Annotated in this window: 101 protein-coding genes, 2 tRNA genes and 4 pseudogenes (1 of these 107 only partly in view); 58 read left to right on the forward strand and 49 right to left on the reverse strand. The window is 70.0% G+C overall.

The window, feature by feature from the left end:
- Positions 1 to 187: 187 nt before the first annotated feature.
- Both OHA03_RS16915 and OHA03_RS16920 read left to right on the forward strand, forming a co-directional pair.
- Positions 188 to 862: a TetR/AcrR family transcriptional regulator gene (locus tag OHA03_RS16915; RefSeq protein ID WP_267004674.1), complete on the forward strand. Its 675-nt coding sequence runs from the start codon at positions 188 to 190 to the stop codon at positions 860 to 862.
- Positions 863 to 1,074: 212 nt separating this feature from the next.
- A complete protein-coding gene (locus tag OHA03_RS16920) occupies positions 1,075 to 2,607 on the forward strand; it encodes an MFS transporter (protein WP_267004675.1) in 1,533 nt (510 codons plus the stop codon).
- 116 nt (positions 2,608 to 2,723) lie between these two features.
- Here OHA03_RS16920 and OHA03_RS16925 read toward each other — a convergent pair whose 3' ends face one another.
- On the reverse strand, positions 2,724 to 3,236 hold the full coding sequence (locus tag OHA03_RS16925; RefSeq protein ID WP_267004676.1) for a MarR family winged helix-turn-helix transcriptional regulator: 513 nt from the start codon (positions 3,234 to 3,236) through the stop codon (positions 2,724 to 2,726).
- A gap of 151 nt (positions 3,237 to 3,387) precedes the next feature.
- On the opposite strand from OHA03_RS16925, the gene OHA03_RS16930 reads away from it, so the two are divergent.
- A complete protein-coding gene (locus OHA03_RS16930; protein ID WP_267004677.1) occupies positions 3,388 to 4,170 on the forward strand; it encodes a dioxygenase in 783 nt (260 codons plus the stop codon).
- Positions 4,171 to 4,174: 4 nt separating this feature from the next.
- Here OHA03_RS16930 and OHA03_RS16935 read toward each other — a convergent pair whose 3' ends face one another.
- Entirely contained in the window at positions 4,175 to 5,254 is a 1,080-nt protein-coding gene (locus tag OHA03_RS16935) for a questin oxidase family protein (protein WP_267004678.1), read from the reverse strand.
- Between the two features lie 70 nt (positions 5,255 to 5,324).
- Positions 5,325 to 5,864, reverse strand: a complete 540-nt coding sequence (locus tag OHA03_RS16940) for a GNAT family N-acetyltransferase (RefSeq protein ID WP_267008069.1) — start codon at positions 5,862 to 5,864, stop codon at positions 5,325 to 5,327.
- 157 nt (positions 5,865 to 6,021) lie between these two features.
- On the opposite strand from OHA03_RS16940, the gene OHA03_RS16945 reads away from it, so the two are divergent.
- A complete protein-coding gene (locus OHA03_RS16945) occupies positions 6,022 to 7,020 on the forward strand; it encodes an RNA polymerase sigma factor RpoD/SigA (RefSeq protein ID WP_267004679.1) in 999 nt (332 codons plus the stop codon).
- A gap of 101 nt (positions 7,021 to 7,121) precedes the next feature.
- Here the strand turns inward: OHA03_RS16945 and OHA03_RS16950 are convergent, their stop codons facing one another.
- Positions 7,122 to 8,093, reverse strand: a complete 972-nt coding sequence (locus tag OHA03_RS16950; protein ID WP_267004680.1) for a YafY family protein — start codon at positions 8,091 to 8,093, stop codon at positions 7,122 to 7,124.
- 61 nt (positions 8,094 to 8,154) lie between these two features.
- Between OHA03_RS16950 and OHA03_RS16955 the strand changes: the two genes are divergently transcribed.
- Entirely contained in the window at positions 8,155 to 9,711 is a 1,557-nt protein-coding gene (locus OHA03_RS16955) for an MFS transporter (RefSeq protein ID WP_267004681.1), read from the forward strand.
- A 127-nt stretch (positions 9,712 to 9,838) separates the two neighbouring features.
- Here OHA03_RS16955 and OHA03_RS16960 read toward each other — a convergent pair whose 3' ends face one another.
- From OHA03_RS16960 to OHA03_RS16970, 3 genes are all read right to left on the reverse strand, one after another.
- Positions 9,839 to 10,609, reverse strand: a complete 771-nt coding sequence (locus OHA03_RS16960) for a DUF6227 family protein (RefSeq protein ID WP_267004682.1) — start codon at positions 10,607 to 10,609, stop codon at positions 9,839 to 9,841.
- A 157-nt stretch (positions 10,610 to 10,766) separates the two neighbouring features.
- Positions 10,767 to 11,873 carry a P1 family peptidase gene (locus tag OHA03_RS16965; RefSeq protein WP_267004683.1) on the reverse strand — a complete coding sequence of 369 codons (1,107 nt, stop codon included), beginning with the start codon at positions 11,871 to 11,873 and terminating at the stop codon, positions 10,767 to 10,769.
- Positions 11,874 to 11,883: 10 nt separating this feature from the next.
- Positions 11,884 to 13,065, reverse strand: a complete 1,182-nt coding sequence (locus tag OHA03_RS16970; RefSeq protein ID WP_323181218.1) for a low temperature requirement protein A — start codon at positions 13,063 to 13,065, stop codon at positions 11,884 to 11,886.
- A gap of 264 nt (positions 13,066 to 13,329) precedes the next feature.
- On the opposite strand from OHA03_RS16970, the gene OHA03_RS16975 reads away from it, so the two are divergent.
- Genes OHA03_RS16975 through OHA03_RS17000 form a run of 6 tightly spaced genes read left to right on the forward strand, consistent with a single transcriptional unit; the run spans position 13,330 to position 18,670 of the window.
- Positions 13,330 to 14,403, forward strand: a complete 1,074-nt coding sequence (locus OHA03_RS16975) for an MFS transporter (RefSeq protein WP_267008070.1) — start codon at positions 13,330 to 13,332, stop codon at positions 14,401 to 14,403.
- Positions 14,400 to 16,709 (forward strand): molybdopterin oxidoreductase family protein, encoded by a 2,310-nt coding sequence (locus OHA03_RS16980; RefSeq protein WP_267004685.1) that lies wholly within the window; start codon positions 14,400 to 14,402, stop codon positions 16,707 to 16,709. Before OHA03_RS16975 ends, OHA03_RS16980 begins: the two co-directional genes overlap by 4 nt.
- A gap of 7 nt (positions 16,710 to 16,716) precedes the next feature.
- Entirely contained in the window at positions 16,717 to 17,319 is a 603-nt protein-coding gene (locus tag OHA03_RS16985) for a 4Fe-4S dicluster domain-containing protein (RefSeq protein WP_267004686.1), read from the forward strand.
- The gene (locus OHA03_RS16990; RefSeq protein WP_267004687.1) at positions 17,316 to 18,038 is read left to right on the forward strand and encodes a Rieske (2Fe-2S) protein; all 723 of its coding nucleotides are present in this window, start codon (positions 17,316 to 17,318) and stop codon (positions 18,036 to 18,038) included. Before OHA03_RS16985 ends, OHA03_RS16990 begins: the two co-directional genes overlap by 4 nt.
- Positions 18,035 to 18,421, forward strand: a complete 387-nt coding sequence (locus OHA03_RS16995) for a DUF6755 family protein (protein ID WP_267004688.1) — start codon at positions 18,035 to 18,037, stop codon at positions 18,419 to 18,421. The genes OHA03_RS16990 and OHA03_RS16995 overlap by 4 nt, the downstream gene beginning before the upstream one ends.
- Before the next feature lie 21 nt (positions 18,422 to 18,442).
- The gene (locus tag OHA03_RS17000; RefSeq protein ID WP_267004689.1) at positions 18,443 to 18,670 is read left to right on the forward strand and encodes a hypothetical protein; all 228 of its coding nucleotides are present in this window, start codon (positions 18,443 to 18,445) and stop codon (positions 18,668 to 18,670) included.
- A 1-nt stretch (position 18,671) separates the two neighbouring features.
- Here OHA03_RS17000 and OHA03_RS17005 read toward each other — a convergent pair.
- The 6 genes and pseudogenes from OHA03_RS17005 to OHA03_RS17030 all read right to left on the reverse strand — a co-directional run.
- A pseudogene (locus OHA03_RS17005) lies at positions 18,672 to 18,923 on the reverse strand (MscL family protein); the annotation flags it as partial.
- A 45-nt stretch (positions 18,924 to 18,968) separates the two neighbouring features.
- Positions 18,969 to 19,547: an RcpC/CpaB family pilus assembly protein gene (locus tag OHA03_RS17010; protein ID WP_267004690.1), complete on the reverse strand. Its 579-nt coding sequence runs from the start codon at positions 19,545 to 19,547 to the stop codon at positions 18,969 to 18,971.
- A 207-nt stretch (positions 19,548 to 19,754) separates the two neighbouring features.
- Positions 19,755 to 20,588 carry an S-methyl-5'-thioadenosine phosphorylase gene (locus OHA03_RS17015; RefSeq protein WP_267004691.1) on the reverse strand — a complete coding sequence of 278 codons (834 nt, stop codon included), beginning with the start codon at positions 20,586 to 20,588 and terminating at the stop codon, positions 19,755 to 19,757.
- Between the two features lie 91 nt (positions 20,589 to 20,679).
- Complete coding sequence (locus OHA03_RS17020) at positions 20,680 to 21,027, reverse strand: FmdB family zinc ribbon protein (protein WP_267004692.1); 348 nt, start codon at positions 21,025 to 21,027, stop codon at positions 20,680 to 20,682.
- A gap of 66 nt (positions 21,028 to 21,093) precedes the next feature.
- A complete protein-coding gene (locus tag OHA03_RS17025; RefSeq protein ID WP_267004693.1) occupies positions 21,094 to 22,377 on the reverse strand; it encodes an MFS transporter in 1,284 nt (427 codons plus the stop codon).
- Between the two features lie 311 nt (positions 22,378 to 22,688).
- Entirely contained in the window at positions 22,689 to 24,191 is a 1,503-nt protein-coding gene (locus OHA03_RS17030; protein ID WP_267008071.1) for a potassium/proton antiporter, read from the reverse strand.
- Positions 24,192 to 24,434: 243 nt separating this feature from the next.
- On the opposite strand from OHA03_RS17030, the gene OHA03_RS17035 reads away from it, so the two are divergent.
- The gene (locus OHA03_RS17035) at positions 24,435 to 27,188 is read left to right on the forward strand and encodes a penicillin acylase family protein (protein ID WP_267004694.1); all 2,754 of its coding nucleotides are present in this window, start codon (positions 24,435 to 24,437) and stop codon (positions 27,186 to 27,188) included.
- 52 nt (positions 27,189 to 27,240) lie between these two features.
- Here the strand turns inward: OHA03_RS17035 and OHA03_RS17040 are convergent, their stop codons facing one another.
- Complete coding sequence (locus OHA03_RS17040) at positions 27,241 to 27,822, reverse strand: 5-formyltetrahydrofolate cyclo-ligase (RefSeq protein WP_267004695.1); 582 nt, start codon at positions 27,820 to 27,822, stop codon at positions 27,241 to 27,243.
- 106 nt (positions 27,823 to 27,928) lie between these two features.
- On the opposite strand from OHA03_RS17040, the gene galU reads away from it, so the two are divergent.
- The 7 genes from galU (at position 27,929) to OHA03_RS17075 (ending at position 33,399) form a co-directional block, all read left to right on the forward strand.
- A complete protein-coding gene (gene galU, locus OHA03_RS17045) occupies positions 27,929 to 28,831 on the forward strand; it encodes a UTP--glucose-1-phosphate uridylyltransferase GalU (RefSeq protein WP_267004696.1) in 903 nt (300 codons plus the stop codon).
- A 4-nt stretch (positions 28,832 to 28,835) separates the two neighbouring features.
- Positions 28,836 to 30,146, forward strand: coding sequence for a gephyrin-like molybdotransferase Glp (gene glp / locus OHA03_RS17050; protein ID WP_267004697.1), 1,311 nt, complete (start codon positions 28,836 to 28,838; stop codon positions 30,144 to 30,146).
- Between the two features lie 124 nt (positions 30,147 to 30,270).
- Positions 30,271 to 30,771, forward strand: a complete 501-nt coding sequence (gene moaC / locus OHA03_RS17055; protein ID WP_267004698.1) for a cyclic pyranopterin monophosphate synthase MoaC — start codon at positions 30,271 to 30,273, stop codon at positions 30,769 to 30,771.
- Positions 30,768 to 31,274 (forward strand): molybdenum cofactor biosynthesis protein B, encoded by a 507-nt coding sequence (locus tag OHA03_RS17060; RefSeq protein ID WP_267004699.1) that lies wholly within the window; start codon positions 30,768 to 30,770, stop codon positions 31,272 to 31,274. Before moaC ends, OHA03_RS17060 begins: the two co-directional genes overlap by 4 nt.
- Before the next feature lie 17 nt (positions 31,275 to 31,291).
- Positions 31,292 to 31,897: a GNAT family N-acetyltransferase gene (locus tag OHA03_RS17065; RefSeq protein ID WP_267004700.1), complete on the forward strand. Its 606-nt coding sequence runs from the start codon at positions 31,292 to 31,294 to the stop codon at positions 31,895 to 31,897.
- 167 nt (positions 31,898 to 32,064) lie between these two features.
- Positions 32,065 to 33,237 (forward strand): gephyrin-like molybdotransferase receptor GlpR, encoded by a 1,173-nt coding sequence (glpR, locus tag OHA03_RS17070; RefSeq protein ID WP_267004701.1) that lies wholly within the window; start codon positions 32,065 to 32,067, stop codon positions 33,235 to 33,237.
- A gap of 88 nt (positions 33,238 to 33,325) precedes the next feature.
- Positions 33,326 to 33,399 (forward strand) — tRNA-Ala (locus tag OHA03_RS17075).
- Positions 33,400 to 34,013: 614 nt separating this feature from the next.
- Here OHA03_RS17075 and OHA03_RS17080 read toward each other — a convergent pair.
- From OHA03_RS17080 to OHA03_RS17125, 10 genes and pseudogenes are all read right to left on the reverse strand, one after another.
- Positions 34,014 to 34,136 carry a hypothetical protein gene (locus tag OHA03_RS17080; protein ID WP_267004702.1) on the reverse strand — a complete coding sequence of 41 codons (123 nt, stop codon included), beginning with the start codon at positions 34,134 to 34,136 and terminating at the stop codon, positions 34,014 to 34,016.
- Positions 34,137 to 34,140: 4 nt separating this feature from the next.
- Positions 34,141 to 34,746 carry a class I SAM-dependent methyltransferase gene (locus OHA03_RS17085; protein WP_267004703.1) on the reverse strand — a complete coding sequence of 202 codons (606 nt, stop codon included), beginning with the start codon at positions 34,744 to 34,746 and terminating at the stop codon, positions 34,141 to 34,143.
- 94 nt (positions 34,747 to 34,840) lie between these two features.
- Positions 34,841 to 35,521, reverse strand: coding sequence for an HD domain-containing protein (locus tag OHA03_RS17090; protein WP_267004704.1), 681 nt, complete (start codon positions 35,519 to 35,521; stop codon positions 34,841 to 34,843).
- The gene (locus tag OHA03_RS17095; RefSeq protein ID WP_267004705.1) at positions 35,511 to 36,068 is read right to left on the reverse strand and encodes a 2'-5' RNA ligase family protein; all 558 of its coding nucleotides are present in this window, start codon (positions 36,066 to 36,068) and stop codon (positions 35,511 to 35,513) included. Before OHA03_RS17095 ends, OHA03_RS17090 begins: the two co-directional genes overlap by 11 nt.
- The gene (locus OHA03_RS17100; RefSeq protein ID WP_267004706.1) at positions 36,065 to 36,571 is read right to left on the reverse strand and encodes an adenylyltransferase/cytidyltransferase family protein; all 507 of its coding nucleotides are present in this window, start codon (positions 36,569 to 36,571) and stop codon (positions 36,065 to 36,067) included. The genes OHA03_RS17095 and OHA03_RS17100 overlap by 4 nt, the downstream gene beginning before the upstream one ends.
- Positions 36,568 to 37,179: a hypothetical protein gene (locus tag OHA03_RS17105; protein ID WP_267004707.1), complete on the reverse strand. Its 612-nt coding sequence runs from the start codon at positions 37,177 to 37,179 to the stop codon at positions 36,568 to 36,570. Before OHA03_RS17105 ends, OHA03_RS17100 begins: the two co-directional genes overlap by 4 nt.
- Positions 37,180 to 37,290: 111 nt before the next feature.
- Positions 37,291 to 38,322, reverse strand: a complete 1,032-nt coding sequence (locus OHA03_RS17110; RefSeq protein WP_267004708.1) for a tetratricopeptide repeat protein — start codon at positions 38,320 to 38,322, stop codon at positions 37,291 to 37,293.
- 964 nt (positions 38,323 to 39,286) lie between these two features.
- Complete coding sequence (locus OHA03_RS17115; RefSeq protein WP_267004709.1) at positions 39,287 to 40,555, reverse strand: SGNH/GDSL hydrolase family protein; 1,269 nt, start codon at positions 40,553 to 40,555, stop codon at positions 39,287 to 39,289.
- A 141-nt stretch (positions 40,556 to 40,696) separates the two neighbouring features.
- Complete coding sequence (locus OHA03_RS17120) at positions 40,697 to 43,099, reverse strand: hypothetical protein (RefSeq protein ID WP_267004710.1); 2,403 nt, start codon at positions 43,097 to 43,099, stop codon at positions 40,697 to 40,699.
- A gap of 661 nt (positions 43,100 to 43,760) precedes the next feature.
- Positions 43,761 to 45,903, reverse strand: a pseudogene (locus OHA03_RS17125) (bifunctional YncE family protein/alkaline phosphatase family protein); the annotation flags it as partial.
- 216 nt (positions 45,904 to 46,119) lie between these two features.
- Here OHA03_RS17125 and OHA03_RS17130 point away from each other — a divergent pair.
- Both OHA03_RS17130 and OHA03_RS17135 read left to right on the forward strand, forming a co-directional pair.
- A complete protein-coding gene (locus OHA03_RS17130) occupies positions 46,120 to 46,905 on the forward strand; it encodes an SAM-dependent methyltransferase (RefSeq protein ID WP_267008072.1) in 786 nt (261 codons plus the stop codon).
- 204 nt (positions 46,906 to 47,109) lie between these two features.
- Complete coding sequence (locus OHA03_RS17135) at positions 47,110 to 47,910, forward strand: alpha/beta fold hydrolase (RefSeq protein WP_267004711.1); 801 nt, start codon at positions 47,110 to 47,112, stop codon at positions 47,908 to 47,910.
- Between the two features lie 19 nt (positions 47,911 to 47,929).
- On the opposite strand, the gene OHA03_RS17140 is transcribed toward OHA03_RS17135, so the two are convergent.
- Positions 47,930 to 48,415, reverse strand: coding sequence for a GNAT family N-acetyltransferase (locus tag OHA03_RS17140; protein WP_267004712.1), 486 nt, complete (start codon positions 48,413 to 48,415; stop codon positions 47,930 to 47,932).
- 50 nt (positions 48,416 to 48,465) lie between these two features.
- On the opposite strand from OHA03_RS17140, the gene OHA03_RS17145 reads away from it, so the two are divergent.
- The gene (locus OHA03_RS17145; protein WP_267004713.1) at positions 48,466 to 49,281 is read left to right on the forward strand and encodes an exodeoxyribonuclease III; all 816 of its coding nucleotides are present in this window, start codon (positions 48,466 to 48,468) and stop codon (positions 49,279 to 49,281) included.
- Here the strand turns inward: OHA03_RS17145 and OHA03_RS17150 are convergent.
- On the reverse strand, positions 49,271 to 49,552 hold the full coding sequence (locus OHA03_RS17150; RefSeq protein ID WP_267004714.1) for a DUF2087 domain-containing protein: 282 nt from the start codon (positions 49,550 to 49,552) through the stop codon (positions 49,271 to 49,273). The genes OHA03_RS17145 and OHA03_RS17150 overlap by 11 nt on opposite strands.
- Positions 49,553 to 49,615: 63 nt before the next feature.
- Complete coding sequence (locus tag OHA03_RS17155) at positions 49,616 to 50,269, reverse strand: MerR family transcriptional regulator (RefSeq protein ID WP_267008073.1); 654 nt, start codon at positions 50,267 to 50,269, stop codon at positions 49,616 to 49,618.
- 168 nt (positions 50,270 to 50,437) lie between these two features.
- Here OHA03_RS17155 and OHA03_RS17160 point away from each other — a divergent pair, with 168 nt between their 5' ends.
- From OHA03_RS17160 to OHA03_RS17175, 4 genes are all read left to right on the forward strand, one after another.
- A complete protein-coding gene (locus OHA03_RS17160) occupies positions 50,438 to 51,988 on the forward strand; it encodes an NAD(P)/FAD-dependent oxidoreductase (RefSeq protein ID WP_267004715.1) in 1,551 nt (516 codons plus the stop codon).
- Positions 51,985 to 52,929 (forward strand): alpha/beta fold hydrolase, encoded by a 945-nt coding sequence (locus tag OHA03_RS17165; protein ID WP_267004716.1) that lies wholly within the window; start codon positions 51,985 to 51,987, stop codon positions 52,927 to 52,929. Before OHA03_RS17160 ends, OHA03_RS17165 begins: the two co-directional genes overlap by 4 nt.
- The gene (locus OHA03_RS17170; RefSeq protein ID WP_267004717.1) at positions 52,926 to 53,846 is read left to right on the forward strand and encodes an SDR family oxidoreductase; all 921 of its coding nucleotides are present in this window, start codon (positions 52,926 to 52,928) and stop codon (positions 53,844 to 53,846) included. The genes OHA03_RS17165 and OHA03_RS17170 overlap by 4 nt, the downstream gene beginning before the upstream one ends.
- Positions 53,847 to 53,932: 86 nt before the next feature.
- Positions 53,933 to 54,127 carry a hypothetical protein gene (locus OHA03_RS17175; RefSeq protein WP_267004718.1) on the forward strand — a complete coding sequence of 65 codons (195 nt, stop codon included), beginning with the start codon at positions 53,933 to 53,935 and terminating at the stop codon, positions 54,125 to 54,127.
- A gap of 385 nt (positions 54,128 to 54,512) precedes the next feature.
- On the opposite strand, the gene OHA03_RS17180 is transcribed toward OHA03_RS17175, so the two are convergent.
- A complete protein-coding gene (locus OHA03_RS17180; protein WP_267004719.1) occupies positions 54,513 to 57,785 on the reverse strand; it encodes a S41 family peptidase in 3,273 nt (1,090 codons plus the stop codon).
- 188 nt (positions 57,786 to 57,973) lie between these two features.
- On the opposite strand from OHA03_RS17180, the gene OHA03_RS17185 reads away from it, so the two are divergent.
- Entirely contained in the window at positions 57,974 to 58,546 is a 573-nt protein-coding gene (locus tag OHA03_RS17185; protein WP_030926709.1) for a TetR/AcrR family transcriptional regulator, read from the forward strand.
- A gap of 116 nt (positions 58,547 to 58,662) precedes the next feature.
- Positions 58,663 to 60,894, forward strand: coding sequence for an MMPL family transporter (locus OHA03_RS17190; protein WP_267004720.1), 2,232 nt, complete (start codon positions 58,663 to 58,665; stop codon positions 60,892 to 60,894).
- Between the two features lie 143 nt (positions 60,895 to 61,037).
- Here OHA03_RS17190 and OHA03_RS17195 read toward each other — a convergent pair whose 3' ends face one another.
- Positions 61,038 to 61,403: an SsgA family sporulation/cell division regulator gene (locus OHA03_RS17195; RefSeq protein ID WP_323181219.1), complete on the reverse strand. Its 366-nt coding sequence runs from the start codon at positions 61,401 to 61,403 to the stop codon at positions 61,038 to 61,040.
- Positions 61,404 to 61,589: 186 nt separating this feature from the next.
- Between OHA03_RS17195 and OHA03_RS17200 the strand changes: the two genes are divergently transcribed.
- From OHA03_RS17200 to OHA03_RS17230, 7 genes and pseudogenes are all read left to right on the forward strand, one after another.
- Positions 61,590 to 62,639: an energy-coupling factor ABC transporter permease gene (locus tag OHA03_RS17200; protein ID WP_267004721.1), complete on the forward strand. Its 1,050-nt coding sequence runs from the start codon at positions 61,590 to 61,592 to the stop codon at positions 62,637 to 62,639.
- On the forward strand, positions 62,639 to 63,400 hold the full coding sequence (cbiQ, locus tag OHA03_RS17205) for a cobalt ECF transporter T component CbiQ (RefSeq protein ID WP_267004722.1): 762 nt from the start codon (positions 62,639 to 62,641) through the stop codon (positions 63,398 to 63,400). The genes OHA03_RS17200 and cbiQ overlap by 1 nt, the downstream gene beginning before the upstream one ends.
- Positions 63,397 to 64,164: an energy-coupling factor ABC transporter ATP-binding protein gene (locus OHA03_RS17210; protein WP_267004723.1), complete on the forward strand. Its 768-nt coding sequence runs from the start codon at positions 63,397 to 63,399 to the stop codon at positions 64,162 to 64,164. The genes cbiQ and OHA03_RS17210 overlap by 4 nt, the downstream gene beginning before the upstream one ends.
- Positions 64,161 to 64,259 (forward strand): annotated as a pseudogene (locus tag OHA03_RS17215) (MarR family transcriptional regulator); the annotation flags it as partial. The gene OHA03_RS17210 and the pseudogene OHA03_RS17215, both read left to right, overlap by 4 nt.
- 206 nt (positions 64,260 to 64,465) lie before the next feature.
- On the forward strand, positions 64,466 to 64,900 hold the full coding sequence (locus OHA03_RS17220) for an organic hydroperoxide resistance protein (protein ID WP_267004724.1): 435 nt from the start codon (positions 64,466 to 64,468) through the stop codon (positions 64,898 to 64,900).
- Between the two features lie 72 nt (positions 64,901 to 64,972).
- Positions 64,973 to 66,136, forward strand: coding sequence for a serine hydrolase domain-containing protein (locus OHA03_RS17225; protein WP_267008074.1), 1,164 nt, complete (start codon positions 64,973 to 64,975; stop codon positions 66,134 to 66,136).
- Positions 66,133 to 66,927: an SDR family NAD(P)-dependent oxidoreductase gene (locus OHA03_RS17230; protein WP_267004725.1), complete on the forward strand. Its 795-nt coding sequence runs from the start codon at positions 66,133 to 66,135 to the stop codon at positions 66,925 to 66,927. The genes OHA03_RS17225 and OHA03_RS17230 overlap by 4 nt, the downstream gene beginning before the upstream one ends.
- Before the next feature lie 130 nt (positions 66,928 to 67,057).
- Here the strand turns inward: OHA03_RS17230 and OHA03_RS17235 are convergent, their stop codons facing one another.
- From OHA03_RS17235 to OHA03_RS17250, 4 genes are all read right to left on the reverse strand, one after another.
- Entirely contained in the window at positions 67,058 to 67,909 is an 852-nt protein-coding gene (locus OHA03_RS17235; RefSeq protein ID WP_267004726.1) for a DMT family transporter, read from the reverse strand.
- Positions 67,906 to 68,433 (reverse strand): YbaK/EbsC family protein, encoded by a 528-nt coding sequence (locus OHA03_RS17240; RefSeq protein WP_267004727.1) that lies wholly within the window; start codon positions 68,431 to 68,433, stop codon positions 67,906 to 67,908. Before OHA03_RS17240 ends, OHA03_RS17235 begins: the two co-directional genes overlap by 4 nt.
- 72 nt (positions 68,434 to 68,505) lie before the next feature.
- Positions 68,506 to 70,146, reverse strand: coding sequence for a penicillin-binding transpeptidase domain-containing protein (locus tag OHA03_RS17245; RefSeq protein ID WP_267004728.1), 1,641 nt, complete (start codon positions 70,144 to 70,146; stop codon positions 68,506 to 68,508).
- Positions 70,147 to 70,279: 133 nt separating this feature from the next.
- The gene (locus OHA03_RS17250) at positions 70,280 to 72,058 is read right to left on the reverse strand and encodes a dolichyl-phosphate-mannose--protein mannosyltransferase (protein WP_267004729.1); all 1,779 of its coding nucleotides are present in this window, start codon (positions 72,056 to 72,058) and stop codon (positions 70,280 to 70,282) included.
- Between the two features lie 53 nt (positions 72,059 to 72,111).
- Between OHA03_RS17250 and rsmI the strand changes: the two genes are divergently transcribed.
- The 7 genes and pseudogenes from rsmI (at position 72,112) to OHA03_RS17285 (ending at position 78,143) form a co-directional block, all read left to right on the forward strand.
- Positions 72,112 to 73,005, forward strand: coding sequence for a 16S rRNA (cytidine(1402)-2'-O)-methyltransferase (gene rsmI, locus OHA03_RS17255; protein ID WP_267004730.1), 894 nt, complete (start codon positions 72,112 to 72,114; stop codon positions 73,003 to 73,005).
- A gap of 160 nt (positions 73,006 to 73,165) precedes the next feature.
- Positions 73,166 to 73,558, forward strand: coding sequence for a hypothetical protein (locus OHA03_RS17260; protein WP_267004731.1), 393 nt, complete (start codon positions 73,166 to 73,168; stop codon positions 73,556 to 73,558).
- A gap of 32 nt (positions 73,559 to 73,590) precedes the next feature.
- Positions 73,591 to 74,457 carry a TatD family hydrolase gene (locus tag OHA03_RS17265; RefSeq protein ID WP_267004732.1) on the forward strand — a complete coding sequence of 289 codons (867 nt, stop codon included), beginning with the start codon at positions 73,591 to 73,593 and terminating at the stop codon, positions 74,455 to 74,457.
- A 327-nt stretch (positions 74,458 to 74,784) separates the two neighbouring features.
- Positions 74,785 to 74,916, forward strand: a pseudogene (locus OHA03_RS17270) (transglycosylase family protein); the annotation flags it as partial.
- Entirely contained in the window at positions 74,913 to 75,863 is a 951-nt protein-coding gene (gene rsmA, locus OHA03_RS17275; protein WP_267004733.1) for a 16S rRNA (adenine(1518)-N(6)/adenine(1519)-N(6))-dimethyltransferase RsmA, read from the forward strand. The pseudogene OHA03_RS17270 and the gene rsmA, both read left to right, overlap by 4 nt.
- The gene (locus OHA03_RS17280; RefSeq protein WP_267004734.1) at positions 75,860 to 76,753 is read left to right on the forward strand and encodes a 4-(cytidine 5'-diphospho)-2-C-methyl-D-erythritol kinase; all 894 of its coding nucleotides are present in this window, start codon (positions 75,860 to 75,862) and stop codon (positions 76,751 to 76,753) included. The genes rsmA and OHA03_RS17280 overlap by 4 nt, the downstream gene beginning before the upstream one ends.
- Positions 76,754 to 76,826: 73 nt before the next feature.
- A complete protein-coding gene (locus OHA03_RS17285) occupies positions 76,827 to 78,143 on the forward strand; it encodes an acyltransferase (RefSeq protein WP_267004735.1) in 1,317 nt (438 codons plus the stop codon).
- A gap of 31 nt (positions 78,144 to 78,174) precedes the next feature.
- On the opposite strand, the gene OHA03_RS17290 is transcribed toward OHA03_RS17285, so the two are convergent.
- Positions 78,175 to 78,807, reverse strand: coding sequence for a lipoprotein (locus tag OHA03_RS17290; protein WP_267004736.1), 633 nt, complete (start codon positions 78,805 to 78,807; stop codon positions 78,175 to 78,177).
- Positions 78,808 to 78,906: 99 nt separating this feature from the next.
- Here OHA03_RS17290 and OHA03_RS17295 point away from each other — a divergent pair, with 99 nt between their 5' ends.
- The 4 genes from OHA03_RS17295 (at position 78,907) to OHA03_RS17310 (ending at position 86,561) form a co-directional block, all read left to right on the forward strand.
- Complete coding sequence (locus OHA03_RS17295) at positions 78,907 to 80,721, forward strand: ABC-F family ATP-binding cassette domain-containing protein (RefSeq protein ID WP_267004737.1); 1,815 nt, start codon at positions 78,907 to 78,909, stop codon at positions 80,719 to 80,721.
- A gap of 114 nt (positions 80,722 to 80,835) precedes the next feature.
- Positions 80,836 to 82,551, forward strand: coding sequence for a PQQ-binding-like beta-propeller repeat protein (locus OHA03_RS17300; RefSeq protein WP_267004738.1), 1,716 nt, complete (start codon positions 80,836 to 80,838; stop codon positions 82,549 to 82,551).
- Positions 82,552 to 82,777: 226 nt separating this feature from the next.
- Entirely contained in the window at positions 82,778 to 84,640 is a 1,863-nt protein-coding gene (locus tag OHA03_RS17305; protein ID WP_267004739.1) for a PQQ-binding-like beta-propeller repeat protein, read from the forward strand.
- An 85-nt stretch (positions 84,641 to 84,725) separates the two neighbouring features.
- Positions 84,726 to 86,561: a PQQ-binding-like beta-propeller repeat protein gene (locus OHA03_RS17310; RefSeq protein ID WP_267004740.1), complete on the forward strand. Its 1,836-nt coding sequence runs from the start codon at positions 84,726 to 84,728 to the stop codon at positions 86,559 to 86,561.
- Positions 86,562 to 86,624: 63 nt separating this feature from the next.
- Here the strand turns inward: OHA03_RS17310 and OHA03_RS17315 are convergent, their stop codons facing one another.
- A complete protein-coding gene (locus OHA03_RS17315; RefSeq protein WP_267004741.1) occupies positions 86,625 to 87,068 on the reverse strand; it encodes a hypothetical protein in 444 nt (147 codons plus the stop codon).
- 259 nt (positions 87,069 to 87,327) lie between these two features.
- On the opposite strand from OHA03_RS17315, the gene OHA03_RS17320 reads away from it, so the two are divergent.
- From OHA03_RS17320 to galK, 4 genes are all read left to right on the forward strand, one after another.
- Entirely contained in the window at positions 87,328 to 88,023 is a 696-nt protein-coding gene (locus tag OHA03_RS17320; RefSeq protein ID WP_267004742.1) for a response regulator transcription factor, read from the forward strand.
- Between the two features lie 558 nt (positions 88,024 to 88,581).
- The gene (galT, locus tag OHA03_RS17325) at positions 88,582 to 89,625 is read left to right on the forward strand and encodes a galactose-1-phosphate uridylyltransferase (RefSeq protein ID WP_267004743.1); all 1,044 of its coding nucleotides are present in this window, start codon (positions 88,582 to 88,584) and stop codon (positions 89,623 to 89,625) included.
- Positions 89,622 to 90,626, forward strand: a complete 1,005-nt coding sequence (galE, locus tag OHA03_RS17330) for a UDP-glucose 4-epimerase GalE (RefSeq protein WP_267004744.1) — start codon at positions 89,622 to 89,624, stop codon at positions 90,624 to 90,626. Before galT ends, galE begins: the two co-directional genes overlap by 4 nt.
- The gene (gene galK, locus OHA03_RS17335) at positions 90,623 to 91,789 is read left to right on the forward strand and encodes a galactokinase (protein ID WP_267004745.1); all 1,167 of its coding nucleotides are present in this window, start codon (positions 90,623 to 90,625) and stop codon (positions 91,787 to 91,789) included. Before galE ends, galK begins: the two co-directional genes overlap by 4 nt.
- A gap of 9 nt (positions 91,790 to 91,798) precedes the next feature.
- On the opposite strand, the gene OHA03_RS17340 is transcribed toward galK, so the two are convergent.
- A complete protein-coding gene (locus OHA03_RS17340; protein WP_267004746.1) occupies positions 91,799 to 92,242 on the reverse strand; it encodes a GNAT family N-acetyltransferase in 444 nt (147 codons plus the stop codon).
- A 277-nt stretch (positions 92,243 to 92,519) separates the two neighbouring features.
- Between OHA03_RS17340 and OHA03_RS17345 the strand changes: the two genes are divergently transcribed.
- The gene (locus OHA03_RS17345; protein ID WP_267008075.1) at positions 92,520 to 93,305 is read left to right on the forward strand and encodes a response regulator transcription factor; all 786 of its coding nucleotides are present in this window, start codon (positions 92,520 to 92,522) and stop codon (positions 93,303 to 93,305) included.
- Here the strand turns inward: OHA03_RS17345 and OHA03_RS17350 are convergent.
- Positions 93,264 to 93,761, reverse strand: a complete 498-nt coding sequence (locus OHA03_RS17350) for a MarR family winged helix-turn-helix transcriptional regulator (protein ID WP_030976849.1) — start codon at positions 93,759 to 93,761, stop codon at positions 93,264 to 93,266. The genes OHA03_RS17345 and OHA03_RS17350 overlap by 42 nt on opposite strands.
- An 88-nt stretch (positions 93,762 to 93,849) precedes the next feature.
- Between OHA03_RS17350 and OHA03_RS17355 the strand changes: the two genes are divergently transcribed.
- Positions 93,850 to 94,647: a trans-aconitate 2-methyltransferase gene (locus OHA03_RS17355; protein ID WP_267004747.1), complete on the forward strand. Its 798-nt coding sequence runs from the start codon at positions 93,850 to 93,852 to the stop codon at positions 94,645 to 94,647.
- Positions 94,647 to 95,012 carry a VOC family protein gene (locus OHA03_RS17360; protein ID WP_267004748.1) on the forward strand — a complete coding sequence of 122 codons (366 nt, stop codon included), beginning with the start codon at positions 94,647 to 94,649 and terminating at the stop codon, positions 95,010 to 95,012. The genes OHA03_RS17355 and OHA03_RS17360 overlap by 1 nt, the downstream gene beginning before the upstream one ends.
- Before the next feature lie 114 nt (positions 95,013 to 95,126).
- Here the strand turns inward: OHA03_RS17360 and OHA03_RS17365 are convergent, their stop codons facing one another.
- Together OHA03_RS17365 and OHA03_RS17370 are read right to left on the reverse strand one after the other, a co-directional pair.
- A complete protein-coding gene (locus OHA03_RS17365; RefSeq protein ID WP_267004749.1) occupies positions 95,127 to 95,813 on the reverse strand; it encodes a TetR/AcrR family transcriptional regulator in 687 nt (228 codons plus the stop codon).
- Positions 95,810 to 96,811 (reverse strand): fatty acid desaturase, encoded by a 1,002-nt coding sequence (locus tag OHA03_RS17370; RefSeq protein ID WP_267004750.1) that lies wholly within the window; start codon positions 96,809 to 96,811, stop codon positions 95,810 to 95,812. The genes OHA03_RS17365 and OHA03_RS17370 overlap by 4 nt, the downstream gene beginning before the upstream one ends.
- Before the next feature lie 276 nt (positions 96,812 to 97,087).
- Between OHA03_RS17370 and ppc the strand changes: the two genes are divergently transcribed.
- Positions 97,088 to 99,817, forward strand: coding sequence for a phosphoenolpyruvate carboxylase (ppc, locus tag OHA03_RS17375; RefSeq protein WP_267004751.1), 2,730 nt, complete (start codon positions 97,088 to 97,090; stop codon positions 99,815 to 99,817).
- A 30-nt stretch (positions 99,818 to 99,847) separates the two neighbouring features.
- Here ppc and OHA03_RS17380 read toward each other — a convergent pair whose 3' ends face one another.
- From OHA03_RS17380 to OHA03_RS17410, 7 genes are all read right to left on the reverse strand, one after another.
- Entirely contained in the window at positions 99,848 to 100,318 is a 471-nt protein-coding gene (locus tag OHA03_RS17380) for a hypothetical protein (protein WP_267004752.1), read from the reverse strand.
- Between the two features lie 86 nt (positions 100,319 to 100,404).
- Positions 100,405 to 100,998 (reverse strand): aminoacyl-tRNA hydrolase, encoded by a 594-nt coding sequence (gene pth, locus OHA03_RS17385; RefSeq protein ID WP_267004753.1) that lies wholly within the window; start codon positions 100,996 to 100,998, stop codon positions 100,405 to 100,407.
- Between the two features lie 127 nt (positions 100,999 to 101,125).
- On the reverse strand, positions 101,126 to 101,713 hold the full coding sequence (locus OHA03_RS17390; protein WP_267004754.1) for a 50S ribosomal protein L25/general stress protein Ctc: 588 nt from the start codon (positions 101,711 to 101,713) through the stop codon (positions 101,126 to 101,128).
- Positions 101,714 to 101,895: 182 nt separating this feature from the next.
- Positions 101,896 to 102,870 (reverse strand): ribose-phosphate diphosphokinase, encoded by a 975-nt coding sequence (locus OHA03_RS17395; protein WP_267004755.1) that lies wholly within the window; start codon positions 102,868 to 102,870, stop codon positions 101,896 to 101,898.
- Between the two features lie 120 nt (positions 102,871 to 102,990).
- A complete protein-coding gene (gene glmU, locus OHA03_RS17400; protein ID WP_267004756.1) occupies positions 102,991 to 104,439 on the reverse strand; it encodes a bifunctional UDP-N-acetylglucosamine diphosphorylase/glucosamine-1-phosphate N-acetyltransferase GlmU in 1,449 nt (482 codons plus the stop codon).
- A 108-nt stretch (positions 104,440 to 104,547) separates the two neighbouring features.
- Positions 104,548 to 104,619: transfer RNA gene (locus tag OHA03_RS17405), tRNA-Gln, on the reverse strand.
- A gap of 10 nt (positions 104,620 to 104,629) precedes the next feature.
- Positions 104,630 to 105,505: a hypothetical protein gene (locus tag OHA03_RS17410; protein WP_267004757.1), complete on the reverse strand. Its 876-nt coding sequence runs from the start codon at positions 105,503 to 105,505 to the stop codon at positions 104,630 to 104,632.
- Between the two features lie 155 nt (positions 105,506 to 105,660).
- Here OHA03_RS17410 and OHA03_RS17415 point away from each other — a divergent pair, with 155 nt between their 5' ends.
- Complete coding sequence (locus OHA03_RS17415) at positions 105,661 to 106,977, forward strand: sensor histidine kinase (RefSeq protein ID WP_267004758.1); 1,317 nt, start codon at positions 105,661 to 105,663, stop codon at positions 106,975 to 106,977.
- Positions 106,978 to 107,048: 71 nt separating this feature from the next.
- Here the strand turns inward: OHA03_RS17415 and OHA03_RS17420 are convergent, their stop codons facing one another.
- Entirely contained in the window at positions 107,049 to 107,603 is a 555-nt protein-coding gene (locus tag OHA03_RS17420) for an SUKH-3 domain-containing protein (RefSeq protein WP_267004759.1), read from the reverse strand.
- Between the two features lie 10 nt (positions 107,604 to 107,613).
- The gene (locus OHA03_RS17425) at positions 107,614 to 108,138 is read right to left on the reverse strand and encodes a YwqJ-related putative deaminase (protein WP_267004760.1); all 525 of its coding nucleotides are present in this window, start codon (positions 108,136 to 108,138) and stop codon (positions 107,614 to 107,616) included.
- 289 nt (positions 108,139 to 108,427) lie between these two features.
- Between OHA03_RS17425 and OHA03_RS17430 the strand changes: the two genes are divergently transcribed.
- From OHA03_RS17430 to OHA03_RS17440, 3 genes are all read left to right on the forward strand, one after another.
- Positions 108,428 to 109,405, forward strand: coding sequence for an SMI1/KNR4 family protein (locus OHA03_RS17430; RefSeq protein ID WP_267004761.1), 978 nt, complete (start codon positions 108,428 to 108,430; stop codon positions 109,403 to 109,405).
- 5 nt (positions 109,406 to 109,410) lie between these two features.
- On the forward strand, positions 109,411 to 111,846 hold the full coding sequence (locus OHA03_RS17435) for an SUKH-4 family immunity protein (protein WP_267004762.1): 2,436 nt from the start codon (positions 109,411 to 109,413) through the stop codon (positions 111,844 to 111,846).
- A 194-nt stretch (positions 111,847 to 112,040) separates the two neighbouring features.
- Positions 112,041 to 112,934, forward strand: coding sequence for a cellulose-binding protein (locus OHA03_RS17440; RefSeq protein WP_267004763.1), 894 nt, complete (start codon positions 112,041 to 112,043; stop codon positions 112,932 to 112,934).
- A 76-nt stretch (positions 112,935 to 113,010) separates the two neighbouring features.
- On the opposite strand, the gene OHA03_RS17445 is transcribed toward OHA03_RS17440, so the two are convergent.
- Positions 113,011 to 113,750, reverse strand: the 3' end of a protein-coding gene (locus tag OHA03_RS17445) for a cation acetate symporter (protein WP_267004764.1). 889 nt of this gene lie beyond the right edge of the window; only the last 740 of its 1,629 coding nucleotides appear in the window; its start codon lies beyond the right edge, outside the window — the gene reads right to left on this strand; it ends in the stop codon at positions 113,011 to 113,013.

The following is a 113,750-nucleotide window of genomic DNA, read 5'->3' on the forward strand; positions in this document are numbered from 1 at the left end:
TGGGTGCGCCGATCGGTGGATTCTCCGTTCGATCGATGTGACGCAGGTCACATCAAAGGTGGGAAATAACCGGGGACCCATTCCCCGTTTGAACCCGTGTCCCCGCGAAACGGGGAGGCGCTCCCCGGTTGTACGCATCCGGGTCGCGCAAGAGCCAGCAAGAGCCGGAAGGGAAGGGGCTGCCGTCGTGGAGACCGTCACTCGCATCGCCGCCGACACCGACACCGGGACGGCGGCGCGCCGCACGTCCCGCCCGCGGGCGGACGCGCTGCGCAACCGGGAGCGGATCGTGACGGCGGCGCGCGAGATGTTCGTCGAGTTCGGACCGGACGTGCCGCTCGACGAGGTCGCCCGCCGTGCAGGCGTCGGCAACGCCACGCTCTACCGGAACTTTCCCGACCGGGCCGCGCTGACCCATGAGGTCGTCCTCGCGGTCACCTCCCGCATCACCGGCCGTGCGGAGGAGGCGGTGGCCGAGGAGGCCGACCCCTTCGCTGCGCTCAGCCGCTTCGTCCACGCGGCAGCCGACGAGCGCATCGGGGCGCTCTGCCCGATGCTGTCCGGCGGCTTCGACAAGTGCCACCCCGAACTGCTCGCCGAGCGTCGCCGCCTCGAAGAGGCCGTCGAAGGGCTCGTGGCGCGCGCCATGTCCGCGGGGCGCCTGCGCACCGACATCGCCGTCGGTGACGTACTGGTCGGCCTCTCCCAGCTCACCCGGCCGTTGCCAGGCACCGCGTGCCTGGACATCGACCGGTTCGCCCACCGTCATCTCCAGCTGTTCCTGGACGGCCTCGAGGCTCCGGCCCGGTCCGAACTGCCCGGTACGGCGGCAACCTTGGAGGATCTGCGGCGCCGGCCATGAGGCCCGCGCCGGGCTGCTGAAGCAGACGCTGTCCGGCTGCGTGTCCGACGCGCCCTCACCACCCCCACCTCACGACCGACCTCACTCCCACTTCTGCCGGCTCTCTCCCTTCGCACATTTCACCCTCACCGTTCACAGGCCGGGACGTTCTGCGTTCACGGTCACGGTTCACGACCCTTCGCGTCCACGCGCGTCCTTAGGTGGCTACTTCCATGTCAAAAACAGCTGATCCACGACTCCCTGACCCCAGCCGCTGGAAAGCGCTGGCCTTCATCGCGCTCGCGCAGCTGATGGTCGTGCTCGATGCCACGATCGTGAATATCGCGCTGCCGCACGCACAGACGGCCCTGGGCATCACCGATGCCAACAAGCAGTGGGTCATCACGGCCTACGCCCTCGCCTTCGGCGGACTGCTGCTCTTCGGCGGCCGGATCGCCGACCTGTGGGGCCGTAAGCGCACCTTCGTCGTCGGTCTGATCGGCTTCGCGCTGGCCTCCGCACTCGGTGGCGCGGCGCAGAACCAGGGCATGCTGTTCGGCTCGCGCGCGCTCCAGGGTGTCTTCGGTGCCCTGCTCGCCCCGGCCGCGCTCTCGCTGCTCGCCGTGATGTTCACCGATGCCAAGGAGCGCGCCAAGGCGTTCGGTATCTACGGTGCGATCGCCGGTGGCGGTGGCGCCGTCGGCCTGATCCTCGGCGGCTTCCTCACCCAGACGCTGAACTGGCGCTGGACGTTCTTCGTCAACATCCCGTTCGCCATCGTCGCGGCCGCGGGTGCGTACTTCGTGATCCGCGAGCCGGTCGGCAGCCGTAACCGCTCGTCGCTCGACATCCCGGGTGTGGTGCTCTCCGCGCTGGGTCTGGTCTCGCTGGTGTACGGATTCACCCGCGCCGAGTCCAGCGGCTGGTCGGACCCGCTGACCATCGGCATGTTCGTCGCGTCCGGTGTGCTGCTCATGTCGTTCGTCCTGACCGAGGCCAGGGTCAAGTCGCCGCTGCTGCCGCTGCGCGTGGTGATGGACCGCAACCGTGGCGGTGTCTACCTCTCGCTGGGGCTGGCCATCATCGCGATGTTCGGGCTGTTCCTCTTCCTGACGTACTACCTGCAGGTCGTGAAGGGGTACTCGCCGATCAAGACGGGGTTCGCCTTCCTCCCGATGATCGCGGGCATGATCACCGGTTCGACGCAGATCGGCGCCCGGCTGATGACGCGGGTCGCGGCCCGCAAGCTGATGGGTCCGGGCTTCCTGACCGCCGCCGTCGGCATGCTGCTGCTGACGCAGCTGGAGATCGGTTCCTCCTACCCGGCGCTCATCCTGCCGGCGCAGCTCCTGCTGGGTCTGGGCATGGGTACGGCATTCATGCCGGCCATGTCGCTGGCCACGCACGGGGTCGAGCCGCGGGACTCGGGTGTGGCGTCCGCGATGGTCAACACCTCGCAGCAGGTGGGCGGCGCGATCGGTACGGCGCTGCTGAACACGATCGCCGCCTCGGCCGCCACGGCGTACGCCACCTCGCACGCCGCTCTGGCCGCCACGGACCCGAAGCTCCTGAAGCTCCAGGCGATGGTGCACGGCTTCACGGGGGCCATCTGGTGGGCGGTCGGCATCCTGGTGGTGGCGTCCGCGATCGCGGTGACGTTCATCAACGCCGGACGTCCTTCGGCGACTGCGGTGAACGCGGGCTCCGGCTCGGGGGATGCCGACGGGGTCGAGGACGAGTTCAAGGTCCCGGTTGTCGCGCACTGACGAGGGACGCGCGGCGTGGAGTCACATGAAGTGACGTGAACATGGGTCTGCCCCGGTTCCGCTCGGCGGAGCCGGGGCAGACCCGCGTCGGTACGCGGTGCGTCGGCAGGACTTGCCTAGCGCAGCCAGGGCAGGTCCGCGTCCGTGCCGTCCGGCTCCAGTCCGGTGGCGATGATCTGCATGATCTCGCCGAACGAGCGCATCTGCTCGGGGGTGAGCCGGTCGAACATCGCCTGGCGTACGGCACGGACATGACCCGGCGCGGACCGGCGGAGCATCTCGTAACCCTCGTCGGTGAGGACCGCGTTCTGCCCGCGCTTGTCGGACGGACAGTCCTCCCGTCGCACCCAGCCGTTGCGTTCCAGCCGGGCGACAGCGTGCGAGAGACGGGAGCGGGTGATCTTGACGTCCTTGGCCAGCTGGGTCATCCGCATCTGACGCCGAGGCGCCTGGGCGAGCTGGACGAGCAGTCCGTAGTAGATGTGCGGCATGCCGGCGTCGCGCTGCAACTGGCGGTCGAGATGGTCCTCCAGGAGCGTGGTGGCCTGGAGGTACGAGCGCCAGATGCTCTGCTCTTCGTCGGAGAGCCAGCGGGTCCCGCCGGTGGGTGCCGTGGTCATGCGCTCCACTCTACGACCTTTTCTTGAAAGTTGAACTAGATCGAGCTAAGGTCTCCGTAGCTGGGAACTTGAAGCTTCAATAAAGTCCGAGCTTCGGAGCATCGGAACTTCGAGGGTCCCGTAGAAGATTTATCTTCAGTAGCAGTGGATGGGGAGTGTCATGACTGTCACCGCGGAGCGGATGCCCGCCCTCTATCTTTCCCACGGTGCGCCGCCGCTGGCCGACGACCCGGTCTGGCCCGGCCAGCTGGCCGCATGGTCCGCCGACCTGCCCCGTCCCACCGCGATCCTCATGGTCTCCGCCCACTGGGAGGAGGCCCCGCTCGCCCTGGGCGCGACCGAGGCCGTCCCGCTCGTCTACGACTTCTGGGGTTTCCCCGAGCACTACTACCAGGTGCAGTACGCGGCCCCGGGCGCCCCGCAGCTGGCGGAGAACGTACGCAAGCTGCTGCGCGGCGCCGGCACACCGGTCCAGGACATCCCGGACCGCGGGCTCGACCACGGGGCATACGTCCCGCTGGTGGAGATGTTCCCGGGCGCCGACATCCCCGTACTCCAGATCTCCATGCCGACGCTGGACCCGCAGAAACTGATGGACATCGGACGCAAGCTCGCGCCGCTGCGCGACGAGGGCGTACTGATCGTCGGCAGCGGCTTCTTCACGCACAACCTCGCCGCACTGCGGCACGCCGGCGGCGGCAACCCCGGCTGGTCGGTGGAGTTCGACGACTGGGGACACCGGGCGCTGCAGGCGCAGGACATCGACGCGCTGCTCGACTTCGAGCACAAGTCCCCGGCCGGCCGGCTGGCCCATCCGCGTACCGAGCACTTCGCGCCGCTCTTCGTGACGCTGGGCGCCTCGGAGGGCGAGCTCGACCAGGGGCGCAGCGTCATCGACGGGTTCTGGATGGGGCTCGCGAAGCGGTCGGTGCAGTTCGGCTGAGTGGTCAGAGGGCCGGCGGGTTCAGTTCGATCGAGCGGAGCGCGGCGGCCAGGGCGGGCGTGTCGCCGACGTCGAGTGCGGTGTCGGTGAACTTGATCGTGTGGTCGTCGCCGTGCGCCGCCGCCCGCGCGAAGATCTCGTCCGCGGAGGACGCCGACGGCGGTGCGGTGTACGGGGCGGGGTCGGCCGGGCTGTACGCGGCGGTGACCGCGGCGCTCGCGGCCCAGGCGGCGGCCAGGCTCCGGTGCCACAGGTCACGGGGCAGGGCGGGCAGCGTACGCAGCACGGCGTTGGGTGCGGTCGCGGCATGCACCAGCATGATCGGTGCACCATGGCCGTGGGTGGTGTAGCGGTGGGTCGCGGCCCTGACCAGCTCCGCCAGCCGGGTGCGTGCCATGTCCGGGTCGTCCGCGAACCGCTGCGGCCACAGCGGGAACGCGGTGAGCTGCGCCAGCCGGTCGCGGATGCCGCCGCTCGGGTCGGCCACCGGCGGTACGGCGTCCAGCGCGGCGGCGGCACTCGGCGCGGGCACGAGCGAGGCCGGTGGGTTCAGCGCGGGCAGCGGCTGGTGGCGGGCGGCCCAGTAGCCGAGGCCGTGCGCGAGCTCGGTGATCCGGGGCGCGTTCGCTTCACCGCCGAGCAGGGTGCGTACGGCGTGGCCGACCCTGATCACGGGGTGGGTGGCGCCTGCGGCGATGCCCGGCAGCAGCCGCGGCCACCAGTCGGTGAGGACGTCCTGCCAGGGGCGCCCGGCCGTCTCCTGCTCGAAGTACATCGTCCAGTCGGCGATCCTGCGCGGGTCGCCCAGGGCCTCGTGCCAGTTCTCCGCGGTGACCCGGGTCGCGGGGGCCGGCATGTCCTCCAGCTTGTGGCTGTAGTGGTCGAGCCAACGGTGGACGGCCGGTGCCTGGCCGTGCCGTACGAGTGCCTCGACGGCCATCGGGCCGTGGTTGCTCAGCCAGCCGTTCCGCTCGGGACCCGCGCTGTGGAGCCGCTCCAGCGCCTCGTCGAGCGTGCCGGTGGGGTCGACCGGTGCGGTGCCCGGTGCGCCTATGAGTTCTGTCCTGCCTGTCGTGTCGGTCATGCCGGAACACGCTAGGCGCGGGGCCCGCCGCCCGTAACGGGCTGCGGACCTACGCTGCGACCCCCGGGTCCTAGGTCTCCTGGCCCAGAGGCTTCTCGTACCAGGCCACGTCCCAGTACCTGCCGAACTTCCGGCCCACCTCGGCGTACGTACCGACATGGCGGAAGCCGAAACGTTCGTGCAGCCGGACCGAGGCGTCGTTGGGCAGGGCGATGCCCGCGTACGCGCGATGCAGATCCTCGTCCGCGAGGGCCTCGAAGAGCGACTCGTACAGGAGTGTGCCGATGCCCTGACCGGCGGCCTGTGGCGTGCAGTACACGCTCACCTCCACCGACGTGGCGTACGCCGCTTTGGGGCGGAACGCGCTGCTGGTCGCGTAGCCCAGGACCGATGCGGGACCGACAATGCGGACATCCCGAGCAACCAGAAGACGGTGCGGGCCGTCTTCAGGGTGAGAGAGCAGCCACGGCATCCGCTGTTCGGGTGTGAAGGGGACGGTGTCGAATGTGAGCGCACTCTCACGGACGTAGTGGTTGTAGATGTCGGTGAGGGCCGCCAAATCGTCCGCGACGCCCGGCCTGACCTGCACCTCCGTGCGGAGTTCCGGCATTTCCGGCATGAATGCTCCCCTCTCGGCGCGACAGGGTACTGCATGATCGCGAAAATGAATGCGAGGCATGGGAATTCTGTCCGGATTCCAGTCGTTGTTTCCAACGGATGCAGGGCACCCGAGAGGGTGTCGCGACCTACTCAGCAAGGGAGCACGCATGGCAACCCGTGCCGTCGCCCGTCGTTCGTCCACCAGTGGTGGGAGCAGCCGGGCAAGCAGTGTTCGCGCCGTAGGCGGGGAAATCGCCGATCGCGACCTGGTCGGCATGTACCTGGACGAGATCGCGCGTACACCGCTGCTCGATGCCGCGAAGGAGGTCGAGCTGTCGCAAGCCGTCGAGGCGGGCGTATTCGCCCGGCAGGTCCTCGACGGCGTGGTGGAGAGCGAAGCCGGTGGAGCGACGCGTGAGGAGCTGGAGGCGCTGGTCGCCGAGGGCGAGCGCGCCAAGGACATATTCATCCGTTCCAACCTTCGACTCGTGGTTGCTGTCGCCCGCCGATATCCGCGGGCCGGGCTGCCCCTGCTCGACCTGATCCAGGAGGGGAACGCGGGCCTGGTGCGCGCGGTCGAGAAGTTCGACTACGCCAAGGGCTTCAAGTTCTCCACCTATGCGACGTGGTGGATCCGTCAGGCCATCACCCGCTCCATAGCCGACCAGTCCCGTACGATCCGGCTCCCCGTCCACCTGGTGGAGGAGCTCGGCCGGATCCGTCGTGTCCAGCGCGAGTTCAACCGTGAGCACGGGCGCGAGCCCGAGCACGCGGAGATAGCCGCGGAGCTGGACTCCACGGCCACGCGCGTCGGCGACGTGCTGGACTGGGCCCGTGACCCGGTCAGCCTCAACATGTCCGTGGACGACGAGGGCGAGACCCAGTTCGGCGATCTGCTGGAGGACACCTCCGCGGTGTCGCCCGAGCAGTCCGTGATGACGCTGCTGCGCAGCGAGGAGCTGGAGGACCTGATCGGCAAGCTCGACAACCGCACCGCGTCGATCATCCGTATGCGGTACGGCATCGAGGACGGCCGTGAGCGGACTCTCACCGAGGTCGGCAAGCAGCACGGTCTGACGCGCGAGCGGATCCGGCAGATCGAGAAGCACGCACTGCTCGAACTGAAGCGAATGGCCCACGACACGGGTTTTGACGCTGCGGCGTGAGCCCGAGTCCAGTAGCCTCCGATATGAGCCGCTTCGTGCGGACCCCATGAGCTGAGTCCCGGCGCCCACCCCCCCTGGCGCCGGGGCTCATTTCTTTGCCGTCACGGTGAGGAGAGTGCTGCCGCACGCGTCAGCCGGGCGCCCAGATCGCCCAGGAACTCCACCAGTTGCGCCGGCTGGTGTGCGGTGAACTCGCAGTCGACCAGTGCCAGTCGGAGTGCCACCCACTCCAGCGAGTCCGCCATGACCGCACGGAGCCGGCAGCTGTGCTCGCCGGTCGGCTCCAGCGGACCGAACGCCGGGGGCAGCCGCGCGGACACGAATTCCGCCGAGGCCGCGAAGCTCACCTCGACCGCAAGCTCCGGCTGCCGGCGCCGGATGGAGTCGGTGAGGAAGGCCGCGGCGTCCCCCGTGGGCAGCTCGCGCGGTGTGAAGCGGGCTCCTGTGGCGAACGGCTCGCTCACCCGGTCGACGCGGAACGTACGCCACGCCTCGCGCCCCAGGTCGTACGCGACGAGATACCACCGCCACCCGGTGCTCACCAGCCGGTAGGGCTCGGCCTCCCGTCTGGTCTCGGCGCCGTCCCCCGCCCGGTACGCGAACCGCAGCCGCTCCCGGCCGGTGACCGCCGACGCCATCACCGTCAGCGTGTGCGGATCGATGGTCGAACCGTCACCGCGGGTCAGCGGCATGGTGGCGTTCTGCAGGGTCGACACCCGGTGCCGCAGCCGGGAGGGCAGCACCTGTTCCAGCTTGGCCAGGGCCCGCACGGATGCCTCGTCGACCCCCTCGATGGCATGCCCGGCCCCCGCCCGCAGCCCCACCGCGATCGCCACCGCCTCCTCGTCGTCCAGCAGCAGCGGTGGCATGGCGGCGCCCGCGACCAGGCGATAGCCGCCGACCGAGCCGCGCGACGCCTCGACCGGATAGCCGAGGTCGCGGAGCCGGTCGATGTCGCGGCGGATGGTGCGCGGGCTGACGTCGAGCCGCTCGGCGAGCTCGCTGCCCGGCCACTCGCGCGGCGTCTGGAGGAGCGACAGCAGATTCAGCAGTCGTGCCGGGGTATCGGTCATGGATCCAGGGTGCCGGTCCATTGGGTCATGACCTGACCTAATGGACGTTTAACTTCTTCATATGACTTCTTCCGCATCGCTGCCGTCCACGGCGGCCGCTCCCACGGTGTCCTCGGACCCGTCTGACCGGCGCCGGTGGTTCGCGCTCGCCATCGTGATGACCGCGGCCTTCATGGACCTGGTCGACGTCACGATCGTCAACATCGCCATCCCGAGCATCAAGCGCGACACCGGTGCCTCGTTCAGCTCGATCCAATGGATCACCGCCGGATACGCCCTGGCCTTCGCGGCCGGTCTGATCACGGGCGGCCGGCTCGGCGACATCTACGGCCGCAAGCGGCTCTTCCTCATCGGCATCGGCGGCTTCACGCTGGCCTCCGCGCTCTGCGGCTTCGCCGCGAACCCGGAGATGCTGGTCGCCTCCCGCATCCTGCAGGGCGGCACCGCCGCGCTGATGGTCCCGCAGGTGCTGTCGATCGTGCACGCCACGTTCCCGGCGCACGAGCGCGGCAAGGTCTTCGGCCTCTTCGGTGCGATCGTCGGCCTCGGCGCGGTCTCGGGACCGCTGTTGGGCGCGCTGCTCACCGAGTGGAACATCGCGGGCCTGGAGTGGCGGCCGATCTTCCTGATCAACCTGCCGGTCGGCATCGCGGGACTGCTCCTGGGCCGGAAGTTCATCACGGAGTCCAAGGCCCCGAAGGCGCTCCGCCTCGACCTGGTCGGTGTCGCGCTGGTGACGCTGGGACTGCTGATGCTGCTCTACCCGCTGACCCGCGGGCGCGAGCTGGGCTGGCCGCTGTGGGGGTACATGTCGATGATCGGCAGTGTCCTGGTGTTCGCGGCCCTGGTGCTGTTCGAGCGGGCGAAGGCACGCAAGGACGGTTCGCCGCTCGTCGAGCTGTCGCTGTTCCGGGTCAAGAGCTTCGCGGCGGGCATCGCCGTCCAGCTGACCTTCGGGATCGGCCTCGGCATCTTCTTCCTGGTCTGGACGCTGTACATGCAGATGGGTCTCGGCTGGAGCGCGCTGCGGGCGGGCACGACCGGTATCCCGTTCTCGATCGCCGTCTCCTTCGCGGCCGGGATCTCCGTACAGAAGCTGGTACCCCGGTTCGGCCGAAAGGTCCTGCAGGCGGGCGCGCTGCTGATGGTCGCCGGACTGCTTCTCTACATCTGGGAGTCCGACCGGTACGGCATGTCGATCACGTCCTGGCAGATGGCTCTGCCGCTGGTCGTCATGGGGCTCGGCATGGGGCTGATCGTGGCCCCGCTGACGGACGCGGTGCTGTCCGAGGTGCCGAAGGAGCACTCCGGATCGGCGTCCGGGCTGATCAACACCGTGCAGCAGATGGGCAACGCGCTGGGGCTCGGACTCGTCTCGGTCGTCTTCTTCGGGTCGATCAGCGACCGGCTGGCGCCGCAGGCGATGGGCCCGGCGTTCGTCGAGGCGTTCCAGCACTCGCTGTGGTGGGTGGCCGGAGTGCTCGCGCTGATCTTCCTGGTGATGTTCGCGCTGCCGGCGCGACCGCGGCAGCACGTGGAGGGCGGCGAGGACGAGGACGTCCAGGACGCCGATGCCACGCCGGGCGAGGTGGCCAAGGAGGCCGCACTGACGCGCTGAGTGCGTCTGCCAGCCGGCCGCGTGCTCGGCTGCCTGCTCGGTGCCCGCACCTCTCGGGGGGTGCGGGCACCCTTGCGTGAGGCGTGGGCCCCTCGTGCGTGCTGCGGCGGGTGAGCGTCGTCGCCCGTCAGCAGATGTGCGTGCGGTTCTCCATTGCCTCGCGCGCCGCCTGCTCGTCCCCGTACACCTCGCACATGTGGCGGCCGTCCGGAGTCGCCGTGTGCTCGACCTCCCACAGGCTCGTCTCGCTGCCGTCGAGAAGCAGGAAGGCGTGCTCGTACAGGGTGAAACCGGCGTCCCGCCCGTCGACCCGGCACTGCCGGCCGAAGATCTGGGTGATGTGGTGGGCGAAGGCGGCCCGCAGCAGACGCGCGGTCTCCTCGCCCGGCACGTCGCCGTTCTCCGCGCGGCGCAGCACGCGGCGGGCGTGGTCCGCGGAGTTGTCCGGCGCGTACATCCGGGGCAGCGGCGTCGGCGGCGCGGCCATCAGGACCGTGTGAATCTCCAGGTCCGCCTGCGGGGCGTCGTCGCCGAACGCCGACATGTCGGAGAAGCTGCCTGCCAGCCGGGCGGCGGCCACACGGGCGTCGGCCTCGTCGTCGTACAGCTCGTGGTGCTGGGGGCCGGTCCGCGTCCGCGACCGGGCGCCCGTCGTGTCCTTGGCGCCCCCGTGGACCAGCTCCCACAGGGTCAGGGCCGAGCCGTCGGCCAGCAGATAGGTATGCCGGTAGGTCTCGCGGTGCAGTACGGAACTGTGGTGCGAGGAGTGCAGGGAGCTGCTGTGTGCCAGCGCCGTGCCGAGTCTCTCGACCGTGCAGTCGGGCAGGTCGAAAGAGTTGAGTGCGCGTCGCAGGAGTCGCTCGAGGTGCTGCTCGGTTGTCTCGTACGGATCGCTCAAGGTGCTGTCTCCAGGCCGTCGCCGCGTGTTACCCGATGCGTGCTTAACGTAGTCCCTGGGTCTGACATCGAGACCGGGGTTCCGGAAAACGTACGGCACACGCGGATAGTTCCTGGCGTTTCGTCCGAACTTCCTTGCGCGGATGGCGAGTCGGCGGTCAGCCGGTGCCGTAGAGATCACTGTACGAGGGGTACGTGCCCGCGCCGGGGCGGCGGGCTTCGACGCCCTCGGCCGCCCGTACAGCCTTCACGACGGCACGCGTCAGCACGTCCGCGCCCGCCGTCAGGAGTTCGTTCAGCGCGATCGGGTTGTCCGGGGCCAGCGGCCGCTCACCGGTGGCGAGCGCGAAGACCGTGTCACCGTCGTTCAGCAGGTGTACGGGACGCACGGCGCGCGCCAGTCCGTCGTGCGCCGTGCCTGCGAGCTTCTGCGCCTGCGCCCGGGTGAGATCCGCGTCCGTGGCGACGACGGCGAGCGTGGTGTTGAGCGGAGGGCGGGCTTCGGTGTCCCGCGCTTCGGCCAGCCGGCGCCCGGCGGTCCTGTGGACCTCCGCCGGGGGGTACACAGGCGGTTCGGCGGCTCCGTACTCCCCGTAGAGCACCCCGGTCACCGGATCGACCACCGCGCCTGCCGCGTTCACCACGACCAGCACGCCGACCGTGATCCCCGACGGCAGTCGCACGCTCGCCGTGCCCACACCGCCCTTGAGGCGGCCGGCAACCGCTCCCGTGCCGGCGCCGACCCCGCCCTCCGCGACCGGGGCACCCGACTCCGTGCCGGCCGCGGCCTCCACGGCGGCGCGGCCGGTCGAGGCGTCCGGGCGGGCCCGCCAGTCGCCGCCCCGCCCCAGGTCGAAAATGCACGCGGCCGGGACCACCGGCACCACCTGCGACGGATCGGGACCGACCCGCACGCCCCGCCCCTGCTCCTCCAGCCAGGCCATCACGCCGGACGCCGCGTCCAGTCCGTACGCGCTGCCGCCCGTCAGGACGACGGCGTCGATGCGCTGCACCAGGTTGCGGGGGTCGAGAGCGTCCGTCTCCCGGGTGCCCGGGCCGCCGCCCCGTACGTCGACGGCGGCGACGGCGCCGCCCTCGGGGGCGAGGACGACGGTGGTGCCGCTCAGCGCGCCGTCGCCGGCCACTCGCGCATGACCGACCCGCAGCCCGGCGACATCCGTCAGCGCGTCCCTCCCGCCCGCGGGGAGGCCGGTCGGCGGCTGTGAGCCCTGTGCCCGGCCCTGCCCGGTGTGCTGTCCGGCCATCGTGTGCTCCTCACGCGTGGGTCGGCGGGACGGTGGTGGAAGCCGGCCCGCCCGGTGCCGGGCGCCGCGACAATGCCACGCCGGCCGTCACGGTCGCGGCCGCCACCAGACCGGCCGCCAAGACCGCATATGTCCCGGCGAACGTACAGGCCAGGATCGCCACCGTGGCCAGGGGAAGGGGCAGTTGCTCCGCGAGGTCGCGCTTGAAGTGGCGGGCGTGCAGCAGCCACACCGTCAGCAGAAAGACTGCCGCGGGGACGGTCACGGCGGCCGAGGCGGCCGCCGTCGACACATGGGCCTTTCCGGTGGCCTCCTCCACCGCGACCTCGATGCCCGAGCCGATCGCGGCGGCGGAACCGAAGATCGCGTAGTGGCCGTATCCCCAGATGAACGACTGCCTGCTGCCACGGAGATAGTGGTGGATCGGCACGGCGAAGTAGATCCACCAGGCGGCGAAGACGATCAGCAGTCCGCCCGCGGCGACCGGCAGCAGTTCGCCGAGCGCGTCGTGGTTGTCGACCGACTCCTGGACGGCGACCGTTGCCGCGGCGATCGTCTCGCCGAGCACGATGATGGTGAACAGTCCGTACCGTTCGCCGATGTGATGCGGATGCCAGCTCGTCCCGCGCTCGCGCTCGGCGACGGCCGGAACCGACAGCTCGCACAGGGCGAGCACCACGTAGACCGCGGTACGGGCGCCGTTCATGTCGGCGGGCACGAACAGCATGCCGATCCAGCCCAGTTGGCACAGGACGATCCCGATGGCGTACCGGTGCGCGACCCTGCGTTCCGCGCCCTCGGAACAGTGGGCCACCCGCAGCCACTGGCTGGTGAGCGCGAGCCGCATCACCACATAGCCGATGACGCCGAGCGTCCAGTCCCCGTCGTCGAAGGCGCGCGGCACCCCGGCGGCGAAGATGAGCACACCGGTGATCTGGACGAACGTGACCAGGCGGTACAGCGTGTCGTCGGTGTCGTACGCGGAGGCGAACCAGGAGAAGTTCACCCAGGCCCACCAGATGCCGAAGAACACGGCCAGATAGCCGGCGATCCCGGTGCCGGGATGTCCCTCGGCGACGGCGTGCACGAGACGGCCGCCCGCCTGGGCGACGGCAACGACGAAGCACAGGTCGAAGAAGAGTTCCAGCGGGGTCGAGGTGCGGTGCTTCTCGGTGCGGCTGCGGGCGGTCATCCGGGGCATGGGGCCCAGCACAGCAGACCACTCCGGTGGCTGGTGGCGGGACGCGCAGATCGTACGGGAAAAGCGTCCCGGGTCAGGTCCTGCGCAGCGGAGAGCCGCGCGACCGGCCTTCGTGCCGCTCGGTGACGCGCTCACTCAGCCGGACGTCAAATCAGGACCAACCGTCCCATCCGGTCCTACGGTGGGCCGGTGACCGAGCCCCCAGAAGCCGCAGACGAACGCGCAACCGCAGCCGCCACCGCGCCGAACCCGGCCGTGGACACGCCCGCACCGCCCGCTCCCGGCAGCGCCCGCACCTCGGTCCTCCGGTCCGTCACCTCCCGCGCGACCGCGGTCGGCGTCATCGTCTCCGTCCTGCTGATCCTCGCGATCGTGTTCGGCAGCCGGCTTCTGGAGAACTTCGACTCCGCCCTCCTCCCGTACGCGGTCGCCACGGTCTTCCTCGCCTTCGGTGTCGCCTACCGCTACACGGTCTGGGTCTCCGCGCCCGGTGCCCGACGCCTGTTCAAGCAGGGCTGGCGGAGCTTCTTCTCCATGGCCAACTTCCGCAAGGGCCCTACCGCCCTGCCGAGGATGACCGCCACCTATCTGGGCTTCCAGAAGTTCCTCGGCGCCCGCTCGCACGCCCGCTGGGCCGCCCACCAGCTGATCTTCTGGGGCTGCATCCTCGCCTCCCTGATCACGTTCCCGCTGACCTGGGGCTGGTTCACCTTCACCTCCGGCACCGGCTCGGGCCCCCGCTACGAGATGCGCATCTGGGACTTCAAGATCATCGGCTTCGACTCGCTGAACGTCCTCGGCTGGCTGATGTTCCACGGTCTGGACATCGCCGCCGTGCTCGTCATCCCCGGTGCCTCCTACTTCCTCTGGCGGCGTATGAAGGACCGCGGCGCCATCACCGGCCAGCGCTTCGGCTACGACCTCGTGCCGCTGATCGCCCTGATCGTGATCTCCGTGACCGGTCTGCTGCTCACCTTCTCGTCGATCTTCCTGCACGGCGGCGGATACGAATTCCTGGGGATCCTCCACATGGTGTCGGTGGTCTTCACCCTCATCTACATCCCGTTCGGGAAGTTCTTCCACATCGTCCAGCGCCCGGCCGCGGTCGGTATGCAGCTGTTCAAGTACACCGGCCGGCAGGACCAGGAGATCTTCAGCTGCCGTCGCTGCGAGGAACCCATCGACACCGGGCCGTACGTCGAGAACCTCCGCGGCACCATGCGCGATCTCAGCCTCGACTTCGACGAGTGGGCCGAATACTGCCCGCGCTGCAAAAGGGTGCTGCGCGGCAGCGCCTATCTCTCCCATGTGAAGAAGGGCTTCAAGTGACCGCCGACCCCCGTCCGGTCGTCCCGCTCGACCCCTCCCTCGCACCGCCGGGCACCCGGGCATTCCGGGACGCCGGCGGCATCCCGGCCGACCGGTGGCGCGCCGACCAGGACGGCGAGACGCTCGTCCCCACCCACTGCTGCTTCTGCGGCGTCCAGTGCGGGATGTATCTGCGCGTCGACCGCGGCGGCAAGGTCTTCGGCGTCGAACCCCGCAACCACGACATCAACCGTATGCGGCTCTGCCCCAAGGGCATCAATGCGTATCAGCAGGTCAACCACCCCGACCGGCTCACCGCCCCGCTGATGCGCCGCTCCCGCGACGAGGTGTTCCGCGAGGTCTCCTGGGACGAGGCGCTCGACTTCACGGTCTCCGAGATCAAACGCATCCAGCAGGCCCACGGCAACGACGCCTTCGGGCTCCTCGGCGGTGCCAGCCTGTTCTCCGAGAAGACGTATCTCGTCGGCAAATTCGCCCGGGTCGCCCTCAAGTCCCGGCATGTCGACTACAACGGCCGGCTCTGCATGGTCAGTGCCGCGGGTGCCAACAAGCTCGCCTTCGGCATCGACCGGGCGGGCAACCCCTTCTCCGACTGCCTGCTCACCGACTGCCTGCTGATCGCGGGTTCCAACGTCGGCGAATGCTTCCCCGTGATGACCCAGTACGTGTGGGGAGCGCGGGACCGAGGTGCCAGCCTGATCGTCGTCGACCCGCGCGAGACCGCGATCGCCCGCACCGCCGACATCCATGTCGCCCTCAAGCCGGGCACCGACTCGGCCTTCTTCACCTCCGTCCTGAACGTGGTCGTCGAGGAGGGCCTCACCGACGAGGCGTACCTCGCCGCCCACGCCACCGGCTGGGAAGAGGTCAGGGCCAAGGCCGCCGAATATCCACCGTCCCGCGCCGCCGAGATCTGCGGCATCCCCGCCGAACAGATCGTCCAGGTCGCGCGCACCTTCGCCCGCGCCCCCAAGGCCATGGCCTGGCACGCCCGCGGTATCGAACACCACTCGCAGGGCGTCGAGAACTGCCTCGCCGTGATCAACCTCTGCGCCGCCACCGGCCACATCGGCAAGCCCGGTGCCGGCTACGGCACCATCACCGGTCAGGGCAACGGGCAGGGCGGCCGCGAGCACGGCCAGAAGGCCGACCTCCTCCCAGGCGGCCGCTCGATCATGAACGAGGAGCACCGCCGGCAGATCTGCGAGATCTGGGGCATCGAGGAGTCCGAACTGCCGCCCGCCGGTACCTCGATGATGGAAATGGTCTGGCAGATGCAGCGCCGCGAGATCCGCGGCCTGATCGGCATCTGCAACAACCCCTTCGTCTCCCTGCCCAATTACCGGGTGGTCAAGGAGGGGTACGACGCCACCGAATTCCATGCCCAATTCGACTTCTTCCTTTCCGAGACCGCTGCCAACGCACATGTCGTCTTTCCCGTCACCACCTGGGCCGAGGACGAAGGGGTGATGGCCAACGCCGAGGCCCGCGTGGTCAAGCACAACAAGGCGCAGGACGCGCCCCCCGGGGTACGGACCGACACCTGGGTGATGTGCGAACTCGCCCGGCGGCTCGGCGCGGGCGACAAATTCGCGTTCGCCGACTCGCGCGCGGTCTTCGACGAGCTGCGGATCGCCTCCGCCGGAACCGTCAACGACTACTACGGCATCACCTACGAACGGCTGGAGGAGACCGGCGGCATCGCCTGGCCCTGCCCCTCCACCGACCACCCCGGCACCCCCCGGCTCTTCGAGGACGGCAGGACGTACCACCCCGACGGCAAGATCCATCTGCAGGTCGTCGAGTGGCACCCGCCGATGGACCCGTACGACGACGAGCACCCCATGTCGCTCACCACCGGCCGCACCGTCGCCCACTTCCTGTCCGGCAACCAGACCCGTCGGCTGGGCGCCCTCGTCGAACAGACCCCGCGCCCCTGGGCCGAGGTCCACCCCTCCCACGGCTTCCGCAACGGCGAACCGGTCCGCGTCATCACCCGGCGCGGCAGCGAGGTCTTTCCCGCCCTCGTCACCGAGGCGATCCGCCCCGACACCGTCTTCATCCCGTACCACTGGCCGGTCCCCACCGCCGCCAACGCCCTCACCATCGACGCCCTCGACCCCCGCTCCAAGATCCCCGAGTACAAGGTGTGCGCCTGCCGCATCGAGCACGCCGAAAAGATCGACGAGGTCCCCGCACCTCCCGTCGCACCCGGCCAGGTCGCCTACCCGGAGGCCCAGGTCTCCCGCACCGACCCGTTGCCGCCCACCGCCCCGCAGGGCCGTGGTACCTCGGAGAGGAGCTGAGGCCCGCATGATGGGCAGAACGATCTTCATCGACCCGGGGCGCTGCATCGGCTGCCAGGCCTGTGTCTCCGCCTGCCGGGAATGCGACTCGCACCACGGCAAGTCGATGATCCACCTCGATTACACCGACGAGGGTCACTCCGTCGCCTCCCTCCCCACGGTCTGTATGCACTGCGAGGACCCGGTCGCCCCGTGCGCCGAGGTCTGCCCCGCCGACGCGATCCTGGTCACCGCCGACGGTGTGGTGCAGCAGGCCGACACCACCCGCTGCATCGGCTGCGCCAACTGCGTCAACGCCTGCCCCTTCGGCGTCCCGAAGATCGACCTCCAGGCGAAGCTGCAGATGAAGTGCAACCTCTGCTACGACCGCACCGCCTACGGCCTCGCCCCCATGTGCGCCACCGTCTGCCCGACCGGGGCGCTGTTCTACGGAACGGCCGAGGAGCTCCAGGCAGAGCGGCCCGGCGTCCAGATCGCCGACACCTTCACCTTCGGCGAGACCGAGGTCCGCACCGGTGTGGCCATGGTCGTCCCCGCCGACAAGGTCCGGTGGCCGGTGCCCGGCGGTCTTCCCGTCGTCGAGATCAACGGGAAGGACGTCCGCCGATGAGCGTCACCGAGCAGCCGCCGACCGGGGACCGGAGCCCCCACGGAGACGCGCGCAAGGCCCTGCACGACCGGATCGCCGCCGACTCCCTCACCACCCGGCGCGACTACCTCCGGATCGTCGCCACCGTCTCCGGCGGACTCGCCGTCGGCGGCCTCGGCGTGGCCGGCGGCATGCTCCCGCGCCACGGGGACACCGATGACGCCAAGGCACCCGAACCGAGGAAGATCACCGCTCAGCTCCTGCCCGGGGAGTCCATCGCCTTCAGCTACCCCGAGGAGGATGACAAGGCGGTCGCCGTCCGGATGGACGACGGCACCCTCGTCGGCTACTCGGCGATCTGCACCCATCTCGCCTGCGCGGTGCTCTGGCGCAAGGACCGCGGTCCGGAAGGGGAGCTCTACTGCCCCTGCCACGAGGGCATCTTCGATGTGCGCACCGGAGAAGTCACCGCCGGACCGCCGCCCCGCCCCCTGCCCAAGGTGGCACTCACCGAGCAGGCCGACGGCAGCATCTGGGCCATCGGCACCACCCGTTCCGGCGAGAGCATCGAGCACGGTGTGTGCCGCCAGATCAGCGAGGAACGGCCTGACCTCGCCTCGCGGATCGGCTGCCCCTCGGTCCGGGACGGAGGTGCGGAGGCACCTCCGGCGCACGCTCCCGGCGCGAAGGCTCCCCGTACCGCGGCAACCGAAACCGAGACCCCCGGCAGGCGGACATGACCGACGCCCGGCAGCCCGCCGACCCGCAGCGCCCGGCCTATCCCGAGTACCACCCGGGCAGCGCCCGGCCGGAGCTGAACCGACCCGTCCGCGAGCGCTATCCGCAGATCCGCTCCACCAGTGGCTACGGCGACCCCCGGGTCCGCCGCACCGGTCCGGGCCCGGGAGCGGGCACCGACCAGGAACCCGAGCGCTCCTCGAAACTGACGGCCCGGCTGACCCTCGCCATGACCGTCGTCATCGGCCAGCTCTGGGGACTGACCGTCGTCGTCGACGAATGGATGGAGGGCAACACCGAAACGGCTTGGTGGGGTGCGGGCTTCCTCTGTCTGTCGTTCCTCGTGGTCCTGGGGCTCTGGATGCTCGACCCGAAGGATCGCTGACCGTCGCCGTACCCTGGTGGTATGAGCACCGCCCCCACCCCCGGACCGCGCGATTCGAAACCGACGCAGCCGACAACCCCGACACAGCCGGAGCAGAGGAAGCCCAAGCCGGCTCTGATCTTCGACGATCCGCTGGACCAGCAGTCCGCGGACGATACGGACCGAGCGTGGGGCGAGCGGGCTCCGGCCGGCGGCAGCGCCGCCGACCTCGCGCGCTTCCTCGACGAGAAGCCACCCCACCACGTCTGAGTTACTCGTCGTGGCCGCGGCCCGGTTCCTGGCCGCGGCCCTCGCCCGCCGGACCGCTGCGCTGCGAGACGAGAACGTCGCGGATCTCCTTCAGCACCTCCAGCTCGCTGACCTCCAGCGTCTCCTGCACGCCGTCCTTGGCAGCCTGCATCGCCGCTCGCCTGGCCAGGTACTTGGCCATCGGCAGCACCGTCAGGAAGTGGACGACGGCTGCCGTGATCACGAAGCTGAGCGTAGTGCTGAGCACCGAGCCGGTGACTTGACGGCTCATCAGTGCGAATGGGCCGGTGTGCCCGGTTCAGCACAGCGTCACCGCCAGCCGGGCCGAGATCCCTGCGCCGGCCAGCGACGCCGCCGTGCTCCGGGGCACGGACAGCACGACCAGCGCGCCACCCTCCGCGGGGTCTTCGGCAGCACCATCGGCCGCCGTCCGCGGCACCGCCGCCACCCTGGCCCCCTTCGCCACCACCCTGGCATCCGCCCCGGAGCCCTCGCCCGCGATCACATCGACGCGGTCTCCCGGGCGCAACAGCCGTACCGTCGCCGCATCCGCAATCCGGACCGGTGCGGACACCAGCTGAACCGGTCGCCGCTCCCCCTCCGGCGCCGAGGTTCCCGCGCGGTCCGCCGCCCCGCTGCCACCGTCACCACCGGTCAGTCCTGTCGCGGCCAGCGCCGCAGCCGTCAGCGCCAGTCCGGCCGCCATGGCGCGGCGCTGTCGCCACACCGCCCGCCGTAACCGACGCCCACCACCCCCGCGCACCCGCAGCGGCGCGAACGCGGGCACCCCACAGGGCGGCGGCGCCGACACCGGCGGACCGGGGACCGTCGGACGCACATCGGACGAGGACGTGGTCGGAGAAACGGGCGGGAACATGGCCGACACCACCTGCCGTGGGGAGTGAGGAGCGCGAAGTCCGGCGTTCGGGACGAACACCGACACCCCTCACGATCCACCGTCCGCGAGATTCCCGCCGAGCCCTGTGGACAGCGCACACACTGTGGACAAGCCGGTCACCCACCCGCGCCCCACCCGTCTCGCAGAGCCAAGAGCGGAGCCAGGACCGAGCCGCGGCCGCACCCCCTACGGCAGCTCGATCCCCGTCTCGATCCCGTCCAGCGCACGCGCACAGGAACAGCTGCGCTCCCCTTCCGCAGGCAGCGCCGTCACCGCGTCGAACAACACCGCCCGCAGCCGGTCCACATTGGCCGCGAACACCTTCAGCACGTCCCCGTGGGAGACGCCCTCGCCCGCCTCGGCGCCCGCGTCCAGGTCCGTCACCAGCGTCATCGTCGTGTAGCAGAGCCCCAGTTCACGGGCGAGCACGGCCTCCGGGTGCCCGGTCATGCCGACCACCGACCAGCCCATCGCCGCATGCCAGCGCGATTCGGCCCGGGTCGAGAAGCGCGGCCCCTCGACGACCACCAGCGTCCCGCCGTCCACCGGCTCCCAGCCCTTGGCGCGGGCCGAGGCCAGTGCGACCTTGCGCCCCTCGGGGCAGTACGGGTCGGCGAAGCCCAGGTGCACCACGTTCGACGCCACGCCGTCCGCACGGGTCTCCCCGTCGTAATACGTCTGCGTGCGGGCCTTGGTGCGGTCCACCATCTGGTCCGGTACGAGCAGCGTCCCCGGTCCGTACTCCGGACGCAGCCCGCCGACCGCACACGGGCCGAGCACCTGACGTACGCCCACGGACCGCAGCGCCCACAGGTTGGCGCGGTAGTTGATGCCATGCGGCGGCACATGGTGGCCGCGTCCGTGGCGGGGGAGGAAGGCGACCCGGCGTCCGCCGATCTCACCGAGGAAGACGGAATCGCTCGGCTGTCCGTACGGGGTGTCCACGCGAACCTCGGTGACGTCCTCCAGGAAGGAGTACAAGCCCGAGCCGCCGATGACACCGATCTCTGCGTTCACCATGCGATCACACTAGCGGGGCTGTAAATGCCGAGGGCCCCGCCGATCGGATCGGCGGGGCCCTCGGATGAAGTGTGAAGCTGCGTACCTCGGCTCAGGCGGCCGACGTACCGCTCGACGACGACGCGGAGGACGACGACGAGGAAGAGGAAGCGGCGGCGGACGAGGACGCGGACGACTTCGAGTCCGACCCCGTCGAGGAAGTCGACGAAGCGGAACCGGCTGCCTTCGCGGACGACGACGCCGGCGCGCTGCTCGACGAGGAGCCGCGGCTGTCGTTCCGGTAGAAACCGGAACCCTTGAAGACAATGCCGACCGCCGAGAACACCTTCTTCAGGCGTCCCTCGCAGTTCGGGCACACGGTCAGAGCGTCATCGGTGAACTTCTGCACCGCCTCGAGGCCCTCGCCACATTCGGTGCACTGGTACTGATAGGTCGGCACTTGCTCCTCCTGGCACTCTGACTCTGTGAGTGCTAACGACGCTCCATACTGACGTATTCCGCTGGATCAGTCCACCGTGACCGGCTCTCGGTGACCGACACCACGTGCCACGGTCCGTCCCGGAGCCCTCGGTGTCAGCCGCGAACGCAGCGTCACCAGGGTCACGAGCGCCAGCACGGTCCCCACCAGCGGCACCACGAAGCCGGTGCTCGCCCCGTGGGCGTCCGCCAGCCGTCCGGCGACCGTCACCGCCGCGGCCTGGCCGAGCGCGACCGCGCCCGTCAGCCAGGTGAACGCCTCGGTCCTGGCGGACGCCGGAACCAGCGCCTCGACGAGCGTGTATCCGCTGATCAGCGCGGGTGCGATGGAGAGTCCGACGAGCAGCCCGAGCCCGGCCAGCAGCGGCACGGAGTGCACGGCCCACAGCCCGGACGCGGTCAGGGTCAGCGCCGCGTACCCGGCGATCAGCCTGCGCCGCGGCCCGCTCTTCCAGGCGATGGCACCGCAGGCGATCCCGGCCAGCATGTTGCCGGCCGCGAAGATCCCGTACAGCAGGCCGTTCGCGCCGGGCCGGCCGATCTCCTCGGCGAACGCGGTCAGCGAGACCTGCATGCCGCCGAAGACGGCGCCGATCCCGAGGAACGCCACCGCGAGCACGCGTACGCCCGGTACGGACAGGGCGGAGGTGTGCCGTTCGGAGGCGCCGGAGGTGGTGGAGCGGACCGCGGGCTGGGTATGGCGCTGCGCCGCGAAGAGCAGGCCGCCCATCAGCGTCAGTGCGGCCTCCGCGATCAGTCCGGCCGCCGGATGCACCCCGGTGCACAGGGCGGTGGCGAGGACGGGTCCGATGACGAAGGTGAACTCGTCGGTCACCGACTCGAAGGCGGCGGCGGTCGCCATCAGGGGCGAGGCCTTCCGGCCGGGTGCCGCGCCCAGCAGCGCCGCCCAGCGGGCCCGCACCATCGGGCCGATCTGCGGGACGGAGGCACCCGTCGGCACTGCGGCCAGGAACAGCAGCCAGAGCGGTGCGTCCGCCAGTGCGAGTGCCGTCAGCGCCGATACGGACGCCGCGTGCACGAGGACTCCCGGCAGCAGTACGGCGCGCTGGCCGATGCGGTCGGCCAGCTTGCCGCTCTGTGGGGCGAACAGCGCCATGGAGACACCGGTGACAGCGGCGACGGCGCCCGCGCTGCCGTACGAGCCGGTGGTGTGCTGCACCAGCAGGACGATGCCGATGGTCAGCATCGCGAAGGGCTGCCGTGCGGCGAAGCCCGGAAGGAGGAAGGTCCACGCACCGGGGATGCGCAGCAGTTGCCCGTAACCGGGGCGGTCGGAGACCGTGGACGCCACGGTCCATGCCTTTCTGCCGCCTGGTAGCCATGCTTCCGTCGCCGGTCCGCACCTGTGGGTGCCGGCCTGGGACGGGAGCTGCCGAGAGCTGTCCTCTTCGCGCGGAACTGCGGTAGATGCCGGGCGCTCGCAGCAGAGGCGGAGGACGCCACGACCGCCATACGGTCGCGCCAGCTCTGCGTCAGGCAGAGTTGGTCGATCCGGTGTTGACCGGATCTATCGATCTTTGTCGATCACGTTTCCTTCATGCTACAGGGCAGGATCCGGTGCATGCCTGCGATTGCGCGCAATCACACCTTCGTAGCCTCGGATCAGTGGTGTGTCCTGGTCCTGCCGGTTCCACCGGTGCCGCCGTCGGTCCCCAGCCACCCGGCCAGCTTGCCTCCCTCGCCGACCGCCCGCAGTCGGGCCTCGGCCGTGTCGCGCACCGGATCGGTCGCGACGACCAGCAGTTCGTCGCCCCGCCGCAGCATGGTCGACGGTCCGGGCACGAAGCTCTTCCCCTCCCGTACGACGAGGGTGACGGCTGCTCCGGCGGGCAGCCGCAGTTCGGCGATCTCCACGCCGTGCATCTTCGACCTCCCGGGGATCGCCACCGACAGCAGATGCCCGCGCAGCCGCTCCAGCGGCGCCGACTCGATGCCCAGGTCGGTGGCCTCGGAGGGGTCCTCGGCGATCTTCAGGGCCTTGGCCAGCCAGGGCAGGGTCGGCCCCTGAATCAGCGTGTAGACGACAACGAGTACGAAGACGATGTTGAAGACGTGGGTGGAGCCCTCGATCCCGTGCACCATGGGAATGGTCGCCAGGATGATGGGGACGGCGCCACGCAGCCCCGCCCACGACATGAAGGCCTTCTCGCGCCACGGCATCCGGAACGGGATCAGGGAGATGAAGACCTCCATGGGGCGCGCCACCACGGTCAGTACCAGACCCACGATGATCGCGGGCCAGAAGTCGTCGAGCAGGTCGTGCGGGGTGACCAGCAGCCCGAGCAGGACGAACATGCCGATCTGGGCCAGCCAGCCGAGCCCGTCGGCGAAGCCGCGGGTGGCGGGCCAGTGCGGCAGCTTGGCGTTGCCGAGGAGCATCGCGGCCAGATAGACGGCGAGGAAGCCACTGCCGTGGACCAGGGCGCCGGCCGCGTACGCGGACACGGCGATCGCCATCACCGCGATCGGGTAGAGACCGGACGCGGGCAGTGCCACATGACGCAGCCCGAACGAGCCGAGCCAGCCGACGGCGATGCCGACGGCCGCGCCGATCACCAGTTCCAGGGCGATCTCGCCGACCAGCAGGTACCAGCTGTCCACCGGCCCCTTGGTGGAGAAGGCCACCACCAGGATCACCACGGGGGCGTCGTTGAACCCGGACTCGGCCTCCAGCACACCGGTGATCCGGGCCGGCAGCGGCACCTTGCGCAGCACGGAGAAGACCGCGGCGGCGTCCGTCGACGAGACGACCGCACCGATGATCAGCGACTGCCGCCAGTCCAGGCCGACCAGATAGTGCGCTCCGGCCGCGGTGACGCTCACGCTCACCGCGACGCCGACGACCGACAGTGTCGCGGCGGCGGGCAGTGCCGGTTTGATCTCTTTCCACTTCGTGCCGAGGCCGCCCTCGGCCAGGATCACGACAAGGGCGGCGTAGCCGAACACCTGGGTCAGTTCGGCGTTGTCGAACTTGATGTGGAGGATCCCGTCCTGCCCGATGGCGATCCCGATGCCGAGATACAGGAGCAGGCTGGGGAGCCCGCTGCGGGACGAGATGCGCACCGCCGCGACGGCGACGAGCAGGACGAGCGAGCAGACGAGCAGGAGTTCGTTGAGCGCGTGGACAGTCAGTGGCCGTTCCTTCCCTGCGTACGCCTGCCGAATGGCTCTCCGGCGGCCGGTACTTCATTACCTTACCTAATCTTTAACGCTTTCTTGACGCGTTCGAGTACTCGTGCGATCGACTCTCGATTCGACGGATCCCGATACCGCGTCGGAGCCGCCTCGGTGCTGCGCCTATGGTTGCTCCTGCACTCCCAGGACCACCCTGCCCCTCGAAGGACAGCGATGCCCGCCAACACAACCGCCTCTTCCGGCTCTTCCGGTTCTGCCGGTGCGAAGACCGGCAAGAAGAAGGGGCGACGCGCCCGCCTGATCGTGATCGCCCTGGTGCTGGCGCTTGTCGCGGGTATCGGTTACGGCGGGTACTGGTCCGTAGCGACCGTGCGTGCCTCCTACCCGCAGACGAACGGGTCGGTCAAGATCGACGGTCTCTCCGCCAACGTCGACGTCAAGCGCGACAGCTATGGAATCCCGCAGATCTACGCGGACTCCGACACCGACCTGTTCCGCGCCCAGGGCTTCGTGCAGGCTCAGGACCGCTTCTGGGAGATGGACGTCCGCCGTCATATGACGGCCGGCCGGCTCTCCGAGATGTTCGGCTCCGGGCAGGTCGACACGGACGCCTTCCTGCGGACGCTGGGCTGGCGCAAGATCGCGCAGGAGGAGTACGACACCGTCCTGTCCGCGGACACCAAGAAGAACCTGCAGGCGTACGCGGACGGGGTGAACGCCTACCTCAAGGGGCGCGACGGCAAGGACATCTCCGTCGAGTACGCCGCGCTCGGCCTCACCAACGACTACAGGCCGACCAAGTGGACCCCGGTCGACTCGGTCGCCTGGCTGAAGGCGATGGCCTGGGACCTGCGCGGCAACATGCAGGACGAGATCGACCGCTCGCTGATGACCAGCAGGCTCAGCAAGGAACAGATCGAGGACCTGTACCCCGCGTACCCGTACGACAAGCACCGGCCGATTGTCGACCAGGGTGCGATCTCGTCGGTCACCGGCAGGTTCGACCCGGCCGCGACGTCGTCCACCGGCGTCGGCGCGAACACCGTGCAGGGGGCCACCGAGGGCCTGAACACGCAGCTCTCCTCGCTCTCCGACACCCTCGACAAGATCCCCGCGCTGCTCGGCCCGAACGGGAACGGCATCGGATCCAACTCCTGGGTCGTCTCCGGCGACTACACGACCACCGGCAAGCCGCTGCTCGCCAACGACCCGCACCTGGCGCCGCAGCTGCCGTCGCTCTGGTACCAGATGGGGCTGCACTGCCGGCAGCTCTCGGCGACCTGCCGGTACGACACCGCCGGATACACCTTCTCCGGTATGCCCGGCGTGATAATCGGTCACAACCAGGACATCGCCTGGGGCTTCACCAACCTCGGCGCGGACGTCACCGACCTCTTCCTGGAGAAGGTCTCCGGCGAGGGCTACCAGTACGACGGCAAGGTGAAGCCCTTCGTCACCCGCAAGGAGACCATCAAGGTCGCGGGCGGCGAGAGCCGGCACATCACCGTGCGCGAGACGAACAACGGTCCGCTGGTCTCCGACCGCAGTGGCGAGCTGGAGAAGGTCGGCCAGAAGGCCCCCGTCACCAACGCCGCGCCGGACCGCGGCGACGGTTACGCCGTCGCCCTGAAGTGGACCGCGCTGGAACCGGGTCACTCCATGGACGCCGTCTTCGAGCTCAACCGCGCCAAGGACTTCAAGACCTTCAGGGCCGCCGCCGAGCACTTCGAGGTCCCCTCGCAGAACCTCATCTACGCCGACACCAAGGGCAACATCGGCTACCAGGCCCCGGGGAAGATCCCGGTCCGCAAGGCGGGCAACGGCACGATGCCGAGCCCCGGCTGGGCGTCGTCGTACGGCTGGAAGAAGGACCCGATCCCGTTCGACGAGCTGCCGTACGAGTACAACCCGAAGCGCGGCTACATCGTCACCGCCAACCAGGCCGTCATCGACGAGAAGAAGTACCCCAACCTGCTCACCAAGGACTGGGGCTACGGCACCCGCAGCCAGCGGATCAACGACCTCATCGAGTCGAAGATCAAGGGCGGCGGGAAGATCTCGACCGACGACATGCAGAAGATGCAGATGGACAACACCAGCGAGATCGCCGCGCTGCTGGTGCCCGAGCTGATGAAGATCAACGTCTCCGACAAGAGCGTCCGTGAGGCACAGAAGCTCCTGGAGGGCTGGGACTACACCCAGGAGCCCGACTCGGCGGCCGCCGCCTACTTCAACGCGGTCTGGCGCAACATCCTCAGGCTGACCTTCGGCGACAAGCTGCCCAAGGAGCTGCGGGTCAAGGGCGAGTGCCTCACCGTCCTCCCGGCCGACAGCACGGGTCCGGTCGACGAGCAGGACAAGCCGGTACGCGAATGCGGCCAGCGCGACACGGACACGGCGCAGCCGGACGGCGGCGACCGCTGGTACCAGGTGGTCGCCAACCTCATGGACGACGAGAACAACGACTGGTGGCAGTCGCCGAAGAACCGCAAGGACAAGGCGACCGAGACCCGTGACGAGCTCTTCGGCCGCGCCATGAAGGACGCCCGCTGGGAGCTGACCGCCAAGCTCGGCAAGGACATCTCCACCTGGAGCTGGGGCCGGCTGCACCGGCTGACACTGAAGAACCAGACCCTTGGTACCGAGGGCCCCGATGTGCTCCAGCGGGCCCTCAACCGCGGCCCGTGGAACCTCGGCGGCGGCGAGGCCGCGGTCAACGCCTCCGGCTGGAACGCGGCGGGCGGCTACGAGGTCATCTGGGTCCCGTCCATGCGGATGGTCGTCAACGTGGGGGACTGGGACAAGTCCCGCTGGATCAACCTCACCGGCGCCTCCGGGCACGCGTTCAGCGCGCACTACACCGATCAGACCGACAAGTGGGTCAACGGCGACCTGCTCGACTGGTCCTTCGGGACGAATGCGGTGGCGAAGGCGACGAAGGACACGTTGACGCTCAAGCCGTCCTGACGTTCAAGCCATCATGGGAGGACGGCGGGCCCGGGGGCGGTTCCGGCCCGGGTCAGACGGTGAAGCGCCGCGCTCCGGCCGGTGTCACCACGGCGTCCACGGGGTGGTCGTGCGGTTCCACAGGAACCTGCGCGACCACCTCGTTGTCGTAGAGCAGGACGACCAGCGCCGGATGCGCCCCGGCCGCCGCGAGCCGGGCCAGCACCCGGTCGTACGAACCTCCGCCGCGGCCGAGCCGCATCCCGCGGCCGTCCACCGCGAGGCCCGGCAGCAGGACCACGTCCGCGTCCAGAACGGCGTCCGGCCCGAGCCGCGGACCGTCCGGCTCCAGCAGCCCGCGGGCCGCCGGTACGAGGCTGTCGCCCCCCTCGTACGCGGCCCAGTCCAGATCGTTGTCCGGGAGGAGCACCGGCAGCAGCACCCGTACCCCCCGCGCGTGCAGCGCATCCAGCAGTGCACGGGTGCCCGGCTCACGTCCCACCGAGACATAGGCGGCGACGGTACGAGCGTCGGCCAACTCCGGAAGACTTACTGCACCGCGGGACAGAACCATCGCGGCGTTTTCCACGTCTTCCCTGCTCAGGAGGGATCGTACGGCGAGCAGTTCACGCCGCAGGGAGGCCTTTCGGGGCATGTCGGTGTTCAACGGGCACCTGTGAATCTCTTGTATCTACATATATGAGTACAAAGTTAACCGGACGCTCATCTTCCGCCCATGACTACCGGTTATGGTTGCGCGCATGACTCAGTCGCACCCCAGGATCAGCAAGGCTGTCATTCCGGCTGCCGGGCTGGGTACCCGCTTCCTGCCGGCCACCAAAGCCACTCCCAAAGAGATGCTGCCTGTCGTCGACAAGCCCGCGATCCAGTACGTCGTCGAAGAAGCGGTGGCGGCCGGCCTCTCCGACGTACTCATGATCACAGGCCGCAACAAGCGCCCCCTCGAGGACCACTTCGACCGCAATTACGAACTGGAGTCCGCGCTCACCCGCAAGGGAGACGCCGACCGGCTCCAGAAGGTCCAGGAGTCCAGCGACCTCGCCACCATGCACTACGTCCGCCAGGGCGACCCGCGCGGCCTCGGCCACGCCGTGCTGTGCGCCGCACCGCACGTCGGCGACCAGCCGTTCGCGGTCCTCCTCGGTGACGACCTGATCGACCCGCGCGACCCGCTGCTCGCCCGCATGGTCGAGGTCCAGGAGCGCGAGGGCGGCAGCGTCGTCGCGCTGATGGAGGTCGAGCCGGAGCAGATCCATCTGTACGGCTGCGCGGCCGTCGACGCCACCACGGACGGCGATGTCGTCAGGGTCACCGGGCTGGTCGAGAAGCCCGATCCGGCGGACGCGCCCAGCAACCTCGCCGTCATCGGCCGCTATGTCCTCGACCCCGCCGTCTTCGACATACTGCGCAGGACCGAGCCGGGCCGCGGCGGCGAGATCCAGCTCACCGACGCCCTGCAACTGCTCGCCGAGGACGAGAAGATCGGCGGCCCCGTGCACGGCGTTGTCTTCAAGGGCCGCCGCTATGACACCGGTGACCGGGGCGACTACCTCCGCGCCATTGTCAGACTCGCGTGCGAACGTGAGGACCTGGGCCCGGACTTCCGGACCTGGCTCCGCAGTTTCGTCACCGAGGAGATGTAACACGTTGAGCAGCCCGATCTGGTCGGTGGACGAGCACCTGGAGGACATCCTCGCCGCGGTACGGCCGCTCGAACCCATCGAGCTCCAACTGCCCGAGGCCCAGGGCTGCGTCCTGGTCGAGGACGTCGTGGTGGAGATCGCCCTGCCGCCCTTCGACAACAGCTCGATGGACGGTTACGCGGTCCGCGTCGCCGATCTCGAGGGCGCCAGCGAGGAGTTCCCCGCGGTGCTCACGGTCATCGGTGACGTCGCGGCGGGCAGTGACGGACTCTCCGGCGACCAGACCGTCGGTCCCGGCGAGGCCGCCCGCATCATGACCGGCGCCCCGCTGCCGGCCGGTGCGGAGGCTGTCGTGCCGGTCGAGTGGACCGACGGCGGCACGGGCGGCGGCCCGGCGGACACCATGCGCGCCCACAGCCACGCCCCGCAGGACGCGGGCGGTGAGGTCCGCGTCCATCGCCCCGTCGTGGCCCGCGCTCATGTCCGGGCCCGCGGCAGCGATGTGCAGCCCGGCGATCTGGCCCTGCGGGCAGGTTCGGTCATCGGGCCGCCGCAGATCGGGCTGCTCGCCGCGATCGGCCGCTCCACCGTGAAGGTGCGGCCCCGGCCGCGTGTCGTCGTCATCTCCACCGGCAGCGAACTGGTGCAACCCGGTGAGGAACTGACCGGCGGTCAGATCTACGACTCGAACAGCTTCGCGCTGACGGCTGCCGCGCGCGACGCGGGAGCCATCTCCTACCGGGTCGGCGCCGTCACCGACGACGCCGACATGCTCCGCGCCACGATCGAGGACCAGCTGATCCGCGCCGACATCGTCGTCACCACGGGCGGCGTCAGCGTCGGCGCGTACGACGTGGTCAAGGAGGCCCTGTCCTCCGTCGGCGACGCGGACGAGCCGGGCAGCGGCATCGAGTTCCGCAAGCTCGCCATGCAGCCGGGCAAGCCGCAGGGCTTCGGCTCGATCGGCCCGGAGCACACACCGCTGCTGGCGCTGCCGGGCAACCCCGTCTCGTCGTACGTCTCGTTCGAGCTGTTCGTACGGCCCGCGATCCGCACGCTGATGGGCCTGAAAGACGTGACCCGCCCGACGGTCCGCGCCACGCTGAAGACCGACAGGACGCTCACCTCGCCGTCCGGCAAGCGCCAGTTCCTGCGCGGCACGTACGACGCCGAGGAGGGCACCGTCACCCCCGTCGGCGGCTCCGGATCGCATCTGATCGCCGCCCTCGCCCAGGCGGACGCGCTGATCGTGCTGCCCGAGGACGTCACCTCCGCGGAGTCCGGCACGGTCACCGAGGTGATCCTGCTCCGCTGAACGCGACCCGGTGGCGGTACGGTGTCTGCCGCTGTGCCTTACCGGGGGACACCCCCCGGACCCCCGGCCGCACTCCGGTGCAGGCCGAGCGGGCAACCGGCGCCCTACCGCTAGGCGGAGTTCAGTGAGTACGCAGAACAGGCTGACGCATCTCGACGAGGCGGGTGCGGCCCGGATGGTCGACGTGTCCGAGAAGGACGTCACCGCGCGCGTCGCCCGCGCCAGCGGCCGGGTCCTCGTCTCGCCGCGCGTCGTCGAACTGCTCCGTGGCGAGGGAGTCCCCAAGGGCGACGCCCTCGCCACCGCCCGTATCGCCGGGATCATGGGCGCCAAGCGCACTCCCGAGCTGATCCCGCTCTGTCACCCGCTCGCCGTCTCCGGCGTGAAGGTCGACCTGAGCGTCGCCGACGACGCGGTGGAGATCACCGCCACGGTGAAGACGACGGACCGCACCGGTGTCGAGATGGAGGCCCTGACGGCCGTCTCGGTCGCCGCGCTCACCGTGATCGACATGATCAAGGCGGTCGACAAGAGCGCGGTCATCACGGATGTCCGGGTCGAGTCGAAGTCCGGTGGCAAGTCCGGCGACTACCGGCGCTCCGTGCCGAAGGGCGCGGACGCATGACGCCGCCCGCCCCCCGTACCGCGCTCGTCGTGACCGCGTCGAACCGCGCCTCGGCCGGTGTCTACGCCGACCGGGGCGGCCCCCTGATCGTCGAGGCGCTCGCCGCGCTCGGCTTCGCCGTCGACGGGCCGCAGGTCGTCCCCGACGGTGACCCCGTCGAGCGGGCCCTGCGGGCCGGGGTGGCCGCCGCGTACGACGTCATCGTCACCACCGGCGGTACGGGCATCTCGCCGACCGACCGCACCCCCGAGGCCACCCGCCGCGTCCTCGACCACGAGATCCCCGGCATCCCCGAGGCGATCCGTGCCGAGGGCCGCGACAAGGTCCCCACGGCCGCGCTCTCCCGCGGCCTCGCCGGAGTCGCCGTCCGCACCCTCATCGTGAACCTGCCGGGCTCCACCGGCGGGGTGCGCGACGGCCTCGCCGTCCTCGAACGCCTTCTGGTGCACGCCGTCGATCAGCTCCGCGGCGGCGACCACCCCCGACCCGGGAGCCCGAGCTGAACGTCCCGACCTGGCCGGTGATCCTGACGGACGGCGCGATCGCCCTCCGGCCGATAAAGCTGCGCGACCAGCGCGAGTGGCGGGAGGTCAACCGGCGCAACCGCGACTGGCTGCGCCCCTGGGAGGCGACCGTCCCCCCGCCCGGCCCGGGCGGTCCGGTGGCCCGGCGCCCCACTTACCGTCAGATGGTCCGCCATCTGCGCTCCGAGGCGAGCGCCGGCCGGATGCTGCCCTTCGCCATCGAGTACGAGGGGCGCCTGGTCGGGCAGTTGACGGTCGCCGGGATCACCTGGGGATCGATGTGCTCGGGCCATGTCGGCTACTGGGTGGACCAGGACGTGGCGGGTCGCGGTGTCATGCCGACCGCGGTCGCTCTCGCCGTCGATCACTGCTTCCGGTCCGTCGGACTGCACCGCATCGAGGTGTGCATTCGCCCCGAGAACGGGCCCAGCCGAAGAGTCGTGGAGAAACTCGGATTCCGCGAGGAAGGGCTGCGTCCACGTTATCTCCACATCGACGGTGCCTGGCGGGACCATCTGATCTTCGCGCTCACCGCGGAGGAGGTGCCCGACGGGCTGCTCCGGCGCTGGCACCAGGCACGACGACCCGGAACGCCGCGTTAAATAAAATGAATGTTCGAAATTGATCACCGCGTGACCGCTAACCAACGCGCAAACGCCGACTGTTGATCCGAACAATCACAAAAAAAGTCCTTGATATCAGCCAGATCGTGCGACACACCGGGCCAATTGGCGGATGCCTCCGTGCAAACCCCTCTACGGTGTGAGACGTGAGCAGCAGCGGCCTCATCTATGCAGTCATCGTCGGGGCCTGGGCCGCCTACTTGGTGCCGATGTGGCTCCGCAGGCAGGACGAGCTCAATGAAGCCCGCCCGACCGAACGCTTCAGCACCGCCATCCGGCTGCTGTCCGGACGGGCGGCGATGGAGCGCCGGTACGCCAAGGAACTGCGGGAGCGCACCACCGAGGAGGCGGGGCCCGGCGCCGACCCGGACGTGGGCACGGAGCGAGTGGATTCCGTGGACGTCCGGGCCTTCGCCGCGCCTCCGGCGCATACCGAAGCCCGTGTGCACGACCCGGTGCGCGCACCGGAGCGTGCGGCTTCCACGGCGCAGGCGTCCCAGGGTTCCCAGGAACGGCAGGCCCAGGTGGGACCTGCACACGCGTCTGTGCCCGTACCCGCGCGGCGCGCCCGCCCCGGTGGGATCGATGCGGAGCGCGCCCGGCGTGCCCAGCGCTCGCAGGTGCTGGCGCGCCGTCGGCGCACCACCTCGGTCCTTTTCCTCGCCTTCACCCTCGGCACGGTCGTCGCGGCGGTCGGCGGCCTCCACTTCCTGTGGGCGCCCGCGGTGCCTGCCGTGCTGCTGAGCACGTACATCGTGCATCTGCGCGCCCAGGAACGGCGCAGGTTCGCCTTCACCATGGACCGGCGCAGGGCGGAGGTGGCGGCGCAGCACCTGCGCGAGAACCGCCACCGCAGGCACCAGCCCGCGGCCACGGCCCCCGCCGAGCCCGACGAGGAGCCCGAAGCGCGCCACCCCGAGCCCGAGCCCGCCCCCACGGTCTCGCCGCAGGAAGCGGGCCGCCGCGCGCTGGTCGAGCAGACGGACCACGCGGAATGGGTCGACCAGCAGCGCGAACGCGGCCGGGCCCAGGGCGACAGCTGGGAGCCGGTCCCGGTCCCGCTGCCGACCTACGTCACCGCGCCCGTGGCCCCGCGCGCCACGGGCGGCGTCGAGGTCGGCAACCCGGAGACCTGGAGCGCGGCCCGCTCCAGCACCGCCGAACCGGCACAGCCGGGCACCGCGGCTCCCACCGCACCCCCCGTGGACCCGGCCCCGCGCCAGCGCACCAACCAGTCCCGTCGCACCCGCGACCGCGGCCGGACCCCGCTCTTCGACCAGTACGAGGACGGCGACCGGCCCCGCGCCGCCAACGAGTGAGACCCGCTGCGACGCCGCCCCGGCTGACCAGCGGGGGAGCGGATTTCCGAGCACCGCTCCGAGGATGCTAGAGTTTCACTCGTTGCAAGGGCCTGTGGCGCAGTCTGGTAGCGCACCTCGTTCGCATCGAGGGGGTCTGGGGTTCAAATCCCCACAGGTCCACCGCAGGGCCGTTCACGGGTTCACCCCGGAACGGTTCACGAGATCCCGGTCAGACGTTCATCGTCTGACCGGGATCTCGTCGTTTGAGCTCCTGCTTGTGTGAAAGTCAGCCTGCCGGGCCGCTGGGAAGCGCGGCGGTCCGCGTCGGAATGGACCGGGGGTCGGGATGCGGACATGCCGCGGGGACCGCAGGCGTGGAGGCAGACTCCTGCGGTCTCGCGACGTGTCGATCTTCAATTACCCGCAACCCGCGCGGCTTCATACACCTGGCCCGCAACGAGGCGGCTGGCCCTCGGATAGTCCCAGCTCCGCGAGGACTCGGCTCGCGAGGTCGAAGGACTGGTTGCGGGGGCCGTGCGGGACGGACACGGCGGAATCGAAGCTCTGTTGTGCAGCCAGGGCTCTGGGCCACCAGGCCAGCCAGCCGTAGTGGCGCCACAGGGGTACGGCCTTCGCCGCGTCGACGATGACGAGGAGCGCAACTCCGGAGCACGGCGAGGGCGAGGGCGGCGAGACTTCCGACCTCCGGCTCGATCCGGGTGGGAACGTCCCGCCCGTCCATGGCGCGCACCGCACCGGCCAGAAAGGGCAGCCAGCGGGTAATCAGTCGGCGGTCACGCTCCCGCAGCCATGGTCCAGAGGGTCAGGCGCACCGCGAGTATCCGCTGGAGCGGTGTTTTCTGCGGTTTCGGGGCGACGAGGTCTTCGACCCAGCGCTGGTACTTGCGGCAGATCACGGGCTCAGGCTCCCCCGTTGTGCGGGGCCTCAGGCCCCGCCGGCTGCGCCGTGAACACGAAGTGCCCAGGTGCGCCCCTCACCTGCCGCATGCCGACCAGCTCCAGGCGCGCGGCCCGCAGGAGCCCCGCGAGCGAGGAAGCCTGCGGACCGTAGACGGTCGCGGCCAGAACACCGCCGATGCGAAGTATCCGTGGCAGCTCCGCGAGCAGCGGCACGGGGACGGAGAAGTGGAACACGAACGCGGCGAGGACGAGGTCGATGGTCCGGTCGGCAAAGGGCAAAGGCCCGTTGCCCGATATCTGGACGACCGGCGTGCCGCTGTCGTGCCGCCTCAGGGACGCCGCGCTCATGTCGCATCCGTAGATGCGGCTGTTCGCGAAGACCGAACGGTAGGCGGGGACCGCACGCCCGTCACCGGTGCCGAGGTCGAGGATCGCTCCCGGAGTGCTGGTGTGGGCGGCAGCCGTGACGGTCAGGGCCGAGACGACCTTCGCGTACAGCCGCTCGTCGATGAGCGAGCCGGAGCGCGCCAGCCTGAGCTCGCAGAGTTCCTGTACTTCGTCCGGGGACAGCTGGTGCACCGGGGTGGGCGAATAGAGGCGGTCCATGAAGCGGAACCACGAGCGCCCCTCAAAGCGCAGGATCCGGGGTCCGGGTCCCGTAGCCCCCACCAGAACCAGAAAGTTGCCCGAGCGCCGCACCTCATGACCGGTTGCCGTGGTCGTCGGTGATCCCTCGGCTCCGTTCAAAGTCCACCTCCTGGCGCAGCTCGGCGGCCACGGCCGGGAAATGCCTTTCGGCCAGGGGGATGTACCAGTCGTCGGCCTGCCGGAGCCATCGCGGCAGTTTGTGCCATGCGGGGGACGACGGCACCAGTCTGCGCCAGGAGACGACGTTGTCGAGGATGTCCGACATGTGGACCGTCAACGTCAGCCCTCCTTCCGCCTCGACCTTCCGGGCCTTGTTCTCCTTGCGCCGTTTCTGCTCCCCGGGCGTCTCCCCGGGGGGACCCGGGGAGCTCAGCAGGCTTACCGCCCGGGAGACTCGGGGGCCGTAGCGGGCCCGGATCTCGTGGGGCGAGACGCCACAGTCCTCCACCACGTCGTGGAGCAGCGCGACGAGAAGGAGGTCCGCCAGGTCCTCTCGGTGCCGCAGGGCGGTGGCGATGAGGGCGACTCTGCGGGGGTGGATGACATAGGGTGCGCCGTCACCTCGCTTCTGGCCTGCGTGCAGACGTGCGACGGACTCGTCGCATCCGTCGACGAGGCGCCTCGGTTCCGGGGGTAGTGACCGTGCGGTCCGGGCCACCCGCCTCGCGTAGGACTCCGGGGTGCCGTTCTCCCGGCGTAAGCCGTCCAGGAGGCCGGCGAGCTCAGAGGGCAAGGGGCAGACTCCTCAGAACGGACTGCTTGATGCCCTTCGGGCCGCTCATGGAGATGTCGACGGAGAGCAGGCCGCATTCCGGGATCGCGAGGCGTCCGGCGTGAAGAAAGGCATCGACCTTATCCACATCGTCCGAGACGTGCCCCAGTGTCAGGTGGGGGACGTCGGTGGTGCGGGCAGGTTCGACGAAGAAGGCCTCCAGGTCGTGCTGCGTCTGCGTCCGCCACTGCTGAACCCGCTCCGGGAACGTCACGTCGGCGAAGACGTAGTGGCCGGTGAGGTCCTCCCGGTAGACCGGTCCGAAGGCCATGACCGGCGGGCCGCCGCCACCGTGGAACCCCGACACCGCCCGCTCGACCGCAGCCACCAGTGCCTCCAGGTCTCCGCCGCTGCGCAGGGTTCCCATGGCGATCGTCACGTGCGGAGAGGAGTTGCCGTTCGTGCCGAAGGACACCTTGCTGCTGGTCAGCGCAAGGAGCCTCGCGTTGAACTCGTCACAGGCCTTCCGTGCTGCCCCGGTGACGGGGAAATTAACGCCTGCCTTCATCTGCTGCGGCCTTCCTGTGTCTGCCCGCCGGAATACGCCTGGAGTATGTCGCCGATGATGTCGCTGGTCGACCTCTCAGGGGGCCTCGGCAGCAGGGTGAGTTCCACGCCGAGGGCCCGCAGATCGTCGCGTTCGCGTGGGGTGAGGAAGGTGAAGTGTGTGGCACAGAAACGGTCCGGGCGCACCGTGGCCAGCAGGTCGAAGGGTGACACGTCGTCGTAGACGGTCACGTAGTCGACCACACGGAGCCCGGCGATGATGCCTACGCGCTCGGTGATGTTCAGGACGGGCCGCCCGGTGCCCTTCCTGCGCGTCACCGAGCGGTCCCCCGCCAGCGCGACCACCAGTGAATCACCGAGCTCCCTCGCCGCCTTCAGCGACCTGACATGACCGTAGTGGGTCAGGTCGAACACCCCTTTGACCAGCACGAGACGTCCCGCCTCGGAGCGCAGCGCGGCGGATGCGAGATCGACAGGCGTGACGAGGGCAGCCTCGGCCTTCATGGCCTGCCTCCGTTGTCCGCGGGCGGAGGAAGGTGGACCCCCTGCTCCCGGAGCAGCGCCGCGATGGGCTCGAGCACCTGACGCGCCGTCTCCGTGATCCTGCCGTTCATCGCTTCTGTGTCCACGGCTACCACCCGCTGTGCACAGTTCGTGCGCGCGTGCTCCTCGGTGAATCGCAGAGCCGTGCCGCGCAAACCGGTCAGGAAGGCGTCACTCATAACCCGCCCCTGCTCCGTCGTCAGCTTGTTGGCGGCTTCCCTGGCCAGACTCACCTTGGGGCTTGTGGTGAACACGAAACACACCGCTATCTCGTCCCGCAGCTCGGGCATGTCGACGAGCCGCTCGACGGTCTCGGCGTGTGCCGGGGTGACTCTGCCCATCGACAGGAGTGTGCGGGTGAACAGCGTCCTGTCGACCGGCCCTCGGTCGAGCAGGTGGATGCGAGGCGCCGATCCCTCCGCGTGGGTGGATACGCAGTATCTGACCGCCTCGCACGCCAGATAGAGGTTGAGGCGGCCCAGGTCGCTCTTCCCGATGGGGGCGTATCGCCCGCCGCCGTGGAATTCGGCCACGGGCAGTCCCACTCTGCGCAGGTAATGGGAAAGCACGTCCATGACGGTGGTTTTCCCGCTCTTGGGCATACCTGCGAATTCGATTCTGACGCTTTCTGAGAGTTGCACGTGCACCTTCCGCTCTTCGTCGTCCGCTGCCCTCTCCGGTCAGTTCGTGCCGACTGCCTCGGCCACGTGCTCCGGCGGGAACTGCTGTATCGAGGCATCGGTGCGGTGGTCGACAGACCGGCTCCGGAGGTGGAAGAGCATGTGACCGATGACCGCCAGGCTGTTCCGGCGCTCGTGGCAGAGATCAGCCAGCGTGCCCGCAAGTCGCACCGCCTCCTCCTCGTGCGCCCGGTCGTCGAGACTGTGCAGATAGGACCACCGGATCACATGGGCCCAGATCGGCTTGATCCGGTTCACCCGCCGGGCCGCCTCCGCGTGGAGCTGGGCTTGGTAGAACTCGTGGTTCGCCGAATCCACCTGCCCGATACGGAGCGTGATCAGGGCCTTGTAGAAGCAGGTGATGCCGTCCGTGGGTGACAGACGGGACGCCTGCTCGTGTGCGTTGAGCGATTCCTCGAACCGTTCGGCATCCCGTAGGAGCAGTCCGAGGTAGTTCCAGTTGTCGACCGAGATCCCGTCGAACTCCAGGGCCTTCTCCATGAGGCGGATGGCCTCGTCGATGTCCACATAGCGTTTGACCGTGGAGAGTGCCCGCCAGGCGTCGGAGTTCTCTTCGTCCTTCCTCAGAGCGGCACGCAGGCTTCGTTCCGCCCGGCTGTTCAGACCTTTGTTGATCAGAGCCCGGGCCAGCCGGATGTGTATCTTGCTGTTCTCGGGCTGCAGGGTGAGGGCCTGCTCGTAGTACGAGATGGACCGGTCGTAGTCGGCGGCACGATAGGCGTTCTCACCCTCGTGGAAGAGGTGAGCCGCGAGCACGATCGATTCGAAGTCCGCCTCGAAGTCGCTCAGGCGGCGTTCAAGCGCTGCGCGGGTGCTTTCGGACTGCTCCAGCTCCTGCCGGACCTGGGTGGTCAGTCTCCGGACGTCCTTGACCTCGCGGATACCGAAGGCGGCGACCACGCCGATGAGCAGGGTGACGACGGCGACGATGCCCAAGCTCATCTGCAGGGCCAGATTGGCGACATCCTCGATACCCGGCGGCTCGGGCTGCTCGGTAGCGTGGAAGAACACCGGATGACCTCCCCCCACCGTGAGGACCCGCCCAAGACGTGGCGGCGGCCTGTCGGTGCGGCGAGTATGCCAAGCCCCCGGTGCCTTGGCCAGTACGGGACGAGTAGTTCGCGCGCGTGATGGCCAGATCCCGATACTCGTAACTGAGTCAGATACACCCGCCACGGCGGTCACGGTCGGCGACGCCCGCCGGTGTACGCACACGGCCGCGAGCGTCCCGGGCGGATGCGGTCCGTCCAGCCCCCGGTACCGGCTCCGGAGGCAGCTCTCCACGACCCCCTGCGCTCCGGCCTGAGCTGGCAGGATGGACGGGTGCACGGACCGTTAGGCCACGGCCCTGTTGTCTGGGATGGAGAGGTTCCGCCGGTATCGTCCGAGGAAGACCGTACGAGGTCTGCGTCGCTTGATCACGCCGCTCTGCTCAAGGACCTGCACCGGCAGGTCGTGCTGCTGCATCGACGCAGGGGCAGGCAAGGTGGTGCGTGCCCTCGGCGAACAGGGGCGTCCACGGGCGCTGCGGATCCTCGGCACTGCAGCGCCGGCGGGCGTGTAGACCTTCCTAGGTGTGCCGTACACATGGTCGGGAAATGAATTTCGAATGGTTGGGGAAGGCCAGCACGGGAGCCTCCGTAGGTGCAGGTCAGACCCACCCGTGAACGGCCCACCGCACAGGGCCGTTCACGGGTTGATCCCGGAATGGTTCACGAGATCCCGGTCAGACGGTCATGGTCTGACCGGGGTCTAGTCGTTTGAGTGAAGGTCAGCCTGCTGTGCCGGCGGGAATGGACCGCGGGGACCGCGGGCGTGGAGTCAGATTCCTGCGGTCCCGCGGCGTGCCGATATTCGAATGCCAGAGCGCGCGCATTCGAGGGCTGCGACTCGGCGCCTGAGGGTTGGGACTGTCGCCAGCGGGGTGTCCGCTGCCGGGTGGGGCGCCCCGGGGGCGTCAATGCGAGTCGGCGGCCTACTTCAGCAGGGACAGATCGACCGCGTTCGCCAGCGCCTGCATCCCGGCTTCGTTCGGGTGGAGGTGATCCCCGGAATCGAAGGCTGGGTTGAGGGCTGCCGGGTCTGTCGGATCGGCGAGGGCCTTCTCGAAGTCGACCACGCCGTCGAAGGCCCCGCTGGTCCGGATCCAGCTGTTGGCCGCCTGGCGTACGGCTTCCGCAGAGTCGCTGTAGTAGCCCGCACCCTTGTCGGGAAGCATGGTGCCGCCGATGATCCGGACGTGGGCGGCATGGGCCTGCTGAATCAGATTCCGGTAGCCATTGATCAGATCTAGCGCGGTCAGCGGGGCACCGCCCGGGCCGGCGTTGTTGCCGATGTCGTTGATGCCCTCCATAAGGATCACGTCCCGCACCCCGGGCTGGCCCAGCGCGTCGTGGGAGAAACGCTTGGTGGCGCTGATGCCCTGCCAGATGTTGGGCACGTCGGTCAGGAGGCGGTTGCCGCCGAGACCGGCGTCCACCACACCCATCGGCTGGGTTCCGGACAGCCGCCGGGCCAGGTAGTCGGACCAGCGGTGGTACGCCCCCGCCGGGGTGTTGTAGCCGTCGGTGATGGAATCGCCGAAGGCCACCACGGTGCCACGGGCGTGGGGCGAGATCACGTCGAGCCCGGAGAGGTAGTACCAGGAGGTGGTCGCCGCGATGTAGTTACCGTCCCCCGTGTCGGCGGTGTGGTCGCCCGGGAGTGACAGGTAACTGGTGTCGAAGGCGTCGGAGTGCCAGGTGGCGGAGCTGGTCGCGTGCGGCAGGTAGATGCTGATCAGGACGTTCTGTTCAGCCTTGACGGACATCGGCACGGGGTCGCTGACCAGTTCCGCCCCGGCCGGGATGGTGACGGACATCTTGTGGGAGAAGGTGACCGCGCGCTGCGATCCGGCGACCGCCGTGGCGCGGCCGGCCTGTCCGGCGACGCTGACCGCTCCGACGGTCAGCGGGATGGTGCTGCGCAGATTGGACAGGTGGATACGGAGTGCGGTTCCGTCGACACTGGAGTGCGCGACCATCCGGATGGTCTGGTCGTTGAAGTTCGGTCCGCCGATCGTCATGCTGGGCGCCCATGCCGTCACCCGCTGGTCGTTGAGCGTATGAGAGGTGGCCGGCTGGGAGTTGGCCGAGTAGCTGTCGGTCGGCTGGCCGGCGGCGAAGGGCGCGCCTCCCATGAGCCCAGCGACGGCGGCGGTCGTCGCAAGCAGGGTCAGCAGCGTTCTTCTCTTCGTGACAAGCATGGTTCACCTTTTCTCCTGGTCGGCGACCGGGTGCCTGGACGCGGACGTCAGGGCACCCGGAGTCGGCGGCCGATGGCTCGGTTGTTTGGGCCGGGGCGGATTCCGCGGTGATCGGTGGCGATGAGTGACGCTCAGTGGCGATCAGCTCAGCGTGAAGCCGTCCACCAGGAGATAGGTCCCGCTGAGTTTGGTCACCGTCAACGTGTGCCGGCCGGCGGTCAGTCCGGACGTCGCGTACACCTTCTGCTGCACGTGCCTCTCCGAGGTGTTCGCGCTGACTGATCCCTTCGAGACGCCGTCCAGGGTGATGCCGACGTCGCCCTCGTCGGCGTTGGTCTCGGTCAGGAAGCTGCACCCGGTGCCGGTGAAGGTGATCGTGGCGGCGGCACCGTTCTGTTGGGTGTAGTGCACGCCGTTGTCGAGGTCGCCGATACCGCGGGACCCGCTCGACGACCAGCTGCCGGCGTACGAGACGCGCAGGTCGTCGTCGTCGACCACCTTGCCCGGCAGGGTGCCGGAACCTGCGGCGTCCACGATCGCCTGCGCCGCCGGCGGCCAGTTCCCGTCGGCCACCACGGTGGCCTGCTGGAAGGCGATGTTGGTGCCGCTGTTGTTATAGGAAGCGGTGTCGCTGTAGTTGTCGTGGATCGAGTCGTCATGGATGCTCGGCGTCCACAGGTTCGTCCACAGTGACCCGTTGCTGAAGCGCACCACGTTGTCGTGGGTGTTCCAGCGCGAGCTTCCTTCGTCGTGGTAGATCATGTTGCAGCCGTTGATGCACTCCGACAGGACGTTGCCGGCGAACTCCGATGGTGCGGACTGGCCGCCGAGCGTGTAGATCGGTCCACCGTCGAACAGCGCGCCCATCACGCTGTGTACGTGGTTACCGATGATCTGGTTTCCCCCGGTGTAGGTGGTGCCGTGCAGGCACGGGTCGGGCAGTCCCTGCGCAGCCTGCAGTGTGCAGTTCGACGCCCAGCCCCAGCCCCAGCCGATGGACATGCCGGAGTACGGCGTATAGCCGACATCGTTGTGTGAAATCGCGGTTCCCGTGCTGTGCCCGACCCAGATGCCGACCGCGTCCTGGTACTCCTGGCCGGGGAACTGCACGACGCTGCGGGACACGGTGTTGCCGCTCGTCATCAGCGCCGGCTCGGTCTGGTAGTAATCGTCGACCTCGCCGATCGCCACTCCGGTGCCCGATGTGTCGGTGATGGAACTGGCCTTCACCGTGGAGTCCTGGGTCTGGTCGGCCAGGGCGATCCCGCTGGTTCCGGTGTGCTGGACGTGGTTGTCGGAGAAGGTGATCCGCGCACCCCGGTGCACCTGGACCGCGGCGGGGATACTTATCGGCGTGCGCGTTGTCGGATCCCAGATCACCCCGGCCTGGTTGTCCACGTAACCCTCGGCCGTAGGGGCGTTCCATGTGGTGTAGGCGAAGGTCAGTCCGGAGAAGACGAGGTCGTGAACGGGTGCGACCACGTCGGGGATCACAGTGAAGCCGTCGACCAGCAGATACGTTCCGCCGGTCTTGACCAGGCGCAGGGTGTGCGTGCCCTTGGGCAGTCCGGTGACGGAGACCATGGCCTGCTGAGCGAGCCGCTCCGGGCCATTGCCGGAGACCGTCGACACCTTCTTGCCGTCGATGTAGACGTCCGCGTCGCCTTCGTCCGAGCTGGTCTCGGACAGGACCTGGATCCCCGTGCCGCTGAAGGTGTAGCCGACCGCGTCGCCGTCGGTGGAGGTGTAGTGCACATCAGCGGCCATGTCACCGAAGTGCCGGCCACTGGAATAGCCCCAGCTTCCCGTGTAGACCGCTCGCCAGTCGGTGTCGTTCACCGGCGCCAGGTGTCCAGGGGTACCCGAGGCGTCGAGTAGTTCGGTGGCCACGGGCAGTTCGACGTCCGCCGTTGCCAGGTCCTCGCCGGCTCTGGGCACGTAGTAGAGGTAGTCGGCGCTGTCGTCGAGGTAGAACTGGCCCGGGGTGCCGAGCAGTTGGTACGCGTTCTCCAGCCACGTGATGCCGTCCATGCTGGGCAGTCCCGCGCCGTTGAACGGAAATCCGGGGTTGGGCACCGAGCTGTGGTTGTTTTTCCAGCAGGCGGGGTCGACGGTGAGGTCGGAACCGCCGGCCGCGGAGCGGGTGATGGACGCCAGTGGGCACCGCATCTGCTTCCAGGCGTTGTTCTCGACGACCTCTACCTGTGCGGGGTTCGTCCACGAGGTGTACGACGGGTCGCTGGTCGTGAACCCGGTGGCGGTCACCGAGAACCCGGACGGGTTCCTCGGCCCTCGCGCACGGTCCGCGCGTACCCCGTTGACGAACAGTGCCCGGCTGGCCGTACCCGCCGGGACCTTGGCGCGGTAGATCTTCTTGGCAGTGTCCACCCGGGAGAACCCGGTGATCCGGGTCGCGCCGCTCAGCACCGGCGTCTGTCCGGCGGCCGCCCGATACACCACCGGGTGGCCGGGGCGGCCGGAGTCCTGAACCTCCAGCCGGAACGGGCTGGTGAGCCGGTACGTCCCGCCCAGCAGTTCGACCACGACGTCCCCGGTGGCATCCGGGATCAGGGCTCTCGCACGTTGGCGGGCAGTGTCCAGAGTGCACGGTTTTTGTGTACTGCAGGCCGAACCACGACCGTCGGGCGCGACGTGCAAGGTATCCGGTTCGGGGGCAGCTCGGGGTGGGCCACCGGTGAAGCCGAAACAGGCGGCGGCAGCGGCAACAAGGCATGCGGCGACGGCTTTGCGCATCGTAATCTCCAGGGCGTGCGGGCGTCAGACATCCAATGAATGTACGGAAACTTGCCCTCAAGTCCTAGAGGTAGGTGCGATCTGCCTCGATAAGGTCCGACCTCCGATGCCGTGGCAGCCTGGCAGCTCTGGTTCGATGACCCCTCTGGGTGCCCTGTGCAAGCAATTGGGAAATGATCTCCAGGCGGCTGGGAAGAGCTCGTGCGACGCCGGCTTGAGTGCAGGTCAGGCCCACCCGCGAACGGCCCACCGCAGCTCAGAGCCCCTGCCGGGGAAACTCGGTAGGGGCTCTTTGGCGTCGTGCGGCAGCGGGGCGCGGCAACTGTGTCTGATCTTGTGCACCCAGGCGGACCGTCGCAGCAGCCGACCGCGCGGCGAAGGCTCGGGGACAGAAGGAGCCCCTGGCCGGCGGTGACACCGGCCAGGGGCTCCTTGAGGCGATCCGGCTACGTCAGCCGTCGGACTCCGACGATGGGATGTAGGCGCCCGGCACGTCCTTCGGCGCGAAGATCTTGTCCTCGCCGGGGTACGGCTTCTTCCACTCGTGCGTCTCGTACCACGTGAAGTGGTTCATCTGCGCGGGATTCGCGAAGTCGGGCTTGGCGTCGGGTCCGGTAAGCCGCTGCTTCGACTTCCAGTCCGCCCACTTCGCCGCGAGCGCCTGCTTGTCCGCCGGTACCGTCGCCGACGGCGCGGGCGCTGCACCGGGGTTCTGCGGCGCCGGGGTGTCCAGGCCGCAGGCAGGCGGGGTCGCCAGACCCGCGGTCAGCGAGGTCCGGTTGGGCAGCGCCGTGAACGGCGTGAAGTCCGCCTTCTTGGTGAACGCCCCACGCATCGGGCTGGCCGCGCTGTCCTTCTGGTTCATCGGGTGGATCCCGAGGATCTGCTCGATGGTCCGGATCATCGTGATCTGCGAGTAGTAGTGGCTGTCGACGGTGTCGTGCTGGGCCCAGGGGCTGATGATCTGGATCGGGGCTCGGTGGCCGTCGACGTGGTCGAGGCCGGCCTGGGAGTCGTCCTCGACCACGAAGATCGCGGAGTCCTTCCAGTACGGGCTGTGCGAGATCGTGTCGACCATCTTGCCCACCGCGAGGTCGTTGTCCGCGACCTGAGCGGCTGAGTTCGCCGGACCACCGGTGTGGTCGCTGGAGAGCCAGAACATGTTGAGGTTCGCCGGCCCGTTCTTCTCGAAGTCACGCTTCCAGATCTCGGACCGGTAGACGTCCGGGACGCTGGTGTCGAACTTCGGGAAGCCGGACACCGACACGTCGTTGAGCGACGGGATCGGCGAGGACGAGTTCAGCTTGTAGGCGGTGTCCCGACCGGTCGCGGCCATGTTCTTGGAGTCGCAGTACAGGTTCTGCCAGCTCGCGCCCGACGGCTTGGTCAGGAACTGCTGGAACTCACCGAAGTCCCGCACGGACTTGCCGGCCGCCTGCGCACCGGTCCAGATGAAACCGGTCCGCTGGTGGCCGAGAGCGTCGTCCTCGGTGTCGTAGCTGCGCGCGTACTCACCGGCCGAGGACTCGGTGTACTCCGGGTTGTCGGCCTGCATCAGCCAGTTGTGCCCCTCGGCGGAGTTCGTGCCGATGTCGTACGTGTTGTCGTACAGCCCGAACTGCTTGGTCGGCGCGTGCTGGTTCGGCGTCACGTTCTCGCCGAACTGCGCCAGCGACGGGTCGCCGTTGCCCTGCGGGATGTCACCGAAGACCTGGTCGTAGGTCCGGTTCTCCTTGACGATCAGGAAGACGTGCTTGATCGTCGAGGGGTCGCCGAGCCGCTGCGGGACGGGCACCGGCTTCGCGTGGCCCTTGCCCTTGCCCTTGCCCTTGGCCAGCGTGACCGCGCCGCCGTTCCAGCCGTTCTGCTTGAAGACCTTGGCCGTCTCGGACTTGATGACGCGGTCGTTCGGCAGCGTGAACCGCTGCACGCTCGACGTCGTGTCGTGGGTGCCGTGCCCGGCGCTGTTGGTGGGGCGGCGGGCTTCGATACCACGGGTGTTGGAGACCAGCACCTCGTTGCCGACAGTGGCGATCTCCGCGGGGAAGTAGTCCGTCGGGAGCAGACCGACGTAGCTGACCGGCTCCTGCGGGGTCGTGTACCGGTAGACGGCGACCGCGTTGGCGCGGCCGAGCGTCACCAGCAGGTGACCGTCGTCGGTGAGCGTCACCGCGTCGGGCTCGTAGCCCACCGACGCCTCGGGCCACGGCTGGGTGGCGACGGTCTGCACGACCTTGTTCCTGGCGGTGTCGATGACCGACACGTCGTTGGTGGCGGTGTTGGTGACGAAGAGCGCCCCGTGCTTGGCGTACAGGGCGGTCGGGTGCAGACCGACGTCGATGCTCGCGACGGCAGCAGCCGGGTTCGCCAGGTCGATGACGCTGACCGTGCCGGTGGTGGTGGCAGCGGTCACCGGGCTGGCCGGCACCTGGGTGTTGTAGGAGTTGATCGTGGTGTCGCCGGGCTTCGCCGGGCTTCGCCGGACGCCCGCCCTCGTTGCTGACGTAGAGCTTGGTGCCGACCTTGACCATGTCACGCGGGGCGTTGCCCACCGCCCAGCTCTGCTGGACGGCCCCGGTCGCCGCGCCGATTGCCGGCGGTCCGTCACTCACGGCTCGTCACAGCCACCGCCGTCCAGGCCTTTGGCCCCGGCTGGTCGCGCGGAGAACAGTGGTCCGTACAACGGTCGAACTCCGCTTCGCCTAGGCTGTTTTCGATCGCCCCGCCCACCAGGTGCTCCCCTCGTGGTGACCTCGCGGCAGGACGAGCCGCAGTTTCCCGCCCGCGATTCCCGTACGGAGGAGCGTCCTGTGACGGCCGGCCCGCTCAACCCCCAGATCGACACCAGCAAACCCCACCCGGCGCGCGTCTACGACTGGCTGCTCGGCGGCAAGGACAATTACCCGGTCGATCAGACGGTGGGGGAGAAACTGCCGCCGGAGGCGCGGGCAAATGCGGCGCGGAACCGGGCATTCATGCACCGGGCCTCCGCCTGGCTGGCGCACCGGGGTGTCGATCAGTTCCTCGACGTCGGGACCGGTATTCCCACCTCGCCGAACCTGCACCAGATCGTCCAGGCGATCACGCCCACGGCCCGGATCGTCTACGCGGACAACGACCCCATCGTTCTGCGTCATGCGGAGGCGCTGCTCGTCAGCAGCCCCGAAGGGGCCACCGACTACATCCACGCGGATGTGCGGAAACCGGAGCTGATCCTCGAACGAGCCCGTGAACTGCTGGACTTCGACAGGCCCATTGCCCTGTCCTTGATCGCGCTCATGCACTTCCTGCCCGACGACCAGGACCCGTACGGCATCACCCGCACCCTGGTGGACGCCCTGCCGTCGGGCAGCTATCTGGTCCTGTCGCACGGTACGGCCGACCAGCATCCGGAGCTACGCGCCGAGACCGAGGCCGCGTACAAGAAGGGCGCCATCGCGCTGCGGATGCGCACACACAGTGAGGTCGAGCCGTTCTTCGACGGTCTGGACCTCATCGCGCCGGGGCTGGTGCCGGCCGCGGAGTGGTACCAGGAGGAGCCGGCTCCGGAGAACGAACGGAGTGGTTTCTACGTGGGAGTTGCGCGCGTGAAGTGAGCGGAGCAGGTGGTGTCGATGCCCTTCGGCGGACGCACCCGGACCTCTTTCTCCGCGTGGCTGCACAGTAGTTCGCCATGCTCGTCGAACGGGGTGGCCGCCTGGACGCCGTTGAGGCGGACGCCGGCCACGCGACGGCCGGAGCCGGGTAGCGTCCGGGATGATCGCAGGGGCGTAAGGAACGGCGAACCCAGGGGGATCGGAATGGAGTTCAGCACGAAGAGCGGCACCACCATCACGTACGACGACCGGGGGCCGTCCGGCGGTCCGGCCGTCGTTCTCGTCCACGGTCATCCGTTCAACCGGACGATGTGGAACCCGCAGGCCGAAGCGGTGGAGCGGGCCGGTCACCGGGTGATCGTGCCGGATCTGCGCGGATACGGGGAGAGCACCGTCGTGCCGGGCCGGGCCCTGCTCGCGGACTTCGCCGACGACATCGCCGCGCTCCTCGACCACCTCGGTGTCGAACGGGCCGCGGTCGCCGGCCTGTCCATGGGCGGACAGATCGCCATGGAGTTCCATCGCCTGCACCGCGCCCGGGTCTCCGCGCTGGTCCTCGCCGACACCTCCCCGGTCGCCGAGACCGAGGACGGCAAGGCCTTCCGCAACCGGATGGCCGACCGGCTGCTCGCCGAGGGTCTGGACGGGTACGCGGACGAGGTGATCGACAAGATGATCGCCCCGTACAACGTCACCGGGCTGCCGGACGTCGCCGCGCACGTCCTCGCCATGATGCGCACGACCGCTCCCGAAGGGGCTGCGGCGGCTCTGCGGGGCCGGGCCGAGCGGCCCGACTACCGGGAGTCGCTCGCCGGGGCCGAGGTGCCGGTGCTGATCGTGGTGGGTGTGGACGACACGTACACGCCGGTCGCGGACGCCGAGGCCATGCACCGGCTGATTCCGCAATCCGTGCTCGTAGTTGTCGACCGCGCCGGGCACCTGCCGAACCTGGAGCAGCCGGAGCGGTTCAACGCCGCGCTGCTCGGGTTCCTCGGAAGGCTCTAGACCAGGGCAGAAGCCTGGATCACGACTCCTGGAGCGGTTTGGCGAAGCAGAGGCTGCTCTCGTACGTGCGGTAGTAGCCGAACTTCTCGCAGGGGGTGTAACCGCTGGAGGTGTACAGCGCGATGGCCTCCGGCTGCTGGTTGCCGGTCTCCAGCACCATCCGGGTGCGGCCCGCCGCCCGTGCGTCCGCTTCGAGGGCGGCGAGGATACGGCGGGCCAGACCCCGTCCGCGGCCCTCCCGGGTCACGAACATCCGCTTGAGCTCGGCGTCGCCGTCGGAGTAGCCCTCGTCGTTCCGGTCCTGCGCGCGCCAGCCGCCGGTGGCGACCGGTGCGCCCGACTCGTCGTAGGCGAGCAGATACAGACCGTTCGGCGGCCGGAACATCGACGGGTCGAGCGGTGTGACATCGCCCTCGTCCCCGTAGCGCTCGGCGTACTCGAGCTGCACCTCGTCGTTGAGTTTGACGGCGTCGGGGTGGTCGAAGGACCGCGACTGGATATACATGCAGAACATGGTACATGTATGCGGCACCTGGTAATCGGTATTGTGCCGGGATGCTCACCGTGACCAGCGTAAATGTGAACGGACTCCGCGCCGCCGCGAAGAAGGGCTTCATCGAGTGGCTGGCGCAGACCGATGCCGATGTGATCTGCCTGCAGGAGGTGCGGGCCGAGCCGCAGCAGCTCGCCGCGGAGGTGCGTGAGCCCGACGGCTGGCACACCGTGCACGCACCCGCCGCCGCCAAGGGGCGGGCCGGGGTCTCGCTCTACACACGCCGGGCGCCGGAGCGGGTGCAGATCGGGTTCGGCGGGTTCGGGGACGCCGGGAGCGAGGAGTTCGACGACAGCGGCCGGTACGTCGAGGTCGACCTGCCCGGTGTGACGGTGGCGAGCCTGTATCTGCCCTCCGGTGAGGTCGGCACGGAGCGGCAGGACGAGAAGGAGCGCTTCATGGACGCGTTCCTGTCGTACCTCAAGGGACTCAGGGTGCGGGCCGCGGCCGACGGCCGCGAGGTGCTGGTGTGCGGCGACTGGAACATCGCCCACCAGGAGGTCGACCTGAAGAACTGGAAGGGCAACAAGAAGAACTCCGGCTTCCTGCCGGAGGAGCGGGAGTGGCTGACCAGGGTCTTCGACGAGGCCGCATACGTCGATGTGGTGAGGGCGCTCCACCCGGACGAGGAAGGGCCGTACTCCTGGTGGTCCTACCGGGGGCGGGCCTTCGACAACGACACGGGCTGGCGCATCGACTACCAGGTGGCCACGCTCGGTCTCGCCGGGCGTGCGGTGAAGGCATGGGTCGAGCGGGCCGCCACGCATGGCGAGCGGTGGAGCGACCACGCGCCGGTGACGGCCGTCTTCAACCTGTGAGGGTGCGGCGGTAGCTGCTGCCGTCCTTGGGGCGGGTCAGCAGGCCCGCCACCACCAGATAGCGGCGCAGCGCCGAGTAGTCGTCGTGCACCGTCAGCAGTGCCTCGTTGACCTCGCGCTCGCTGTACGTGCGGTCCGGCTCGAACAGCGTCCGGGTGAGGTGCACGAGCAGCTGTTCGCGGCGGGCCGGCTTGCGGGGGATCGCGGTCAGCCGACCGCGGGAGAACAGGGCGGCGACCCCGTGTGAACTGCTCGGATCGTTGTCAGGCATGGGCGGAAGCCTGACGCGCGGGACGGGTGCGGGCAACGCAATTTCGGGCGACGGCTTCGAGGGCTACGTCTTCGGCTCCGAGGGCTTCGGCCGGGTGCCGTCGTCGCGGCGCAGCCTGCGGTCGAAGGCCATCGAGAGTTCCGCGTCCACCACCGCGCGGGCGAGCGGGCGGAGTTGGGCCGGTTCGGCCTCGGTGGAGTGGGCCCGCATCACCCCGACGAAGAGTTCGGCGAGCGCGTCCGCGTGTTCGCGGACCCGGCGGCCCGCCGAGAGCACCGTGGAGAGCGGCACCCCTTTCCGTACCAGTTCCGCCGACACCTCCAGGAGGCGGCGGCTGATGTGCACGATCTCGTCGCCGTCGGTGGCGAGATAGCCGAGATCCAGGGCGGCGGCGAGGTTCTCCGGGGTGACCTCGCCCTCGAAGTAGTCCGCGAGCTGTTCGGGCGTGAGGCGGACCGGGGTCTCCTCGGTCGGTTCGCCCAGCCCCAGCACCTCGGCGACATCGCGGCCGCTCTCGAACGTCCGGGCCAGATCGGCGATTCCGGTGAGGGTGTGGCCGCGCTCCAGCAGGCCGGCGATCGTCCGCAGTCGCGCAAGGTGATGGTCGTCGTACCAGGCGATGCGTCCCTCCCGGCGCGGTGGCGCGATCAGTCCGCGCTCCCGGTAGAAGCGCACGGTCCGTACGGGGATGCCGGCCTCCCTGGCCAGCTCCTCCATGCGGTATTCGCGGTGCTCGCGTCCTTCAGCCACAACGGCACCCTATGTTGTACCGTCGGTAACTTTCCCTTGCCCGACCCCTACCCATCGGTACGGAGCTGCTCTACTCTCCCCACAATGCCAGTGATTGCTGGCAGAGTCGTGTGACGTACCGCGGGAGGCGGCAGCATGGCCCAGCACGAGCATGTACGAGTGGCGGTGATCGGATCCGGATTCGGGGGCCTGGGGGCCGCGGTCCGGCTGCGCCGCGAAGGCATCACCGACTTCGTCGTCCTGGAACGCGCCGACTCCGTCGGCGGCACCTGGCGCGACAACAGCTATCCGGGCTGTGCCTGCGACGTACCGTCCCACCTCTACTCGTTCTCGTTCGCCCCCAACCCGGAGTGGCCGCGCACCTTTTCCGGGCAGGAGCACATCCGCGCCTACCTGGAGCGCGTCGCCGACACCTTCGGGCTACGTCCGCACATCAGGCTGGGTCACGAAGTGACGATGATGCGGTGGGACGACGACGAGCTGAACTGGACGATCGAGTCAGCGAACGGGACCACGATCGTCGCCGATGTCGTCGTCTCCGCGACCGGCCCGCTCTCCGACCCGAAGATGCCGGACATCCGCGGTCTCGCCGACTTCCCCGGCAAGGTCTTCCACTCGGCCCGCTGGGACCACGACTACGACCTGACCGGTAAGCGTGTCGCCATGATCGGCACCGGCGCCTCCGCCATCCAGATCGTGCCGTCGATCCAGCCGAAGGCCGGGAAGCTGACCCTGTTCCAGCGCACCCCGCCGTGGGTCATGCCACGCATGGACCGCAGCATCAGCGGTGCCGAGCGGTGGCTGCACCGCACGCTGCCGTTCACCGGCGCCGCGCGCCGCGGACTGCTCTGGGGCATAAGGGAGTTGCAGGTCAGCGCCTTCACCAAGCACCCGAACGAGCTCGGTCTCGTCGAGAGGATAGCCAAGTCCAACATCGCCCGGGCCATCAAGGATCCGGCGCTGCGGGCCAAGCTGACCCCCTCGTACCGCATCGGCTGCAAGCGGATCCTGCTCTCCAGCGCCTACTACCCGGCTCTCGCCCAGCCCAATGTGGATGTGGTCGCCTCCGGGCTGACGGAGGTGCGCGGCTCCACCGTCGTCGCCGCCGACGGTACGGAGACCGAGGTCGACGTGATCATCTTCGGCACCGGCTTCCATGTGACGGACATGCCGATCGCCGACCGGGTCGTCGGCGCGGAGGGCATCACGCTCGCCGAGTCCTGGAAGGACGGCATGCAGTCGCTGCGGGGCGCCACCGCTGCGGGCTTCCCCAACTGGATGACGGTCATCGGCCCCAACACGGGGCTGGGGAACTCCTCCATGATCCTGATGATCGAGTCCCAGCTGAACTACATGGCGGACTATCTGCGCCAGCTGAACGTCCTCGGCGGACGGGCCGCGCTCGGTGCGCGGAGGTCGGCGGTCGGGGCGTGGAACCGGCGGGTCCAGGAGCGGATGAAGCGGACCGTCTGGAACACCGGTGGCTGCACCAGCTGGTACCTGGACGCCAACGGGCGCAACACCACGGTCTGGCCGGGGACGACAGGTGAGTTCCGCCGGGCGACACGGACGGTGGACCTCGGGGAGTACGAGGTCATCCGGCCCCGGAAGGCTGATGCCGCCGAGACCGTCGTCGCCCGGAAGTCCGTCGCCGGCAAGGCCGTTGCCGAGGAGGTCGCGCGATGAGCCGGCTGCTGCGACGCGAGGACGCGCCGCCGGTGCCCGCGCGCGAACTGACCGCCGTCTCCGCCGACGGCTCCCGCATCCACGTCGAGGTGCACGGGCCGGACGGCGCCCCCGCGGTGGTGCTGGCGCACGGCTGGACCTGCAACACCCACTTCTGGGCCGCGCAGATCCGGGACCTGGCGGTGGACCACCGGGTCGTCGCCTACGACCAGCGCGGACACGGACGTACGCCCGCGGTCGGCCCCGAGGGATACAGCACCGACGCGCTCGCCGACGACCTCGAAGCGGTGCTGGCCGCCGCTCTCGCCCCCGGCGAGCAGGCGGTGCTCGCCGGGCACTCCATGGGCGGCATGACGCTGATGGCCGCCTCGCGGCGGGCCGGGCTGCGTGAGCACGCGGCAGCCGTGCTGCTGTGCAGCACCGGCAGTTCGCGGCTGATCGCCGAGTCGCTCGTCGTGCCGATGCGGGCCGGCGCCGCCCGGACCCGGATGACCCGCGCGATCCTCGGGGCGCGAGCCCCGCTCGGGCCGGTCACAACCGTCTCGAAGCGGATTCTCAAGTACGCGACGATGGGCGCCGGTTCGGCGCCGGAGCGGGTCGAGTCCTGTGCCAGGATCGTGCATGCCTGTCCGCGGGCGTCGCGGGTCGCCTGGGGGCATGTGCTCGCGGAACTCGATCTCGACGCGGGGGTACGGGAGTTGCGGGTGCCCACGGCGGTGATCGCCGGCACGGAGGACCGGCTGACGCCGCCCGTCCATGCCCGTGCCCTCGTGGCCGCGCTGCCCGACTGCCTGGGGCTGACCGAGCTGGCGGGCATGGGCCACATGACACCGGTGGAGGCGCCGGAGGTGGTCACCGCGAAAATCCGGGAACTGGTCGCCGGGTATGTCACCCCTGTCACCGGCACGGTCGGTGGCAGTGTTGAGGAGGAGGTCGTATGAGCGGCAGGCGCAGTCTCGAAGGGCAGGTCGTGGTCGTCACCGGCGCGGCGCGCGGCGTGGGCGAACTGCTGGCCCGCAAGCTCTCGGCGCGCGGTGCGAAGCTGGCGCTGGTCGGCCTGGAGCCGGACGAGCTGAAGAAGGTCTCCGAGCGGCTGCACTCGGAGAGCGACCACTGGTACGCGGACGTCACCGACCATGTGGCGATGGCGCAGGTCGCGCAGGAGGTGAAGGAGCGGTTCGGCAAGGTCGATGTCGTCGTCGCCAATGCGGGAGTCGCCTCGGGCGGGCCGTTCGTCGACTCCGACCCGGATTCGTGGCGGCGGGTCATCGAGGTCAATCTGATCGGTGGCGCGGTGACGGGGCGGGCGTTCCTGCCCGTACTGATGGAGAGCCGCGGATACTTCCTGCAGATAGCGTCGCTCGCCGCGATCACTCCGGCGCCGATGATGACCGCGTACTGCGCGTCGAAGTCGGGCGTGGAGGCGTTCGCCCACAGCCTGCGGGCGGAGGTCGGCCACCGGGGGGTGAAGGTCGGCGTCGGCTATCTGTCCTGGACGGACACCGACATGGTGCGGGGCGCCGACGAGGACGACGTCATGCGGGAGTTGCGGCAGCGGCTGCCGTGGCCGGCGAACCGTACGTATCCGCTGGGCCCGGCGATCGACCGGATCGTGGCCGGCATCGAGCGGCGTTCCGCGCATGTGTACGCGCAGTGGTGGCTGCGGGGCATGCAGTCGGTACGGGGCTACCTGCCGGCGGTCATCGGAGTTGTCGGGCAGCGGGAGATGAAACGGTTCGGACCGCGGCTTGAGGGCGTGAGCAAGGGGCTCGTGGGGGCCGGGGGTGTGGCGGACGAGAGTGCGCGGGGCGTGGGAGGAGCGGGGGGTGCGCGGGATGCGGGCACTCAGCGTGACTGATCGAAATGCGTGGGATGTCCTGCCGTGTAAGTCTGGTCGAGGCCCCTACGGGGCCACCCCCAAGCACCCCACTAGGAGTGAACAGCATGGGTATCTCAGACCAGTTCAAGGACAAGGCGCAGGAGCTCGCCGACCAGGCGAAGAAGAATGTCGGCGACAAGAAGGGCGACGCGCGGCAGCGGTCGTCGTCCGAGGCGTCGGAGCGCGGGCGTGACAGGGCCCAGAACACGTCGCGGAACGCGGCGCGGGGCACGCACGACCGGGTCGACGACGAGTCTTGACTTGATCGTTGGTGACCTGCGCGGAGGCGTGGTTTGAGGCTTCGCGCGGATGAGGGGCGCGCCCGGGAGACCGGGCGCGCCTTTCGCGTGCGCGGGGTTTCCTTCCCCACCCGGTGGCGAGCCCCCGGCCCTCCTTTGTCCTCAATCGCCGGACGGGCTCACATTGCCGTCGCCGGACGGGTTCACAAGCTGCGGTCGCCGGGTGGGTTCACACATTGCATTGCCGTCGCTGGACGACGGTCACGAGCTGCCGTCATCGGACGGAGTTTGCGAACTGCCGTCGTCGTGGGCTCACATCGCCCGCCGACCGCCCTCAAAGACGGCGCGGGCAATCAGCCCGTCCGGCGGTTGAGGGCAAATCGTGGAGTCGGGTTCCCGCGCCGCGTCACCTCGGTGGCAGGGGCGGGCGTACCCGGTCCGGGACGGTTTCGTACGTGGGCGGGGTGGCGGCCGGCTGGGTCTTGAGGAGGTCCAGCGCCACGTGCACCGCGTCGTCCAGCACCGCGTGGCGGCCCTCCGCCCAGTCCAGTGGGGTGCGCAGGGCCTCCAGGTCCGGTTCCACGCCCCGGTTCTCCACCGACCAGCCGTACTCGTCGAACCAGGCCGCATTCATCGGCACCGTGATCACCGTGCCGTCGATCAGCCGGTGCCGGCCGGTCATGCCGACCACGCCGCCCCACGTCCGCTGACCCACGACCGGGCCCAGCTCCAGCAGCCGGAACGCGGCGGTGATCATGTCGCCGTCGGAGGATGTCGCCTCGTCGGCGAGGGCCACCACCGGGCCCCGGGGGGCGTTGGAGGCGTACGAGACCGGCTGGGCGTTGCGGGTCAGGTCCCAGCCGAGGATCGTGCGGGTCAGTTTCTCGACCACCAGCTCGCTGATGTGACCGCCCGCGTTGCCGCGTACGTCGACGATCAGGGCGGGGCGGGAGACCTCCAGACGGAGGTCCCGGTTGAACTGGGCCCAGCCCGAGCCGCCCATGTCGGGGATGTGCAGGTAGCCGCACTTGCCGCCGCTCAGTTCGCGTACGACTTCGCGGCGTTTGGCCACCCAGTCCTGGTAGCGCAGCGGCCGCTCGTCGATCAGGGGCACGATCGCGACGCGGCGCGCCGGGCCCTCGCCGGGCTGAAAGGTGAGTTCGACCGTGGTGCCGCCCGCCGCGGAGAGGAGGGGGTAGGGGCCCGCGACGGGGTCCACCGGGCGACCGTCGACATGGGTGAGGATCGCGCCCTCCCGGATGCCGGTGCCGGCGAGCGGTGAACGGGCCTTGGAGTCCGAGGAGTCGCCGGGCAGGATCCGCCGGACCACCCAGGCTCCGTCCCGGCACACCAGGTTCGCGCCGAGCAGTCCGATCGGCCGCTGGTAGTGCGGCGGGCCCTCGTTGCGGCGGGCGGGTGCCACGTACGCGTGCGAGGTGCCCAGTTCGCCGAGCACCTCGCGCAGCAGGTCGGCGAACTCGTCGGGCGTCGCCACCCGCTCGACCAGCGGCCGGTACTGGTCGAGCACGCCCTCCCAGTCGATGCCGCACATGTCCGGCTCCCAGAAGTAGGCGCGGATGATGCGGCCCGCCTCCCCGTACGCCTGCCGCCATTCCGCCGGCGGGTCGACGTCGTGCAGGATCCGTCGCAGGTCGAGGTAGACCGTGGAGTCGCTGTCTCCGGCCTCGGTGGCCGGTACGGCCCGCAGTTCGCCGTCGTCCATGACGACGAGCCGTGTCGCGTCGCCGCTGACGGCGAACCAGTCGAGATGGCCGACGAGTTCGGTCTTCCTGGCCTTGGTGATGTTGAAGTGTTCGAGGGTGGGGCGACCCGAGGTGTCGGCCGGGTTGACGAACGTCTCGCCGAGCGCGCCGGAGATAGGCCAGCGCAGCCAGACGAGCCCGCCGCCGCTGACCGGATGGAGCGCCGAGTACTTCGACGCGGTGACCGGGAACGGTGTCACCCGGTTCTCCAGCCCCTCGAACTCGACCGTGACCGTGGCCCCTTCGACCGGAGTCGCTTCCGGAGCGTCGACCGGGTCGAGGCCGCCCGCCGCCGGACGCCCTTCCGGTGAGAGAGCGAACGGGGACGGGGTGGCCGAGGAGAGCGGCACCAGGTACGGGCGGCAGCCGAGCGGGAAGGAGAGGTCGCCGGTGTGGACGTCGTACACCGGGTCGAAGCCGCGCCAGGAGAGGAACGCGAGGTACCGGCCGTCGCCCGTGAACACCGGGTTCTCGTCCTCGAAGCGGCCGTTGGTGACATCGACGATCACCGGCGCGCCGGGCCCCATGATCCGGGCCAGTTTGATCTGCCGCAGCGAGCGGCCGATACCGGGGTGGGACCAGGTCAGCCAGGCGCCGTCCGGCGAGAAGGCCAGATCGCGGACGGGGCCGTTGACGGAGCGGATCAGTTCGGTCGGTTCGCCGGTGGACTCCTCGGTGGTCTCCAGGAGCAGCAGGCGGCCGTCGTTCGTCGCGATCGCGAGCCGTTCGCCGTCCGGGTCGGAGGTCAACTCCTGGACCCGGCCGATCTGTCCGGAGGCCAGCCGGCGCGGCTCCCGGGGTCCACTGGCGCGAGGCAGGTAGGCGATCTCGATCGCGTCCACACCGTCCGCGTCCGTGACGTACGCGACCTGGCCCATGCTGCCGAGCATCTCGGGCAACCGGACCCGGACCCCCGGTGTGTCGGTGATCGTGCGGGCCGGCCCGTCGCGGTGGGTGAGCCAGTACAGACTGCCGCGTACCGCGACGGCGCTCGCCCGGCCCGTCTCGTCCACGGACAGCGAGTCGACATGGCTGGCGGCCGGCACCTGGTACGTACGCCGCCCGGCCCGCGGCCCGCCGAGCCGGACCTCCAGCTTCCGCGGCACCGCGTCCGGCGACAGGTCGTCGACCAGCCACACCTCGCCCGCGCACTGGTAGACGACCCGGCGCCCGTCGCTGGACGCGTGCCGGGCGTAGAACGCGTCGTGGTCGGTGTGGCGGCGGAGATCGCTGCCGTCGTGCAGACAGGAGTAGAGGTTGCCGACGCCCTCGTGGTCGGAGAGGAACGCGATTCGCCCGCCGACGAACATCGGTGCGTCCAGATGGCCGTCGAGATCGGGCAGCAGCCGCACGCCGTGCAGCCACAGCCGACCCATCGCCCCGCCCCGGTACCGCTTCCAGGCGGCTGGCTCGTGCGGCGGCGTGCCGGTGAGCAGCAGCGTGCGCCGCTCGCCGTCGATCTCCGCGACCGCGATGTCGGCGACCGGGCCCCAGGGGAGCTTCCCGCCGGGGGAGCCGTCCGTGGGGACGCTGTAGGCCCAGGAGAAGTACGAGAACGGCTGGGCGTGCGAGGACACGGCGAGGATGTGGGACTGCTCGCCCGGATCGGGCGTCCAGCCGCGGACCCGGGCGTCGGTGGCCCCCCAGTAGGTGAGCCGGCGGGCCGGCCCACCCTCGACCGGGGCGAGATGGATCTCGGGGTCGAGGCTGCGCCAGGTCGTGTAGGCGATACGGGTCCCGTCGGGGGAGAAGCGCGGGTGGCTGACCCGGGTCCGGTCGACGGTCACCCGCCACGCCCGTCCGGGCCGGTTCCCCTCCGGGACGAGGGGAGCGACCCAGAGGTCGTCCTCGGCCGCGAAGCAGAGCAGGTCCTCGTGGAGGTGCGGGAAACGGAGATACGCGACGTCGTCACTCACCCCCCAATGCTTTCCGCGCGAGAGGGCCCCGGCAACTCGTGGCGCGGCAAGTTGTGGTGCAGCACACAAGCGAAACGATTTAGTTTCGCTGAGTCGACGAGGTACCGTCGATGTGTACGAAACAGTTTCGTTCGGTTGGTTGATGCACGAGCGACTGACGTACGACCGGGAGAACAGGAGGTCGCACCATGGCACGCACCAGGCTCACGCCCGAGCGCGAGAGCGAGATGTACGCCGCGGTGCTCGACCTGTTGCGCGAGGTCGGCTACGACGCCCTGACCATGGATGCCGTCGCCGCCCGCACCCGTTCCAGCAAGGCCACCCTCTACCGCCAGTGGGGGAGCAAGGCGGAGCTGGCCGTCAAGGCGCTGCGGCACAACAAGCCGGGCGGCCTTGCCGAGATCGACACCGGCTCGCTCCGCGGTGACTTCCACGCCGCGCTCGGCCGTGCCGACGACTGCCAGATGGAGAAGGACTCCGCGCTGATGCGGGGCCTGATGCATGCCGTTCACGAGAATCCCGATCTCCACCAGGCCCTGCGCGAGCTGCTCATCGAGCCGGAGATGACCGGCCTCGACACGCTGCTCCGCCGAGCGGTGGACCGGGGTGAGCTGCGTCCGGACAACCCGGCGCTGAAGTATGTACCGCACATGCTGATCGGTGCTTTCGCCGCTCGGCAGCTGGTCGAGGACCGCGCCGTCGACCGGGCGTTTCTCATCGACTATGTCGACTCCGTGATCCTCCCCGCTCTCGGCGTCTGACCCCGTCCCCTCCGTACGGCCCTCTCCCCAAGCCCCACCTGACACGCCGCTCTCGTCGTCGGGCTGGTTCCTCACGCCCTTTTCCACTCACACGACCTGACCGGGAGTACGCCCCCGTGGCCACATTCCTCTACAAACTCGGACGGTTCGCCTTCCGGCGCCGCCGCTATGTCGCCCTCGTCTGGGTGGCGCTGCTGGCGCTCGCCGGATTCGGCGCGGCCTCCGCGTCCACTGCCACCTCCAGCTCCTTCTCCATTCCGGGTACGGAGGCGCAGAAGGCCTTCGACCTGCTGGAACAGCGCTTCCCCGCCGCCAGCGCCGACGGCGCGACCGCGCGGGTCGTCTTCAAGGCACCCGACGGCGAGAAGATGACGGACCCGGCCAACAAGGCCGAGGTGCGCAAGGTCGCGGACGAGCTGAAGTCCGGCTCGGACCAGATCGCCTCGGTGACCGACCCGTACACGGGCAAGGCCGTCAGCAAGGACGGTTCCACCGCGTACGTCTCCGTCTCCTACAAGGTCAGCTCGATGGAGCTGACCGACGCGACACGGGACGACCTGCAGGACGCAGGCAAGGCGGCGCAGCAGAGCGGGCTCACCGTGGAGATCGGCGGTGACGCGCTCCAGGTGATGCCGGAGACCGGCGCCACCGAGATCATCGGTGTGGCGATCGCGGCGGTCGTGCTGGTCATCACCTTCGGGTCGCTGATCGCGGCCGGGCTGCCGCTGCTGACCGCGCTCATCGGCGTCGGCATCGGCGTCTCGACGATCACGGCGCTGGCGAACGTGCTCGACCTGGGTTCCACCACTTCCACCCTCGCGATGATGATCGGCCTCGCGGTCGGCATCGACTACGCGCTCTTCATCGTCTCCCGCTACCGCGCCGAGCTGGCCGAGGGCCGCGAGCGCGACGAAGCGGCGGGGCGGGCGGTCGGCACGGCCGGTTCCGCGGTCGTCTTCGCCGGTCTCACCGTCGTCATCGCCCTGGTCGGCCTGGCCGTCGTCAACATCCCGATGCTGTCGAAGATGGGCTTCGCCGCGGCCGGCACGGTCGCCATCGCCGTCCTGATCGCGCTGACCCTCGTTCCGGCGATGATGGGCTTCGCGGGCAAGCGGGTGATGGGACGCAAGGCACGCAAGGCCGCCGAGACGGAGATCAAGACGGAGCCGAAGCCGAACATGGGCACCCGGTGGGCGCGGTTCGTGCTGCGCAAGCCGGTGTGGGTGCTGCTGGTCGGAGTCATCGGCCTCGGGACCATCGCCGTGCCGGCCGCCTCGCTGGAGATGGGCCTGCCCGACGACGGCTCCCAGCCCACCAGCACCACCCAGCGCCGCGCCTACGACCTGCTCTCCGACGGCTTCGGCCCCGGCTTCAACGGTCCGCTGATGGTCGTCGTGGACACGGCGAACAGCTCGGACGGCAAGACCGCGGTCAACCGGGTCACCGACGACATCTCCGGCATCCCGCACGTCGTCGCCGTCTCCCCGGCCACCTTCAACAAGGCCGGCGACACCGCGATGATCACCGTCGTCCCCCAGGACCGGCCGAGCTCGGCCGAAACGGAGAACGTGGTCCACGCGATCCGTGACGCGGGCACGGACATCAAGTCCGACACCGGCGCCGAGGTCCTGGTCACCGGCTCCACGGCGATGAACATCGACTTCTCGCAGAAGATGAACGACGCGCTGCTGCCGTATCTGGCGCTCGTCGTCGGCCTGGCGTTCCTGCTCCTGATGGTGGTCTTCCGGTCGGTGCTGGTGCCGCTGAAGGCGGCCCTCGGCTTCCTGCTCTCGGTCGTCGCGGCCCTGGGCGCGGTCGTCGCGGTCTTCCAGTGGGGCTGGCTCGGCTCGCTCTTCGGCGTCGAACAGACCGGCCCGATCATGTCCATGATGCCGATCTTCATGGTGGGTGTGGTCTTCGGCCTCGCCATGGACTACGAGGTCTTCCTCGTCACCCGGATGCGGGAGGCGTACGTCCACGGGGAGAAGCCCCCGCAGGCGATCGTCACCGGTTTCCGGCACGGCGCCCGCGTGGTCACCGCCGCAGCGGTGATCATGATGGCGGTCTTCGCCGGGTTCATCGGCTCCAGCGAGTCGATGATCAAGATGATCGGCTTCTCACTCGCCATCGCGGTCTTCTTCGACGCCTTCGTGGTCCGGATGGCGATCGTGCCCGCGGTCCTCGCCCTGCTCGGCAAGCGCGCCTGGTGGCTGCCGCGCTGGCTGGACCGGCTGCTGCCCAACGTCGACGTGGAGGGTGAGGGGCTGCGCAAGCAGCTCGGCGAGACGCCGTCCGGCGGCGTGGGTCACGGTGACGCCCAGGGTGAGCGCGAGCTGACCCGGGTCTGATCACCGGGGGCAATCCCCCTGAGAGCCCCGGGGCCCGCGTCTGACCGGAGCGCGGCCCCGGACTGCGCCGGTTACCTGTGGGGACGGGGGACCGGGGCGACGATGAGCCCCCGTGCGAGCGGCACGGGGGCTCATCCATGCCGTCACGCCCGGGCCGTCACCGCCTGCGCGGCCTCGGGGCTGGTCTCCTCGCTGATGCGGTGCAGGAAGCGGATCATCGACGCGTTGTCGAACTGGACCACCTCGACGCCGTCCGCCGAGTGCTTCTCCACGACCAGCTGCGCCCGGCCCAACGGCCAGATCCGGATGGCGCCGCTCCTGGCCGGGGAGCGCATCCCGCCCTCCAGCAGATCGCGGCCGAAGGCCCAGTCGGTGCCGCCGGGGAAGGCGACATGGACGGTTCGCGGGTCGGAGCCGGCGTCGTACCGCAGGTCGACGGGGACTGTGAAGGTGTCGGTGGCCTCGGTGATGAGCCGGGCTTCGGTGTGCTCTTCGATCACGGGGGACATGGCCGACTCCTCCTATTTGTTCACTCTTGCCATCTAATGTCCCATATTTTGACCGGTTGGCGCGGCGAGGGGGCGGCAGGGGCGCACAGCTGTGAGGTATGCGCTCTTGCGAATGGTTCGCAACAAGGCTCTATCATCGAGAGGTTCATGACCCCGCGCAGCAACGCAGGAAGCGGAGCCTCCTTCATGCATGTACCCGACGGATTCATCAACGCACCCGTCTCCGCCGCCGCCGGTGTCGTCGCCGCGGGTGCCGTCGCGGTCAGTCTGCGGGGCGCCCGTCGCGAGCTCGATGAGCGCACCGCGCCGCTCGCGGGCCTTGTCGCCGCCTTCATCTTTGCCGTGCAGATGCTGAACTTCCCGGTCGCCGCAGGTACCAGCGGCCATCTCCTCGGCGGGGCGCTGGCCGCGATCCTGGTCGGTCCCTATACCGGGGTGCTCTGCATATCCGTCGTTCTGCTCATGCAGGGCATTCTCTTCGCGGACGGCGGGCTCACCGCGCTGGGCGTCAACGTCCTCGACATGGGCATCACGACCACCGTCGTCGCGTACGCCCTCTTCCGCGGCCTGGTCGGCGTGCTGCCGCGGACCCGCCGCTCCATGACGGCCGCGTCGTTCGTCGCCGCGCTGGTGTCCGTACCGGCCGCGGCGGTCGTCTTCACGCTGATCTACTGGATCGGCGGCACCACCGACATCGCGATCGGCAAGGTCTTCACCGCCATGGTCGGCGTACACGTCCTGATCGGGATCGGTGAGGCCCTGATCACCGCGCTGACCGTCGGCGCCGTCATCGCCGTCCGACCCGACCTGGTGCACGGCGCCCGGGGACTGACCGCACCGCTCAAGCTCCGGGTCGGCGGCGAACTCGTCGACGCGCCGGCGCGCGAGACCGCCCCCGTCGCCGGCCGGTCGACGCGCAAGGTCTGGGCCACCGGTCTGGTCGCCGCCCTCGTCCTTGCCGGCTTCGTCTCGTTCTACGCCTCCGCCAGCCCGGACGGCCTGGAGAAGGTCGCCGCCGACCAGGGCATCGACGAGAAGGCCGAGCCGCATGCGTCCAAGGACTCCCCGCTCGCCGACTACGGCGTCCGGGACATCTCCGACGCCCGTATCTCCGGCGGCCTCGCCGGAGTGATCGGGGTCGGCGCCACGGTCGTGGCCGGCAGCGGGGTCTTCTGGGCCGTGCGCCGCCGCCGTACGCCGGACGCACTCGGCGCGCGCACCGAGGAAACCGTCTGATGGGCGCCGGGCACGCCCACAAGCTCTACCGGCACGGGCACTCGCCGGTCCATGATCTGCCACCGCACTGCAAGCTGGCCGCCGTCTTCTGCTTCGTGGTGGTCGTCGTCTCGACGCCGCGCGAGGCGGTCTGGGCGTTCGCGCTGTATGCGGCGCTGATCGCCGCGGTCGCCGTGCTCGCCCGGATCCCGGCCGGGTTCCTCCTCAAGCGGCTGCTCATCGAGGTGCCGTTCGTCGCGTTCGCGCTGCTGATGCCGTTCGTGGTGCCGGGCGAGCAGACCGAACTCCTCGGTGTCCCGGTCAGCGTCCCCGGTCTCTGGGGCGCCTGGAACGTGCTGGCCAAGGGCACCCTGGGCGTCGCCGCCTCGGTGCTGCTGGCCTCCACCACCGAGCTGCGCTCCCTGCTGCTCGGCCTCCAGCGGCTCAAGCTGCCGCCGCTCCTCGTGCAGATCGCCTCGTTCATGATCCGGTACGGGGATGTGGTCACCGACGAGATGCGGCGGATGTCGATCGCCCGCCGCTCCCGGGGCTTCGAGGCGCGCGGTATGCGGCAGTGGGGGGTTCTCGCGATATCGGCGGGCGCCCTCTTCATCCGCTCCTACGAACGCGGCGAACGGGTCCATCTCGCCATGGTCAGTCGCGGCTACACCGGCTCGATGCCGGTCATCGACGAAGTGACGGCGTCCCGTGCCCAGTGGGCGTACGCCTCGGTGCTCCCCGTCCTCGCCCTTGTCATCTGTCTGCTGGGATGGACCCTATGAGCATGTCACCGACACCCCCCGCCTCCCTCGAGGTCAGCGGCCTCGCCTACGCCTACCCCGACGGTCACCAGGCGCTCTTCGGTGTCGACCTGACCGTCGCCCGCGGCGAGCGCGTCGCCCTGCTCGGCCCGAACGGCGCCGGCAAGACCACCCTCGTCCTCCACCTCAACGGCATCCTCGACGCGGGCGCCGGAACCGTCCGGGTCGCCGGTCTCCCGGTGGAGAAGCGCAACCTCGCCGAGATCCGCCGCCGCGTCGGCATCGTCTTCCAGGACCCCGACGACCAGCTCTTCATGCCTACTGTCCGGGAGGACGTCGCCTTCGGACCCGCCGCCTCCGGGCTGCGCGGCGCCGAGCTGGAGGAGCGGGTCGTCGAGGCTCTGAAGCAGGTCGGCATGGAGGGGTACGCGGACCGGCCCCCGCATCACCTCTCCTTCGGTCAGCGCCGCCGCGTCGCCGTGGCCACCGTGCTCGCGATGCGGCCGGAGATCCTCGTCCTGGACGAGCCGTCGTCCAACCTGGACCCCGCTTCGAGGCGTGAGCTCGCCGACATTTTGCGGTCGTTGGACGTCACCGTGCTGATGGTCACGCATGACCTGCCGTACGCCCTGGAGCTCTGCCCGCGCGCCGTCATCCTCAGCGACGGTGTCATCGCCGCCGACGACCGTACGCATGACCTGCTCTGCGACGAGGAGTTGATGCGCGCCCACCGTCTGGAGCTGCCCTTCGGGTTCGACCCGCGCTCTGTGGCAATGGGGGCGTGACCGACGGCGACACCAGCCTTCCCGCAGCCTCGCTGCTGCTCGACGAACAGCTCTGCTTCGCGGTGTACGCGGCGCAGCGGGCCGCGACCGCCGCTGCCGACGGGGGGCGGGGCTCGGGGCGGGCGGGATGGCGCGGCTGCGGGCGGAGCTGCACGCCCTCGCCGCGCGCGTCGGCACACTGGCGGACCGCACCCGCTGACCCCACCCCGGCCGACCTTGCTACCCGCTGGTAGCGTGCGGTCCGCTCGGATGTGTTGTGGGCAACGTTCTTGCACACACGTCTTTATCGCGGGGGTGCTGCATGACCGAGGACGCCAGGCCGACGAAGATCATGTACGTGGCGGAGGCAACCGCCCACGGTGGTCGTGACGGCTATGTCACCAGCCAGGACGGCCAGGTCGATGTGCGGCTGGCGATGCCGCCCGCGCTCGGTGGCGACGGCAACGGGACCAACCCCGAGCAGCTGTTCGCCGCCGGTTACAGCGCCTGCTTCCACAACGCGCTGGTGCTGGTGGGCCGACGGGCCGGATACGACCTCAGCGGTTCGACGGTCGCCGCCAAGGTCGGTATCGGCCCCAACCGGGCGCACGGTTACGGACTCGCCGTCGCCCTCAATGTGTCGCTGCCCCTCGTCGACCAGGAGCTGGCCGCCCGGCTGGTGGACAGCGCGCACCAGGTCTGCCCGTACTCCAACGCCACCCGGGGAAACATCGACGTCTCGATCGTGCTGAGCTGAACGTCACCCGCGGTACAGCTCACCTGCGGCGCCATGCACCATGGGGGGATGAGCGGGAGTGCAGGAGCAGGCGTGGACGTACGGGGCACGGTGGCGGCCGGATTCGAACCGGTCAGGGACGCCTTCATCCGTAACTTCGAGCACCGTGGCGAGCGGGGGGCCGCGGTCGCCGTCTACCGGGACGGGCGCAAGGTCGTCGATCTCTGGGCCGGAACGAGGGACGTCGACGGCGCGGAGCCATGGGCCGTCGACACCGTGCAGATCGTCCGCTCGGCGGGCAAGGGCATAGCCGCCGCCGTACCGCTGCTGCTGCACCAGCGCGGCCAGGTGGACCTGGACGCACCGGTCGGCACGTACTGGCCCGAGTTCAAGACGGCCGGCAAGGAACGCGTCCTCGTACGCCATCTCCTCGCCCACCGGGCCGGGGTCCCCGCCCTCGACCGGCCGCTGACGCCGCAGGAGGCCGCCGACGGGATCTCCGGGCCGCGGGCCGTCGCCGCGCAGTGCCCGCAGTGGGAACCGGGCACCGCGCACGGCTACCACGCGCAGACGTACAGCTGGCTCGTCGGCGAGCTGGTGCGCAGGGTCACCGGGCGCACCGTGGGCCGCTGGGTCGCCGAGGAGATCGCCCGCCCACTCGGCCTGGACTTCTGGTTCGGGCTGCCGGCGGAAGAGGCGCACCGGGTGGGCCGGATCGGACCGGTCGAGGCACCCGCCCTCCAGGACAACGGCGGCGCCCTGCGGCTGCGCCCCAAGCGGTCGGTCACGGAGGCCTACCGCGATCCGGAGTCGCTGACCCGTCGCGCGTTCGGCGCGATCGACCCGCTGCCCGACGAGAACGACCCCGCCTACCGGGTGGCCGAACTCCCCGCCTCCAACGGCATCGCGACCGCCCGCGCCCTGGCCCGCTGCTACGCCGCGATGATCGGCCCGGTCGACGGCCACCGGCTGTTCGCCCCGGCCACACTCACCCTGGCCCGCACCGAGGAGTCCGCGGGCCCGGACCGGGTGCTCGTCGTGAACACCCGCTTCGGCCTCGGATACATGCTGCACGGCCCGGCCGCCCCGCTCCTCGCCCCCGGCTCCTTCGGCCACCCGGGCCGCGGCGGCTCGCTCGGCTTCGCCGATCCCGAATCGGGCATGGCGCTCGGCTATGTGACGAACGGTCTGCAGAAGGGAGTCACCGCCGATCCCCGTGCCCAGGCCCTGGTCAGAGCAGTACGGTCGGCGCTATGACTCCTACCGGTGATTCCAGGTTCGACGGATACGGCGTACTCATCACGGGCGCGGGACAGGGCATCGGCGCAGCCACGGCCCGTCGGCTGGCCGGCGAGGGCGCGCGCGTCCTGGTGACCGATCTGGACGGTGACCGCGCCGAGCACACGGCGGCGGCGATACGGAAGACGGGGGCCACCGCCGAGGCGCTGCCCTGCGACGTGGGCGACCGGGCGGCGGTCGAGGCTGCGGTGGCCCGTGCGGTCGAGGCGTTCGGCGCGCTCGACGTGCTGGTCAACAACGCGTACCGCTGCACCCCCGACACCCCGCTCTTCGAGGACGAGCCCGACGACGTCTGGCAGGGCGATCTGGACGCCACGCTCACCGGTCCGTACCGCTGCTCGCGCGCCGCTCTGCCGCATCTGGTGGCGTCGGGGAGGGGCGCGATCGTCAACATCGGCTCGGTCAACGGCGAGCAGGACTTCGGCAACCACGCCTACAGCGCCGCCAAGGCCGGACTGGGCAGTCTGACCCGTACGCTCGCCGGCCACGCCGGTCCGCGCGGGGTCCGGGTCAACCTGGTGGCGCCCGGCACGATCCGAACGGACGCCTGGGCGGGACGTGACCTCGAGCTGGACCGGGTGAGCGCGGTCTACCCGCTGGGCCGGGTCGGCGAACCGGATGACATCGCGGCCGCGGTCGCCTTCCTCGCCTCCCGTGACGCGGCCTGGATCACGGGGACGACGCTGCGGGTGGACGGCGGCCTGCTCGCCGTGAACACAGGCTTCCGGAGGGCGATCGCGGAGGACTGAGCCGGGTGGCCGCCGCCGGGCGGCATGCCTCTCGCGCACGGACGTGACAGGTGATCCTCGGGTGTCACGTCCGTTCAGGGCACGTGTGCTGCCGCCCGGGACCGGCGCCGCGTGCCCGGCGCCGGCGCGCTCAACTCGTGTGCAGCATCAGCCCGATCCCGATGACCATCAGCCCGGCCGCCGCGATGCGCGGTGCGCCGAACCGCTCCTTGAAGAACACCGTCCCTATCGCCGCGCCCACGATGATCGACGACTCACGCAGGGCGGCGATCGGGGCCAGCGGGGCCTTCGTCTGCGCCCACAGGACCAGCCCGTACGCGGCCACCGACAGGGCCGCGCCCAGCAGCCCCCGTGCCGCGAACGGCCTCAGCTGGGCGGCCAGTTGCCCGCGGCGGCGGCAGAGCGTGTACGCCGGGACGGCGAGCCCCTCCAGGATCATCAGCCAGGCGATGTAGCCGAGCGGGGTGCCGGAGGCCCGGACCCCCACCCCGTCGACGGTCGTGTAACCGGCGATCGCCAGCCCCGTCGCCAGCGCCGCTGTGATCGCCGGCCAGTGCGGACGGGTCTGCGAGCCGCGGATGCCCCAGAGCGCGACGCCGACGAGCCCGGCGCAGGCGACCGCCACGCCCGCCGTCGCCCAGCCGTCCGGCCGCTCGCCGACGAAGACCGCCGCGAGCACCGTCACCACCAGGGGCGCGGTGCCACGTGCGATCGGGTACATCTGGCCGAAGTCTCCGAGCGTGAACGATCGCATCAGCAGCGCCATGTAGGCGACGTGCAGGATCGCCGAGGCGATCAGATACGGCCACGCCTCCGCGGCCGGCAGCGGTGCGAAGCAGGCGGTGACCGCGCCGAGCAGCGCCCCGCCCCCGGAGATCAGGGTGAAGGAGAGCAGCTGGTCCTTGATGGCGTGTGCGATCGCATTCCAACTGGCGTGCGTGATCGCCGCGGCCAGGACCGCGACCACGACCAGCGGCGTCACTTCGTCTGCTCGCGCACGTCCACCACGGTGCCGCCGGCATGCCCGATGACCGTCTTGGGGTCGAGCGGGAAGACGGTGTGCGGGGTGCCCGCCGCGGCCCACACCACGTCGTGGTCGAGCAGCCCGCGGTCGGCCAGCACCCGGGTCTTCGTACGGTGGCCGAAGGGCGGCACCCCGCCGATCGCGTACCCCGTGGTCTCCCGGACCAGGTCGGCCCCGGCGCGCTTGACCTTCCCGGCGTCCAGTTCCCGTCGCACGAGCTCCACGTCGACCCGCGAGGAGCCGTCCATCAGGACCAGCACGGGCGCCCCGTCGGCCTCGAAGATCAGCGACTTGACGATGGCGCTGAGGTCGCAGCCGATCGCGGCGGCGGCCTCGGCGGCCGTACGGGTCGCCTCCGGGAAACGGCGGACCTCGACATCGAGGCCCAGCTCGCGCAGGGCTTCGGCAAATCGGGGGTGGGCTTCGGCAGCTGCGGCCTCAGGAGCTGCGGTGACGGGGGCCGTCGCGTCGGGAGTACTCATGCCCCGCACGCTAGCGGCCGCCCACCGGGGCACGCGATTCTGTTTCGGCCACCGGACCCCGGGTGGAGCACATCACGGCCCCGCGCGCAGCACCTGGGCCACCACCGGGCCCGCCGCGTCGCCGCCGTGGCCACCGGACTGGACGACAGCCGCGGCCGCGAGGTCGTTGCTGAAGCCGGTGAACCAGCTGTTGGACGTGGCCTGTCCGTCGACCTCCGCCGAACCGGTCTTGGCGCCCTTGTCGCCGCCGACCGAGGCCATCGCCGCCTTGCCGGTGCCCCAGCTCGCGGTCTGCCGCATCATGTTCGTCACCTGCTGGGAGACGGACGCGGGCAGCGAACGGGATGCGGTGGCCAGCTGCCGGCCGTCCAGCTCCTGCGGCACGAGGACCGGCTGCCGGAACGTGCCGTTGCGTGCGGTGGCGGTGATGGACGCCATGTTGAGTGCGTTCATCTGGATGGTGCCCTGGCCGATGTACTGCGCGGCGGCCTCACCGCCGCCGGCCTCGGGCACGCTGCCGTCGAAGGACGCGGTGCCGGTCTTCCAGTCGAGGCCGATCCCGAAGACGTCCCGGGCCTCCTTGGCGAGCGCGGCGTCGTCGTCCACCTCGTCGATCAGCTTGATGAAGGCCGTGTTGCAGGAGCGGGCGAAGCTGGTGGTGAGCGTGTCGGTGTCCGGGAGAGAGAAGTTCTCCAGATTGTGGAAGGTACGGCCCTGGTACATCACTTCCTTCGGGCATTCGACGGGGCGGTTCGCCGAGGCGAAGCCCTTCTCGATCAGCATCGACGCGGTCACGATCTTCATCGTGGAACCGGGTGCCTGCTTGCCGAGCATGGCCGCGTTGAAACCGGTCGCAGGGTTGTTGGCGACCGCGCGGATCGAGCCGGTGGACGGCCGGACCGCGACCACCGAGGCCTGGCTGTACTGCTTGACCGCCTTCTCGGCCGCCGCCTGGATATTCGCGTCCAGCGTGGTCTGCAGCTTGCCGGGCTTCCCCTTGGACAGCGTCAGCAGTGTCTGGTCCGGGGTGTCCTCGCCCGTGGACTCGATCCAGGTCTCTATGCCTGCGGTCCCGCCGACCTTCTCGCCGTACTTCTCGCGCAGCGCGTCCAGGATCGGCCCCAGCGACGGGTACTTCTCCTTCGTCAGCACCCTGCCGTTGTGGTCGAGCGCCTGGATCGACGGGGCGGAGGCCTCGCCGGTCTTCAGCGACTCGCCGTCCGCCAGATCAGGGTGGATCACCGAGGGCTTCCAGTCGACCAGCGCCCGGCCGGTGGTCAGGCCGCGCACGACGGTCAGTTCGGAGGAATACGACCAGGGCTTGGACTTCCCCTCGTAGCTCACGGTCGCCTTCACCGTGAACGGCACCGTCGTGCCGGTCGCCGGGCCCGGAGTGATCACCGCCTTGGTGACGTGGGCGTCGGCGCCGTATCCGCGCAGAGCCGGTTCGGCCTCGGCCGCGTTGTTGGTGAGCTGGGACGCGTCCGCCGCCTCGCCGGCCGCCCAGGCCTCGAGGAACTTCTTCGACGTCTCGCTGATCTCCGCCTTGCTCGGCGGCCCCGTCTTCACCGCGGCGGAGGCGGGGCCGCCGTCCGCTCCGTCGCCCCCGCCGCCCCCGAGCCCGTCGAGCACGTTGTACGCCCCGTACCCCACGCCGCCGACCACCAGCACGAACACTCCGCCGATCACGGCGACCTTCGCTCCGCTGCGCATCTGTGCAGTCCCCCTCCCCAGGAGGCTCTCTTGAACATGTTCAAGAGAGCGCTTGTGGGCACTTTACGGGACGGTAGTGACTCCAGGGGCAGTTGTTATCGGACCGCGACCGGAAGCAGTAGGAAGAGGCCGGTCAAATCCAGGTATCCAGCCACATGCGGTTGCGCCAGGAATTCTCCGGAATGGACATGCCCGTATACAGCGGCCAGAAATAGATGAAATTCCAGATGATCAGCAGGGCGAGTACGCCGACCGCGACCGCCCCCAATGTCCGTCGCCGTTCACCGGACGGATCGGCCGTCGCCAGGCCCAGTTCCCGCCTGGCCCCGGTGCCCGTCGCGGGCCCGATCATCGCACCGATCATCATCGCCACCGCGAGACAGAGGAACGGCACGAACACGACCGCGTAGAAGAGGAAGATCGTCCGTTCCTGGTAGAGGAACCACGGCAGCCAGCCCGCCGCCACACCGCAGGCGATCGCGCCCGCCCGCCAGTCGCGCCGGAAGAGCCACCGCCACAGGACGTACACCAGGGCGAAGCACCCGGCCCACCACAGCAGCGGTGTGCCGATGGCCAGCACCTCACGGGCGCACTTGCCGGTCTCCGAGGCCGTGCAGCCGTTCTGCTCCTCGTAGAAGTACGAGACGGGGCGGCCCAGGACGATCCAGCTCCAGGGGTTCGACTGGTACGTGTGGCCGGACGTCAGGTTCACATGGAACTCGTAGACCTGGTACTCGTAGTGCCACAGGCTGCGCAGCCAGTCCGGCAGCCAGGTCCAGCTGCCGCCCCTGCCGTCGGTGGTGGCCCAGTCCCGGTAGTAGCCGTGGTGGTCGGGATCGTTCCTGATGATCCAGCCGGTCCACGAAGCGATGTACGTCAGGATCGCGACCGGCACGGTCGAGACGAACGCGGGCACCAGATCCCGCCGGATCACCGCCCGGTACGGCTGGACGGCACCCGCCGTCCGGCGCGCGCCGACGTCCCACAGCACCGTCATCAGACCGAACGCGACCAGGATGTACAGGCCGTTCCACTTCGTGCCGAACGCCAGCCCCAGCGAGAGCCCCGCCGCGATCCGCCAGGGCCGCCACCCCAGCCGCAGCGTCTCGGCGATCCGCGCGTCCGGGCGCAGCACCCCCTGCGCGTCGACCGGCAGCGCCGCGGCGAGCCTGCGCCGCGCCCAGTCCCGGTCGATCAGCAGACAGCCGAACGCCGCCACCACGAAGAACATCAGCACCAGGTCGAGCAGTGCGGTGCGGCTCATCACGAAGTGCAGCCCGTCGACGGCGAGCAGCGCGCCCGCCAGACACCCCAGGAACGTCGAGCGGAACAGCCGCCGCCCGATCCGGCACAGCATCAGCACCGACAGCGTGCCGAGCACCGCCACCATGAAGCGCCAGCCGAACGGCGTGAACCCGAAGAGCTGTTCACCGAACCCGATGATCCACTTGCCGACCGGCGGATGCACCACATAGCCGGGCGCCGTCGGCACCGTCACCAGCGAAGGATCGGCCAGGATCGACTTGTCGACGTCCTTCGGCCAGGACCCCTCGTACCCCTGCTTGATCAGCGCCCAGGAGTCCTTGGCGTAATACGTCTCGTCGAATATCACCGCCTTCGGGCTGCCCAGATGCCAGAACCGCAGCACCCCCGCAACCAGCGTCACCAGCAGCGGCCCGCCCCAGGCCGACCACCGCACCAACCGCTCGGCGGTCGGCGGCGACACCCCCAGCACCGCCCACAACTGTGGTCCCGGCCGGTTGTACGGCGGGATCAGCCGTTCCCGCAGCCCGATACCGGGCCGCGGCGAATGGCCGAAGCGGCGCAGCCGCTGCTGCCAGGAAGGCGGCTCTTCGCCGTGCTGTTCCCCGGCGTCTTGACCCTGCTGGGCTTCGGGCGCAGTACTCGTCACCGCGCCATCGTAGGGAACGCATCTGTGCGACTGCTGTCGCCCGTGCTGGGAGGATGGCTGATGTGACTGGAACGACTGGAACGCTGGTACTCGCAGGGACCCCCATCGGCGACGTGGCGGACGCCCCGCCACGCCTCGCCGCAGAACTGGAGACGGCGGACGTCGTCGCCGCCGAGGACACCCGCCGGCTGCGCCGGCTGACGCAGGCGCTCGGCATCCACACCACGGGGCGTGTCGTCTCCTACTTCGAGGGCAACGAGTCGGCGCGTACGCCCGAACTCGTCGAGGCGCTGACCGGTGGCGCCCGGGTCCTGCTCGTCACGGACGCCGGGATGCCGTCCGTCTCCGACCCCGGCTACCGGCTCGTCGCCGCAGCCGTGGAGAAGGGCATCAAGGTCACCGCGGTACCCGGCCCGTCCGCCGTGCTCACCGCGCTCGCCCTGTCCGGGCTGCCCGTCGACCGGTTCTGCTTCGAGGGCTTCCTGCCGCGCAAGGCGGGCGAACGGCTCGGCCGGCTCCGCGACGTCGCCGACGAGCGCCGCACCATGGTCTTCTTCGAGGCCCCGCACCGGCTCGACGACACCCTCGCCGCGATGGCCGAGGTGTTCGGCGGCGATCGCAGGGCCGCCGTGTGCCGGGAGCTGACCAAGACGTACGAGGAAGTGAAGCGCGGCCCGCTGGCCGAACTGGCGGTCTGGGCGGCCGAAGGAGTACGCGGCGAGATCACCGTCGTCGTCGAGGGCGCGGCGGACGTGGCCGAGGAGCTGGACGCCGCCGAGCTGGTACGCAGGGTGCAGGTGCGCGAGGAGGCGGGGGAGCGGCGCAAGGAGGCGATCGCCGCTGTCGCCGCGGCCGCCGGGCTGCCCAAACGCGAGGTCTTCGATGCGGTCGTCGCGGCAAAGAACGCATCGCGGACCGGCTCTGCTGACGGCAAAGGACTATCGTAAAAAGCAAAGCGAGAGCCGCGCATCTGGCCCCTTTTGCCACGAGAAGGCCAAGACCGCTCCAATACTCGACAGGGCATGGTGCGCTCCCGCCGGTAAAGGCGTCCACTGAATCAGGGACGCATTCTCCGGAGTGCTTGTCCGGCGGACAAGAGGAGCAGGCATGAGCGAGACCGCAGCAACCACCGTGCATGAGGCGTATTCCTTCGCCTGCATGAGGTGCGGATACGGCTGGGAACAGGCCTACGAGATAGAGCACCACGTCGACGGTTCCAATAACGACTTCGTCATCTACAAGGCGAACGGGGAACGGGTCCCGTCACCCCTGTCCAGGCCCACCTGCACGAACTGCGACGGCCATGTGGTCCGGATCATGCGGTCCGGCCGGGTCTCGACCGTCCAGCAGCTTCTCGAGTCGCAGTACGAGACCGCGGGGCACACCGAGGACAGCGACGCCCGCGCACGCGAGGCGGTCACCGCATCCGCAGCCGCTCCGACGGCCGCGGGGCACCACTGGCACCTCTCCGACCTGCTGCACCCCTTCCACCGCAAGTGAGAGCGGCGCCACGGTCCTCGTACGATCGTGGCATGAGCCGTACGGAAGCCCCGCCACTGCCCGAACCCCTGCGGGTACCGGTCGCCGATTCGCACACCCATCTGGACATGCAGGACGCCACCGTCGAGGAGGGCCTGGCCAGGGCCGCGGCGGTCAACGTCACCACCGTGATCCAGGTGGGCTGTGACGTGCGGGGCTCGCGCTGGGCCGCCGAGACCGCGGCCGCGCACGCAGGTGTGTACGCGGCCGTGGCCCTGCACCCCAACGAGGCGCCGCGCATCGTCCACGGCGACCCGGAGGGCTGGTCCCGCCAGGAGGCGCGGGAGCCGGGCGGGAAGGCGGCCCTCGACGAAGCCCTTGCCGAGATCGACAAGCTGGCCGCCCTGGACCGGGTGCGCGGCGTCGGTGAGACCGGCCTCGACCATTTCCGTACCGGCCCCGAGGGCATGGCCGCCCAGGAGGAGTCCTTCCGGGCCCATATCGAGATCGCCAAACGGCACGGCAAGGCGCTCGTCATCCACGACCGCGAGGCGCACGCCGATGTGCTGCGCGTGCTCGCAGACGCGGGCGCCCCCGAACGGACCGTGTTCCACTGCTACTCCGGGGACGCCGAGATGGCCCGGATCTGCGCGGACGCCGGGTACTTCATGTCCTTCGCGGGCAACGTGACGTTCAAGAACGCCCAGCCGCTGCGGGACGCGCTGGCCGTCGCGCCGATCGAGCTGGTCCTGGTCGAGACGGACGCGCCGTTCCTCACCCCCGCCCCGTATCGCGGCCGACCCAACGCGCCGTATCTCATTCCCGTCACGCTCCGTGCCATGGCGGAGGTGAAGGGGGTCGACGAGGACACCCTGGCGTCGGCGATCAACGACAACACGGCTCGCGCGTTCGATTACTGACAGATCGCGCCGTGACGGTGCGCGGTCGCGCCGCTTTGGAGAGTGACCGAAACTCCACTATCGTCCCGGACGCCCATCGGGCGACCGGGACGAACGGACCTTCTGGAGCGTCGTGATCAATGCGCAGGGCAGTCACCGTGCGGCACCGGGCAGGGAAGATGCGGGAGATGTGGCGGTGGCGACACCGCCGACCGTCCCCGCGCCCCTGTCGTTCCACGAGGAGCAGACGCTCGTCGCCCCCTGGCCGGTCCACGATCCGACCGTCGTCGACACGCCTGCGGCGCCGCCCGTCCCGGCCGCCGCCCCAAGGGTCGGCGGCCCCCGCCCTGGCAGTCACTCGGCGGCAGCGGCCGCCCGCAGGACGCCCCGGCGTCCGAGCAGACGTTCCGGGCGAAGAAGCTGTACCTGCAACGGGGGGCGAGCCCGTGGCCGCATTGCGGCCGTAGGCTTACCGGGTGAGCACCACAGAGCCCGACGCCCTCCTGGGCCCCGCAGACATCCGCGAGCTGGCCGCGAAGCTGGGGGTACGCCCCACGAAGCAGCGCGGTCAGAACTTCGTCATCGACGCCAATACGGTCCGCAGGATCGTACGGACCGCGGAGGTCCGTCCGGACGACGTGGTGGTCGAGGTCGGACCCGGTCTGGGCTCGCTGACCCTGGCGCTGCTGGAGGCGGCGGACCGGGTCGTCGCCGTCGAGATCGACGATGTGCTGGCGGCGGCGCTGCCGGCCACGGTCCAGGCCCGGATGCCGGGCCGCGCGGACCGGTTCTCGCTGGTCCACTCCGACGCGATGCTGGTCACGGAGCTGCCGGGCCCGCCGCCCACCGCCCTGGTCGCCAACCTGCCGTACAACGTGGCCGTGCCGGTCCTGCTGACGATGCTGGAGCGGTTCCCGACCATCGAGCGGACCCTGGTCATGGTGCAGGCCGAGGTCGCCGACCGGCTGGCCGCCCGGCCGGGCAACAAGGTCTACGGCGTGCCGTCGGTGAAGGCCAACTGGTACGCGGACGTCAAGCGGGCCGGGTCCATCGGCCGCACGGTGTTCTGGCCGGCCCCGAACGTCGACTCCGGTCTGGTGTCGCTGGTCCGGCGCGCCGAGCCGATCACGACGACCGCGAGCCGGGCCGAGGTCTTCGCGGTCGTCGACGCGGCGTTCGCTCAGCGCCGCAAGACGTTGCGCGCCGCCCTGGCCGGCTGGGCCGGTTCCGCGCCGGCCGCCGAGGCGGCCCTGGTCGCGGCCGGGATCCCGCCGAAGACGCGGGGTGAAGCACTGACCGTCGAGGAGTTCGCGGCCATCGCCGAGAACAAGCCGGCGGCGGACTCGTCGAGCGAGAGCAAGCCCGGCGCGGACGAGGCCGCCGGGAAGAAGTCCAGCGGGAACGAGTCCACCGGGAGTGGCGAGTGAGCGTCACCGTTCGCGTCCCCGCCAAGGTCAATGTGCAGCTCGCGGTCGGCGCCCCGCGCCCCGACGGCTTCCACGACCTGGCGAACGTCTTCCTCGCCGTCGGCCTCTACGACGAGGTCACCGTGACCCCCGCCGACGCGCTGAGCGTCACCTGCTCGGGCCCGGACGCCGCGCAGGTCCCGCTGGACGCCGGCAACCTCGCCGCCCGCGCCGCGATCGCGCTCGCCGACCGCCACGGCATCGCTCCCGACGTGCACATTCACATCTCCAAGGACATCCCCGTCGCGGGCGGCATGGCGGGCGGCAGCGCCGACGCCGCGGCCGCTCTGGTGGCCTGCGACGCCCTCTGGGCCACCGGCGCCACCCGGGACGAGCTGCTCGCCATCTGCGCGGAGCTCGGCAGCGACGTGCCGTTCTCCCTGGTCGGCGGCGCCGCCCTCGGAATCGGCCGCGGCGAGCAGCTGACCCCGATCGACGTCGGCGGCACATTCCACTGGGTGTTCGCGGTCGCCGACGGCGGGCTCTCCACCCCGGCCGTCTACGGGGAGTTCGACCGGCTCACCGCGGGCACCGACGTCCCCGCACCGGAAGCCTCGCCGGCGCTCCTCGACGCCCTGCGCACCGGCAGCACCGATGTGCTCGCGAAGGCTCTCTCCAACGACCTGCAGCCCGCCGCGCTCTCCCTGCGGCCCTCGCTCGCCGACACCCTCGCCGCGGGCACCGGGGCGGGTGCGCTGGCCGCACTGGTCTCGGGCTCCGGGCCGACCACCGCGTTCCTGGCGGCGGACGCGGAGGCGGCGCGCAGGATCGCGGACACGCTGCGGACGTCGGGGACCTGCCGGACCGCGCGGGTCGCGGTGTCCCCGGCGCCGGGTGCCACGATCGTCTGACCGCGGGTACTCAGACGGGAATTGAGTACGGTCGCGCTGCCGCCCCCGGGGCGTCGGGCGCGACCGTACCCGTATGGGATCAAGTGTTCGTGAACTGGCCGGGGCCACGCCCGCCACCCGGGACCGGTACATCGACCTGCTGCGTGTCGCCTCGCTCGGGACGGTCGTCCTCGGGCACTGGCTGATGGCCGCCGTCACCGCCGACGGCGTCGGCAACCTGCTCGCCGTCGTCCCCGGCCTCCAGCTGCTGACCTGGGTGCTCCAGATCATGCCGGTGTTCTTCTTCGTCGGCGGCTTCTCGCACGCCCTGTCGTACCGCTCCCTCTGCCGCAAGCAGCCCGCCGGCTCGACGGACTCCGTGTACTCGGCCTTTCTCCGGGCCAGACTGCAGCGGCTGCTGCGCCCCACCATGGTCTTCATCCTGGTCTGGGGGACGGCCGCGCTGATCGTCCAGCTGCTCGGCGGGGGCGGCGGGCTGACCGGGGTCACGCTGCGGCTGGTGGCCCAGCCGCTCTGGTTCATCGGGATCTATCTCGCGATGGTGGCGTTCACGCCGCCGCTGCTGAAGCTGCACGACCGGTACGGCTGGGGCGCCTTCGCCGGGCTTGCCGCGGCGGCGGTCGCGGTCGACGTACTGCGGTTCGCCGCAGGTGTCCCGTACATCGCGTTCCTCAACTTCGCGTTCGTCTGGCTCGCCGTGCACCAGCTGGGCTTCCTGCGCGCCGACGGCCGCATCCGCCGCCCCGCGCTGCTGGCCGGCCCCGGCCTGGCCGCCGCGGCCGCACTGGTCGCGTTCGGCCCGTATCCGCTCTCCATGGTCGGGATGCCCGGCGAGAAGATCAGCAACATGGCACCGCCGACGCTCGCCCTGCTCTGCCACGGCCTGTGGCTGGTCGGCGCGGTCGAGCTGCTGCGTGGCCCCGGCGCCCGGCTGGTCGCCCGCCCGCGGGTGTGGCGCGGGGTCGTCGCGGCCAACGGGGTGGCGATGACCGCGTTCCTCTGGCACCTCACCGCGATGCTCGGGGTGTACGGGGCGATGATCGCCCTGGACGTCCCGCTGCCCGAGCCGGCGACCGGTGCCTGGTGGGCGCAGGTGCCGGTGCGGATCGCGGTGGCGGCAGCCGTCACGGCGGGGCTGGTAGCCGTCTTCCGCACGTTCGAGCGGCCGGTCTCCGCGGTGCCGGGGAAGGGCTCCGGGCCGGTGTCCGCACTCGGTGTGACGCTCTGCCTGTTCGGGGTGCTCGGGGTGTCGATGGTCGGGTTCGGCGGGCTGCTGGAAGGTCATACGGCGGTGCTGATCGCCGTACGGGTCAGCGCCCCGGCGGCCGTCGCGACGGCGCTGTGCGGCTGGCTGCTGGTGGAACGGGCGGGGCGCCACCGGTCGGGCTGACCACGGGCGCCGGACGGGGCGTACGTACGGCTCAGCCGAGCCGTACGGTCCGCTTCGCCAGCTCGTACGCCGGGAGCATCTCCTCGTACTCCTCCGAGTCCAGCCCGCCCAGGTGCACCACGACCGGCCCGTGTGGGGTGGAGACGGCGAACGCCCGCTTCTTCCGGGGCCCGTCGAGCAGCTCGCTGCTGACGGTGTACCCGACCTCGGTCGCGGGAAGGGTGCCGGCCTCGGTGTCGGTGTACGTGATCTTGCCGGCGTTCGGTTCGTCGGCCAGGAACGCCTCCAGGACCTGGCGCGGGGTGCGGTCGGTACGGTCGCCGGTCCACACACGCAGGAAGCCGATGCTCCCGGCGGGTTTCGCGTCGATCTCGCAGACGAGCGTGACCGGGCCCTGTCGGGCCAGCTCCTTGAGAGCCTCGTCCTCGCCGAGCTGCACGGCCTCCGGCTTCCAGGAGGCCGCGAGGTCGAAGGTGACGGGCAGGGCGCAGGCAGAACCGGAGCCTCCGACGCTGCCGCCCTTCATCGCGCTCTCTGCCGCGGCCCGCGGCTTCGGCGCCGCCTTCCCGCCGTCGTCCTGGGCGGACGACGTGCAGCCGGTCACCGCCACCGACACCGCCGCCAGCACCGCCGTGACCGTGCCCCGTACCGAATTGCGCACCACCGAAGTCCCCTGTCCCCGTCCTTGATCAATCGCCGCACGCTAACCCACCCGCGTGGCGACTACCCTGGGATGTCGATCGATCCCCCAGTCAGGAGTGAAATGGCCGTCAATCTGGTCAATGTCGAGCAGGTCAGCAAGGTGTACGGCACCCGCGCCCTGCTCGACGGTGTGTCCCTCGGTGTGTCCGAGGGGGACCGGATCGGTGTCGTCGGCCGTAACGGCGACGGCAAGACGACCCTCATCCGGATGCTCGCCAAGCTGGAGGAGACGGACACCGGCCGCGTCACCCACAACGGTGGCCTGCGTCTGGGTGTCCTCACGCAGCACGATTCGCTCGACCCGAAGGCAACGGTCCGCCACGAGGTCATCGGCGATCTCGCCGACCACGAGTGGGCGGGCAACGCCAAGATCCGTGACGTGCTGACCGGGCTCTTCGGCGGGCTGGACCTGGCCGGCTTCGAGCACGGCCTGGACACCGTCATCGCCCCGCTCTCCGGCGGCGAACGGCGCCGGATCGCGCTCGCCAAGCTCCTCATCGCCGAACAGGACCTGATCGTCCTCGACGAGCCGACCAACCACCTCGATGTCGAGGGCATCTCCTGGCTGGCCCGGCACCTGCAGAACCGGCGCTCGGCGCTGGTCTGCGTCACCCACGACCGGTGGTTCCTCGACCAGGTCTGTACGCGCATGTGGGATGTCCAGCGCGGCACGGTCCACGAGTACGAGGGCGGCTACAGCGACTACGTGTTCGCCCGGGCCGAGCGGGAGCGGATCGCCGCGACCGAGGAGTCCAAGCGGCAGAACCTGATGCGCAAGGAGCTGGCCTGGCTGCGGCGCGGCGCCCCCGCCCGTACGTCGAAGCCGCGCTACCGCATCGAGGCGGCCAACGAGCTGATCGCCGATGTGCCGCCGCCGCGCGACACCAGCGAGCTGATGAAGTTCGCCAACGCCCGGCTGGGCAAGACCGTCTTCGACCTGGAGAACGTGACCGTCCAGGCCGGACCCAAGACGCTGCTCACCCACCTCACCTGGCACCTCGGCCCCGGCGACCGGATCGGTCTGGTCGGGATCAACGGCGCGGGCAAGACCTCACTGCTGCGGGCGCTCGCCGAGGCGGCCCGCACCCAGGGCGAGGCGCAGCCGGCGGCCGGGAAGATCGTCGTCGGAAAGACCGTCAAGCTCGCCTACCTCTCCCAGGAGGTCAGCGAGCTCAACCCGAACCTGCGGGTGCTGGAGGCCGTGCAGCAGGTACGGGACCGGGTCGACCTGGGCAAGGGCCGGGAGATGACCGCGGGCCAGCTCTGTGAGCAGTTCGGCTTCTCGAAGGAGAAGCAGTGGACCCCGGTCGGCGACCTGTCGGGCGGTGAGCGGCGCCGGCTGCAGATCCTGCGGCTGCTGATGGACGAGCCGAACGTCCTCTTCCTCGACGAGCCCACCAACGACCTCGACATCGAGACCCTGACCCAGCTGGAGGACCTCCTCGACGGCTGGCCGGGATCGATGATCGTGATCTCCCACGACAGGTTCTTCATCGAGCGGACCACGGACCGGGTGATGGCGCTGCTCGGTGATGCCACGTTGCGGATGCTGCCGCGCGGTATCGACGAGTACATCGAGCGCAGGCGACGGATGGAGGAGGCGGTCGTGCCCCCCTCGGCGCCCACCGCGGCGAAGGAGACCCCGGCCGCCGCCGCGGTCTCGCCGCAGGCCGCCCGCGCCGCCAAGAAGGAACTGCAGAAGATCGAGCGGCAGCTCGACAAGATGTCGAGCAGGGAGACGACCCTGCACGCGCAGATCGCCGACAACGCCACGGACTTCGAGAAGGTGGCGAAGCTCGACGCGGAACTGCGGGAACTGGTCGTGGAGCGAGACGAGTTGGAGATGCGCTGGCTGGAGCTTGCCGAGGACGCCTGATCGCTGACGGACCGTCGGTGTGACCGGTGGGGCCTGTGGGGCGGGTGGTAGAAAGAAGGCTCGCCCGGCGCAGGTGCAGATGCCGGACCGATCCGCACGAAGGGGGACGTGCTGATGGCCCAGCCGCCCGGCCGGCAACCGTCGCAGGGAAGCTTCGGGGCTCCGTACGATCCGCCGCCGGAGTCGGTCCAGCAGTCGCCGGCGCCCGGATACGGCTCCGCGCCACCGCCCGGTCAGGCCGCGGGACCGTACGGCGTGCCTCAGCCCGGGCCGTACAACGCGCCCACGCAGCCCGGGCCGTACGGCTATCCGTCGCCGCGGCCGGGATACGGCTACCAGCAGCAGCAGCAGCAGCAGCAGCCGCAGCAGCCCCCGCGGCCTGGTGGTAGAGGGTTCTTCAGGGGCAGGCGCGGTGCGGTCATCGGTGCCGTGCTTGCGGTGGTGCTGCTGGCCGGCGGGGGCATCTGGTTCGCCACGAGCGGGGGCGACGACGAGTCGAAGCCCACGGCGAAGGCGAGCACCGGCCCCGGGCCGGGCGCCACCGGCGACGGCAAGGCCGAGGACCGGGGCACGCACGACCTCCGTGCCGAGGCCGACGCACTCAATGCCCAGCGCAAGCCGGGCGAGGCGAAGGTCCTCTGGCTCCAGGAGGGCGGCGTCGACCTGCCCCGCAACGGCTCGGACGTGTACGGCCCCTGGATCGTCGGCGACACCGTCGTCAAGGCCATGTTCCACACGGTCTCCGGCTACTCCGTGACCGACGGCAGCCGGAAATGGAGTCTTCGTATGCCGTCGAATCTGTGCGCGGCGCCTTCGCAGCCCACCGCCGACGGCAAGATCGTCTTCGGGATCAAGACCGGCACTGCGGACGACGCGCTCTGCAACTCCCTCCAGATGGTCGACCTCACGACCGGCAGGGCCAGCTGGCGCAAGACGTACCGGCGCCAGGGCGCCTGGGATCTGCTGTCCGACGTCTCGATGGCGATCAACGGTGACACCGTGACCGTGGGGCGCACCAGCAGGACGGACGCCTTCCGGGTCAGCGACGGCACGGTGCTCTTCGGGGAACTGCCGGGCAACTGCCAGCCGTTCGGCTTCGCCAGCGGCCCCGTGGCGATCGCCGCCACCAGTTGTCGGACCGCGGCCGACGACCACAAGGAGCAGCAGGTGCAGCGGATCGATCCGGTCACCGGAGAGGTCCGGTGGACGTACAAGGTCAAGAAGGGCTGGGAGGTTGCACAGTTCTACTCGGTCAGCCCGCTGGTCGTCTCGCTGAAGCAGGAGGACAAGTGGGCGATCATCGTGCTCAACGAGAACGGCACCTACCGGTCCCAACTGGTCGGCGGCACAGACGACTACGGGACGAAGTGCGGCGGTGACCTCCTCACCGAGGGCAAGAACCTCGACAACTGCCTCGGGGTGGCGGCCGACGACCGGATGGTCTACCTGGCGACAAAACCCCCCGAGGACGACCTCACCCCCACCAACAAGGTGGTCGCCTTCGATCTGAACACCGGTCAGGCGAAGTGGAAGGCCGCGGCCCCGGCCGGACAGATCCTCATGCCGATACGGACGGAGGACGGCAGGCTGCTGATGTACCTCGCCGCCGGGAAGAACAAGGGCGGCGGGATCGCGTCCCTCCCGCCGACCGGTGGCACGCCGCAGATGGTGCTGCGGCACCCGGCAGCGGCCTCCATGGTCGAGCGCGGCTTCTTCGATTCCAGGGTCGCCTATCAGAACGGGCGTTGCTTCCTCATGCACGCGAGGATCAGCGGGATCGACGACGAGGACGAGAAGTCGATGAAGTCGATGGCGGGCTTCGGCAGCTGACGGACCGAGGCGTAACGAGGGCATCACGGCGCGGTTCTCCCTTGGGAACAGGGGGCGGACCGACTCGGTGTCCGATGCGTTGCGGGTGGTACAAAGAAGCCCCGCTCGACTGTCGTGACGCCGCGGAATCCATGCCCGATTCGCTCCTTTCCGAGGGGAATTCAGCCCAGCGGAATCGCGGGGGAGACCGGAACGGGCACCGGACCGCACGAAGGGGGACGTGCTGATGACCCAGCCGCCCAGCCAGCAACCGCCGCAGGGAGGCTTCGGCGCTCCGCAGGAGCCGCCGCAGGGGAGTCCTCAGCCGGCGGCGCCCGGGCAGCCGCCGCAGGGTCAACCTCCCGCCCAGCCGCCGCAGATGCCTGCCGCGCCGCCGACACCCCCGCCGCCCGCTCAGCCGGGTTACGGCTACCCGCAGGCGCCGGGCCAGGCCCCCGGTTACGGCTACCCACAGCAGCCGGGACCGTACAACCAGCCGGGACCGTACGGCCAGCAGCCGGGGCCCTACGGCCAGCAGCCGGGCCCCTACGGTCAGCAGCCGGGCCCCTACGGTCAGCAGCCGCAGCCCGGTTACGGCTACCCGCAGCAGCAGTACCCCGGCGCCCCGATACCCGGCGGCCCCGGCGGCACGGGCGGTGGCAGCCCCTTCAAGGGGAAGCCCGCAGTGATCATCGGTGCCGCGGTCGCCGCCGCGATCGTCATCGCCGGTGGCGTGTTCCTCGCGACCAGCGGTGGTGACGACGACAAGAAGCCCGTCGCGCAATCGAGCACGGACGGCAAGGCACCGAGCGGTTCGCCCTCCGTCGACGAGGGCGACGGCAACGGCGACGGACGGCAGGCGGATGACGACCTCAACGCCGGGCGCAAGCCGGGCGAGGCCAAGGTCCTCTGGCTGCAGAAGAACGACGTCGACCTGCCGCGCAACGGCGCGGACGTGTACGGCCCCTGGGTCGTCGGCGACACCGTCGTCAAGGGCATGTACCGCGCGGTCTCCGGCTACTCGGTCGCCGACGGCAAGCAGAAGTGGACGCTGAAGCTGCCCGCCGACATGTGCGCGGCGCCTTCGCAGACCACCACCGACGGCAAGATCGTCATCGGGGTCAAGAACAACACCACCGACAAGGCGGACTGCTCGGACCTCCAGATGATCGACCTCAACACCGGCAAGGCCGGCTGGAAGAGGTCGATCAAGGAGAGCGGCCTCTTCGACTTGCTGTCGGACATCTCCCTCGCCATCAGCGGAGACACCGTCACGGTCGGCCGGACCGGCAACTCCAACGCCTTCCGGGTCAGCGACGGCAAGGAGCTGTTCGGCAAGCCGGCGGGCAACTGCCAGCCGTTCGCCTTCGCCGGCGGCCCCAAGCTGATCGCCGCCTCCAGTTGCCGCACCGACGACATCGACAACCCGCAGCACCAGATCCAGGAGATCGACCCGGCCACCGGCAAGCCCAAGTGGACGTACCGGCCGGCCCGTGGCTGGGAGATCGACCGGGTCTACTCGGTGAGCCCGCTCGTCGTCTCGCTGACCCAGAGCGAGAAGAAGAAGTGGAGCATCCTCGCGATCAAGGAGAACGGCACGCTCCGTTCGCAGTTGGTCGGTGACAAGGGCGACAAGTTCGCACCGGACTGCGGCAGCGCGTTCGCCATCTTCGGCAAGTCGCTGGACGGCTGTGTCGGTGTCGCCGCCGATGCCAACACCTTCTACATGGCGACCGAACCCGACTCCAGCGGCACCGCCCGTACGAACAAGGTCGTCGCGTTCAACCTGAACACCGGCAAGCCGAAGTGGAAGGCCGCGGCCCCGGCCGAGCAGACCGTGAAACCGCTGCGGATGGAGGGCGGCAATGTGCTGCTCTACGTGGAGGCCGGGTACAACAAGGGCGGCGGGATCGCCACCCTCGCCCCGACCGGTGGCGCTCCGCAGATGCTGCTCCGGCACCCGGAGTCGACGTCCCAGATCGAGAGCTCGTTCTACAACGCGAAGATCGTCTACGCGGACGGGCGTTCCTTCATCGCGAGCGGGCGGGTCAGCGCCAGCAACGACAAGGAAGAGCTGGAGACGAAGACCATGATGGCTTTCGGCAAGTGACGGCTCACGCAGGCACCCGACGGACCCTGACCGACCGCGACAGGTCCCGACCGACCGACTCTCCTTCCCTCGAGGTACGTACGCCATGACTCAGCCGCCCCAGCCGCCCAACGAGCCGCCCCAGGGCGGGTTCGGCGCCCCGCAGGACCCCCCGCCCGGTGGGTTCGGGGCACCGGTCCCGCCGCCCGCCGACCCGTTCGGCAAGCAGCCGCCCACTCCGCCCGCGGGCGGATTCGGCGCCCCGCAGGCGCAGCCGCCCGCCGGTGGTTTCGGCGCTCCGCAGACCCCGCCCGCCGGTCCGCCGCAGCAGCCCGGTTACGGCTATCCGCAGCAGCCCGGTTACGGCTACCCGCCGGGTCCCCCGGCCGGACAGGGCCTGCCGCCCGGCCAGCCGCCGCAGCAGGGCTACGGATACGGCTACCCGACCGCCCCGATGCAGCCGCAGTACGCGCCGCCGCAGCAGGGCGGGAACGGCGGTAAAAAGTTCACCACGCAGATGCAGATCATCGTTGCCGCGGTGGTCGCCGTGGCAGTGATCATCGGTGGTGGAATCTTCCTCGCCTCCGGTGGCGACGACAAGAAGAACGAGGTGTCCACCGCCGGTCCCACCGGTGGGGACAAGGGGGGTGAGGGTAACGGCGGCGGTGATGGCGCGGAGAAGGCGCCGGCGAACGTCAAGTCCGCCGTTGCTTTCCAACTGCCGCAGCCGAAGGTGGACGACGTCACGACGGTCGACGGCTCCTGGCTGACCGACAAGGCGTATGTGAAGACCGGCGTCGACGAGATCGTCGGCTACGACAAGGACAAGGGCACCAAGCTCTGGTCCATTCCGCTGGAGGGCCAGCTCTGCGCCGCCTCCCGGCACATGTCGAAGGACTACAAGACGGCCATCGTCTTCGAGGCGGGCAAGCCGACCAAGGCGAAGAAGTACCCGCCGTGCAACCAGGTCGGTGGGATCGACCTGAACACCGGAAAGCTGATGTGGAGCAAGCCGGTGACGGCCGCCACCAGCGGTGACGAGCCGGTCAGGTTCGACGAGGTCACGCTCAGCGGCTCCACGGTCGCCGCGGGCGGCACGGAGGGCGGCGCCGCCTTCGACCTGAACACCGGTGCCGAGCGCTGGAAGCCGAAGGCCGGCGCCGATGGCTGCTACGACAAGGGGTACGGCGGCGGCGACGCGCTCGCGGTGGTCCGCAAGTGCGGTACGTACGACAGCCCGCAGCTCGTCATCCAGGCGCTGAACCCGACGACGGGCGCCCCGCTCTCGTCGTTCAAGATGCCGCCCGGTGTCGCGTACGCGAGTATCGTCTCGACCAAGCCGCTGGTCGTCGCGGCGGATGTCGGCGACACCGCTGGTGACGGCAGTGGGATCTCGGACTTTTTTTCGCTCGACGCGTCAAGCGGCAAGCTCCTCACCAAGATTGCCGCGGACGGCGAGAAGTACGCCGCCCACTGCGGATCCACCGAGGTCGAGACCTGCCAGCAGGTGGTCGTCGGCAACAACCGGCTCTACCTGCCGACCGAGGAGCACGAGGGCACCGGCGAGTACGGCGACACCAACGAGATCGTCGCCTTCGACCTGACCACCGGCAAGCTCGTCGGAGACAAGGCCGACGCAGGTGACCGCTACACACTGTCCCCGGTGCGCATGGACGGCGGCAACGTCATTGCCTACAAGGCGCCCCCGTACGACAAGGGCGGCCAGATCGTCAGCATTGACGGTGAAACCTTCAAGCAGACCGTCCTGATGGAGAACCCGGCGGACGAGGCCGTGCGTGATGCGGAGAGCGGCTTCTCTGCGGACTACTCCGAGATCCTCTACAAGGGCGGGCGTCTGTACCTGTCCAGCAGGACGCTGAGCAAGGCCAATGGGTCCTTGGACGAGAAGCGCTACCTGGCGATGGCCTTCCGAACGGACTGACCGCCCGACGCGCATGTGGGGGTGGAGCCCATCCGCCGCCTCCACCCCCACATGTGCACGCTCTTAGACGCTGCTGTCGTCGAACGGCGGCTTCATATTGCTGGACCCGACGCAGGTCAGAATCTTGGACCCCTCCATCTGGCAGAGTTCAATCCGGGCGAGGGCAATCCAGCCGCCGGGGTTGGCGTAGCTAAATGCATCCCAGTGGGTACCCACGCCGGTGGAAACCTGGTGCAGGGGGAAGTAGTGGGTTCCGGCGTCCCCGTACGTGACCAGACGGACCGCGACGGAATGGCCGTCGGCGTCCCTGTCCTCCACGTACATGTACAGCGGGTCGAGCTTATAAGGGTTGACTTGCCAGCCAGCCTGTACCTTCGCGTATCCCCACGAGGTCGAGACGGAGGTGGCAGTGACGTTGGATGCGGCAGCGGCAGTGCCGGTGAACGCCGGGCCTGCCACCGCGGCGCATGCAGCCACTGTGACGAGCAAGGTCCTTTTCAGATGCATGGATCCCCCCAGAAATTAATCTGCCGTTGTCGGCACGCACCATACAACAGCGATGAATCGAACATGACGGAGCCTCAGCCCGGCCTGAGTGAAGGGAAAGTTGGTCATTCCGGGGGTCTTCTGCCTGGTAAGGGGCGCGCTACGTCGAACAAGCGTGTAGCTTGCCGGGTCAAAGGAGCCGGGGGCCGGGGCCTGTCGTCGGACCGGCGTCCGCCGCGCGACGCCTGGGTGTGGCTCCATTGCTGCGGGGGGTAACTCGATGGGCGTGCGGCTCATGGTGGTCGATGACCACAGACTGCTCGCCGAGGCGTTGGCCTCGGCGTTGAAATTGCGGGGTCACCGGGTGCTCGCGGCGGCCGCGCCGACCGCCGGTGCGGCGGAACTCGTGGTGAGCAGAGCCCCGGAGGTCTGTCTGTTCGGTACGGCGGCACCCGCTGAACCCGGGGCGTTCGACCCGATAGCCCGGATCAAGCGGGAGCGCCCGCAGGTGGCGGTGGTGGTGCTCGGACCGGTGCCGAGTCCGCGCGGGATCGCGGCGGCCTTCGCGGCCGGCGCCGCCGGGTATGTCAGGCACGACGAGCGGATAGAGGGCGTCGAGCGGGCGATGGTCAAGGCGCGGGCCGGCGAGGCGGCGATCGCGCCGCAACTGCTCCAGGGCGCCTTCGCCGAGCTGCTCAACCCGGCCGTCCAGCCGGACGACGAGGGGCAGCGGCTGCTGCGGATGCTCACCCCGCGCGAGGTCGAGGTCCTGGTGCGGGTCGCGGAGGGCGAGGACACCCGGCTGATCGCGGCCGGGATGCGGATCGCGCCGAGCACCGCGCGTACGCATGTGCAGCGGGTGCTGATGAAGCTGGGGGTCGGCTCACGGCTGGAGGCCGCGGCACTGGCGGCCCGCACCGGGCTGCTGGACCGCGCGGCGGTGGGCGGAACGACGAAGGGGCCGGACGCGGGGTGACGTCCGGCCCCTTCGGGGCGGTGCGGAGACTGCTCAGGCGTCCGGGCCGACGTCGGCGGAGCCGTCCGGCGCCGGTGCCGGACGCAGGCTTCGGAGCTGTGGAGACGGTGACGACGGCCATGACCTCCGCACCGGCGACGAAGCCGACGATCGCGGAGACGAAGTTGGCGCCCTGGTCGGTCGGGATGTCGATGACACCCTGCTCGTAGACCCAGAATTGACGCTCCTGTGAGCGCAGGCTGCTGCCGCGCTGCTCAAACACGTATGTGCGCTGCTCGAGCGCAATGTTTCACAGGGTGCGTGCCGCACGCCCCCACCGGGTCAGAACCTGTTCCTGCGCGCGGTTGGCATACAGCCGGCATCGGCGCCCCATGCCTGCCTTCACGCCAGGGAGCGTAAGGCCGGCTGCTCGGCGATTACCCGTGGATCGGGTCCACTTCACCCCTAAATGTTCGGGTCTGGAACGCGTGTGCGTCGACGAGGGCGGCCGGGCGCCCACTCATTGACGTGCGTGTTGGCTTGTGGTTTGTTGTGTGCGGTTATGTTTGGAGGAACCTGGTGAAGAAGACGGTTACGACGCTCGCCGACGGCCGGGAGCTGCTCTACTACGACAGCCGCGACGACGTGGTCCGGGACGCCGTCGACCGGCGGCCGCTCGACGCCGTATCGACCTCCTCCGAAATCCGCCGCGACCCCCTCCTCGGGGACAGCGTCGCCATCGCCTCGCACCGTCAGGGCCGCACGTACCACCCGCCGGCCGACGAGTGCCCGCTCTGCCCGTCCCGGGACGGGCGGCTCAGCGAGATCCCCGACGACCAGTACGACGTGGTCGTCTTCGAGAACCGCTTCCCCTCGCTCGCCGGTGACTCCGGCCGCTGCGAGGTCGTCTGCTTCACCTCCGACCACGACTCGTCGTTCGCCGACCTCACCGAGGAGCAGGCGGCCCTGGTCCTCGACGCCTGGACCGACCGCACCGCCGAACTCGCCGAGTTCGAGCAGGTCAAGCAGGTGTTCTGCTTCGAGAACCGGGGCGCCGAGATAGGCGTGACGCTCGGCCATCCGCACGGGCAGATCTACGCGTACCCCTTCGTCACCCCGCGCACCGAGCTGATGCTCCGCTCGATGAAGGCGCACCGCGAGCGGACCGGTGGCAACCTCTTCGACGACATCGTGGCCCGCGAGCTGGCCGACGGCGATCGCGTGGTGCTGACCGGCGAGCACTGGGTGGCCTTCGTCCCGTACGCCGCGCACTGGCCGTACGAGGTGCATCTGCACCCGCGCCGGCGCGTTCCCGACCTGCGGGAACTCGACGAAGGGGCGCGCACAGAGTTCGCACAGATCTATCTGGAACTCTTGAGGCGATTCGACCGGATCTTCGGCCCCGGTGAGCCGCCGACCCCGTACATCGCGGCCTGGCACCAGGCGCCGTTCGGAGTCCCCGGGCGGGAGGAGTTCGGGCTTCACCTCGAGCTTTTCACCATCCGACGTACCTCCGGCAAGCTGAAGTTCCTCGCGGGTTCCGAGTCCGGCATGAGTGTGTTCATCAACGACGTGCCGCCGGAGGCCGCGGCCCAGCGACTGCGAGAGGTAGCGAGCGAGTGAGCAAGCCCCAGAGCGACCCCCGGCTCAGCCCCCGGAAGAAGTACCTGGTCACAGGCGGCGCCGGATATGTCGGCAGTGTGGTCGCCGCGCATCTTCTCGAAGCCGGTCACGAGGTGACCGTCCTCGACGACCTGTCGACCGGGTTCCGTGAGGGCGTCCCCGCCGGGGCCGAGTTCATCGAGGGCCGTATCCAGGACGCCGCGCGCTGGCTGGACTCCTCCTACGACGGGGTGCTGCACTTCGCCGCGTACTCCCAGGTCGGCGAGTCCGTCACCGACCCGGAGAAGTACTGGGTCAACAACGTCGGCGGATCCACCGCCCTGCTCGCCGCGATGCGTGACGCGGGTGTCCGCACCCTGGTCTTCTCCTCCACGGCCGCGACCTACGGCGAACCGGTCTCCAGCCCGATCACGGAGTCCGACCCGACCGCCCCCACCAACCCGTACGGCGCGACGAAGCTGGCCGTCGACCACATGATCACCGGCGAGGCGGCCGCGCACGGACTGGCCGCGGTCTCGCTGCGCTACTTCAACGTCGCCGGGGCGTACGGCAGCCACGGGGAGCGGCACAGCCCCGAGTCGCACCTGATTCCGCTGGTCCTCCAGGTCGCGCTCGGCCGGCGCGAGTCGATCTCCGTCTACGGCGACGACTACCCGACCCCCGACGGCAGCTGCGTACGTGACTACATCCACGTCGCGGACCTGGCCGAGGCCCACCTCCTGGCCCTGGACGCGGCCACCGCGGGCGAACACCTGATCTGCAACCTCGGCAACGGCAACGGTTTCTCGGTGCGCGAGGTCATCGAGACCGTCCGCAAGGTCACCGGCCACCCGGTCCCCGAGATCGCGGCCCCCCGCCGCGCCGGTGACCCGGCCGTGCTGGTCGCCTCCGCCACCACTGCCAGGGAGCGGCTCGGCTGGCAGCCGAGCCGTGCCGACCTGGCCGGAATCGTCTCCGACGCCTGGACGTTCGCCCGCCGAGAGGAGCCCACCGCGCCATGACCGACAACGCTGAGCTGGTCACCGCTTTCACCGAGCTGTACGGCACCGCCCCCGAAGGAGTCTGGGCGGCGCCCGGCCGGGTCAACCTGATCGGCGAGTACACCGACTTCAACGACGGCTTCGTGATGCCGCTCGCGCTGCCGCACACCGCGCGCGCGGCCGTCGCCCGCCGCACCGACGGCGAGCTGCGGCTGCACTCGACCGACGTGCCGGGCGGTGTCGTCCAGCTCCGCGTCGACGAGCTGGCCCCGCACTCCGGGCACGGCTGGGCGGCCTACCCGGCCGGCGTCGTCTGGGCGCTGCGCGAGGCGGGCCACCAGGTCACCGGCGCGGACATCCAGCTGACCTCGACCGTCCCCACCGGCGCCGGGCTCTCCTCGTCCGCCGCCCTCGAAGTGGTCACCGCGCTCGCGCTGAACGACCTCTTCGAGCTCGGCCTGTCCGCGTCCGAGCTGGCGGTGCTTGCGCAGCGCGCCGAGAACGCGTTCGTCGGCGTGCCGTGCGGAGTCATGGACCAGATGGCGTCGGCCTGCTGCACCGACGGCCACGCCCTGCACCTCGACACCCGCGACCTCACCCAGCGCCAGGTCCCGTTCGACCTGTCCGCGCACGGTCTGCGGCTGCTGGTCGTCGACACCCGGGTCAAGCACGCGCTGGGCGACGGCGCGTACGCGGAGCGGCGGGCCGGCTGCGAGGCGGGCGCGCGGGCGCTCGGCATCGGGACGCTGCGCGATCTTCCGTACGACGGTCTCGGCGCCGCGCTCGACACCCTCGCCGAGTCCGGTGCCGACGAGTCGGTCGTGCGGTACGTACGCCATGTGGTCAGCGACAACGCGCGGGTGGAGCAGGTCATCGCGCTGCTCGACGCGGGCGATGTGCGCGCCGCCGGCCCCGTCCTCACGGCGGGCCATGTCTCGCTCCGTGACGATCTGCGGGTCTCCTGTCCCGAACTGGATCTGGTGGTCTCCGCGGCGAACGCGGCCGGGGCGCTGGGCGCGCGGATGACCGGCGGCGGCTTCGGCGGGTCGGCGATCGTGCTGGTGGAGGAGGCGGACACGGACGCGGTCACCAAGTCGGTGCTGGAGGCGTTCACTTCGGCGGGATACGCGGCGCCCGGGGTCTTTCCGGCGGTCCCGTCGGCAGGCGCCCGCCGCACCGGCTGAGCCCGTCGGTCAGCCGAAGGTCTTCGTCAGGATGAACTCGGTGACACCGGGCGGGTAGTTGTCGACCCGCCCGATCACCTCGTACCCCCGCTTGCGGTAGAAGTCGGGGGCCTGGAACCCCCAGGTCTCCAGCCGGGAGCGGGTGCAGGCGCGGTCCGTCTCCGCCACCCGTTCGGCCTCGGCGAGCAGCTGCGAGCCGATGCCGGAGCCGCGATGCCGGTCATCGACCCAGAGCAGATCCACATGGAGCCAGTACGCCCAGGTGCGTCCGGTCAGCCCGCCGGCCAGCCCGCCTCGGCCGTCCATCGCCCAAACCTCCAGCGGGAGTTCGTGCTCGGCGGGCGTGGCGAGCAGGGCGCGGAGCTCCGGGGAGCGTTCCCTGTTGCTGTGGTGCAGCCGTTCACCCAGCAGAAGACGACGATCTTTGTCTACTTCTGTCTCAAGACGAAACATGAACCACACCCTAAACACCGAGGTCCATCAGTTCTGTGAATTACCTTCCGCTCCGGGCCCTCAGTCGTACGCTGATGCACAGCACCGGTGGGGGCCGGTGCTGATTCAGGGGTACGAGACAGTCGGGTACGACGCCCGGGGCGGGGTGGCAGTCTGCACACGGCGGCGGCCGTAGGGCTGAGGTTCACCCATCGCTCCGGGCGTCGTGCCCGCACCGGTCCGTCCCCGTCGGGGGGCCAGGGGGTGGCCCCGCACCAGACGCAGCATGGGGGTGCCTGTGGTTCGTATCCGGGTTCTCGTGGTGGACGACCACCGCATTTTCGCCGAGTCGCTCGCGGCGGCCCTCGCGGCCGAGCCGGACGTCGACGTGGCGGCGGCGGGCAGCGGTCCCGCCGCGCTGCGATGTCTGGAGCGGGCGGCCGCCGAAGGCCGTAGGTACGACGTGATACTCGTCGACGCCGAACTCGGCACCCTGTCGTCGGGCGGTGGACGCATGGCCTCGGGCCCGGTCCCGGTACCCGCACCGAACAGCGGCGAGAGCCCGCCGGTCGACGGGCTCTCGCTGGTCGCCGGCGTCCGTTCGGGCCAGCCGTCCGCCCGTACGGTGGTGCTCGCCGAGAAGGACGACCCACGCCGGGCTGCGCTCGCGCTGCAGGCCGGGGCGTCGGGCTGGGTCGCCAAGGACTGCTCGCTGCAACGGCTGCTCACGGTCATCCGGGGCGTGCTCCGCGACGAGACGCATCTTCCTCCTGCGCTGCTCACCGGTGTGCTGCGGGAGCTGACGGCGGCCCGCAAGCACCGCACCGAGAGCGAGCGGCTGGTCGAGTCGCTGACCCCGCGCGAGCGCGAGGTGCTGCGCTGCATGGTGGCTGGGCTGGGCCGCAAGGCGGTGGCGGAGCGGCTCTTCCTCTCCCCGCACACGGTGCGTACGCATATGCAGAACGTGCTGGGAAAGCTGGGCGTGCACTCGACGCTGGCCGCCGTCGCGCTGGCCCGACGGGCGGGCGTCGGACCGGCCGAGCTAGCCGGGGATGTTGTCGAACGGGGCGGTCAACTGGCGTAGTAGCGAGGCCAGCTCACCACGCTGGTGACGGGAGAGTTCGCCCAGGATGGCACGCTCCTGGGCGAGCAGGCCGGCCAGCGACTGGTCGGCCTTGTCGCGCCCCTCGGGGGTGAGCCGGACCAGCACGCCCCGCCGGTCGCTGGGGTCGGGGAGCCGCTCGACCAGGTTCTTCTTGGTCAGCCGGTCGATGCGGTTGGTCATCGTGCCCGAAGTGACCAGCGTCTGGGTCAGCAGCTGGCCGGGGGAGAGCTGATACGGGGCACCGGCGCGGCGCAGCGACGTCAGTACGTCGAACTCCCACGGCTCAAGATTGTGTTCGGAGAACGCGATCCGGCGGGCCCGGTCGAGGTGGCGGGCGAGGCGCGAGACGCGGCTGAGCACCTCGAGCGGTTCCACGTCGAGGTCGGGGCGCTCGCGGCGCCATGCAGCGACCAGACGGTCGACCTCGTCCTCCATGTGGATCAGTGTAAAGGGTCTGTCGACATGAAGTCTCTTGAATTCAAGTGTCTTGACATCAAGATACCTGGATGGTGATCCTGACTGCATGACGACACCCACCTGGGACCCGCAGCAGTACCTGCGCCACGCCGACCACCGCACCCGCCCGTTCCACGACCTCCTGGCCCGCATCCCCGAGCTCCCGGCCGCACCCGCACCCCGCATCGCGGACCTCGGCTGCGGAGCGGGCAACGTGACGGCCCTCCTCGCCGACCGCTGGCCCGAGGCCCGCATCACCGGCTACGACAATTCCCCCCAGATGCTGGAACAGGCCCGCGCCCACGCCACCCCCTTCCTGGACTTCGCCGAGGCGGACGCCACGACCTGGACGCCGGCCGAACCGTACGACCTGATCGTCTCCAACGCCCTGCTCCAGTGGGTCCCCGGCCACACCGACCGCTTCCCGGCCTGGCTGGACGCCATCACCCCCGGCGGTACGTTTGCCTTCCAGGTACCCGGCAACTTCGACCAGCCCACGCACGTCCTGATGCGCGAACTGGCCGAGTCCCCGCGCTGGCGCTCCCGCCTGACCGGCATCCTGCGCCACGCCGACGCCGTCCTGACACCCACCGCCTACCTCGACGCGCTCACGGCCCCCGGCATCACGGCGGACGTCTGGGAGACCACCTACCTCCACCTCCTGCAGGGCGAGGACGCCGCCCTCGACTGGGTCAAGGGCACCGGCCTGCGCCCGATCCTGACGGCGCTCGCGGACGACCCGCAGGCCAAGGACGCCTTCCTCACCGAATACCGCGACGCGCTGCGCACCGCCTACCCGAAGGGCCCGCACGGCACGGTCTTCCCGTTCCGCCGCATCTTCGCCGTGGCCCACAAGGAGAAGTGATGATCGCCGCAATGGACCACGTCCAACTGGCCGCCCCGGCAGGCTCGGAGGACGCGCTTCGCGCCTTCTACGTGGACGCCCTCGGCATGACGGAGATCCCGAAGCCGCCGGTCCTCGCAACCCGCGGCGGCTGCTGGTTCCGGACGGGCCCCGTCCAGCTGCACCTGGGCATCGAAGCGGAGTTCCACCCCGCGAAGAAGGCCCACCCGGGGCTGCGGGTCACGGACATCGAGGCGTTCGCGGCGCGCCTGGAGGCGCACGGCGCACAGGTGCAGTGGGACGGCGACCTGCCGGGCCACCGCCGGTTCTTCAGCCACGACCCGGTCGGCAACCGGCTGGAGTTCCTGGAACCGGTGGACGGCTGAGCACCGGAGCCGGTTCGGGACGGGACACAGGCCAACGGCCGGCGGGCCCACCCCTGACGACAGGGCGGGCCCGCTCACACACCGCGTCGGCGCGCCGGTACTCCCGGTGGCCGGTCAGTTCTTGCGATGGCCGATCAGCCGCGGCTTCGACTCCAGATTCTCCAGACCGTGCCAGGCCAGGTTCACCAGATGCGCCGCCACCTCCGCCTTCTTCGGCTTGCGTACGTTCAGCCACCACTGGCCCGTCAGCGCCACCATGCCGACCAGCGCCTGCGCGTACAGCGGGGCCAGCTTCGGGTCGAAGCCGCGGGCCTTGAACTCCAGGCCCAGGATGTCCTCCACCTGGGTGGCGATGTCACTGATCAGCGACGCGAAGGTGCCCGTCGACTGGGCGACGGGGGAGTCGCGGACCAGGATGCGGAAGCCGTCCGTATACGTCTCGATGTAGTCGAGCAGTGCGAACGCGGCCTGTTCCAGGAGCTCGCGCGGGTGGCCCGCCGTCAGGGCGCTGGTCACCATGTCGAGGAGCTGGCGCATCTCGCGGTCCACCACGACGGCGTACAGGCCCTCCTTGCCGCCGAAGTGTTCGTAGACGACCGGCTTGGAGACGCCGGCGCGGGCCGCGATCTCCTCGACCGAGGTGCCTTCGAAACCCTTGTCGGCGAAGAGGATGCGGCCGATGTCCAGCAGCTGTTCGCGGCGTTCCTTGCCCGTCATCCTCACGCGGCGGGTCCGCCGGGTGGAGGAGGGACGGTTCTTCTCGCTGCTCGTGCTGCCGTCGGTCGCCACGTCGTCAATCATGCCGCGTCGGAGCGCGCGGTCTCGCTCCGGGCGTCGATACGCCGGGAGTCGATCCGGGACGCGTCCGGCCAGCGCACGTCGTACGCCCAGCCGAGCTTCTCGAACCAGCGGATCAGCCGGGCGCTGGAGTCGACCTGGCCCTTCATGACCCCGTGCCGGGCGCTCGTCGGGTCCGCATGGTGCAGGTTGTGCCAGGACTCGCCGCAGGACAGGACCGCCAGCCACCACACATTGCCGGACCGGTCCCGGGACTTGAAGGGGCGCTTGCCGACCGCGTGGCAGATGGAGTTGATCGACCAGGTGACGTGGTGCAGGAGAGCCACCCGTACGAGAGAGCCCCAGAAGAACGCCGTCGCCGCACCCCACCACGACATCGTCACCAGACCGCCGACCAGTGGCGGGATCGCCAGCGAGACGATCGTGAACGTGAGGAAGTGGCGGGAGATCCCGCGCAGCGCCGGGTCCTTGACCAGGTCCGGGGCGTACTTGTGCTGCGGCGTCTGCTCCTCGTCGAACATCCAGCCGATGTGCGCCCACCACAGGCCCTTCATCAGGGCCGGGAGCGTCTCGCCGAACCGCCACGGCGAATGCGGGTCGCCCTCGGCGTCGGAGAAGCGGTGGTGCTTGCGGTGGTCGGCCACCCAGCGCACCAGCGGGCCCTCCACGGCGAGCGACCCGGCGACGGCCAGGGCGATACGGAGCGGGCGTTTCGCCTTGAAGGAACCGTGGGTGAAGTAGCGGTGGAAACCGATCGTGATGCCGTGGACGCCGGTGAAGTACATGGCGACCAGCAGGCCCAGATCGAGCCAGCTCACACCGCGGCCCCAGGCCAGCGGAACCGCCGCGACCAGCGCCACGAACGGCACCACGATGAAAAGCAGCAGCGCGATCTGCTCGATCGAACGCTTGTTGTCGCCGCCGAGCGTGGCGGAGGGGAGAACCGGACCGTCGGCCGCCGGTGTCCGGGCGTCGTCGATCACGTCGGGGGTGCTGTTCATGGGGAGCCCCTGGAGGGTGAGAAGTACGACGGATAGCTCTGGCTACGCATCCGTAACCTACGGTTTCGTAAGTATGACAGCGCCGAGGCCCGCAGCACGAGAGCTGAGGGCCTCGGCCATGAAGGGGAACGGTGGTCGGGCCGAGAGCAGCGCCGACGGCGCGGACACCTATCCTGGAAGCGTCGGACAGCGCGGTCCGCACTCTGCTTTCCCGGGGCCTGCTGCCAGCCGCCGGCCCCGGATCCGGTGCTCAACCACTGCAAGGAGCCGCACACTGTGAGCAGTGCCGACCAGACCCCCGCCGCCAACGCCGAGCTGCGCGCCGACATCCGCCGCCTCGGCGACCTGCTGGGCGAGACACTCGTACGCCAGGAGGGCCAGGAACTCCTCGACCTCGTCGAGCGTGTCCGCGCCCTGACCCGTACCGACGGCGAGGCCGCCGCCGAACTCCTCGGCGACACGGACCTGGAGACCGCCGCACAGCTGGTGCGCGCCTTCTCCACCTACTTCCACCTGGCCAACGTGACCGAGCAGGTCCACCGCGCCCACGAGATGCGCGACCGGCGCGCCGCGGAGGGCGGGCTGCTGGCCCGTACCGCCGACCGGCTGAAGGACGCGGACCCCGAGCACCTGCGCGAGACCGTCAAGAACCTCAACGTACGGCCCGTCTTCACCGCGCACCCCACCGAGGCGGCGCGGCGCTCCGTACTGAACAAGCTCCGCCGCATCGCCGAGCTGCTCGACACCCCCGTCATCGAGGCCGACCGGCGCCGCCACGACCTGCGGCTCGCCGAGAACATCGACCTCATCTGGCAGACCGACGAACTGCGCGTGGTCCGCCCCGAGCCGGCCGACGAGGCCCGCAACGCCATCTACTACCTCGACGAACTGCACGCCAACGCCGTCGGGGACGTACTTGAGGACCTCGCGGCCGAGCTGGAGCGGGTCGGCGTCGAGCTGCCCGCCGGAACCCGCCCGCTGACCTTCGGCACCTGGATCGGCGGCGACCGCGACGGCAACCCCAACGTGACACCCGCCGTCACCTGGGATGTGCTGATCCTCCAGCACGAACACGGCATCACCGACGCGCTGGAACTCGTCGACCACCTGCGCGGTCAACTCTCCAACTCCATCCGCTACACCGGCGCCACCGACGAGCTGCTGACCTCCCTGCAGACCGACCTGGAACGCCTCCCCGAGATCAGCCCGCGCTACAAGCGGCTGAACGCCGAGGAGCCGTACCGCCTCAAGGCCACCTGCATCCGGCAGAAGCTCGTCAACACCCGCGAACGCCTCGCCGGCGGCACCCCGCACCGCCCCGGCTGCGACTACCTCGGCACCACCGAACTCCTCGCCGACCTGGAACTCATCCAGACCTCCCTGCGCGAACACCGCTGCGGCCTCTTCGCCGACGGGCGGATGAACCGCACCATCCGCACCCTCTCCGCATTCGGCCTGCAGCTCGCCACCATGGACGTACGCGAACACGCCGACGCCCACCACCACGCCCTCGGCCAGCTCTTCGACCGGCTCGGCGAGGAATCCTGGCGCTACGCCGACATGCCGCGCGACTACCGGCAGAAGCTCCTAGCCAAGGAGCTCCGCTCACGCCGCCCGCTCGCCCCGACCCCGGCCCCGCTGGACGCCGCGGGCGAGAAGACCCTCGGCGTCTTCCACACCATCAAGGAAGCCTTCGAACGATTCGGCCCCGAGGTCATCGAGTCGTACATCATCTCGATGTGCCAGGGCGCCGACGATGTCTTCGCCGCCGCCGTACTCGCCCGCGAGGCCGGACTGCTCGACCTGCACGGCGGCTGGGCCAAGATCGGCATCGTGCCGCTCCTGGAGACCACCGACGAGCTGCGCGCCGCCGACGTGATCCTCGACGAAATGCTCGCCGACCCGTCCTACCGGCGGCTCGTCTCCCTCCGCGGCGACGTCCAGGAGGTCATGCTCGGATACTCCGACTCCTCCAAGTTCGGCGGCATCACCACCTCCCAGTGGGAGATCCACCGCGCACAGCGCCGGCTCCGCGACGTCGCCCACCGCTACGGCGTACGGCTGCGGCTCTTCCACGGCCGCGGCGGCACCGTCGGCCGCGGCGGCGGCCCCTCGCACGACGCGATCCTCGCGCAGCCGTGGGGCACGCTGGAGGGCGAGATCAAGGTGACCGAACAGGGCGAGGTCATCTCGGACAAGTACCTCATCCCCGCGCTCGCCCGGGAGAACCTGGAGCTGACCGTCGCGGCCACCCTCCAGGCGTCCGCGCTGCACACCGCGCCCCGCCAGTCCGACGAGGCCCTCGCACGCTGGGACGCGGCGATGGACACCGTCTCCGACGCCGCGCACGACGCGTACCGCAAGCTGGTCGAGGACCCCGACCTGCCCGCGTACTTCTTCGCATCCACCCCCGTCGACCAGCTCGCCGAACTCCACCTCGGCTCGCGCCCCTCGCGCCGCCCGGACTCCGGCGCCGGACTCGACGGCCTGCGGGCCATCCCGTGGGTCTTCGGCTGGACCCAGTCCCGGCAGATCGTGCCCGGCTGGTACGGCGTCGGCTCCGGGCTCAAGGCACTGCGCGAAGCCGGCCTGGACACCGTTCTGGAAGAGATGCACGAACAGTGGCACTTCTTCCGTAACTTCATCTCGAACGTGGAGATGACACTCGCCAAGACCGACCTGCGGATCGCCCGCCACTACGTCGACACACTCGTCCCCGACGAGCTGAAGCACGTCTTCGCCGACATCGAGGCGGAACACGCGCTCACGGTCGAGGAAGTCCTCAAGGTCACCGGCGGGACCGAACTGCTCGGCACCAGCCCGGTGCTCCAGCAGACCTTCTCCATCCGCGACGCCTACCTGGACCCGATCTCCTACCTCCAGGTCTCACTCCTGGCCCGCCAGCGCGCGGCCGCGGAGCGCGGCGAGGAAGCCGACCCGCTGCTCGCCCGGGCCCTGCTGCTCACCGTGAACGGTGTCGCCGCAGGCCTGCGCAACACCGGCTGACCCGCCGGGCAGTGCGCGGGCGCGGTTCTGTCACAGGGCGATGAACGTCGCCACCAGCAGAGCCGCGCCCGCGATCCCGACGGACCAGGCGACCCGGGTCAGCCGCAGACCACCGCCGATGACCAGGGCGGCCAGCAGCAGCGCACCGCCCAGTGGCGTCCAGGCATGCAGAAAACCCGGAAGCCCCGTGCGTACGACAACGTCCGTGCCGGGCTTCACGACGACCGGGAACCTGCCGCCCTTCCGCACCGCGACGGACTTCTCCGTCGTCACACGCGGGCGGGCGGTGGCGCCGTCGGCCGGAGCGAACGGACCCGTACAGACGTCGGCACCGCAGCCGGTGACGGTCATCGTGCCGTGCTCACGGCCCTTGGCGAGGACGATGTGCTGCGCCGAGTCCCAGGACGACACGACGCCCGCGACGAGCAGCAGCAGCGCGATACAGCCCATGGCTGCGCCACGGCCGTACAGGAGGGCGGGGTGGGTGGGGCTCCGCTTCATGGGGAGCGATCCTTGGCCAAGCGAACGCTTTCGGTCAACTCAGAGTCAGCCCATGGCCAGAAAAGACCCCGAATTGCGCGGCTAACTCACGAGTTGTACGCGCTCTGCGCGCGCTCCAGACCCTCCGCGAGCAGGCATTCCACCGAGTCCGCCGCCCGGTCCACCAGATAACCGAGCTCCTTGCGCTCGGTGGACGAGAAGTCCTTCAGTACAAAGTCCGCAACCTGCATCCGGCCCGGCGGCCGGCCGATCCCGAACCGGACCCGGTGATAGTCGGAGCCCATCGACTTCGTCATCGACTTCAGCCCGTTGTGCCCGTTGTCACCGCCGCCCAGCTTCAGCCGCAGCATCCCGTAGTCGATGTCCAGCTCGTCATGGATCGCCACGATGTGTTCGGTCGGCACCTTGTAGAAGTCGCGCAGCGCCGTGACAGGGCCACCGGAAAGATTCATGTACGACATCGGCTTGGCCAGGATCACGCGGCGGTTCGCCGGTCCGGGCGGGCCGATGCGGCCCTCGACGACCTGCGCCTGGGCCTTCTGCGCCCGCTTGAACTTCCCGCCGATCCGCTCCGCGAGAAGGTCGGCGACCATGAAGCCGACATTGTGCCGGTTGGCCGCGTACTCGGGACCGGGATTGCCGAGGCCCACGATGAGCCAGGGGTCGGTGGCTTCGGACATCTGCGCTCGGTCTCCTTCGCGTACGGATGGTTCCGGATGGCCCGGATACAGGCGGACGGGGCGGCGGGTCCCCGAAGAAGGAACCGCCGCCCCGTCAGTGAAGCAGGTGAAGCGTGGAGGGCGAGGCTCAGGCCTCGGTGCCCTCGGCCTCGGCCGACTCGGCAGTCGGCTCCTCGGCCTGCGCGGAGACGACCTGCAGGACGACAGCGTCCTCGTCGCCGGCCAGCACGGAACCGGAGGGCAGCGGGATGTCCTTGGCGAGGATGGAGTCACCGGCGTCGAGGCCCGCGACGGAGACCGTCACGGACTCGGGGATGTGGGTGGCCTCGGCCTCGACGAGCAGGGTGTTCTGCACGTACTCGAGGAGGTTGCCGCCCGGGGCCAGCTCGCCCTCGACGTGCACGGCGATCTCGACGTTGACCTTCTCGCCGCGCTTGACGGTCAGCAGGTCGACGTGCTCGATGTCGCCCTTGAGCGGGTTGCGCTGCACGGCCTTCGGGATGACCAGCGTGTCCTTGCCGTCGATCTCCAGGCCGATCAGGACGTTGGCGGTGCGAAGCGCAAGGAGCAGGTCGTGGGCCGGCAGCGTGACGTGGACCGGCTCGGCGCCGTGGCCGTAGACGACCGCGGGGACCTGGTTGTCACGACGGGCGCGACGGGCGGCACCCTTGCCGAACTCGGTACGGGTCTGGGTGGCGAGCTTGATCTCGGCCATGACTGCACTCCTCGTGGGGTGACGAAAACTGGATGGTCACCCGGCCCACGACAGGCCTGCTACGAAGAGCGCGTCGATAACGGACCGCCGTACCCATGAGTACGGCCTCCCTCGCCGAGCAACTCGCTGAGTCTACCCGGCGGGGAGGCCGCACCCAAAGTGGATCTTTTGCGCAGTGCTGCTTACTGCTCCTCGAAGAGGCTCGTCACCGAACCGTCCTCGAAGACCTCACGCACCGCACGCGCGATCGTCGGCGCGATCGAGAGCACCGTGATCTTGTCGAGCTCCAGCTCGCCCGGGGTCGGCAGGGTGTCCGTGAAGACGAACTCGCTGACCTTCGAGTTCTTCAGCCGGTCCGCGGCCGGGCCGGAGAGCACACCGTGCGTCGCCGTCACTATGACGTCCTCGGCGCCGTGCGCGAACAGGGCGTCGGCGGCGGCACAGATGGTGCCACCGGTGTCGATCATGTCGTCGACCAGGACGCAGACCCGGCCCTTGACGTTACCGACGACCTCGTGGACCGTCACCTGATTGGCGACGTCCTTGTCGCGGCGCTTGTGGACAATCGCCAGCGGGGCGTCCAGGCGGTCGCACCAGCGGTCGGCGACCCGCACACGGCCGGCGTCCGGGGAGACGATCGTCAGCTTCGACCGGTCGACCTTGGCACCGACGTAGTCGGCGAGGATCGGCAGTGCGAAGAGGTGATCGACCGGGCCGTCGAAGAAGCCCTGGATCTGGTCGGTGTGCAGGTCGACGGTGAGGATGCGGTCGGCACCCGCCGTCTTCATCAGGTCGGCGACCAGACGGGCCGAGATCGGCTCGCGGCCACGGTGCTTCTTGTCCTGACGGGCGTAACCGTAGAACGGCACGATCACTGTGATCGAACGGGCCGACGCGCGCTTCAGCGCGTCCAGCATGATCAGCTGCTCCATGATCCACTTGTTGATCGGAGCCGTGTGGCTCTGGATCAGGAAGCAGTCGGCGCCGCGGGCGGACTCCTGGAAGCGGACATAGATCTCACCGTTGGCGAAATCGAAGGCCTTCGTCGGCACGAGGCCGACACCCAGTTGGTGCGCAACCTCCTCGGCCAGCTCGGGGTGGGCGCGGCCGGAGAAGAACATCAGTTTCTTCTCGCCGGTCGTCTTGATCCCGGTCACAGCACAGTCTCCTCAGACGTGTTCCTGGCGCTGCACGCATGTGTCCCGATGTGCAACGAGCCAGCCGAAATGGGGTGAGCATCTATCACGGTACGCCGTGCGCGGCGCACCCGTTTCCGGTCAGCTTTCGCTGTCGGCCTCCTGTGCAGCGGCCTGAGCCGCCTGTGCGGCAGCGCTGCCCGGACGCTTACGGGCCACCCAACCAGCGATATTCCTTTGCTGGCCGCGGGCGACGGCCAGCGAACCGGGCGGCACGTCCTTGGTGATCACCGAGCCGGCGGCGGTGTACACACCGTCCCCGATCGTGACGGGTGCCACAAACATATTGTCCGAACCGGTCCGGCAGTGTGAGCCGATCGTCGTGTGGTGCTTCGCCACACCGTCGTAGTTCACGAAGACGCTCGCGGCACCGATGTTGGTGTGATCGCCGATCGTCGCGTCGCCGACATAGCTCAGGTGCGGCACCTTCGTGCCCTCGCCGACCGTGGCGTTCTTCATCTCCACGTACGTACCGGCCTTGGCCTTCGCGCCGAGCCTGGTGCCGGGACGCAGATACGCGTACGGGCCCACCGTCGAACCCCGGCCGATCTCCGCCCGGTCCGCGACCGAGTTGTCGACGCGCGCGCCCGCGTGGACGGCGGTGTCCGTCAGCCGGGTGTTCGGGCCGACCTCGGCGTCCTCGGCGAGGTGCGTGGTGCCGAGCAGCTGAGTGCCGGGGTGCACGATCGCGTCCGGCTCGTACGTCACCGTGGCGTCGATCACCGTCGTCGCCGGGTCCACGACGGTCACGCCGGCCAGCATCGCCCGCTCCAGCAGCCGCTGGTTCAGCAGGGTGCGGGCCTGGGCGAGCTGCACCCGGTTGTTGATCCCGAGGATCTCGCGGTGGTCGGCCGCGACCGAGGCGCCGACGCGGTGCCCGGCCTCGCGCAGGATGGACAGCACATCGGTGAGGTACTCCTCACCCTGGCTGTTGTCGGTACGGACCTTGCCGAGGGCGTCCGCGAGCAGCCGCCCGTCGAACGCGAAGACGCCGGAGTTGATCTCACGGATCGCGCGCTGGGCGTCGGTGGCGTCCTTGTGCTCGACGATCTCGGTGACCGCGCCGCTGGCGGCATCCCGGACGATCCGGCCGTAGCCCGTGGAGTCCGGGACCTCGGCGGTCAGCACGGTGACGGCGTTGCCATCGGCCGTGTGGGTGGCGGCGAGCGCGGTGAGCGTCTCGCCGGAGAGCAGCGGGGTGTCGCCGCAGACGACGATCACGGTGCCCTCGACGGTGCCGCCCAGCTCTTCGAGACCGACGCGCACGGCGTGGCCGGTGCCGCCCTGGACGGCCTGGTAGGCGGTCCGCACCTGGCTGTCGACGGTGGCGAGATGCGCGGTGACCTGCTCGCTCGCATGACCCACGACCACGACGAGGTGCTCGGGGGCCAGCTCGCGGGCGGCGGTGACGACATGTCCGACGAGCGAACGCCCGGAGATCTCGTGCAGAACCTTGGGAGTCTTCGACTTCATGCGGGTGCCCTCACCCGCTGCGAGGACGACGACGGCTGCCGGGCTGTTGACGCTCACAGATATGCCCCTCGGCTTCGGGTGGTGGACATCCGCAGGATACCGGGGGCGTACGGGGCGGACATGAGTACGGGCCCCGACCGTGATGGTCAGGGCCCGCTCATCAGGCTCCCCCGCCAGGACTCGAACCCGGACAAATAGCACCAAAAGCTACTGTGCTGCCAATTACACCACGGGGGAATAAAGCCAACTAATCAGACATTTCCGTCTGACTGCTGGAACGGCACCCCAACACTATGCCGTACCAAGCCCCTTCCACGCGACGGTAGAGGTCGGCGCTCCTGGATACGTAGATGACCAAGCAGCCTCGGTAGCTCTCTGTGGTGTTCTTCCGGGTCGTCCTCGGGTTGTGTTTCTTCAGGGTCGTCTTCTTGAGTGCGGAAGTGGGGATCCCTGCCAGCTCTGCCCAGAACCGCTCTGCTCCGGGGATGTCTGCCGACTCGTGGATGCTCACCCGCATGCGCATGCGGTCCTGTGTGACTCCCAGCAGGTCGAGCCAGCGCAGGTACAGCTTGATCACGTTCGGATCGCTGTTGATGAACTGGAGGCACTCTCGTCGGCTGTACGTCTTGTCCTTGGCGCCCTCGGCCCAGTAAAGAGTCACGCCGACAAGGAAGAGTTCCCGGTCCGACAGTTCACCCACGGCGTCGCGTGCGAGGCGTTTGGTTTCCGCTCGCTCCTTGTCCCGTGAGGCGCGCAGGTCGACCAGGCCGGCGTTCATGAGAGCAAGGTGTTCCGTGGGTGTGTAGTGAGGCTCCGGCTTGGGCAGATCCCGCACCCACAGCGAGATCGAGCTCTTCGAGCAGCCCAGTTCCACCTGTATCCGGTCATAGGTCATGCCCTGGCGCCTCAGCTCCCGGGCCTTTTCCCGCAGGTCGTCCTTGGCGTTCGGGCGCTTCGTCCACTCCGGGGCGGGCTCACCCTTCACGAGGCGGTGCAGGATCTCGTTGTTGTGGACGTGGAGGCGGTCACGGATCTGCCGGAGGCTCAAGCCCTCACGGCGGAGGGCGACCGCCTGCTTGCGGAGGTCCTCGAAGTCGGCGTATTTGCTGGTGATTTCCGTCACGGGTCAAGCGTTGTCCGGAATGCGGACGTCCGGCTCGAAAGGGTGGCCGATTCGCCATTTCGGGCGATCGTCGATCATTTCGCCCCTGTTCGAACGAGGGACGTGCTGTCCAGGTCGCCCGAAAATGAGATGCGTCCGCCCGTACGCTGGATGCCATGACCGCAACGGGGGAACACCGGGAAGGCGCGGGATCGACCACTCGCGGCTATTGGTGGTGGGAACGACGGCGCAGTGTCGCCCTGGACGTGGGGCTGGCGCTCCTGTCCGCGCTGGAATGCGCGTTGGAAGGGGTGAATTTCGCGGGGGACGCCGGGCTGCCGGTGCCGCTCGGGGTCGTCTTCGGGCTGCTCGCGGGTTCCGTGCTGGTGGTGCGGCGGCGCTGGCCGATCGCCGTGGTGCTGGTCTCGATCGCGACGACGCCCGCCGAGATGGGCTTCCTCATGGGCCTGGTCGGCCTCTACACGCTGGCCGCGTCCGACATACCGCGCAGGATCACCGCGGTGCTGATGGGGATGTCCCTGGTCGGGACGTTCATCGTCACCTACGTACGGCTGCGGCAGAGCGTCTCGGTGCACGCCGGGAACTTCGGTCCCGGCGACTGGTACGTGCCGGTGCTGTCCCTCTTCATGTCGCTGGGGCTGACGGCCCCGCCCGTGCTGTTCGGCCTCTACATAGGGGCGCGGCGCCGGCTGATGGAGAGCTTGCGGGAGCGGGCGGACTCGCTGGAGCGGGAGCTGTCGCTGCTTGCCGACCGGGCGGAGGAGCGGGCCGAGTGGGCGCGTACGGAGGAGCGGACCCGGATCGCGCGGGAGATGCATGACGTGGTCGCGCACCGGGTCAGCCTGATGGTGGTGCATGCCGCGGCCCTGCAGGCCGTCGCTCCGAAGGACCCGGCGAAGGCGGTACGGAACGCGGCGCTGGTCGGTGACATGGGCCGGCAGGCCCTGACCGAACTGCGGGAGATGCTGGGCGTGCTGCGCACGGGTGCTCCGATGACGGCCCGGGGCGCGAGGGTGCCGCTGGCCGCGGTGGGCCAGGCGGCGGCCGCGGCTGCTGCGGCGGCCGCGGAGGACGGGCCTCGGCTGCATGAGGTGGAGGCGCTGGTCGGGCAGTCCCGGGCGGCGGGGATGACGGTGGAGCTGTCGGTGGACGGTGAGGCGCGTCCGTATGCCCCCGAGGTGGAACAGACGGCGTACCGGGTGGTGCAGGAAGCCCTGACGAATGTCCACAAGCATGCGGCGGGTGCGAAGACGTGGGTGCGGCTGGCGCACCGCGGTTCGGAAGTCGCGATGCAGGTGGAGAACGGTCCGACGGACGGCGCGACGGCGGACGCGGGGTTGCCGAGCGGTGGCAACGGTCTGCTGGGGATGCGGGAGCGGGTGCTCGGTCTGGGGGGCGTGTTCGTGTCGGGCCCGACGGATGCGGGGGGCTTCCGGGTTTCGGCGGTGCTGCCGGACCAGCGCACCGTGTGACCGGGCCGGCTCGGCCCTTCGGCCTTGCTTGCCCTCGACAGCCGGACGGACCTGATTGCCCGGAACCCTCCTCAGCCCGAAGTCAGCCGTTCCGGCTGGATCCCCCCGACCAGCATTGCCAGCGCCTCGTCGATGCTCGCGCCCAGGTACCAGTCCCCGGTGTGGTCGATGCTGTACACCCGTCCTTCGGTGTCGATCGCGAGGACGGCTCGTCCGTCGTCTTCCTCGCCGAGTGGGCTGACCTCGGTCTCCAGTGCCCGCCCCAGGTCGCCGAGCGTGCGGGCCAGGTGGAGTCCGCTGAGTGGGTCGATGCGCACCGAGGCCGGTGCGATCTGCCGGCCCGGTGCGGACGCGGTGATGTGCAGGCCGCCGAATTCCGCCCACGCCTCCACGGCCGCCGGGAAGACTGCGTGCTGATGTCCGGCGGGTGAGGTGTGGGCGCGCAGTGCGTCGGCCCATTCCTCCGCCTGCCGGATGTCCCAGCGGCCCGGCTGCCAGCCCGCGGAGCGCAGGGCGGCATCGACGGCGACGGGGAAGCGGGTGGCGGCGGCGCGGTCCGCGTGGGCCGCACGGTCGTCCTGTCCGGGAAGGCCGGGAACGGGGTGGTCGTCGGTTCGGTCGTGCATCGGCGCGCGATCAGCCCTTCTCGGCGGTGGTCGCCGCGCTGGTGGTGGTGAGGTCGACGGGACGTACGCCGAAATGGGCGAGCATCGCCGTACAGGAGCGGCAGGGCGGTGCGTAACTGCCGTGCATCGGGTCGCCGTCCTCGCGGATCCGCCGTGCGGTGAGCCGTGAGTGCTTCAGTGCGCGCCGGGCCTCGCTGCTGGTCAGCGGCTTGCGCTGGGCTCGTTTGGATCGGTCGGCCTCGGCGGCGGTGAGTTGACGGGAGAGCAGTATTGCTTCGGGGCAGCGGCCGGTGAAGCGTTCGCGCTGGCTGCTGGTGAGGGTGTCGAGGAAGTCCTGTACCAGCGGGTGCAGTACGGGTGGCTGGTCGCCTTTGCCGGCCGTGCAGGTCAGTGTCTCGCCGCGGACGGACAGCGCTGCGGCCACGGCCGGCAGGATGCCGTCGCGGCGGTGGAGCAGGCGAGGTTTGCGGCTGGTCTCGGTGCTGCTCCAGCTGAGGCGCGGATCCCCGGATGTGACTGTTTGTGCTGTGTGCATGGTGCGGATGTCCCTCCCGTGCAATCCCCCGAGTTGCGGTGACAGCCTGCCAAATGTGCCAGGTGGTGGGGAAGCTGGGTCGGTGAAACGTGTCTGCGTGTCGCCGAAGGTGGCCTGACCGACGCTCGTCCGTCACTCAGTTGTGACGGTTGGTGATCGAAGCGGAGGGTGGAGCGGGGGTGAAGTGGAGTGGCGAGACCGCCTGTTGCGCCACCGCATAGGCTGTGCCTGGACCGCCCCCATGGGCAGGTCGGTCCTCATCAGACAGACGCAGCAGGGGGCAACCGCCATGACGACAGGTCGGCTCGGGCAGCAAGCCGCGCCACCGAACGCGGCCTACGCCGGGCAGGTCGTGCACTTCCCGGATCCGGTCCGGGCGTCCCGCCACCCCAGGGGTGTGCGCGTGGACGAGAACGGCTGCCCGGTTTTCACGCCGTACGCACGGGCCGCCGCCGAGATCGCGGAGCCTCCGCAGGGCTTCGGCGTCGATGAGCTGCGGCTCACCGACTATGTCTCGGCGAACGCGGCGTTGGCGGCGACCGGTCATGAGTTGTGGGACACGATTCCGCCGGTTGCCACTCCGCACGGCTGGACCTGGCACCACGTGCCGGGCGGCCGTCGGATGGAGCTCGTCCCGGTCGAGGTCAAGGCTCTGCTGCGGCACCACGGTGGTCTCGCCACCACTCCGGTCGACCAGAACAAGCGGGGAACGCGTCCGCTGCAGGAGACCCGGCCCGCGCATTTCCGGCTCCCGAAGGGGGCGGTGGCGGTCAGCGAGCAGCAGATCCTGGGTGTCGAGGAGGATCTCGGTTACCGGCTGCCGGGCGCGTACCGCTCGTTCCTGAAGGCGGCGGGCGGTTCGGCCCCGGTGGGTGCGGCGCTCGACGCGGAGCTGGGTCTCCTGGTCGACCAGCCGTTCTTCACGGTGCGCGAGGAGGCCGCCGTGAACGACCTGGTGTACGTCAACAAGTGCCTGCGGGACCATCTCACCAAGGACTACCTGGGGGTTGGCTTCGTCCAGGGCGGCATCCTCGCGGTGAAGGTCCGTGGCGACGGTGTCGGCTCGGTCTGGTTCTGCGCGTACGACGATGCCAGGGACCGGGACGGCTGGAGTGTGCAGGAGCGCGTGGACCGGTTGCTGTTGCCCTGCGGTGCGGACTTCGACGCCTTCCTGCAGCGGCTGGCGGGCAATCCGCCGGAGCTGGAGACCGTGGCAAACCTGATGGTGGACGGCGGCTTCGCGTACGTCGTCCCGGTGGAGGGGTGAGCGCGATGGTGACCTTCGCGCAGGCGCAGGAGCGCGCGGAAGAGTGGGTCAACGGTGATGTGCCCGCGTACCAGCATCGCGAGGTGCGGGTCCGCGAGTTCGAGCTGGGTTTCGTGGTGTGGGCCGAGGACCGTGCGGAGGGGCCGGTCTCGGACGGCGGCCGTCAGCGGCTGGTGATCGCCCGGGACAGCGGTGAGGCCACGCTGTGGCCCGCGCTGCCGGTGGGTGAGGTGATCCGGCGGTACGAGGAGGAGTACGGCGCACTCGATGCGGCCCCGGCTGCTCCGGAGCCGCCGCAGCGTATCGATCTGAACCAGACGTCGTTCCTGCTGAGCCCCCCGGAGTGGCTCCAGGAAGCGGCGGACAAGCTCGGGATTCCGGATCAGCGGGCGGAGCGGTCCGAGGACGCGCGCCCGGCTTCTCCCCCCGCTCCTTCTCCCTCTCCTTCTCCTGCTGCTCCCGAGGCCGTGGGCGGACTCGGGCTACCGTTCGGCGGGACGCCGTGGTCCGGCGCCGGTGCGCAGGCCGCGTACGAGCCCACTGCTCAGGACGGCGTTCCGGCCGCCGCGCCGAATGTGCCGACGGGGGCCGCCCCGTGGGCGGGGACCGACACCAACGCGGACTCCGACGACGGGGCGGTCGCACTGCCGGCCACCGTGTTCGCGCCGCCGCTCTCGGGTGCCGATGACGACGGCACCCCGCCGCCGGCGGCGTCGGCGGAGGCGCCGACCGCGCTGATGTCCGGCGGCAGCCGGCTGCCGCGGACAGCGGTCGTTCCGGGGCTGCCCCCGCAGGGGCCGGGCGCGCCCGGCCCTGGAGCTCAAGTTCCGGGTGTCCCTGGTGTTCCGGGGAGCGGTGACATCGCGGATGCGGCCACCAGTAAGGCCGTGATGCCTCCGCGCGGTGCGCGCGGGGGCGGTTCGACGACTCCGCCGCCGCCCGGCGCCCCCGGTACGCCGGGGGTCAGGCCGGGTGCGTCGGCGCCGCCGCCCTCGGGCCCGGGTACGCCCGGCGTTCCGGCGGGCGGTTACCTGCCGACGCAGCTCGTCTCGCAGGTCGGCCCGCCCGGTGCGCCCCAGCCGCCCGGCCCGCCCGCGCCTCCCGGTGCGACGCCGCCGCCCGGTGGTGGCTTCGACCACGCCGCGACCATACTTGCCGACCCGAGCGGTATGGGTGGCCCGAGCGCGCCCCGGCCGCCGGGGCCGCCCGGGGCGCCCGGTGTGCCGCAGCCTCCCGGTCCGCCCGCGCCTCCCGGTCCGCCTGGTGCGACACCGCCGCCCGGTGGCGGTGCGCACCATGCCGCCACGATGCTCGCGGGCCCCGGCCAGGCCGGGCCGACCGCGCCGCAGCCGCCCGGTCCGCCCGGAGCCCCCGGTATGCCGCCGGGTGGCGCCCCCGGTCCGGTACCGCCGAATCCGCACACTCCGCCGCCCCCGGCGTACGGCTATCCGCAGGCGCCGGCCGGTCAGCCGACCGTCGGCCCCGGCTACCAGGCGGTCCTGCGCTTCCGCGCGCCCGATGGCAGCGAGCAGCAGCTGATCCGCCGCTCGGCGCCCGGCACCCCGCATCCCGAGTGGCAGATGCTGCATGAGCTGCGGGCCATGAACGTGCCGCCGCAGCAGGTCATCGAGCTGCACACCGAGCTGGAGTCGTGCGAGCTGCCCGGTGGCTACTGTGCGCGCATGATCCGGGAGACCTGGCCGCAGGTACGGATCACCAGCGTCGCCCCGTACGGCACCGATCACGCCAGCCGTCAGCAGGGCATGCAGCATCTGCTCACGCACCAGGGCGAGTTGCACCAGGTCGCGGACGGTCCGGCGCGTCCGGCTCCGGTACGGGCTCCGCTGCCGCAGATGCCGCCCGCGATGCCGATCCCGCCGGAGGCCATCGCGGAGGAGCTGCTGCAGTCCTTCGGGCCGCAGGGTGTGCTCCGTTTCGACCAGCGCGCGGTGTCCCGGCAGGGGGTGCCCGAGGTCGTGGCGCGGACGCTGGTGTGGGCGGGGCTGCCCGCCGATTTCGGGCCGTTCTTCTGGGCGCAGCCGGGTCAGCCGGTGGTGCCGACGCTGGCCGAGCTGGCCGCGCAGCGGCAGGTGCAGCCGGCTGCTGACGCGGGGGCGTACCTCGTCATGGGGTCCGACTTCGGCCGGGCGATCTGTGTCCAGTACGGCACGGCGAACATCGTGGCCGTGCCGGTCGAGGCCGGTCCGGGCGGGCAGCCGGTGCCGCCGCAGTTCGTGAACACCGGGCTGCCGGAGTTCACCCGTTCGATGGCACTCCTGGGCCGGATGTGGCGGCTCCGCTTCGGCCTCAACCCGGAGCAGGCCGGCCGCTGGACAGTCGATTTCCAGGCGCAGCTGGTGGCGCTGGACGCGGCGGCGCTGGCGTCGCCGGAGAGCTGGTGGTCGGTGCTGCTCGAGCAGATGTGGGACGGGCTGATCTGACCTGATCCGACCGGCCGCGTACGAGGCGCCCGGACCCCCGTCGGGGTCCGGGCGCCTCTGTGTCGGTGAACGACCGTCTTGTGACACCCGTCGCTTCCGTCCGAAAAGTACCGAAACGATTCCGACTTCTCTGCCAATTGCCGCATCCTTGACGTATTGCTTGGGGGGTCGGAGAGTCGGAGAAAGGCTTCAGGATGAGTGCTGCACCGGTGTCCGCGCACGGCTTTGTCGTGGTGCGTGGGCGTGGCTACCGCCCGGAGCAGGTGGACGGGACGGTGACCGGCCTGTCGGCGGAGCGGGGCGAGGCCTGGGAGCTGCTGGCCCGGCTGACCGCGCTGGCCGAGGAGCTGGAGGCCGAGTCCGCCCGGCTTGCCGAGGTCGTTGCCACGCTCGCCCCGCAGACGTACGTCTCGCTCGGCGAGCGGGCGCAGGAGATGCTGGCGCTCGCCGAGGCGGAGGCGGAGGCCGTGCGCGGTGCCGCGCTGGAGGAGGCGCAGGCGCTGCGGGACGCGGCGGACGCGGCGGCACGCGCGTTCCGCGGCACGGCCCGCGCGGACTCCGAAGCCATGCGGGCGGCCGCCGGGGCGCACGCCGACGAGACGGTGGTGTCGGCGCAGCGGAGGGCCGACGACATGCTTGCCGCGGCTCTCGAGGACGCCGGAGAGGTACGCGACGAGGCGCAGGCCGCGGTGGCCGAGACGCGCCGCCGCACGGCGGCCGTGCTGGCGAACCAGGAGCAGGAGCACACCGAGCGGTGGAAGGCGGCCGAGCGGGAGCTGGCCGATGCCGAAGCGGCGCAGGCCGCGCACCACGATGCGCTGACCGAGCAGGCGGAGAATCGCCTGGCCGAGGCGCGGCGGGCGCTGGCCGAGGAGGAGGAGGCCGCGCGGCACGGCCAGGAGGACGCGGAGGCGCAGGCCGCGGAGCTGATCGCGGCGGCGCGGGTGCGCGAGGAGCGGGTGGTCCGGGAGACGGAACGGATCCTGCGGGAGCACGAAGAGGGCCGCGAGGAGGTCCAGGCGCACATGACGCACGTACGGAACTCGCTCGCGGCTCTCACCGGGCGTGGGGCTACGGCGGAGAGCTGAGCGTCGCGGGACCGGCGCGGCAGGACAGGACCGGGCGCATGCGCGGTCCGTGGCCCTGAGCGGCTGCGGCCCGGTCCTACCCCGCCCGGCGCGCCGTTGCCGGGGGTGCGCCCGCCAGGATCCACGGCTCCTCGGCCTCGTACAGCCTGCGTTCCTCGGCAGCCGTGTGCCCGCCGAGCACCGTTCCCAGCCAGCCCGCCAGGAAACCGACCGGGATCGACACGAGCCCGGTTGTGGTGAACGGGAACCAGTTGAAGTCGCGTCCGGGGAAGACCGACCCGGGCGAGCCCGAGACCAGATTGGTGCCGGTGATCAGCACCAGCACGGCAACGGTGCCGCCGATGAGGGTGGACAGCAGCCCCGTGCGGGTGAAGCGCCGCCAGAACATGCTGTAGACGAGCGCCGGGGCCAGCGCCGACGCCCCGATGCAGAAGGAGAGCGTCACCAGCGCCTGGACGTTCCAGTGCCGGGCCAGTACGGCGAGCGTGATGGCGACCAGGCCGACACCGACCGCGGCTGCCTGCGCCGTGCCCATCTCGATGCGGTCCGCGACCGGCTCCTTGTCCCGGTCGCGGATCCCGTGCAGCCCGTGGGCGAACAGGTCGTGGGCGAGAGAGTTCGCACAGGCCAGGATCATTCCGGCGACCGAGGCGAGCAGCGTCAGGAAGATGGCTGTCGTCATCATGGTGACAACCAGCGCACCGAGCTCGCCGCTGCCCGCGACCGCGCCGCTGACCTGCAGGATCGAACCGTTTCCCTGCGCTCCGGCGGCCACGATGAGGTTGTGGCCGACCAGTGCCGCCGCACCGAAGCCGA

The sequence above is a fragment of the Streptomyces sp. NBC_00154 genome (assembly GCF_026342835.1).
In the GTDB taxonomy this organism is placed as follows: domain Bacteria; phylum Actinomycetota; class Actinomycetes; order Streptomycetales; family Streptomycetaceae; genus Streptomyces.

What these genes read in the sequence shown, in the direction of transcription:
- OHA03_RS16920 (WP_267004675.1), top strand. Translation starts at nt 1,075, where the DNA reads ATGTCAAAAACAGCTGATCCACGACTCCCTGACCCCAGCCGCTGGAAA.
- OHA03_RS16930 (WP_267004677.1), top strand. Translation starts at nt 3,388, where the DNA reads ATGACTGTCACCGCGGAGCGGATGCCCGCCCTCTATCTTTCCCACGGT.
- OHA03_RS16935 (WP_267004678.1), bottom strand. Translation starts at nt 5,254, where the DNA reads ATGACCGACACGACAGGCAGGACAGAACTCATAGGCGCACCGGGCACC.
- OHA03_RS16940 (WP_267008069.1), bottom strand. Translation starts at nt 5,864, where the DNA reads ATGCCGGAACTCCGCACGGAGGTGCAGGTCAGGCCGGGCGTCGCGGAC.
- OHA03_RS16945 (WP_267004679.1), top strand. Translation starts at nt 6,022, where the DNA reads ATGGCAACCCGTGCCGTCGCCCGTCGTTCGTCCACCAGTGGTGGGAGC.
- OHA03_RS16950 (WP_267004680.1), bottom strand. Translation starts at nt 8,093, where the DNA reads ATGACCGATACCCCGGCACGACTGCTGAATCTGCTGTCGCTCCTCCAG.
- OHA03_RS16955 (WP_267004681.1), top strand. Translation starts at nt 8,155, where the DNA reads ATGACTTCTTCCGCATCGCTGCCGTCCACGGCGGCCGCTCCCACGGTG.
- OHA03_RS16965 (WP_267004683.1), bottom strand. Translation starts at nt 11,873, where the DNA reads ATGGCCGGACAGCACACCGGGCAGGGCCGGGCACAGGGCTCACAGCCG.
- OHA03_RS16970 (WP_323181218.1), bottom strand. Translation starts at nt 13,065, where the DNA reads ATGACCGCCCGCAGCCGCACCGAGAAGCACCGCACCTCGACCCCGCTG.
- OHA03_RS16985 (WP_267004686.1), top strand. Translation starts at nt 16,717, where the DNA reads ATGATGGGCAGAACGATCTTCATCGACCCGGGGCGCTGCATCGGCTGC.
- OHA03_RS16990 (WP_267004687.1), top strand. Translation starts at nt 17,316, where the DNA reads ATGAGCGTCACCGAGCAGCCGCCGACCGGGGACCGGAGCCCCCACGGA.
- OHA03_RS16995 (WP_267004688.1), top strand. Translation starts at nt 18,035, where the DNA reads ATGACCGACGCCCGGCAGCCCGCCGACCCGCAGCGCCCGGCCTATCCC.
- OHA03_RS17000 (WP_267004689.1), top strand. Translation starts at nt 18,443, where the DNA reads ATGAGCACCGCCCCCACCCCCGGACCGCGCGATTCGAAACCGACGCAG.
- OHA03_RS17010 (WP_267004690.1), bottom strand. Translation starts at nt 19,547, where the DNA reads ATGTTCCCGCCCGTTTCTCCGACCACGTCCTCGTCCGATGTGCGTCCG.
- OHA03_RS17015 (WP_267004691.1), bottom strand. Translation starts at nt 20,588, where the DNA reads ATGGTGAACGCAGAGATCGGTGTCATCGGCGGCTCGGGCTTGTACTCC.
- OHA03_RS17035 (WP_267004694.1), top strand. Translation starts at nt 24,435, where the DNA reads ATGCCCGCCAACACAACCGCCTCTTCCGGCTCTTCCGGTTCTGCCGGT.
- OHA03_RS17040 (WP_267004695.1), bottom strand. Translation starts at nt 27,822, where the DNA reads ATGCCCCGAAAGGCCTCCCTGCGGCGTGAACTGCTCGCCGTACGATCC.
- galU (WP_267004696.1), top strand. Translation starts at nt 27,929, where the DNA reads ATGACTCAGTCGCACCCCAGGATCAGCAAGGCTGTCATTCCGGCTGCC.
- OHA03_RS17060 (WP_267004699.1), top strand. Translation starts at nt 30,768, where the DNA reads ATGACGCCGCCCGCCCCCCGTACCGCGCTCGTCGTGACCGCGTCGAAC.
- OHA03_RS17085 (WP_267004703.1), bottom strand. Translation starts at nt 34,746, where the DNA reads ATGGACCGCCTCTATTCGCCCACCCCGGTGCACCAGCTGTCCCCGGAC.
- OHA03_RS17095 (WP_267004705.1), bottom strand. Translation starts at nt 36,068, where the DNA reads ATGAAGGCAGGCGTTAATTTCCCCGTCACCGGGGCAGCACGGAAGGCC.
- OHA03_RS17100 (WP_267004706.1), bottom strand. Translation starts at nt 36,571, where the DNA reads ATGAAGGCCGAGGCTGCCCTCGTCACGCCTGTCGATCTCGCATCCGCC.
- OHA03_RS17115 (WP_267004709.1), bottom strand. Translation starts at nt 40,555, where the DNA reads ATGCTTGTCACGAAGAGAAGAACGCTGCTGACCCTGCTTGCGACGACC.
- OHA03_RS17135 (WP_267004711.1), top strand. Translation starts at nt 47,110, where the DNA reads ATGGAGTTCAGCACGAAGAGCGGCACCACCATCACGTACGACGACCGG.
- OHA03_RS17140 (WP_267004712.1), bottom strand. Translation starts at nt 48,415, where the DNA reads ATGTATATCCAGTCGCGGTCCTTCGACCACCCCGACGCCGTCAAACTC.
- OHA03_RS17145 (WP_267004713.1), top strand. Translation starts at nt 48,466, where the DNA reads ATGCTCACCGTGACCAGCGTAAATGTGAACGGACTCCGCGCCGCCGCG.
- OHA03_RS17150 (WP_267004714.1), bottom strand. Translation starts at nt 49,552, where the DNA reads ATGCCTGACAACGATCCGAGCAGTTCACACGGGGTCGCCGCCCTGTTC.
- OHA03_RS17155 (WP_267008073.1), bottom strand. Translation starts at nt 50,269, where the DNA reads ATGGAGGAGCTGGCCAGGGAGGCCGGCATCCCCGTACGGACCGTGCGC.
- OHA03_RS17160 (WP_267004715.1), top strand. Translation starts at nt 50,438, where the DNA reads ATGGCCCAGCACGAGCATGTACGAGTGGCGGTGATCGGATCCGGATTC.
- OHA03_RS17165 (WP_267004716.1), top strand. Translation starts at nt 51,985, where the DNA reads ATGAGCCGGCTGCTGCGACGCGAGGACGCGCCGCCGGTGCCCGCGCGC.
- OHA03_RS17170 (WP_267004717.1), top strand. Translation starts at nt 52,926, where the DNA reads ATGAGCGGCAGGCGCAGTCTCGAAGGGCAGGTCGTGGTCGTCACCGGC.
- OHA03_RS17175 (WP_267004718.1), top strand. Translation starts at nt 53,933, where the DNA reads ATGGGTATCTCAGACCAGTTCAAGGACAAGGCGCAGGAGCTCGCCGAC.
- OHA03_RS17185 (WP_030926709.1), top strand. Translation starts at nt 57,974, where the DNA reads ATGGCACGCACCAGGCTCACGCCCGAGCGCGAGAGCGAGATGTACGCC.
- OHA03_RS17195 (WP_323181219.1), bottom strand. Translation starts at nt 61,403, where the DNA reads ATGTCCCCCGTGATCGAAGAGCACACCGAAGCCCGGCTCATCACCGAG.
- OHA03_RS17200 (WP_267004721.1), top strand. Translation starts at nt 61,590, where the DNA reads ATGCATGTACCCGACGGATTCATCAACGCACCCGTCTCCGCCGCCGCC.
- cbiQ (WP_267004722.1), top strand. Translation starts at nt 62,639, where the DNA reads ATGGGCGCCGGGCACGCCCACAAGCTCTACCGGCACGGGCACTCGCCG.
- OHA03_RS17210 (WP_267004723.1), top strand. Translation starts at nt 63,397, where the DNA reads ATGAGCATGTCACCGACACCCCCCGCCTCCCTCGAGGTCAGCGGCCTC.
- OHA03_RS17220 (WP_267004724.1), top strand. Translation starts at nt 64,466, where the DNA reads ATGACCGAGGACGCCAGGCCGACGAAGATCATGTACGTGGCGGAGGCA.
- OHA03_RS17230 (WP_267004725.1), top strand. Translation starts at nt 66,133, where the DNA reads ATGACTCCTACCGGTGATTCCAGGTTCGACGGATACGGCGTACTCATC.
- OHA03_RS17240 (WP_267004727.1), bottom strand. Translation starts at nt 68,433, where the DNA reads ATGAGTACTCCCGACGCGACGGCCCCCGTCACCGCAGCTCCTGAGGCC.
- OHA03_RS17245 (WP_267004728.1), bottom strand. Translation starts at nt 70,146, where the DNA reads ATGCGCAGCGGAGCGAAGGTCGCCGTGATCGGCGGAGTGTTCGTGCTG.
- rsmI (WP_267004730.1), top strand. Translation starts at nt 72,112, where the DNA reads ATGGCTGATGTGACTGGAACGACTGGAACGCTGGTACTCGCAGGGACC.
- OHA03_RS17260 (WP_267004731.1), top strand. Translation starts at nt 73,166, where the DNA reads ATGAGCGAGACCGCAGCAACCACCGTGCATGAGGCGTATTCCTTCGCC.
- OHA03_RS17265 (WP_267004732.1), top strand. Translation starts at nt 73,591, where the DNA reads ATGAGCCGTACGGAAGCCCCGCCACTGCCCGAACCCCTGCGGGTACCG.
- OHA03_RS17285 (WP_267004735.1), top strand. Translation starts at nt 76,827, where the DNA reads ATGGGATCAAGTGTTCGTGAACTGGCCGGGGCCACGCCCGCCACCCGG.
- OHA03_RS17295 (WP_267004737.1), top strand. Translation starts at nt 78,907, where the DNA reads ATGGCCGTCAATCTGGTCAATGTCGAGCAGGTCAGCAAGGTGTACGGC.
- OHA03_RS17300 (WP_267004738.1), top strand. Translation starts at nt 80,836, where the DNA reads ATGGCCCAGCCGCCCGGCCGGCAACCGTCGCAGGGAAGCTTCGGGGCT.
- OHA03_RS17305 (WP_267004739.1), top strand. Translation starts at nt 82,778, where the DNA reads ATGACCCAGCCGCCCAGCCAGCAACCGCCGCAGGGAGGCTTCGGCGCT.
- OHA03_RS17310 (WP_267004740.1), top strand. Translation starts at nt 84,726, where the DNA reads ATGACTCAGCCGCCCCAGCCGCCCAACGAGCCGCCCCAGGGCGGGTTC.
- OHA03_RS17315 (WP_267004741.1), bottom strand. Translation starts at nt 87,068, where the DNA reads ATGCATCTGAAAAGGACCTTGCTCGTCACAGTGGCTGCATGCGCCGCG.
- OHA03_RS17320 (WP_267004742.1), top strand. Translation starts at nt 87,328, where the DNA reads ATGGGCGTGCGGCTCATGGTGGTCGATGACCACAGACTGCTCGCCGAG.
- galK (WP_267004745.1), top strand. Translation starts at nt 90,623, where the DNA reads ATGACCGACAACGCTGAGCTGGTCACCGCTTTCACCGAGCTGTACGGC.
- OHA03_RS17340 (WP_267004746.1), bottom strand. Translation starts at nt 92,242, where the DNA reads ATGTTTCGTCTTGAGACAGAAGTAGACAAAGATCGTCGTCTTCTGCTG.
- OHA03_RS17350 (WP_030976849.1), bottom strand. Translation starts at nt 93,761, where the DNA reads ATGGAGGACGAGGTCGACCGTCTGGTCGCTGCATGGCGCCGCGAGCGC.
- OHA03_RS17355 (WP_267004747.1), top strand. Translation starts at nt 93,850, where the DNA reads ATGACGACACCCACCTGGGACCCGCAGCAGTACCTGCGCCACGCCGAC.
- OHA03_RS17360 (WP_267004748.1), top strand. Translation starts at nt 94,647, where the DNA reads ATGATCGCCGCAATGGACCACGTCCAACTGGCCGCCCCGGCAGGCTCG.
- OHA03_RS17365 (WP_267004749.1), bottom strand. Translation starts at nt 95,813, where the DNA reads ATGATTGACGACGTGGCGACCGACGGCAGCACGAGCAGCGAGAAGAAC.
- OHA03_RS17370 (WP_267004750.1), bottom strand. Translation starts at nt 96,811, where the DNA reads ATGAACAGCACCCCCGACGTGATCGACGACGCCCGGACACCGGCGGCC.
- OHA03_RS17380 (WP_267004752.1), bottom strand. Translation starts at nt 100,318, where the DNA reads ATGAAGCGGAGCCCCACCCACCCCGCCCTCCTGTACGGCCGTGGCGCA.
- pth (WP_267004753.1), bottom strand. Translation starts at nt 100,998, where the DNA reads ATGTCCGAAGCCACCGACCCCTGGCTCATCGTGGGCCTCGGCAATCCC.
- OHA03_RS17390 (WP_267004754.1), bottom strand. Translation starts at nt 101,713, where the DNA reads ATGGCCGAGATCAAGCTCGCCACCCAGACCCGTACCGAGTTCGGCAAG.
- OHA03_RS17415 (WP_267004758.1), top strand. Translation starts at nt 105,661, where the DNA reads ATGACCGCAACGGGGGAACACCGGGAAGGCGCGGGATCGACCACTCGC.
- OHA03_RS17420 (WP_267004759.1), bottom strand. Translation starts at nt 107,603, where the DNA reads ATGCACGACCGAACCGACGACCACCCCGTTCCCGGCCTTCCCGGACAG.
- OHA03_RS17425 (WP_267004760.1), bottom strand. Translation starts at nt 108,138, where the DNA reads ATGCACACAGCACAAACAGTCACATCCGGGGATCCGCGCCTCAGCTGG.
- OHA03_RS17430 (WP_267004761.1), top strand. Translation starts at nt 108,428, where the DNA reads ATGACGACAGGTCGGCTCGGGCAGCAAGCCGCGCCACCGAACGCGGCC.
- OHA03_RS17435 (WP_267004762.1), top strand. Translation starts at nt 109,411, where the DNA reads ATGGTGACCTTCGCGCAGGCGCAGGAGCGCGCGGAAGAGTGGGTCAAC.
- OHA03_RS17440 (WP_267004763.1), top strand. Translation starts at nt 112,041, where the DNA reads ATGAGTGCTGCACCGGTGTCCGCGCACGGCTTTGTCGTGGTGCGTGGG.